Raw genomic sequence first — 115343 nt, forward strand, 5'->3', positions numbered from 1 at the left:
GAGGGCCGCGGCATCTCCTCCGGAGAAGACGCCCGAGAAGCAGGAGGCCCCGAAGCCGATCGAAAACAAGCCGACGCCGGCGGCCCCATCGAAAGCGCAGCCCCCGATTCCGGTTGCCATACCCATTCTGACGGTTCCCCAGCCTGCCTCAATTGCGACCAGGCCGGCTGACCCGGCCCCCCAGCAGTCCCAGGCAGCGGCGCCAAAAACACTTCCCGCGCCGCCGGCCCCGCAGGTTTCCAGCAATGCCCCCGATTCGTGGGAGGGCCGCGTGCTGGCGGCCCTCAACGCGCATCGCCACTATCCGGCCATGGCCAAGTCGCGCAGGCAGCAGGGGGTGCCTTACGTGCGCTTCGTGATGGACAAGGAGGGCAGAGTGCTTTCCTGCCGGCTTGAACGAAGTTCAGGATTTCCGGATCTGGATCGCGAAGCGCTTTCCTTGCCAAAACGCGCCCAGCCCCTGCCAAAGCCGCCAGCCGAACGTGGTGGCGAGACGGTGGAGCTCGTCGTGCCGGTCGAATTCCTGCTTGGCTGACAGGGATGAGGGCAAAATCGCGTGGACCGAGAAAGTCCGCTTGAGAAGGCCGAGTTCTGCTCTTGAACCGAGGCCGCCCGTTGCAGCGTTGTCAGGGGAGTTTCGCCCTGCTGCCGCGAACGCGATATCGAAATATACGGGCATCTTGCGGTTGATTCGCATTAGCGAGCGTTTTACTGCGCTTTCACCGATGGGGAGGAATTGGAATTGTTGGCTCGGACGTTTTTCACTTTCGCCATACCTACACTGATCGCCGTCCCGGCCTACGCCGCTGAGGCTCCGAACGCCGATGACAAGGCGCAGCCCAGAACGGATATCATTGTCACAGGCGCTCGGTCCAAGCAGGTGGACCTCAATGAGAGTTCCTCGGCCACGGGCCTCGACCTTTCGATCCGTGAAACGCCCCAGTCGGTAACAGTTGTCGATCGGCAGCGGATCGACGACTTCGCGCTGACGAATGTCAACGACCTGCTCGAACAAACGGTTGGTGTAACCGTCCAGCGCAATGAAACCGACCGCACGGAATACAGCTCCCGAGGCTTTGACATCACCAATTTCCAGGTGGACGGCATCGGCCTTCCTCTGCTTGGCGCGGTGGATGGCGATCTCGATACGATCCTGTACGAACGGGTCGAGATCGTGCGCGGTGCGAACGCGATCATGACCGGTGTCGGCAATCCGTCCGCCACCGTGAACTATTTGCGCAAACGCCCGACCGCGACGTTTCAGGCAAACGCTTCTGCCTATGCGGGATCGTTCGACATGTGGCGCCTGGAAGGCGACGTCTCAGGCCCGATAAACGCCAGCGGAACGCTGCGGGCCCGCGTCATCGCCGCGCACGAGGAACGCAATTCCTATCTGGATTACAACCAGGTCAATCGCACCGTCGTAGGCGGTTCGGTTGCTCTGGACATTACGCCGGAACTTACCGCCACGGTTGGGTACACGCGGCAGGAAAACAAGGCCGATGGCATCCTGTGGGGTGCTCTGCCGCTGGTTTACAGCGACGGCACGCGCATAGCCTATCCACGTTCGGCCAGCACCTCGGCGCCGTGGACTTACGCCAATGTCCTGAATGAGAGCGCATTCGGGGAACTGACCTACAAGTTCGGCGGCGACTGGTCTGTGCGCGGCGTCTTCACGTACAACAACAACGATTCCCATGCGAAGCGGCTCTATGCCTCGGGTACGCCGGATCCGGAGACCGGCCTTGGCATTGTCGGAAGCACCGGCATCTATCCCAGCCAGAACAAGCAATACCTGATCGACGGCTATGCATCGGGCAGTGTCGAACTGTTCGGACGCAGCCATCAACTCGCTTTCGGCGTGTCCAACGGCTGGCTCCGCAGCAGCGAGTACGAAAGCTTTTCGGATGCCGAAATCGATTATGGCGATATCCGCCAGCTCAGTTCCTTCGTGCCGCCGGAACCCGATTTTCCCGAGATCGAGCTTCAGGGACGCGAGCGCAATCGGCTGACGCGGGTCTACGGCGCCATCCACCTTAATTTCACCGATAGGCTGAAGGGTGTGGCCGGTGCTTCCGCCGTTTGGCTGAAGACGACGGGTTTCTCCTACGGATCCGATCTGGCGCGGGACGATCACAAGGTCAGCCCCTATGCAGGCCTCCTGTTCGATCTCACCCGCAATCTCACGCTCTACGCGAGCTATACGGATATCTATTCGCCGCAAAGCCAGGTCGATATCGACAATCGCCGGCTCTCCCCCGCGAAAGGCACCTCTCTGGAAGCCGGCCTCAAGGGGAGCTGGTTGGACAACCGCCTCTCGGCCACGGCGGCCATCTTCAAGGCCAAGCAGCGCGGCCTCGCCAGCTATCTCGGCACATTCGACGGGACGGATGGCCCCCTTGGGCTCGATTACTACGAGGCGCTGGATACGACCTCCAAAGGTTTCGAGGTCGAGGTTTCCGGGCGCGTCACGGACCATTGGCTGCTGAGCGGCGGTTTCACCCACCTCAAGATCGAAGACGACCAGGGCCTGCGGACCCAGAACCAGATCCCGCGCGACAGCTTCAAGCTGGCCGCAACTTACGAGGTGCCGGAATGGCGCGACCTCAAGCTTGGCGCACAGTTCCGCTACCAGAGCGCGATCAGCGCGACTGACGACAGCGCGGGGCTTCCGATTTCTCAGAAGGGTTACGCCGTGGTGGATGCCCTTGCAGGCATCAAGGTGGTCGATCACGTCCAGGCCAGCATCAACGTGCGCAACCTGACCAACACAAAGTATCTCAACTCGTTGGCATGGGGCCAGGCATTTTACGCAGCCCCGCGCAGCGTGATCGGCACTATTCGGTTCGATTACTAGCCCAGGCATGCGGCCTTAGCGCCCGGTCATAAGATCCGGGCCGATCATAGCGTCAAGGACCGGCGGCTCTTGGGATTTAATGGTGCGACCAATACATGATCGGATTGGGGCGCCTTGCTGTCGATCTGGCTCCTCGTCGGGACGGGGGGAGCCAGTCGCCTCAGATTTCCGTGCTTTCCGCGAGGGTGAGGACATCCTCAACGTCCACACCCAGATGACGAACGGTATTTTCGATCTTTGTGTGCGCAAGAAGGCGCGTAAATTGCCAGTGGCCTTGTAGATGATTGATGCCCTGGTTCGTCGGCTGTGCACTATTCGACTTTCACCCGGATGCGCGTAATCCGTGTCGTCTTGATCTGCCAGGCTTCGCCGAACTTGACGTAGGTTTCGTGGTAGAAGCCATAGCCAGTCAACCGCGAGAATGCGCCACCAGCCGGGAAGAACATCCGGTCGGTGAAAGACCAGATGCCGGTTGCCGTATGGGGGCCGGTGATCTCGATTTCCGACTGATGGCCCTGATGCACGCTGACGATGCCGAGCCGCGCCATTCCGTCCGATACCCACTGATCGCGACCGCGAAGCGTCACGTTCATCGAAGGAAGGTAATCCACCCCGGATTGCGGATCGATACAGCATCCGTGATAATCGAGTGCGCAATCCTCAGCCAGGACTGATCGGACCAGATCGCCATCGCATAGGTCGACACCGCGCCAATAGCGCGCCTTGGCCTGCCTGATCGCCTCAATCGCGGCACACCGTTCTATTTCGGTCATGCTGTCTCCCGGCTTTTTGTTTTCCAGCGCAAACTACTCTTTTCGCCGAATTATCCGAGGCAGCAACATACCCGTGCGCTGACGATAGCGAATATATGCCTCTCCGAAAGTTTCGATCAGGTCGTGCTCCTCGAACCGGATCGCAAAAAGCATGAACACCGACATCCCGATCGCGAGAAGAAGATGGCCCGCGGTCATTGTCGGCGCCGCCCAAAAAGCCAGGAAAAAACCCAGGTAAAGCGGATGTCGCACCACCCGGTACAGCCAGGGTGTATACAAAGACGGAGAGGCTTCGATCCTGTTGCACCAGTAGTTCCAGGCTTGTTTTAGTCCGAAGAGTTCGAAGTGACTGATGAGGAAAGTGCTGACGAGCACCAGCAGCCAACCGGCGACGAACAGGGCCCACAGGATCGCAGCCGCAGCGCCGTCGGTGGCCCAGACGACGCCCGGAATGGGGCGCCACCCGGCAAACAGAAGGATCAAAGCGGCACTCGCGGCAACCACATACACGCTCCGCTCAATGGGTGAGGGCACCAGTTGGGTCCACCACCGCTTGAACCACGGCCGCGCCATGATGCTGTGCTGGAGCGCGAAAACGAGAATGAGTGCCAGATCGAGTGACGCGGCGGCGAGCGCGGGTCTTGCAGCGCCGCCGTGGTCCACGCCATGCGGAACGATCGGAAGCCCGCTGAGAAAGGCGATCAGATAGAGGAAAGTCGCCAGAAACACGGCATAAGCGATGCCGCTGAAGGCAAGGATAGCGATACGCTTCATGGTATTGCTCCCATCCCGCGGCGGTGGCAGCCGGTCTGGGCTGCCACCGCGCAAGATTACACAACCGTACCGGTCGAAAGATAGATCACCAGCCGATTCAGCGATGAAAACTGGATCAGCGTGCAGCATGCGGCGAAAGCGAGCGCCTTCGAGCGGCCCTTCAGGGCTGACAGCCATATCATGGGAACCTCCACGTCAAAAATAGAAGAAGGGATCGAGCACCCGGACCTCGGTTATCCGGTTGACGGGCAAACCGTTGCGGTCCGCCGCGATCTGGATCGCCTCGGGATCGGGCGCGTCGTAGACGCAGAAAGAGTTCTGCTTGTCGGCGGACACGAAGCTCTGGATCCAGTTCACGCCGTCCACGGCGTTTTGGTCCATAACGCCCATGCAGGCACCGGCACCGTCCGCATTGCACGGGATGTGGAGCCCGGTGGGAAAGGTCCGTTCGACGATATAGCGGGGCATTGGCATTCTCCTTGTGCTTGGTTAGCCCGCACAAGATCGCCGGCTTCGTACCTTCCCGCATCGGCCGCATTCCCTATTTTGCAGTTCCCGATTCCCCATTTTGGCTTCCCTATTTCCGGCTCGCGGCTTTCCCCGTAAAAATGGCGAATGCTGCTCGAACGAGACGACATCGTGGCGCAACTGGACGGGCTGGCGGCCGAGGCCGTCGGCGGCCACGGCTGCGTCGTCTTCCTTGTGGGCGAAGCGGGTATCGGGAAGACGAGTGTGCTGCGCGCGATTGCCGATAGGCTTGGCGCGCGGATCAGATTGCTATGGTCCGCCTGTGAAGACCTGACCACGGCCGAGGCGATGACATTGCTTCGCGAATTGTCCGTAGTCGACAACAGTGCAGTCGACTACGCAGCCGCCAGCGGGGCCCGTCTGTCCCTGTTCGCGGATACGCTGGACCGCCTCTCAAAAACACCGACCATGCTGCTGATCGAGGATCTGCACTGGGCCGATGATGCCAGTATCGATTTCGTACGCTACATCGGCCGGCGGATTGCCGATCTGCCTCTCATGCTGATCATCTCCTCGCGCAACGAAGATCAGGACGCGCGAAACCGTCTGGCCAGGGCGGCAAACGATCTGTCGCCGACAATCCGCCACCGCTTCGATCTTCCTCGCCTGTCTCCCGTTGCTGTGGGTGAGTTGGCGGCATCCCGGGGGCTGATCGGCTCCGCGATCCATGAGGCGACCGGAGGCAACCCGCTACTCGTCACCGAACTTCTGGCAGCAGGCGGCAAGCGTTCCGCTTCGATCGACGATATCGTGATCGGCCGGGCCGATCGTCTCGACGAAGCGGCGCGCGGCTTCCTCGACTATTGCTCGATCATGCCACGGCGCATCTCGCTTGAGCAGATTGGCGCCGCCGAGGTTCCAGACGCGATAATCGCGGCCTGTACCGAGATCGGGCTATTGCTGGCCGACGGAACCGGCCTCGCATTCCGCCACGAAATCACGCGCCGGGTGATCGAGGATGCGGTTTCGCCGCAGCGCCGTGCGCAGTTGCATCGCCGGGAGCTGTCGCGGCTCGATCAGGCCGGCGCCAGTGCTGCGCGCCGGCTGCACCATGCAATCGGCGCGGGGGACCGACCGCGGATAGAGGAACTGGCACCGCTCGTTGCCGCCCAGGCCTCAAGTCTGGGGGCACACCGGGAAGCCGCTGACGCCTGGGCAGCGCTCTTTGAGGGCGAATGCGCGGGCGGTGATCCTCGTCAGTTCGAACGATATGCTTTCGAATTGCACGTGACGGGCGAGATGGATCTGGCAATTGCTTGGCAACAGCGAGCCTTGGCGATCCATACGGATGCCGGTGACACCTTGCGCCAAGGCGACTGCCTTCGCTTCCTGTCGCGGCTCCATTACCTGAACGGACAGCGCAGTCAGGCGGACGACAAGGGGGCGCAAGCTGTCGCCATACTCGCCGACCATGCGACCACACCGGAACTGGCACTGGCTTATGCGAACCTTGCGCATCTGGCGATGTTGGCGGACGATGCGGTGGAGGCGGTGCGCTGGAGCGAACAGGCAATCCCGATCACCCGGCAGCTTGGCCGCGATGACATTCTGGCAACCGTGCTCAACAATTACGGCACGGCGATCCAATACGAGGAATTCGATCGCGGTCTCGACTTGCTCGACCAAAGTATTGCGCTGGGCCTCAGTTCGGCGAGCGAAGAACACGTCGCGCGCGCCTACACGAACAAGAGCTGGTCGCTGATGCAAGCTCGCCACCTGGCCAAGGCGGTCGCGGTTCTGGACGAAGGCATTGAATATTGCCGCGAGCGCGATCTGCAGACATGGGCAGACTATATGACCGGCGCCCAAGCGCTGACCTTGCTCGACCTCGGCCGCTGGGACGAGGCCGAACGTCTGGCCCGCTCTGTGGTGATCGATCGCAGCAACACCCACCTCATGCGCAATCCCGCAGTGCGGGCACTGTCCCTTCTGCGGATCCGGCGCGGAGACGATGATCCCGATACCCTCATCGCTGAACTGCGTGCGCACATGGAAAACGGCCGTGAGGCACCGCGTTTTGTGGGTATGGCATTGATCGTGGCAGAGCGCGCCTGGACCTGCGACGACGGCAAAGACGAGGTGCTGACCCTACTGGATATGGCTGCGAACCTGGCCAATGCCACCGGCTCTCCCTGGGATCGCGCTGCCTTGTGGGCCTGGCGTGTGCGGCTGGGTGCCTCGGTTCCGCCGCCCGCTGGACTGGTCGGTTGCTATGCCGCTCTGGCCGCTGGAGAGATTGCCGACGCGGCCGCCGCCTGCCGCGCACAGGCGATGCCATTCGAAGAAGCCATGATATTGATTGCAGGGGATCAGGAGCAGGTCGCCGCCGGGCTGGCGCTCCTTGATCGGCTGGGGGCGACGGCAACGGCGATCCGTGCACGCGCAGCCCTTGGCGCGCGGGGGCAGCGCCACGGGGTGCGCGGCCCCCGCAATTCCACGCGCGCCAACAGCTTCGGTCTGACCCGCCGCGAACTCGACGTGCTGCATGCCATCGACAAGGGATGGACCAACAAGGAGATCGGCGAACGCCTCTTCATTTCAGCCAAGACAGTCGATCATCACGTCTCGGCGATCCTAGGCAAGATAGATGCCAAAACCAGAGGCGAAGCGACGGCAATAGCCAGATCGCGCGGGCTTTTCGATTAGGCCGCCACGATGCCGGCCTTCGAATTATCATGGCGCGGTACCGTTATTGGCCGAAAAATGACCGGCAGGTTTTATTGCTGACCGTAGGGAAGCTGCCGGACGGGTTTCGCAGCGGCCTTGGGCCGCTGCTCTCTTATGGCGAGGTGATCTGGTCCGTCGGCTCCAGATACCTTGGTGCGGCTGCCCCTGATGGCGGATTGAGCACAAAGCGCGGGTAGGAAAGAACCAATCCGGTATTTGGGAGCGGTACGGATTGTACGCCGCCGGATTGCTGTGTTCGTGCACTATTTCCAATGCCCGTTAAGGTGCCGAAGCCATAATCGCGCACGACATTGGCGAACAACACCGCTGACGAGTACGTCAAGGGGCCGATCAAGACCTCAACCTTGCCGCTGAATTGCAGCGCTTCGCCAGGGATTGGCGCGGTCGCGGTCTCGATCGTTCCTGAGGAAAGGGAGCTATCTCGTTCACGCTTAACGTAAGTCGAGCCCTGCTTGTATGGCTTGGTGGCAATGTAGCGGAGGATACCCTCTTTCCACATATCGTCATCCCCGCCGCCATTGGCGCTGACATCGATTAGCAGGCGCTGCGTCGAAGCCGCCTTGATCCGTGCGAAACAGTTATGCGTAAATTTGAAGAACTGTGCCTTGTCGCTCCAAGCGAAGGAGGCAACCGTCATCAGTGCCGTATGGTCCGCGTCGATGCGACAGGAGTAAAGGCGATCAAAGTCAGCCTCTTGCTGCAGGATTGCGGGAAGCACATGTCCCGCCGATATTCTATGTGAGGTCTGGTCATGAAGATCGTAGACTGCCGGCGTGCCATAGAGTTTGGCGAACCCAAGCCACCAGCGCTGCGATAGCAAAGCCGCCCGAAATGCTGGCGTGTCTCCATGCATCCGGGCCAGCAAGGCGTACGCTATATCCTGGGCATCACGGCCATTTATTTGCGTGATCCTACGCCCGGCGTACGGCGTCGCGGCACCGCCCAGTTTTGCCGTAATGACCGGATAACCCTGCCTGTTGAGCTTGACTTCGAAAGGGAAAAATCCGGCTCCCTGGCGCACTTCCTCTGCGCTCTGTTCTCGCCAATTCGGTAGGCCAATGAACAAGTGGCCGTCCGCGAGCAGTGGGTTGAGTTGCGCCATGGCCGCCCACGCCTCCGCTTGCGTCATGGGGCGGGAAAGCTGCCCCCGTATTGATACTGCGGCGGCTTCCAGACGCTCTTGGGTGGTCGAATGTTCAAGTTGGGGATGCTGCCGTTCAATCGTGTCGATGGCGAAGCGCAAATCTGCCTGCAGAGCGGCGGGTTCGAACGATTGCGGAGCGGCCGCCAGGCAGGTGCTAGACAAAATGCATGCCGGAACCACGATTGCAGCAAGGACCTTAGAGCAATTCACGATCAGCCTTCCTCGTTTGCAGCCTTGTACGGATCTCGGGCTTCCATGGAACGATTCGTTGAAATATATGGGTCGTATTTCAACAGGAGTCCATGTGGATGGGTGATCAATTCGATCCAGGGGCGCTCGGCGATCCGGCGCTGATCCGGCTTCTGAGTTCGCCAATGCGCCAGGAACTGGTGGACACTTTGGCTGCCATCGGAGGCGAGGCGAGCGTTGCGACGTTGGCCGAAGAACTGGGGCGCCCGGCAGATGGTTTGTATTATCATTTGCGCACGCTCGCGGCGGGCGGGCTGATCTGCGAGGTGCCGGCGGACGAAAACGGCGATCGTCGCTACCGATTGGCTAGCCGCAGCGGCGGTCCAATTCGGCTGGCCTATGATCTGCGCCCTGAAGGCAATGCTGGCGAACTGCGTAATTTCGCTCACGCATTGCTGCAAATAGCCGAGCGCGATTTTCAGGGTGCTTTGGGCAAAGTGGATGCTGTCGTGTCCGGTCCTGAGCGCGAGCTATGGGCTTCACGCAACAAGGGTTGGCTGAGCGCCAGCGACCTGATCGAGGTGAACACGCTACTCGAACGCTTGAGCGAATTGACGAGCCAATCGAAGGCGGAAGGCAAAGATCGCCTTGTCAGCCTGGCTTTTTCGTTGGCTCCAATCGATCCACGTCCCAAGCGGAGGGCGTCCGGCAAGGTGAGATAGGGATTGCGTAATGCGTGCGCCGGTGCCGATAGTTCGTCGCGCCCCGAAGAGCGGGACCGCTGGACGAGTATCGAGGGACGGCGATAGCCCATGATTGTCCGACAGGAGGCGCGATCCGTTTCCGGTTCAATGCGCGATGATACGGTTGATCCGTGTTGCCTGTTTCAAGGCGCAGTGGCGCGTTGAGTCTTTCGCTCTTAGCTGGCGTTAGATCGGTCATCGCGGCGAGTGGTCGCAACGTATCAAGGTCAGACATCTACGCAAGCATTGCAGCGTTGTGAGTGCTTGAGCACAAATCCGGATTTTACCCTCCGATCAGATGTCGCGCGCCTCTTGTCATTTCCCTTTTTCTACAGGATGTTGCCGGCAAGACGCTCTCCAACACCTCAAAGGAAAAATCCAAACATGCGCCGCTCCGTGCTTTGTCTGCTGCTGGCCACAGCGGTTCCCGCGCTGGCGAATGCCGAGCCTTCCGGTTACCACCGTGCCCCCGAAGCCATCGCGCGCATTCTTGAAACGCCGCCGACGCCCGCCGTGGCGGTGAGCCCGGATCACCGGACGCTGGCGATCCTGGGCCGCGAAAACCTGCCGACGGTTGCCAATATGGCCAAGCCGATCCTGCGGCTTGGTGGCTATCGCATCGATCCTGCCACCAACGGGCAGGCTGAAGTGCGTGTGCCCTGGCTCAACGCCCTGACCTTGCAGGATCTTGCCAGCGGGCGGAAGGTTGCAGTCTCCTTGCCTGCGGGCACCCGGTTTACGAATGCCAGTTGGTCGCCCGATGGCAAGCGCCTTGCAATGGTGGTGCAGGTGGCGAATGGCCTGCAATTGTGGACAGCGACCCTCGATGGCAAGGCCGCGGCTCTGGTCGAGCATGTCAACGGCGCGTTTCCCGGCGCTCCTTACGAGTGGCTTCCCGACAGCCAGGGGTTGATCGTGCGCGTGGTCGATCCTGCGCGCGGGACGCCACCTGCGGAAAGCACGGCGCCGACCGGCCCGGTCGTGCAGGAAAGCAATGGACGCCGCTCGGCCGCGCGTACTTACGAGGATCTCCTCGGCGACGCGCATGACGAGGCGCTGTTCGACTATTACTTCACCGGCGTCCTCATGCGCGTCGGCCTCGATGGAGCCGCAAGTGCTATCAAGCCGGCCGGGCTGTGGACCGATTTCTCGGCCTCTCCCGATGGTCGCTATCTGCTGACAGAGCGCCTGAAGCGCCCCTACAGCTACCTGCTACCGGCCGGATTCTTCCCGACCGAGATTGCCGTTTCCACCGCCGGCGGTCAGCCTGTCCGCACCATCGTCGACCGCCCGCTGGCCGACGATCTGCCGGTCGATTTCGATGCTGTGGTGAAGGGGCCGCGCGAAGTCGAGTGGCGCTCCGATGCGCCTGCAACCTTGCTCTGGGCCGAAGGACAGGACGGCGGCGATCCCAAAATGGATGTGTCCGTCCATGACCGCCTTTTCGTCCAATCCGCGCCGTTCGCCGCAGCGCCTGCCAAGTTCGCGGATGTCGCAAAGCGCTATGCGGGAACGCTATGGGGTGACGATGGCTTCGCGCTCGTCCTGGACCGCGAATGGAAGACGCGCACGGAACATCGCTACGCCGTGTCTCCCTCCAACTCCGGCGAGGCGCGCCTTCTGCTGACGCGCAATTATCAGGACCGCTACGGCGATCCGGGCATGCCGATGCTGGAGGAGAACGCCGCCGGCAAGCCAGTGATGCGCTTCACGCCCGATCACAAGGCGGTGTTCGCCTCGGGCGAAGGTGCGACCAAGGCGGGTGCTTTCCCGTTTCTGGCCCGCATGCCGATAGAAGGCGGTGATCAGACCCGGCTCTGGATTGCGCAGGCGCCCTATTACGAGTCCGTTGAGGCGCTTCTGGACGATGCCGGCAAGCATATCCTGACACGCCGTGAAAGTGCGAAGCTAGCGCCGAATTACGTGATCGAGACGGTCGGTGGCGGCAAGCCACGCCAAGTGACGGACCTGCCCGATCCTGCCCCGGTCTTCGCCGGCGTGACCAAGCGTACGATCACATACAAGCGGGCCGATGGCCTGCCGCTTTCGGGCACGCTGTATACGCCTGCCGGTTACGACGCGAAGCGCGATGGCCCGCTGCCTACACTGCTCTGGGCCTACCCGGCTGAATTCACGGACCCCAAGGTGGCTGGCCAGACGGTCGACGAAGGTAACCGCTTCGTGCGTCCGCGTGGGATCAGCCACTTGTTCCTGCTGACGCAGGGCTATGCCGTGCTCGACGATCCGGCGATGCCGATCATCGGTGAGAACGGGGCCGAACCGAACGACACTTACGTCAAGCAATTGCAGGAAGACGCACAGGCGGCAGTCGACGCGGTCGTCGCCACGGGCGTGGGCGATCGCAGTCGTATGGCCGTGGGCGGGCACAGCTATGGCGCCTTCATGACGGCCAATCTGCTGGCCCATACGGACCTGTTCCGTGCCGGCATCGCACGTTCGGGGGCATACAACCGCACGCTGACGCCGTTCGGTTTCCAGGCTGAGCAGCGCACTTACTGGCAGGCGACGCAGACTTACACCGAAATGAGCCCCTTCACCTTCGCAGACCGGATCAAAGCGCCGATCCTGCTGATCCATGGCGGTGCGGACGACAATTCGGGCACGTTCCCGATCCAGTCCGAACGCATGTACGCCGCCTTGAAGGGCAATGGCGCAATCGTCCGCTACGTCGTGCTCCCCAACGAGCCGCACGGTTATCGCGCAATGGAATCCACGCAGGAGACCTTGTGGCAGATGACCGATTGGCTCGACCGTTACGTCAAGCCTAAAGAGGCGGTTGCCACTCAACATACAGGGAAGTGATCGGCACGGTCGCCTTGTGACGGCGCCGGCCGTCACAAGGCTGGCGGGCTGCCAGTTGCTACATAGCGCCCCGGAAGGCACGACGCCGGCGTCGCTCGATTTGCGGAGCGGGCGTCGCTCTCAAGGTGGTACCCGAGATCGGCTGGGCGGAAAGCCGGTGTCTTCCTGCAATTGGCCAAATCACTGAAGGCCATTCTCGCTCAGCCGCTATAGGAGCGAATGAGCGGTCTGCGCCGGCGCCACCGCCGCCAAAGACGTCGTAAATCGCGGCGAACCTTGTTCCACGCCATCCACGTTCCCGTAGCGCAGACCAGCGTGACGGCTGCGAGCAACGGCAGCACCACGAAGTCCCACCAGGGGCGCTTGCGCAGCACCGGGAAATCGAGACTGTGCAGGCCATCCTGCAGCCAGCGGAAACCGCGACCATTGCGATCGAACGCGCGGACGATCTGCCCGCTGGCCGGGTCGATGTAGAGCCGCGTCTTTTCGGCATCCGCCAGTACCGCGCGCCAGATCGGCAATGGCGCGGCGAAGCGGTGGCGGTAATAGTAGGCGTCTTCCTCTCGCATCAAATCGAGTGAGGCTGCGGCCATCGGCCCGGTCAGCGCGGCGCGCAATTCCGGTTCGGTCAGCGGCGAAGAATTCCCGGTGGCATCGAGCCGTACTCGGGCACCCTCATGCCGCGATACCAGCAGGAATGTCCGTCCGCCGAGTGGCGCGGTTTCCACTCGCACGGCGCCGGATGGAAGATCGTGAATGGCCGAAAATGCCTGCCACACATCGCGCCAATGCATTGGTCCCGCCAGTCTCTCACGCTCCGCCAGACCAGCCATGCTATCGAGGAAACCCCAGGGGTTCATCGAGAACAGCCCGCTCGCCACCCATGTCAGCGTCAGCAGGCCGAAGAACAGGCCGAAGACATGGTGCCACCACCACAGCCCCTTGTAGGGCGAACCGATATTGCCATCGCGCTTGCGGCGCACGCGGGCAATGCCCGCCCAGATGCCGGTCGCGGTGAGGAAGCAGCCGGCCAGTGAAGTCCAGATCACGACCTGGCTCCACAGCGCGCCGTCCTGCCGCAGGATGGTGGGGTAGAGCCAGTGCGGCACCGCGCCCAGCCAGCCCCAGAAGCGCTGAAAACGAGTGGTTTCCTGTACGACCTCGCCCGATTTGCCGGAGATGTAGATCTCGGTCCCGGCCGGATCGGCAAAATCCGCGCGGAAGAGGGGCGCGTTGCGTTTGTAGGTCTGGACCGTCCACTGGTCGATATCGGTTTCGACCGGCGTTGCAGCGCTGCCGGCAATGCCGTGTCCCGCGGCGAAATCGCCGGCAATTTGGCCGATATCGGGCGTGCCTGGCAGGGCGAGCGGCTTGCCGCTGGCAAGGTCGAAAGCAGCGGGGATCGTCCGCATCTGCGGGATCGGCCGATCGGCGGCGTCTGCGGGAATTACCCGCAAGATTGCGCGGCCCGCCATCATCTCCATGCGGGCGGAGGCGATCGGCGTGTCCGGTGCAATATCGACTGCCTCGAATGCCACCGGTTCCGGCAGGTGCAGGGGCGCAAGCCCCTTTACCTGCGTGGAAGGTTCCAGCCTCGGATAGTCCACGTAGATCATCACGAAGCCCGAAAGGCACCAGATCGTCATCAACAGTCCGGCGAAGACGCCAAGCCAACGATGAAGCACAAGGATCGGGCGCGGCAGCAGGCTGCGCGAACGGACTGCCCGAGGCTGAAGGGTCGTCATCGCCTCAGAAGCTCAGGCCGTAGCTCATCCGCAGCGTGCGCGGCACGCCCCGGTTGAAGTAAAGGAAGCGGCTATTGCTGCCGTCGAGCGCGCCTTGGTCGGTCACGGCCGATTGATAGCCGCGCGTCGCGTATTCCTTGTTGAACAGGTTATCGACATTGACGCCAAAGCGGTTCCGCCGCGCTGCACCGTCCAGGTAGAGATAGGCTCCGGCATCGACCAGTGCATAGTTGCCATAGTTCCGGCGGCCAAAGCCGGATGCGGTGGACCAGACATCGCCGATCCAGTTGACCGAGAGATTGGCGCCGAATGGCTGGTTCTCGGGCGCATAGGACAGCGTGCCCTTGGCGTATTGCTTGGGATTGCGATCGAGCTGGGTCGACGATCCCCTCTCGCGCACGCGGGCGTAAGTATAGCTGGCGTTGAGGCTCCAGCCCCCGGCCATCTGCGCCATGAGTTCAAGCTCGCCGCCTTGCGAGCGGACCTTGCCGTCAAGATTGGCGTAAGTGCCGTTCGGGTAGGCGGGATCGTCGTAGACAGTATCGATCATGTTGGTGATGCGACGGTTGAAGTAGGTCGCTTTCCAGCCCAGCGAGACCGCACCCACCGGCACCGTGCCCCCTGCTGAGGCATTGAGATTGAGGCTCTGTTCCGGTTCGAGGTTGGGATTGCCGATCTCGCAGCAGGGATCATTGCCGTAAAGCTGCGAGGCATCGGGCAGCACGAAGGAGGTGCCGCCGTTCGCTTCCACATAGAGGGCATCGGCAAAATCATAGCGACCCGAGACGTTCCAGATCGTCTTCTTCGCGCCGTCCGTACGGTTGTAGCGCAGACCCGCGGCGAGCCGGCCCTTCGATGAAATCTCGTCGGTAGTGCGGACCTGGAAGATGCCCGCGTGGACCTGCTCGCTGGTCGGCGCGATCAGCAGCACGTCATCGCGGCCGGAGAAGTTCTGGAAGTCGTAGCCCAGCAGGTATTCAAGGCCGGGGTGGAGGTGCAACTTCACCACCGCGCTGCCACCCCAATCGCGATAGCCCCAGAACGTGCCGGCAGGGTAGATCACCTGCGGCTGAAGATCGGGAAGCGAATTGCGGATCTGGACGTAGGCGGTCTTCCAGTCGTGGAAATAGCCCTTGAGGAAGAACTGCACCGTATCGCTGCCGGTGTAGTCGAGCCGGACGCTGGCGATTTCCTCGTTTCGGTCGTTCCGGCTTTCCCGGATGCGCGTGGGCGAAAGGTTGTCCAGCTTCGCCTCGGTGTGCTGGTACTGGGCATTGAACGCCAGATCGGGAGCAAGGTCATACTGATATTTCAGGCCCGCCGACCAGAGATCGTAGCCCAGGCGGCGATCGGTCAGGCTGGGCTGGTACGCGCTGTAAGGCATGTAACCTTCGGACTGGTTGTGCGAGGCATAGGCCACGAAGCGATGCCCGCCCACCGCGCCGCGGAGATAGCCGTCCACGCTGGTCCCGCCCCACGAGTCCACCGAGGCATTGGCCTGGCCATTGAAATCGTCGGTGAAACTGCGCGTCACCACGTTGATGACGCCCGCTGAGGCCTGCGTGCCGTAGAACAGGCTCTCTCCGCCGCGCAGCACTTCGATCCGCTCGATCATGCTGGCGGGCAGTGTATCGTTGGGCGAAGTGCCGCCGTAGAGGCGGTTGTTCAGGCGAATGCCGTCCATCGTCCAGAGAACGTCCTGCGTACGCGAGCCCTGAAGCGAAACGTCGACATAAGTGAACGGACCGTTGCGACCGCGAATGTAAAGGCCGGGCACCGATTCCAGCGCCTTGACCACGTCCACCGCGCCGCTGTCCTTGATCTGCTTTCCGCTGACGGTGACAACGTCGTTACCGTACCGGGAAAGCTCCTGCGGCAGAGTTTCCTCAAGGCTTTGGCCAGTCACGACGATGGCCTGATCCTCACCGGCTTCCTCGGCAAGGGCTGGCGTGTTCCAGACAAGGCCAAGCGCCACGGCAAGCGCCGTGTGCGAAACGGATGCGAACTTCATTTTAATCCCCCTGTCGAGCGCCATGCGATCCGAAGCAGGGGACTGCCGTTCGCGAACGGCCGGCGCGCCGTCCGGCCGGGCGCCCATGATAAAGGGACGACCGCTCAGCGCACCGTGCGGCCCCTGCCGCTGGTTCGTCGCTCAGACGGAGAAACACCGTGCCCCGGCCATCCCCTGGACCAAAGCAAGAGCGACCGAACGCCGGCAGGTCTCCTGGCTCGCGGGTCATAGCTTGATGCACGGCCTTCCCAGGCCTCGCATGTCTTAGCGTCCGGCCCAGTGGCTGCGACAGGCGCCTTGGCCCTGCCGCGCGATGTGCATCGCGCTCGCCGCTTACAGTTGCAGGGACAGCCTCGGATTCGAAGGGCGAACCCCTCTCACCGTGTTCCCATTTTAAGCCTCTCTCGAGGCACCGGCGCGATCTTGTCCGCCATCCCGTTTAAGGGAAGGCGGGCGCAGAGCTAGCTGGGGTGTGTAATTGGCGCAAGAGTGAACTGTCTGGTGGCATTCGCGAAGACGATATCATCTTAGCTGAATGAATGGCAGACTCAGGAGGGCACGCACGCGACCGTGAACGGCGGGAAGGGGGCACATCCCTGTCAATCTGGCTCCCCGCCGCGGCGAGGAGCCAGTTTTTTAGATTTCCGCGCCTTCTGCAAGGGTAAGGGCGTTCTCCACACCCACCCCCGCAATTTCAGCCATTTGAGTAGGCTGGCGCGAGGACTGGGGTTATGCGAGGTCAGAAGCGGGGTTCTTTCCGCCGGGGGGCGACTTGAAGACAGGGTATATTGCAGCCGCATTGATCGCCGCCATGGCATTCGGCCATGGCGCGGCCTCAGCGCAGAAAACGGAATCCGTTCTGAAGCCGACATCGCCATGGAGCTTGTCCCCGGCGCAGGACAGTTGCGTCCTCTCGCGGCAGTTCGGCGGGGCAAAGGATAATCTGTTTCTGCGCATGCGTACATTCTCGCCAGGATACAATTTTGACTACACCCTCGCCGGGCCGCCGGTTACGAGGATCAAGTCGGCGCAGGACAAATTCATCGCTTATGGATCAGGTGCCCCGTTGCCATTCTTGTCGCTCGCCTCTGGTGTTTTGGCGGCGCATGGCGCGGCCATCATTTTCAATACCGATATGTCAGTCGACCAGCCTGCGCTTGAGAAGGCGGATCGTGCCTACCCAGACGCGGCGTTGGAAGGTAGTATCAGCCGGTTCAGCATCAGCGCCGCCAAACAGAAACTGGTCCTGGATACAGGGCCGATTGCGCCGGTTATGAACGCGGTGCGTCATTGCACGGACGAACTGGTCGAAAGCTGGGGCTTGAACCCGGATGTGCAAGCGAAACTGTCCCGTCCAGTGAAGGCGCTGAACGCCCGCGCCGTGAATGCATTAGTCGCGGCCGACGACCCGCCACAAGCAGTCAGAAGCCTGGGAGGATTTGCCCGTCTACACCTACGTGTAATGGTCGACGCAACCGGTGCGCCGACCGAATGCAAAACATTCCCGACCGATGGCGTGCCCGATTTCGAAGTCAATGCATGTGATATCATAATGAAAAACGCCCGCTATTCGCCGGCCCTTGACGAGCATGAGCAACCCGTACCGTCGTATTTCATGTCAGCGATTTTCTTTGCCACCCCTGAATTCTTGCGTTCGCGATAGGATCGCTTCGGCGACATCGCAACGACGTCTGAGGTCGGTTTCTATTTGGCGTCCCTTAGCTCCGGCAGCGCAAAGCCGCCACGGTTTCAGCCGTGTTCTTTCGAACGCCAGATGCGCTGCTGGTACTGGCGCGGTGTCAGGCCGGTGGCGCGGCGGAAGGCATGGGCCAGGCTGGAGGTCGAGGCGAAGCCCACGGCATCGGCCACTTGCTTGATGCTTTCCTGCGTGGCGAGCAGGCGCTTCACCGTTTCCAGCCGGTGGTGATGGACATATTGCCCCACGGTGCAGCCCCGGCTGCCCAGAAAGCCGCGTGTAAGCTGGCGGACGGAGACGCTGCACAGTGCGGCGAGTTCGTCCAGCGAAGGCGGCATGGCATCGCGCTCCAGCCGTTCATCGATCACGCGCAGGCGCCAGGGAGCCAGGCCGCCGTGCGCGGTTTCTTCGGCGATTTCCTCGAAATAGCGGCACAGTTCGACGGTCAGTTGGGTGGCGATCGAGCCGACCAGCAGTTTGGAATCCCGGCGCGGTGTGCGCGCTTCTTGGGCAAGGCGGCGCAGCAGCAGGCGCACGGTCTGGCTGGCGATGTCCAGCGCCGCGGTGAGGCGGGGAGCAGTCCATTCCATGCGCTCCCCGAACCGGTGCCGCGCCAGCCGTCCGCGGAGTTCGCAGCGGATCGAATGCTGCGCTTCCGCTCCGTCCCATCGCAGTTGAAGCGGATGGCCGGGCGGCACGAAAACGATATCGCCCAACTTTTCGAAACGGTGCCTCTCCGATCCTTCAGGCGCGAAGGCCCCGCGCGCATTGGCGGGGCGTGGGGTAACGCAGAGGTCGAGCAGCGCATGATCGCTTGCCAGCATCGTCGCACCTCCGCTCGACAAGCTGCCATGGACGATAGTGACTTCGGCCGAGGAAAAGCTGAGGTCGGCCCCCGCCCTTGATCGTCCCCGTCTCTCGCTCGCTGCGTCCATGCTCTCCGATCCCGTCCAATACTGCGTCGCAATTTGGCCAAATCTCCGCCTCTCGTCCAGATCGGGATGCATGACCGGATTGCGAAGGGGCACCGGGATCCGCAGACTGGCGGCAAGACAGAACACTGGAGGATGCCATGCCGCAGCAGATGACCGAAGCGCTCGACGACTTCGGCGGCCAGATCGATTGGCCCCGCCTCAACGAATGGATCTCGGCGCAGGACGTGCCGGGAAGCGGCCCCGTAACTGCCGTGCGCAAGCTGGCGGGCGGGCTTCAGAACAGCGTTTTCCTGATCACGCGCGGCGGCGAAGACCTGATCCTGCGCCGGCCGGGCAAGCACCTGAAGCCCAAGAGCAATGAGACCATGCTGCGTGAGGCACGCGTGCTGACCGCGCTGGAAGGCAGCACCGTGCCACATCCGCGCGTGCTGGCGACTTGCGCCGATCCGGGCGTGATCGGGGCCTGCTTCTTCTTGATGGAGCCGCTCGAAGGCTTCGCGCAGTCGGGCGAGTTGCCGGGGCAATATGCCACCGATGCCGGCTGGCGGCGCGCCATGGGGGAGGAACTGGTCAAGGCGGCGGCGGCACTGGGCGCGGTCGATCACGTCGCGGTGGGCCTTGCCGATCTTGGCAAGCCCGACCAGTGGCACGAACGGCAGGTCGAGCGCTGGCGATCCCAGCTGGAAGGCTATGCGGCAACGCCGGGCTACGATCCGGGCGAACTGCCGCATGTCGATGAAGTGGGCCGCTGGCTGGCCGACAACCTGCCGACCGATCGCCGGATCGGTCTGGTCCATGGCGACATGCAGTTTCCCAACGTCATGTTCTCGCTGAAGGCGCCGAAGATTTCCGGCGTGCTCGACTGGGAACTGGTTTCGCTGGGCGATCCGCTGCTCGATCTGGGCTGGATCCTGTCCAGCTGGTCGGAAGCCGCCGATCCCGAAGGCAAGGCGCCGATGGTGCGGCCCTGGGACGGCTTCCTGTCACGGCGGGAACTGGTGGAACTTTACGGCGCGCTCAGCGGGCGGAACATGAGCGAGATGCCGTGGTTCTTCGCGCTTGCCTGCTACAAGCTCGCCTGCCTGCTGGAGGGCACATACGCCGCTTCGAAGGCCGGAAAGGTGCCCGCCAATGTGGGGGAATCGGTCCACGGCTACGCCACCTGGCTGATGACCAAGGCGCGCCAGATCATCGCGGGTTGAGACCTGCCAAACACCATTACGACATTTGAGGATGAGGATCACATGGACTTCTCGACCGATCCTGAATTTCAGGAAAAGCTCGACTGGATGAACCGCTTCGTGCGCGAGGAAGTGGAGGCGATGGACCTTCTGTTCCCGCAGGGCAGCGAGCAGTTCAATATCCGCAACCGCAAGGCGCGCGCCATGGCGAAGAAGCTTCAGGCGCGAGTGAAGGCGCAGGGGCTCTGGGCCTGCCACCTGACGCCGGAACTGGGCGGCAAGGGCTATGGGCAGGTGAAGCTGGCGCTGATGAATGAGATCCTTGGCCGCACCTCGTGGGGCCCGGTGATCTTCGGCTGCGCGGCGCCCGATACCGGCAATGCCGAAATCCTGGCCATGTTCGGCACGCCCGAGCAGAAGGCGCGCTATCTGCAGCCGCTGCTCGATGGCGAAATCTTCTCGACTTACGCGATGACCGAGCCGCAGGCCGGGGCCGATCCCAAGGAATTCACCTGCCACGCCTGGCGGGAGGGCGAAGAATGGGTGATCGAGGGCGAGAAGTGGTACGCCTCCAACTTCAAGGTTTCCTCCTTCGTGATCGCGATGGTCGTCACCAATCCCGAAAATGCGCCGCATGAGCGGATGTCGATGTTCCTGATCCCCTCGGACACGCCGGGGCTGGTCGATATCCGCGACGTGGCGGGGATGAACGATCCGGTCGATCACGGCCATCACGCCTATCTGCGGTTCGACAAGGTCCGCGTGCCGCTGGACGCCATGCTGGGCGGACCGGGGGAGGGCTTCAAGCTGGCGCAGGCGCGGCTGGGCGGCGGGCGTATCCACCATGCCATGCGCGTGGTCGGCCAGTGCCAGCGCGCGCTGGAGATGATGCAGGAACGTGCCGTCTCCCGCCGCACGCAGGGGCGCCAGCTTGGCGATCACCAGCTGGTGAAGGCGATGATCGCGGACAGCGCACTGGAACTGGAGATGTACCGCCTTCTGGTGCTGAAGGCCGCGTGGATCATCGATACCCAGCCGCACGGCGCCGCGCGCACGCATATCGCCATGGCCAAAGTGGCGATGGCGCGCGTCTATCACGACATCGTGCGGCGGGCCGTCCACCTTCACGGCGCGCTTGGCACCACGCATGAGACGCCACTGGCGCGCATGTGGATGGGTGTGCCGATGCTCTCCGTGGCCGACGGGCCGACCGAAGTGCATCAGGTGCAGATCGCCAATGCGCTGCTGAAGCAGACCGCCCCGGCGCAGGGCCTGTTCCCCAGCGAGCACATCCCGAGCCGGACGGCCGAGGCGGAGGCCCGCTATGCCGCCGAACTGGCCGAGATCGAGCGCGAACTGGCGGCCTGAGCCATGCCGATCACGATGGATCTCACCGGCCGCGTGGCCGTCGTCACCGGCGGCAGCCGCGGGCTCGGCCGGGCGATCGCGCTCGGGCTGGTGGAGGCCGGCGCGGCGGTTGCGGTGGCGAGCCGCAAGCGGGAGAGCTGCGCCGCGCTGGTTGCGGAGATAGAGGCGCTGGGCGGTCGCGGCTCGGCCCATGCTTTCGACGCGGCCTCGTGGGAAGACTGCGACCGCCTCTTCGCCGAAGTTAACGAGCGCTGGGGCGGGGCGGACATTCTGGTGAACAATGCCGGAAAGTCGCCGGTCGAGCCGTCCTCGCTGGAGACATCGCAGGCCGCCTTCGATCTCATCCTTGCGGTGAATCTGCGTTCGGCGTTCCGGCTTTCGGCGCTGTTCGGTGCGCAGATGGTGGCGCGCGGGGGCGGGGCGATCGTCAACGTCAGTTCCAGCGGATCGCGCAAGCCAGAGCCTTACTTCGCGCCCTATGCCGCCGCCAAAGCCGGGCTCAACACGCTGACCGAGAGCTTTGCCAAGGAATATGGCCCCACGGTGCGCGTCAACACGGTGATGCCGGGGCCGTTCCATACCGACGGCACCAAGGCATGGTCCCGCTCCGAAGGCTTTGCCGAACACGCGCGCAAGAACCAGCCACTCGGCCGCGGTGGCGAACCAGCGGAAATCGTCGGCGCCGTGGTCTATCTGGTCAGCGATCTGGCGTCCTATGTCACCGGGGCATGTCTTGCCGTTGACGGAGGGCATCTGATTGCACGCGGATGACCTGAGAAAGCGTGGGTGGGCAGTCTGACAGCTCGGCCCTTCTGCGTTGTTGCATCGGCGTTCACAAGTGCGCTGTGCTTAGCTATTGCTTCTGCAGCCGCCCCTTCCGAGATGTTCAGTGGTTAAATTTCGCCTTCTAGGAGCAGACCGTCAGGTAACCTGGATACAGCCGCGGCCTGACGCACATCAATCGATGCCGGAAACGGAACGCGTCGCCAGCGCAGCCCGTCATGGTAGCGCCGCAGAGGCGGCGGATCGCGCCCATATCTCGTTCGAAGCGGGATCCGTCATGTAGCTCCCGCCCGAGAGAAGCGTCATCGGATATTGGAGGTCCGCCAGCACGGACGGTGGAGCGCGAGATGCTCTGCGCGCTGGGTGAAAGGGATCTGCCCTCACCCGTTGCGCCTGCGGAATACGTCCTGAACTGATCCGCGCTAATATCCGAAGAAGCGCTTGAGGCCGATTTCCTTCAGCGCGCGGCGGTAGGTCATCGAACTCATATCAGCGGGGATATGCCCCTCATCCGCCGGTTCCAGAGGGAGCCATTCGGGCATTTGCGCCTCGACGATGGTCTTGTCTTCTTCGAAAATCCGCAAGTTGAAGTCGTAGACGTCCTGCACGGGCAGATCGGTGTCGAAATTGCGCGCGATCGGGGCAAAGAGGCGCGTGGTCTTGGCGGATACCGGCGATGCCGCGTTCATGATCACCAAGCGATCCTTGCCGGGAAAATGGATCTCCAGCGTCGCGGTGAACGGCAAGTGGCAGCGGAAATGGCGGAGCCAGTGGAAATCAGGCACTCCGCGCTGGGTCAGGCCGATGGGATAGTTGCCCACGCTGCTCCAATATTCTGCTTCGAAGCCATAGGCGGTGCGCTTCGGCGTGTAGGCAGGCACTTCGGCATTGTCGGGATCGGCGAATGTCTCGTGATGGACGAACGCGAAATGGGCGACGTCCAGGAACCCTTCGAGCTGGCGACCGGCGAAGCCGTGAATGTCGATCCAGGGGCAAGTGATCTGCTGGAATTCGGCCTCGTCCCAGTGCGGCATGTCGGGAATGGTGCCGGGCGGGGGAGCGGCTCCGGGAGCAAGGTCCTGCGCATCGAGGCAGGTCCAGATCAGGCCGTAGCGCTCTACGCTGGGATAGGTCTTCAGGTGAAGCCGGGCGGGAATGTCGCGCGCGGGGTGGGCGGGAACGTGGATGCACTTGCCCCCGGTGCCGAATTTTAGCCCGTGGTATGGGCAGACGACGCCATCGCTCTCCTGCGTGCCCATGCTGAGCGGGACGCCGCGATGCGGGCAGACATTGGTGGCAACGACAACTTCGTCGCCTGCACGATAAACGACCAGCGGCTGATCGAGCAGGCGGGTGCCCAGCGGGGCCGTACCGATTTCACGCGCAAGAGCGACCGGATACCAGTGCCGCGCAAGGACGTACCAGTCCTCCGCGTCGAAAGTGCAGCCATGCGGCAAGGCGGGCCGCGAAGGCTCCAGGGTGGGGGCAGTGGCCATGGATCGCATCCGGTAGTGAACGGTTGACCCGATCCATCGGTGAATTTCACCGACCTATCAAACGCAATGATTCTGACGTCGTGTTGCGAAAATTAGAGCGGCGTTGATTCCAGCTCAGGTAAGACCTTGCAGCCATTCACCGATCATCGCCCGTCCGGCCGCTACGGCGCCGGGTCCCAGTTCGGCGTGGGCGCGGCGCAGGGACTCCTCGTTTCCGCCCGCTTCCACCACGGCGCCGGGCCATTGCTCGATCCACGCGTCGAAGCGCGGATCCATACCCATTTCCGCATGGAACTGCAGCGCAAGGATATTGCTGCCCCGGCGGAAGGCCTGATGGTCGTAGACATGGCTGGACGCCAGCAGTTCGACATTTTCCGGCAGCGTGAAGGTATCGCCATGCCAGTGCAGCACCGGCACGCCGGCAAGGTGCCGCAACGGGCCCTGTTGCGCCACGTCGCGCACGGTCACCGCATGGAAGCCGACTTCCTTTGCGGGGCCGGGGTAGACCCGGGCGCCCATGGCGGCAGCGATCATCTGTGCGCCGAAGCAAACGCCCAAAGTCGGGCGATCCGCCTCTAGCCGCCGGGCAAGACGGCGCATCTGGCACGAAATCCACGGATGCGCGTCCTGCTCATAGATCCCCATGGGGCCACCCATCATGATCAGCAGGTCCGGCTCGCACAAATCGAGCGAGGCAAAGGCCGGATCGGTCACATCTATCCGGTCCACCAGATAGCCATGATCCTCGATGGGTTTGCGATAGCCGGCAACGCCCTCGTGCGGGACGTGCCGGATGATCAGCGCGTGCTTCTGCGGCATTGTCGGTGGGGTGCGCCTTACTGGAACCGCTTCTTTTCGGTGACGTCGATCTGCACGACGCGGCCGTCATGCACGGTCAGCGAGATATTGCCGTAACGCAGGCTCTGCAATGCCTCGCGCACGGTTGCGATGTTTTCTTCCAGCTGTTTTTCCGTCTGGGAGGAATTGCCCGAATGGGGCGTGTTGGCGGTCATTGGCGGCTCCTTGAATTCAGCTTGCAAAAGTCCGCGCGCGGCGGGCCTCGATCCGCACCGTCTGGCCGATGGCGGGGGGAACCTCGTTGGCGTCCACATCGATCTCGATGATGGATTCGCTCGTCGAAAGACGGCCTTCCACACGCCAGGCGCTGCCCTTGCGGAAGACGTTGGCAACCTGAACTGCTTCGCCCCCTTCGGAAACGATGGCGATGTCATGCGGGCGCACGTGACGGCCATCGGGCAGGCGGTTGGTCTCGCCGACGAAGTGGGAGACGAAGGCGGTTGCCGGTTCCATGTAGACCTGCTCGGGCGTGCCGACCTGATCGATGCGGCCATGGTCCATGACGACCACGCGGTCGGCCAGTTCCAGCGCCTCTTCCTGATCGTGCGTCACGAAGATGGAAGTAAGGCCCATCTGCTTGTGCAGATCGCGCAGCCAGCGGCGCAGGTCCTTGCGGACCTTGGCGTCCAGCGCGCCGAACGGTTCGTCCAGCAGCAGCAGGCTGGGTTCGATGGCAAGAGCGCGGGCGAGCGCCACGCGCTGACGCTGGCCGCCGGAAAGCTGGCCGGGATAGCGCCCGCCAAGCCCATCAAGCTGGACGATGCGCAGCAGTTCCTCGGCACGGTCTCGGATTTCAGCCTTTTTCGGCCGGTGCTTCGCCTTGCGCACGTTCAGGCCGAAGGCGACGTTGTCGGCCACGGTCATGTGCTTGAACAGGGCATATTGCTGGAACACGAAGCCGACGTTGCGCTTGCCCACGGGGATGTGGGACACGTCCTCGCCATCGAAGAACACATGCCCTTCATCCTGGAATTCAAGGCCGGCGATGATGCGCAGCAGGGTGGTCTTGCCCGATCCGGAGGGGCCGAGCAGGGCGATGAACTCGCCCGGCTGGATCTCAAGGTCGATGCCGTGGAGCGCGGCGTAATCGCCGAAGCGCTTGGTGATGTTCTCGACGCGGATCAATGCTTTGCTCCCGAATGAAGATCGAAGCGCCATTCGAGCACGCTCTTGAGGACAAGCGTGACGAGGGCGAGGGCCGCCAGCAGCGAGGCGACCGCGAAGGCTCCGACGAAGTCGTATTCGTTGTAGAGGATCTCGACATGCAGCGGCATGGTGTTGGTCTCTCCCCGGATATGGCCGGAGACGACCGAGACCGCGCCGAATTCGCCCATGGCGCGTGCATTGCACAGCAGCACGCCATAGAGCAGGCCCCAGCGGATGTTGGGCAGGGTTACGTGCCAGAACGTCTGCCAGCCATTGGCGCCCAGCGAGACGGCGGCTTCCTCATCGTCCTTCCCCTGTTCCATCATCAGCGGGATCAGTTCGCGGGCGACGAAGGGGAACGTGATGAAGACCGTGGCGAGGATAATGCCCGGCACCGCGAAGATGATCTTCAGGCCATGATCGGCGAGCCATGGCCCCAGCAGACCCTGTGCGCCGAACAGCAGCACGAAGATCAGGCCCGAAACAACCGGCGATACCGAGAACGGCAGATCGATCAGCGTCAGCAGCAGGTTCTTGCCGGGGAAGCTGAACTTGGTGATCGCCCAGCTTGCGGCAAGCCCGAAGATGACGTTCAGCGGCACGCTGATCGCGGCGATGAACAGAGTCAGCCGGATCGCGGCCAGGGCATCGGGATTGACCACGGCTTCCAAGAAGGGCTGCAGCCCCTGCTTCAATGCCTCGCTGAACACCGCGACCAGCGGCAGGACAAGGAAGAAGGCCAGGAACGCCAGCGCCAGCGTGATCAGCAGCACTTGTGTAGTGCGGCTTTCGGTGCCCGGTGAAGAGTGTGTCATACGCCAAGCCTCCTGCGACGGGCGGATTGCAAGGCATTGAGGACGAAGAGCACCGCGAAGGAGATCAGCATCATCACCATCGCGATCGCCGTGGCGCCGTCATAGGCGTACTGCTCAAGCTGGGTGACGATCAGCAGCGGCGCGATTTCGGTCTTTCCGGGCATGTTGCCGGAAATGAAGATCACCGATCCGTACTCCCCCACGCCGCGCGCGAAGGCCAGCGCAGCGCCGGTGAACAGCGCGGGCATGATGGCCGGGAAGATCACGCGGAAGAAGGTCTGGAAACGGTTGGCGCCAAGGGTCGCGGCGGCTTCCTCCACGTCCTTGCCCAGATCGGCCAGGACCGGTTCGACAGAGCGGACCACGAAGGGCAGGCCGATGAAAACCAGCGCGATAGTGATGCCCAGCGCGGTGAAGGCCACCTTGATGCCCAGCGGGTCAAGGAACTGGCCCACCCAGCCCGACGGTGCGTAGAGCGAGGTGAGGGCGATGCCGGCAACTGCCGTGGGCAGGGCGAAAGGCAGGTCCACCAGCGCGCTGACCACGCGCTTTCCGGGAAACTCGTAACGCACCAGCGTCCAGGCGACCAGCAGGCCGAACACCGCGTTGACCAGCGCCGCCGCCGCTGCCGTGCCGAAGCTGAGGCGATAGGCGGCCAGCGCGCGGGGCGAAAAGCCCACTTCCACGAATGCATGCCAGCCCATGCCCGCCGATTTCAGGAACAGGGTGGATAGCGGGATAAGCACGATCAGGGAGAGCCAGGCCAGGCTGAACCCGAAGGTCAGCCCGAAGCCCGGCAGCACCGAAGGTGCGCGCCAGCGCGATTTGCGCTTTGCGATTGAAGTCATCTGCAGTGGCCTGCTCGATTGGGGGCGCCGGGGGTCAGGAACCCGGGGACGCCGGTTTACTTCTTGGTGTAGATCCGGTCGAACGCGCCCCCGTCGTCGAAGTACGCTTTCTGAGCCTTGGTCCATCCGCCGAAGTCCTTGTCGATGGTCACCAGATTGACCTTGGGGAACTGGTCCGCGAACTGTGCGGCGATCTTGGGATCAGTGGGGCGATAGAAGTTGCGTGCGATCGCGACTTGCGCCTCGGGCGTGTAGAGATATTCGAGGTAGGCCTTGGACACTTCCTCGGTACCGTGCTTCTTCGCATTGGCGGCGATCACCGCGACCGGCGGTTCGGCCAGGATCGAGACGGACGGCACGACGATTTCGAACTTGCCGGCGCCCAGCTTCTTTTCGGCCAGTAGCGCCTCGTTCTCCCAGGCCAGCAGCACGTCGCCGATGCCGCGTTCGACGAACGTGGTGGTCGATCCGCGCGCGCCGCTGTCCAGCACGGGAACGTGTGAGAACAACTGCTTCACGTAAGCCTCGCCGGCGGCTTCGGAGCCGCCGCCGGTATTGCGGCCATAGGCCCAGGCCGCCAGGAAGTTCCAACGCGCGCCGCCGCTGGTCTTGGGATTGGGGGTGATCACTTCCACGCCCGGCTTCACCAGATCGCCCCAGTCGTGAATGCCCTTCGGGTTACCCTTGCGGACCAGGAAGACGATGGTGGAGGTATAGGGAGAGCTATTGTCGGGCAGCGCCTTCTGCCAGTCCGCCGGAAGCAGCTTGGCCTTGGTGGAGATCACGTCGATGTCATAGGCCAGCGCCAGCGTGGCGACGTCGGCATCAAGTCCGTCGATGATGGCGCGGCTCTGCTTGCCCGAACCGCCATGGCTCATCCGGAAGGTGACGTCCTGCCCGGTCTTCTTCTTCCAGTAGGCGGCGAATGCGGGATTGATGGCCTGATAGAGTTCGCGAGTCGGATCGTAGGAGACGTTGGTAATCTGCACGCTGTTCCCGGCCTTGTTGTCGCCGCCGCCCGAGCATCCCGCGATAGACGCGGTGAGTGCGGTTGCGGCAGCCACGGCCAGAAACATGCGGCGATGGAATTTCGGCGTACTCATCGTGACACGTCTCCCGTTCAATGACGTCTGCCTAATCTCAATTGATTTGGTTGACATTAAAGTTCTTGTTGCAGGGATACAAGCAGGGTTTTGGGGGAAGGGCATCGCCCATGCGGGGGAGGCAGCGCGTCAGGCGCGGCGGGCTGGTCGGATTTCCGGACGCATGGCAGCACGGGGACGATTTTCCGCCATTTCGGCCGTCAATTCAACTGACAAGGCCCGTCATCGCGGCGAACGGAACGCGCGCCGAACGCAGGCACAACGCTTCCCCGGCAAGGTTAATCGCCGTGAGGATGGATCGGTGAATGTCGAAAAGGCTCCCTAAGGAGGTGCTTTCGCGGCGTCAGGACGGCCGGGCTTGCTGGATCAGGTGATAGGCCCTGCCCATCAGGCGGGTCACTTCATCCGCGCTCAGCACGTATTGCGGTTCGTAGCCAAGGCCCTGCTGTCCGGTGCGCTTCCACAAGTCGACATAGAGCGCCTTGCCCGGGCCGAACACCAGATCGACATGGCGGGAGAGCCGGGCCGGTCCTTCCGCGGAATAGGCGGTTCGGAAGATCGAGATATCGACGATGTACGGCCCCACCATCACCCAGACGTGACCGTTCCAGTCCTGCCCATTCCAGTCCTGATCGGCCTCTCCGAAGACTTTCTCGCCGTCGAACGGCTGCCTGTCGCCGAACACCGGCACGCCTTCCACTGAAAGCGTGCCCGCGACGACCTGCACGGGGGCGTTCAACCGGCTTTCCAGGGCCACGGCCAAGGCCGCGCTCATCATCGCGCTGGAATCGGCAGCGGCGGGGAAGACCGTCAGCAAGTCCACCGCGCACTTCGAAAGCGCGGCCCGGTCGGCGTCCGACATTTCATAGGACTTGAAAGCCTTGGCCGCCGGCCAGCCATGCTGCGCGGCAATGTGCTTCCCAAGTTGGGCGAGGTCTTTGGCAATCGACATCGGCGGCCCTTAGCGCCGTGCCTGCGCTCAGGCCATACCCTTGGCGTTGAAATCGCCGCAGCCGCGGCTCAAACCAATGGGCTGGCCCGGCCTCCGCGATGGTGAAGCATCGCTTCGGTGACTTCCAACGCGCGTCGCAGCCGCTGGTGATCGATGCTGCCACCGATCGACAGCCGCACGGCATGTTCCCGTACGGCAGGATCGACGCGGAATTGCTCGCTCGATACGGCAGAGATTCCCAAGGCCCGCATCGCCGCCACCAGTTCGAACGCGCGCGTCTCTCCTTCCAGCGGTATCCAGAGGTGATAGCCGGCCGGCGCGGTGCGATGGGATCCTTCCGGCAGTACCTCCCGCACGATAGCCTGCCGCGCCAGACATTCCGCCCGCACTTCGCCCACCAGTTCCGCCCACGTCCCGTCAGTCAGCCAGTGGGTGCAGACGGCAAGGTTCAGCGGAGGTGGCATGACGGTAGTTTCATGCGTGTCCGTCGCCAGTCGCAGCGCGTCGCGCAGCAGCGGCGCCCGCAGATAGGCGATGCGCAGCGCGGGCGATATCAGCTTGGACAGGCTGGCCACGTGCCACGTGCGCTCCGGCGCGATCGCGGCCAGAGCCGGTATGCTGTGTTCCGACAGGCGCGAATAGGGATCGTCCTCGATAATCAGCACATCGTGCCGGCGCGCGATCTCCACGATCCGCTCCCGACGATCGCGGTTCAGCGTCGCGGTGGTGGGATTGTCATTGTCCGGCACGACGTAGACCGCCCGGATCTTGCCGGAGGTACAGGCCCGTTCCAGCGCATCGGGATCGATTCCGTGCCGGTCCGCCGCGATGGAGATCAGGCTGATGCCCAATCGGCGGCAGATCGCCGCCCATCCCGGATAGACGAAGGGGGCGGTGCAGACCGCGTCGCCGCGTTCCAGGATGGAACTGGCGACCGCGTGCAGCGCAGTCTGCGCACCGCTGGTGACGACCACATTGTCCTCGTCCGCCGCGATGCCTTGCGCGGCAAGCCACCGCGCCCCGGCAAGCCGGTCCTCCGGCGCCCCGCCGGCAGGTTGGTACTGGATCCGGTTCGCAGCCGAAGGACCGTCCAGAACCGTCTGCAACGTTGCGGCGAAGCGGGCGGAGAACGTCCCGTCGGCCGGAATCGGCGGCAGGTTCATCCCGGTGTCGAACGGCGGTAGTTGCTCTGCCGCCTTGCGCGCCGGCCCCCGCACGAAGCTGCCGCGCCGGCCTTCCGCATCGATCAGCCCCTGTCGACGCGCTTCGGCATAGGCGCGCGTCACCGTGCCGGTGTCGATCCCCAAGGCGTCTGCCAGTTCGCGCTGGGGAGGAAGACGATCGCCCGGGCTCAGCCGGCCGACTTCGACATCGCGCCCGATTGCCGCGCAGATGGCGAGATAGACCGGACCATGGGCCTGCACGATGTCCGGCAGCCAGCTTTGCGATGTCGTTTGCATTGACTTTGTATGCATACAAAACCCATATAAGGCAAGACCGACTGAACGGGCGCACTTTCGCCCGAGTCGAAGCAACATGCGGATCGAACCATGACGCAACCAGACGCATCGCATGCGGGAAAGCAGACCGATAAGGGCCGCTGGATATTCCATTGCGGCCTCAAGGGCCTGTGCCCTCGCTGCGGCAAGGGCCCGATGTTCCGAAAGTGGCTGAAGTTGCAGGATACCTGCCCTAATTGCGGCACCGGACGACGGCCCTGCGTTCTTCTCGCTGTGTATCGTCGCTTTCCCGCTGACGTTCTTCGCGGTCTGGCTGCAGGTTGCGTTCGAGCCGCCGTTCTGGGTGCATCTGATTACATCGTTCCCGCTGCTGGGGATCGGCTGCATCCTGCCTTTGCCCTATATCAAGGGCTGGCTGGTCGCGTCGCAATACGTCAACAAGGCGCAGGAGGCCGGAACCGAAAAGCTCTGGGCCGAACTGAATGCGCGCGCGGAAAAGCACGATGGCTGAAGGGATAGACCTCGCGCGGACTTTCGTGGCCGGCTACTTCGATGCCACCGGCCGCGCGGACCTGTCCCGCATGGTGATCGCGGGGGAGGGGGACGACTTCCCCGAAATTCGCGCAGCTGCAGAGCTCTTTTCAAGGCAGGCCGGCGTTCTGGCGCGCTATCGAGAAGCGCTCGACCAATATGCCGACCCGGGTTTCTGGGACGAAGCGACGCCCGGCGGCGCACTGGCGCTGCACGACAACGGCCTGATGGCCCGCAACGTCCTCAGCGGACGCCCCGCATTCTTCCACCGCGACTGACGTGACGAAGACATTTTCGGCAATCGTCGGGCCTGCCCTGTTGGCCTTGGCATTGACGCTGGCCGGCTGCGGGGACGACCGGCATGACGAGCGTCTGCGTCAGGCAGGTCCGCATCCTGCACTGACCGATCTGATGAAAGTCGCCAGCGCGGAGGCCGGCGCACGCAAGTTCCGGCAATGCGCCGCATGCCACAGCATCATGGACGGCGCGATGGATCGGGGCGGACCGAACCTGTTCGGCGTCTATGGCACTAAGTTCGCCACCAACCGCGCGCGCTACAGCTACACCGCTGCTCTCGCGAAAGCCGGCGGCACTTGGGACGAACGCACGCTGGACGTCTGGATGGCGGATCCGCAAGCATTCGTTCCCGGTACGACGATGCAGTTTCGCGGCGTTCCCGATGCACTCGATCGCGCCGACCTGATCGCCTATCTTCGCACGCAGAGGGCTTCGCCCTGACTCTGTCGATCAAAACCTCACTGTCGTGAACAGGTTGAAGTAATCCAGATTGTGCCCGTCCGGCACTTGCTTGATGAAGCGGCCTTTCTGGACGTGGTTGAAATAAGTGCCGACCACCCAGAACGGAGAGATCGCGTAACGCGCGCCCAAAGTGCCGCGCACGCCCACTTGCCGCGCGGTTCCTTCATCGGCCTTGATGATCAACTGGCCGGGCGCGCCGTAGAGGCCATCTTGCAGGGATGTCCGCCACAGACCCATCACCGTGGCGTCCACCGTCAGCTTCTTCATCGGCGTGATCGTCGCGGTGGGGCCGAAGGTGATCAGGTTGGCGCGGCCCAGTTCGCCGTTGATCGTCAGCGGGCGAGCGAACAACTGATAATAGGTGTTCATCCGGTTGTCGGACTTGCTCTTGTCCCCTGAACCGACCTCGAAACGCAGGCCGAGTCGGGGCGTGGCGGGCAGGGCAAGGCCGTAGCTGGCATAGGCGGTCAGGAAACCGGCGCGAACGGTCTGGTCGCCCCAATGGCCGGTCTGGCCGATGGCCTCCACGTCCCATTCCAGCTTTTTCTGTTTGCCGCTGAAGCGCAGTGAATAAGTGTCGCGCGCTTCGGCGGCGGAGCCTGCGTCATACTTCGCCACCGGCCGGCGCGTATGGACCCACAGCCCTTCCAGCCTTCCGCCGGGCACGACCGATCCCAGGTCCCGCGCCACGCGCGCACCCCAGAATGGCGCGTCGTAATTGGTGCTGTTGTCGAAGGCGGTGGTGGTTTCGGTGATCGTGAAGCCGCCCAGCACTTCGGCATCCCACGGGCCCTGCGTGAAGCGGATGCGCGCGGCATCGAAAGAACGGCGCACGTTCGGGCCATCGCGCATGTCGAACAGGCGGAAGCCGCCGATGCCGATTTCCTGACGCCCCACGCGGAAGCTCAGCGTGCCGTTGCCGGCCGGAGCGTGAACTTCGACGAAGGCCTGGGCAAGATCGATGGTCTTTTTGTCGGACACCAGTTGCTGCCCGCTGTATCCTGCCTGCAATCCGCTCTTGAGTTCTCCGAACACGCGCAGGTGATCGCCCAGATGCAGATCGCCCCAGACGCGGATGCGCTGTTCGAAATTCCCGTCGTCGTCCTGCTTGCCGCCACCGAAGCGTTCTTCATTGCGCAGTTCGAAGCGCCAGCGCATCTCGCCGCCGACCGTCAGATAGCTGGCATCCGTCAGCGGAATATACTTCAGCTTGGCCCAGAGCCCCTTGCGCTTGGCCGGATCGGCAAAGTCGCTGTAGTCTTCATCATAAGGCAGGGCCTGCGCGCGCGGTGTGCGTTGAAGCTGTACGTCGGAACCCATCGGCGGGTTTTCCACCGCGGCTTTCGAAAGGTCCGGTGGTGCGGTGGGCGGTACCGGCAGTCTTACGCGCGGCGGTGCCGTACGGGGCGCGGGATCGGGCGCCGTGGGCACCTGCTGCAATTCGTCCTGAGGGGCGGCGGCGGCAAGTGTGGCGGCAGTGGCAGGCGCCGCAGAAATCAGGGGCGCAGCCGTAGCCGCGGCCAGAACCAGAAGGCTGACCATCGTCTCTCTCCGGTGATGTTCGTGCTGAAGGGGGCGAGGGCCGACCAGCTTCCCGCTATGCGCCCTAGGGCTGCGGCGATCCGGAGCGGACAGGCGAATTGGGCGCAGGAATTCCCGCGAAGGTCATGGCGACCACGGCATCTTCTCCATCGTCATTTCTTGTTTTGTCGGATGCGCCCGCGTGGTCGCAGGTGCTCCTGCCGATGGAATTATCGCGTCTACATCCGCATGGCCAAGACCAATGCAGTATCCGCCCGATACCTTGCTTTGGCTCAGACCACCGCAGCTTGCCACCCTCGGCACGTTGGCTATGGTCCGGATTCGGATAGTCTGGCGAAATCCATTCAGGGGGCGCCCGGTGAGTATGGCCGAAAGATTTGCGCGCGGTTTGCGCCATTGGGCAGCATCACTGTCCCGTTTCGGCCTCATCCTTGGTGCGCTCACGTTTTCGGCCGCCCTTACTCCGACACTGATCCCCCGTGGCACGATCGCACAAGGCGCACTTGGCGGGCTGGGTTTTGCCTTCGGCTACGCCCTCGGTCTGTTTTGCCGCTGGTTATGGCGGTACATGCAATTGCCCGATCCCGTGGGAAAGACACGAAGGATCCTTCTGGGCGGCATGGCGGCCGGCATGGGCATCCTTCTCCTGATCGTCCTCTGGCGCGCGGCGGGCTGGCAGAACTCCATACGATCGCTGATGGGCATGGAGCCCGTCGACGCGGGCTACACGCTCCAGGTCTGCCTGATTGCTCTGGCCACTTTCATGATCCTCCTCATCGTGGCGCGGTTGCTGCTGCGGCTGGCGCGCGCGCTCACCGCCCGTGCGGCCCGCTATGTTCCGCCCCGCGTCGCCACCGTGATCGGCGTCGCGTTGACGGCCTTTGTCGTCTGGTCGCTGACCAGCGATGTCGCGCTGCGCGGCGCATTCGATGCGCTGGATTTCTCCTATCGCGAGACCGACGCCCTTTTCGAGCCGGAGCGCAAACAGCCGTCCGATCCCGCCAGAACCGGCAGCGCTGCATCCCTGGTGAGATGGGACGAGCTTGGCCGCATGGGCAGACGCTTCGTGGCCTCCGGCCCTACGGCCCGCCAGATTGCTGCGATGACCGGTCGCCCGGCTATCGAGCCCATCCGCGTCTATGTCGGCCTGCGGAGTGCCGGCACGGCCCATGCGCGCGCCATGCTGGCGCTGGAGGAACTGAAGCGGCAGGGCGGGTTCGATCGTTCCATATTGGTGGTCATCACGCCCACCGGAACCGGCTGGGTCGACCCTTCAGCCATCGACAGCCTGGAATACCTGCACCATGGCGACGTCAGCAGTGTGGCCACGCAATATTCCTACCTCAGCAGCCCGCTGGCGCTGCTGGCTCACCCCGAAAACGGGGCGCAGGCCGCGCAGGAACTCTTCACCGCAATCTACGATTATTGGTCGCACCTGCCCCGCGACAAGCGGCCGCAACTCTATCTTCATGGCCTTAGCCTCGGCTCCATGAATTCCGAAAAGTCGGTCGAACTCTTCGGCACGATCGACGATCCGATCGCCGGTGCGGTGTGGAGCGGCCCGACGTTCGAGAACCGGATCTGGCGCTCGATCACGGCTCAGCGGCGAAAGGGCTCGCCGATCTGGCGGCCGGAATTCCGCGACAGTCGCATCGTGCGGTTCATCAATCAGGGCGGCTTCGCCGTGCCCGCAGACACGCGCTGGGGCAACATGCGGGTCGCCTATCTGCAGTACTCCAGCGACGCCATCACCTTCTTCGATTATCGCGATCTCTACAGGAAACCCGAATGGATGAAGGCACCGGTCGGACCGGATGTTTCCCCCGATCTGCGGTGGTATCCCGTGGTGACGATGGTGCAGATCGCCATCGACATGCCTCTCTCCATGTCCACGCCGATGGGCCACGGCCACGTCTATGCGCCGGAGCATTATATCGATGCCTGGGCGGCCGTGACGGACGTGCACGACTGGTCTCCCGGCGCGCTCACCGCCCTCAAGGAAAAATTGGGGCGAGCGGCGCGCAACGCGGCGGCGAATGCTGCTGACGAGGAAAACGGATATGTAACCGGGGCCGGCTGAGTATCGCCGATCGACCGCATCGCCGAATGACATCATACTTGTCAGCGAAGGTCACCCGGCGTGATGGTAGAAGTAAGAGCTGCCAAACCGATCGGCTCAATGCGATCCGGGACTGATTTCATCTGGTCTCCGGCCATCTCAGCCGCCGCTGGCCGAAGGAGGGCATCGTCCCGCAATTGCCTTGGCACCGCAGTGGGGCATAGGGGCCCCGATGCCCCACCACTTCGATTATCGGGACAGAGTGTTCTTGTAGACCTTTCCGTCCTTCATGATGACCACGAAATTTTTGGCCGGATCGGCTACGAGATTGAGGTTCTGAAGCGGGTTGCCATCCACCAGCAGCAGATCCGCCAGCGCGCCGGTCTGGACCACGCCCAGTGTGCCCGCATAAGGCGCGCGCTTGCCCGACAGCTTCAGCAGTTCGGCGTTGGTGGAGGTCGCCATGATCAGCGCTTCCGCAGGCGTGTACCAGCGGGCAAGCGACGCCAGAATGGCGCCCTGCTGCTGCGCCAATGCGCGTGAGAACAGGACGTCGGTGCCCCACGCCGTCTTGATCTTGTACTTCTTGGCAAGCTCATAGGTGCGGCCAATTCCGGGGAAGACTTCATCGGCCTTTTCGCGCTGCACGGAGCCGACCGGAAAGCCGGTGCGCAACTCATCGGGCAGTGGCTGCAGGCTGAGCCAGATGCCCTTCTGGGCGATCAGCTTGGCATCGGCCTCGGTCATGAGGAAACCGTGTTCGATGCAGGTCACCCCCGCGGCAATCGCCCCCTCGATCGCTTCCGGGGTGAAGGCGTGCACGGTGACGTATGTGCCCCAGTTGTGCGCGGCCTCCACGGCGGCGCGAAGCTCGGGCACGGTAAAGGTCACCACATCGATCGGGCTGAAGGGCGAGGAGACCCCGCCGCCCGCCGTAAGCTTGATCTGCGAGGCGCCCTGCATCAACTGCTCGCGCACACGCACGCGCACTTCGTCGGGGGTGTCGGCAATCGCATAGCCGCCCATCTGCTCTCCGCGCGTGAGCGGACCGCCGATTTGGCGCGGCAGGTCCGAAAGCTGCCGGAAATCGCCATGGCCGCTGGTAACGGTAATCATCGCGCCGGACGGGTAGATGCGCGGGCCGATCGCAAATCCGGCGTCGATCGCCTGCTTGAGGCCGAACACCGGCCCGCCCACGTCGCGGACCGTCGTGAAGCCGCGCAGCAGCGTGTCTTTCGCCTCATCACCCGCGATCAGATTGAGGTAGCCCTCGTTTCCGGTCAACATTTCGGCCGGGGTCGGGCGGATAAACATGGCATGCCAATGCGCGTCGATCAGGCCCGGCATCAAGGTCCGGCCACCGCCGTCGATAACCAGCGTATTTGCATCGGGGGCAATCGTATCCGTCGAAATCCGCTCGATGATGTTGCCTCGGACCAGCACATTGGAAGGGCCGGATAGGTTCGCGTTCTTGCCGTCGAAAATGCGGACATTCTGGAAAAGCGTCGCCGGGGGCCCCGCCGCATCAGGCGCCTGCTGGGCCATGGCGGGAACGGAAAGCATCGCAAGCAGCGATGCCCAAAGCACCGTCGGCCAGAAACGACCCCGGGAATAGGCCCGGCAATGCCTAAAGACGCGCCAGTCCGGCACGCCCGGCACCTTCTTCAACCATGTGCACGACCTCATGGCATTTCCTCCTCCAGATATCGCCGTCTGCACGGCGATCGCGCCTTGGCGCCCGCTGCCGGATAGGATCGGAAGTAGGCGAAGTGGTCGGTGGGCGCTCGGCCGGGAATTGATGTCGCGCTGGGGAGGGCAGGGGCCTGGCGCATGGTCACGTCCATCAGCACGATCAAGCCGTGGCTCGGCCTATCGAAGAACGAGAGTGCACCTTCGAAGCGCCCCTCGGTATCGGGATAAACCCCAGCACCCGACCACCGACGTCGGCAACAGCAATCGCGCGATCGCCTTCGTTGTTACCGGTCGATAGGGTGGATGACCGCCTGCGCAGCGTTCTGGCCAAGGCGTGAACGTCTGGTCATTTAATCCGAATTCAGTTCGCCGCAGGGCGGCTATGAGGCGCAGAAAGTAATCTTAGTCCTCGGGAAAGAAGATTGGATTTGCCTCGGGTGACCATGGCTTCACGGGCGTCATGATTGCGGCAAATAGTGCGGAAGCCAGATAGTCGCTCAGCCACCGCTGCACACCCGGCAGCTTTTGCCGCTTGAACCATTCAGGATCCACCGCGGCGAATTGCCGGACGAACGGGGCGATGGCGGCATCGGTCAAGCCGCGTGACGGGCCGCCCAGGAAGGGCGCGCTGACCAGTCTGGATTCCAGTTTCTCAAGGAATTTCAATCCGCTTTCCCTGTGCGCCGCCGCGTCGGCGTCGTGGCGTTCGGGGTACTTGTAGCGGTCGAGGTCGTATTTGAACGGGCCGTCGTTGATCGCGATCAGCGCGGGATCGTCGCGATCCAGCCAGGCTTCGGGATCGTTCCAGCCAAGCGCGGCGCGCATGATGTCGAGGCTCTGATCGATTATCCCGCCTTTGGCGGTTATCAGTACCGGCACCGTGCCTTTCGGCGAAGCCAGGAGCATTTCCGCCGGCTTGGCGGAAAGCTTGACCTCACGAAGTTCGCAGCGCGTGCCGCTGACATATAGGGCCAGCCGCGCGCGCATCGCGTAGGGGCATCGCCGAAAGCTGTAGAGGACAGGCTCGTTCATGTGTGGTCTTCGCGCCAAGGCTGCACGTTGTTTCCTTGGGCGGGCAATGCGATTGCGCGGATGGCAATGCAAGCGCTAAGCTGACGGTCGCTGGCGAGCTGGGCGCGATCGATGGTCGCTGGTTTCCCCGAATGTCTGCGAAATCCAGATGACTTTCAGGCGACCAAAAAACGGCCGACGCCCACCTCCGCAGAATCACAGCACTTTGCCGCAGGCGGTTTGCGGCAGCCCGAACGCCGGATTGGTCAGGAAAGCATGATCGGTCAGACTGGCGAGGAAGGCAGCTACTGCGCCGCGCTTTTTGGCCGGCAGCGGGGCGATCCGGGTGTGGGCGGCAATTGCGGCGTCCAACGTCGGAGCGGAACCGTCGTGCAGGTATGGCGCGCTGACGATGACGTTGCGCAGGCTGGGCGTGCGGAAGCGGCCACGGTCGCTGGAACGGTGGGTTACTTCGGCAAGACCGGGATCGGCGGCGCCCGACGGCGGCATCGCACCGATGCGGTGATAGCGCGAATCGGTGAAGTTCGCGCCGCTGTGGCAGCCTGCGCAATTGCGCCGGAAGATCTGCGCGCCTTCCCGGACCTGCCCTTCCAGCGCGAAATTGTCCCAGTCGCTGCCGCGCGATACGAGCGCGCGTTCGAAGGCGGCAAGGGCGCTGGCGACCCTGGGATAATCGATGGCGCCGTCGCTCTCGGGAAAGGCCTCTGCGAACTGTGCGCGGTAACAGGGATCGCGGCCAAGTCGGCGGGCGATTTCGGCTTCCTGCCCCTTCATTGCCATCTCGACCGGGTGGTCGCCGAAAATCGGTACCGCTACTTGCGCTTCCAGACTGGTGAGCCGCGGGTCGGCCCATGTCAGGCGCGGGAAATCTCCGAGATTGGCAAGCGTTGGTACATTGCGCCGCCCTGGATCGTCGAGCGCGCCCGGATGGGTGCGGTTGCCATCGGCGAAACCGTGGCGCTGCTCGTGGCAGGTCGCGCAGGACATAGTACCGTTGATCGAAAGATCCGCGTCGTAGAACAGCCGACGACCAAGTTCGATCCGGGTCGCTTTGGCACGCTCGGAGGGCTGCGTCGCCTGCCTGCCCTGAGGGCGCGACGCTGCCATCAGCCCGGAAAACGCAGTGGCGATCAGCAGCAGTCCGGTCACTGCCCCCCTTACCGCATTTCGCATCGCGCCCTCAGGGCAGGCGGGTGACGAGCAGGGGCAGCTTCGCGTCGGCGTTGGCCGAGATCTGCAGGAGATAGTCCCCCGGTTCGAGCGCGAAATCGACCATCTTGCGGATACCCGAACAGTCCGGACCATGGCCATGGGCGATCGAGGTCTGGCCCGTGACCGGATTGTCTTTGCCGGTGTCGGCAGCCCTGATCACGTCGATCCACGCCGCCGAGCCGAGCGCCACGCGGTAATGGCCCGCCGTGGGCACGGTAAAGACGTAGATGCCGCCGAAACTCACCGATCCGCCCGGTTTTTCGGGGCGCAGCGCATAGCGGACCGCGGGCGTGGGGCTGAGCGTGCCGTCCACTGCCGTACCGGGCGTCAGCCGCGCTGCCGCTGCGTCTTGCGCGGCGGCCAGGGGCATGCGCCGGTTCCAGCCGGAAAGTTCGCCGGGCAGCGCGGCGGGCGTGGCCGGGCAGGCAATGGGCGAGGGCGCGATAGCGGGGGAGGCCGCAGCCCCGCCGGTCATCTCCTGCGCAAGCGCGCTGCCGGTCGGCTCCAGCATCAGCAATGCGGCCAGAAGCAGCCCACCTTTGGAACTCGTCATTTCGCGTCCGACCATCCTGAAGTCCTCATTTCGCTGCACTTTTGCATCGCACAAAAACTATATACGGACGGATATAGCGAATCGTCGAAACGGCGACAGCACAAAACATGGGGGCTTTTTCATGCGTTTCGCATCCGCTTGTGCGGTCACTCTTTCCTGCATTCTTGCAACGCCCGCCTTTGCCCAGTCCGAGGCGCCCGCCGATCAGGACGCGCAGCACGGCAATGCTTTCACGCTCGGCCAGATCATCGTCACTGCACCGGCACCGGGCGGTCCCTCGATCACGTCCTCCACGCTCGATGCCGAGGCGATCTCCCTGTTCCAGCGCAACAGTCTGGACGATGCGGTCAACCTGATGCCCGGCGTCTCGTCGTCGAACAGCGGCGGTTCGCGCAATGAGCGGCTGATCAACGTGCGCGGTTTCGACCGTTATCAGGTGCCGCTCTCGATCGACGGCATTCGCGTCTACCTGCCTGCCGACGGGCGGTTGGACTATGGACGTTTCCTAACTTCCGACATCGCGCAAGTGCAGGTGGCCAAGGGCTATGCCTCGGTGCTCGACGGGCCGGGGGCGATGGGCGGCGCCATCAATCTCGTCACCCGCAAGCCGGTCGAGCCGATCGAAGCCGAAGCGCGCGGCGCTCTGAACCTTGGCCGCAAGGGCGAGTACACCGGCTACAACATCTTCGCCCTGCTCGGGACGAAGCAGGACATGTGGTACGCACAGGCCAGCTATACCCGCAATTTCACCGATCACTGGGATCTTCCCGGCAGCTACGAGCCCAGTGCCGGATCGGCCGAGGATGGCGGCCATCGCGACTTCTCTCGCACTGCCGACTGGCGCGTGAACGCCAAACTGGGCTTCACGCCGAATGCTACCGACGAGTATTCGATCAGCTATACCCGGCAGGAAGGGTCCAAGAACGCGCCGCTGCACGTGACCGACCCCGCTGCCTCCCAGCGTAACTGGTCTTGGCCCTACTGGAATATCGATAGCATCTATTTCCTCTCGACCACCGCGCTGGGGGACCGGGCGACGCTCAAGACCCGCGTCTATCGTAACGGGTTCGACAACCTGCTGCGCGCCTTCGATGATGCCAGCCAGACCACTCAGACCAAGGCGCGCGCCTTCAACAGCTATTATGCCGACACTGCCTGGGGCGGATCGGCGCAGCTCGACCTTGCGGTCAGCGATATCGATCGGCTGAGCGTTGCCGCCCATTACCGGCGCGACAAGCATGTAGAATGGCAGCAGGCCTTCCCCTCGGGCGCGGTCGAGCCGAAGCAGACCAGCGTCGAGGAAACCTACAGCATTGCCGCCGAGAACAGGCTCGACCTGACTTCGGCACTGGCCTTCACCGCCGGTGTCAGCTTCGATTGGCGCGACCTCTCGCGTGCCGAGGACTATGCCAGCGGGGCGCTGATCGAATATGCGCTGCACAACGGGCAGGCGCTGAACGGACAGGCGCAGCTGGTCTGGAGCGTCGATGCGCAGACCAGTCTGCACGCGAGCATTTCCTCGCGCGCACGTTTCCCGACCATTTTCGAGCGCTTCAGTTCGCGCTTCGGCGGTGCCACATCGAATCCGGACCTCAAGGCCGAGCGGGCGACCAATTACGAGATCGGCGGCGCGCGTGACTTCGGCCCGCTCCATGCCGAGGCGGCAGCGTTCTATTCGCACCTCGATAACGTGATCGTGGCGTTCCCGATGATCTATCAGGGCCAGTCGGTGACCCAGAGCCGCAACCTTGGCAGTGGCAACTACTACGGCGGCGAAATCGCGCTGACGGCGCGGCTGGACCGCACGCTCAGCCTGGGCGGCAACTACACGTACACCCACCGCGATCTCGACGATCCGACCAACGCCGCGTTCCAGCCGACCGGGGTGCCGACGCACAAAGCCTTCCTTTGGGCCGACTGGTCACCGCTCGAAGGGTTGCACGTGCTGCCCAATGCCGACATCGCCTCGAACCGCTGGACCGTGAACACGGCGGGCACGCGCTATTATCGCACCGGGAGTTATGCGCTGGCCAACCTCACGGTGAACTATGCGCTGCGCGAGGGTGTCGAGATAGGCGCGGGCGTGCGCAACCTGTTCGACGATTATTACGTGCTCACCGATGGCTTCCCGGAACCGGGTCGCAGCTTCTTCCTGAGCTTCGGTTTTAAGTACTGAGTGAAACAGGGGCGACTTGTGGGTCGCCCCTTATCCCGCCGATTCTTAGCGGAAATAACGTTTCCCTGTTTCCGCACGGAAACCTTGCCGGTTAGTCGCTGAAATGCGCCTGAGGTCCTGTCTCCGGTGGCGCGCCGAGCACGCCGCCGCGTAGCGGAACGCCGACATCGCGTGCCCAGTCGAGCCACAGTTTGTCCAGCCGTGCGACTACTTCGGGGTAGAGTTGGCGAACGTCCTGGGTCTCGGTCCGGTCGTTCTGCAGGTCATAGAGCGCCCAGGCAAGGTCAGCCCGCTGCCCTCCCGGCGCCAGTGAGACGAGTTTCCAGCGGCCGTCGATCACCGCGCGGGCGCCGTAATGTTCGAAGAAGAACGGACGATTGGCCGGGATCGGTTTGCCTTCGAACACACCCGCGAGCGAAACGCCGTCGACGGGCGCCTTGTCCGTGCGCGGGGTAACGCCTGCAAGGTCGAGCAGGGTCGGCGTCACGTCGATGATATGCGCGGGCGTGGCCACCCGCGTACCTTCGCGTCCCCCCATCGCCGCGGGCCAGCTCATCAGGAACGGGGCATGTGTTCCGCCCTGGTAGCTCTCCGCCTTCCAGTAACGCCAGGGGGTGTTTGCCGCGCTGGCCCATTGCGCACCAAGGCAGGCCATCGTCTGGTCGTCGCCAATCTCATGATCGGGATATTCGCCGTAAGCGACCTTGCGGCCGTCGCGCGTCTCGCTCCAGCGGTCATAGCCCGCCTCGACCATGACCTCCGGCGAAGCGCCGTTGTCGATAGTGAAGACGATCAGCGTATCCTCATACTGTCCGGTATCTTTGAGGGCCTGAACCAACCGGCCGATGCCTTGATCCATCACTTCGATCATGGCGGCGTGCGTCGCCATCTTTCGCACCTGCACCGCGCGCTGCTCGTCGGTAAGGCGCTCCCACGGGATCGAGGCGTTGTGCTCGTAGCGGCTTTCGACCGCATCGAGCCGGTCGACGGCAGGATCGACGAGCCCCAGCTTGATCTGGCGGGCATAGCGGTCCTGCCGAATCTGGTTCCAGCCGCCGGAAAAGCGCGGGATGTACTTTTCAATCAAGGCGGCAGGGGCCATCAGCGGCCAGTGCGCTGCCGTATAGGCCAGGTACATCATGAAGGGATCGGAGCCTTTTGCGAGGCGCTTCACTTCTCCCACCGCGTGATCGCTGATCGCGTCAGTGAAATAGAAACCCTTGGGAACTGACCTGACCGGCTGGAAGTCGTTCACGAGGCTGAAGGGGTCGTGATAGTTCACTACGCCCCAGATGATGCCCCAGTGATGCTGGAAGCCGCGTGCGGCGGGGTAGGTGCGACGATCGCCGAAATCGCGGTCGAAATGGGCCTGGTGGTTGATCCACTTGAGATGCTCGGCTTTGTCTTCAATCGGCTCTGCAGCGGTGAGGTGCCATTTGCCGACCATCGTGGTGGCATAACCCGCACGGCGCAGTTCTTCGGCGACCGTGGGAACTTCCAGCGAGAGACTGGTGCCGTTTCCAGCCATGTTCACGCGGTGCGGATAGCGTCCCGTGAGAAGTGAGGCGCGCGAGGGGCAGCAGCGCGCCATGTTGTAGAAATTGGTGAAACTGACCGAGCGCTTGGCCAGCGCGTTAAGGTTGGGCGTATCGACTTCGCCCCCGAACGCGCCGATATCCGAATAGCCGATGTCGTCACCCATGATCACGATCATATTGGGTCGCTTGCGGGGGCGTCCGGCCGGGGTGAACGGCAAGTCGCCGAGCAGGCTCGCGCTGGCAGGTCCGCCCATCGCGGCGAGCGAGCCAAGCAGCGCCAGCTTCTGGAGGAAACGGCGGCGCGGGCCCACGATTCCGGAATTGGTGGTTGCGCGCATAGTCATTCTCCCGTGGATGGTACTGCGGGGCACGGACGCGGCGTGCCCCGGTTTCTCGTCAGATGCGGATGCGGACGCCGGCGGTGTAGGTCGTGTCGTCGTACCGGTATTCCTGCCCATAGGCGGGCTGGTTGTAGTAGCCGCGATACTTGGCGCCGAGGATGTTGGTGCCGCCAAGATCGAAACGAAGCCGGTCGTTCACGTCCCAGCTCAATCCGAAGTCGAGCCGTCCGCTGGGGCGCACATAGTTCAGCAGCAACGGGTTGTAGGTCGCATCGTTGGCGCGCGCGGGATCGACCTCTCGGATGCCGAGCGCGCCAGTCTCGTCGCTATCATAATATTTCGACCGCCAGGTGTAGATCAGGCGGCCGGAGACGCCCGACTTTTCATAAAGCAGACCCGCATTGAAATTGTACTTAGACACACCCTGCAGCGGCAGACCCGCGAGCCGGTCGCTGCCCTTCACCTCGGTATCGGCATAAGTGAAGTTGCCCATGATGCCGAGGCCCGAGAGCGCACCCGGCAGGAAGTCGAAGAACGTCTGGCCACTGACTTCAATGCCCTGCAATTCGGCCTGGCCGATATTGCGCGGACGGCTGATCGAGTAATTGATCCCGTCGATGACCTCGTTGGCGGAAGCGGTCACAACGCGGTTGGTGATGTCTCGCTTGTAGGCCGCCACGGCAATGAAGCCTCGGCGGAAATAGTATTCCAGGCTGAGGTCGTAACTATCCGATTTCTGCGGCCGCAGGTCCGGGTTGCCGGCAGAACCTGCGTTGAGGATGTTTGGGTTGGTGGACAGCGAATAGGTGAGCCCGGGATTGAGCGAGGCGAAATCCGGGCGGCGGATGGTCTTCGCATAACTCGCCCGCAGTTGGAGCCCGCCGCCGAACTGAAGCCGCGCGCTGGCATTGGGCAGGACATCGGTGTCGGTGGTTGTCTGCGAAAGCGGCCGGATTTCCGTGCGCGCGGGCTGACCGCCCGATGCCGGAATTGTTACCACGCTTGAACCGCGTATCGTGCGCTCGGTGCGGGTCGGACGCACGCCGACGACGCCGTCGAGCGTAATCCCGGAGGCGATCGGCGTCTCGTAATTGAACTGGGCGTATCCCGCGAAAGTCTTCTCGGTAGCATAGAAGGCGCGCTGTGGCTGATAGGCCGGGTCGCCGGTGGCCAGGCCGTAAAGCGTCCGCAGGGCGTCGCGGCCCTCGTCCGATCGCAGGAAGTCGGGATTGGGTACAAGCGCGCCCGTTCCGTTGTTGAACTGCGGAACTCCCGGCATGAGCGTCAGATAATCGCCAGGCAGTCCCGAAGCATCGACCTTTACCGCCGTTGCTTCGCTGGCCGAACCGATTACCCCGCCGGGCGCTGCCTTGCTTACGACGGCCTGCTGGAACTCGCTGCCACGGTTCGCATAGCGGATACCTGCCTGGAATTTGCGGAGCAGACTGCTGTCTATGTCGAAGCTGGTGTCGAGCCGCGCCTGAAACAAGTCACCAACCGAACGGCTGAAAGTCTGGTCGAAGCCTTCGCTGAGCACCAGGTTGGTGGACGAAAGGAAGGGATCGCCCGGAGTGGTGACCGTCGCTCCGCTGCCGCTGTTCGCGGTGTATTGGAAGGTCGGGATGCGTTGGCCGACCACCGCCAGGATCGTCTCGGAAGTATTGACCGATCGCTGATAGGAAACGTCAGCCTTGGCGCTGACGCCGTCACGATCGTATTTCACCCCAATCGCGCCAAGCCAGGCGTCGGTGCGGTTGTCGTAGCTATAAGTCTTCTGCTCGCTCACCGCGTTGGAGATCGTCGCCGACTGGACCTGGCAGAGGTCCTGCACATTGAAGGCGGGAAGCGTCGGCGGCGTGCCGCTGGGAAGGGGGGACTGTCCGCTGTCGTTGCGAGCCCGCGCGGTGATGCAATCGTCCGACAGTTCGATGTTGGAAATGGTCGTGCCGGGAAGAAACAGTTGCGCATTGGCCAGCGACCATTGGCTCTGTGAGCGATAGCCGGTGTAGAGCCCATCGGCATAGACCTGGAGGCTGTCCGATGCCTGCCATTGGAGCGAGGCATTGGCCTGGGGGCGCTCGTACCAGCCATAGTCGGAGTGGCTCTCGACGACGTTGGGCAGGAGGACGCCGGGCAGATTGTAGGGAATGCCCGTCCCCTGCGCGGCGCGGCGTACACCTTCGCGGGTGCGCGGGTGGTTGTAATGCGTCTTGGCCCAACTGACGTTGATGAGCGCGCCGATATCGCCGATCCCGGTTTCCCAGGTATCGGTGGCCAGTATGCTCACTTGAGGATCGAGCCTGTCTGATTTCACGCCGTAGTTGCCGTGCGCATTGACGACGATCGTCGGCTTGTTGAAACTAAACGGCTTGTTGAGCTGCAGATCGATGATGCCGGCGATGCCACCTTCGATCAGGTCTGCCGTGTTGGACTTGATCACGTCGACCCGCGACAGCGCATCGGCGGGCAGATCCTGCATCGAGAACGTGCGGCCGGTGGTAGTGATGATCTCGCGGCCGTCGAGTGTGGTCAGGATATCGCCGAGCCCCCGGATGCGGACATTGCCGATCTCGTTCGACTGGGTGACCGACACCTGCACGCCCGGCACGCGTTGCAGTGCGGCTGCGGTCGTGGGGTCGGGAAACTTGCCAATATCTTCCGAGACGATCGAATCGACGATCTGGGGCGCCTGCTGCTTGATCTGCGCGGCGCGTTCCAGTGATTGACGAATGCCGGTGACGACAATGTCGCTCGCCTGGGCCTCTTCCGGAGCGACTTCCTGCGCCCCTGCGGCGCCTCCCGCTGAGAACGCCACGATCGAAACGGAAACATATCCTGCACGCAGCAAAAGTGAATGACGAAAGCCCGCCAGCTTGATCGATCTCATGTAGCCCCTGAATTCATGACGAACGCCGACATCGCCTGCCGGGCAGCGCACGGGCGGGCGGTTCGGAAAATTCGGTTTGGATGATTTGCCTGGCGCGGTCGCCTCAGCTGAAGCCCGCAGGCTCCACACTTAAGTCAACCTAAAAAGTTGAGAAACATCAGCAAGGTAGTTGTGCTTCGTCTGGCCGAAGCATTCCTATTCCAAGGCCCGGTGCAGCAATCGCGGTTTCGGCGCACAGGTGTGGCGATGCAGCGCGGCGGCCAGTCATTGGGAATGGCAGACCTGCAAGGGTTGGAAGTCTGATGTTTCCAGTCGTCACGTGCCGATCTGGATCGGCGCGGCATTATCGACTGCACGCACCTTCCGCCCGATTGCAGAGGTGGCCCAGGCTAGAATGGTAGATAAAGCGTGCGGGCCGGCATTCAGCTGCTTTTGAAGCGCGCGTTTCACGAAGCTGAGCCGAAGCAGCAGGCACCGTGCCCATCATTTTGCTACAGTTCATCCGGTCAACGCAGACGGCGGGAGACTTCGGTAAGAAAGTAGAGCGGCATGGACGACTACCGCGATATCCAGCGGCTCGCCGCGACGACACGGCAGCGCATCGTGGAAATTTCTCCTGAACATGGAATGGGACGGCACGGCGCTGGTGGCGGCGTGCCGTCCCATTCTTGAAGCGCAGTCTTAGCCGTTCAACTTGTCCTTGACGGCCTTGGCCGGGGCGAAGGTCAGCTTCTTCGAGGCGGCGATCTGGATGGTCTCGCCGGTCGAAGGATTGCGGCCTTCGCGAGCCGGAGAGTCCTTCACCTTGAACTTTCCGAAGCCGTTCAGCGAAATTTCGTCGCCGGCAGCCGCCGCGTCGGCAATGGCTGCGAAGACTGCATCGACCGCCTTCTTGGCATCGGCCTTCGTGGCGCCGGTTTCAGCAGCGAGCTTCTCAGCAAGGTCCGAATTGTTCATCGTCTATTCTCCTGTCGTTATGAATTCTGCCAGGAGAATTATAGCCGGCCGCGCAAGGCAGCAATGTCACACCGCCAACACCTGTGCATAGTTTATCGGAGCCCACTGGGTCTGGACGATTTCTCGAAACCCAGTGGGCTGGTTTGGGAACGCTCGAGTTTAAGACTCTACGGTTCCCGCTGCTCAGAACGTATATCGTGCGCCGATCTTGAACGTGCGTGGCTCGATCACGCGGCTCAGGCGGCCTTCCACCGGCCCATCGGCATCAAATGACGGAACGTAGGATTCGTAGTAGTAGGCGATGTCCTTGTCCCAGCTGTTGAAGATATTCAGTACTTCGCCGTAGATTTCGATCTTGGCGCCCTTCCACGCGGCGCGCGCGTTGAAGACCGTGCTGCCTTTGTCCCGCACGCTGTTGTCCTCCACCAGCGGGTAGGGGCCAAGATGGCGGACGCGTATGCTGGCTTCCCACGGGTCCAGCACGATGGCTGCCCCGGCTGAGGCGGCATTCTCGAAGGCATTGGGGATCCGGTCGCCATTGTCATAGCGCGAATGGTTCCAGGTATAGTTGCCGTCCAGCGCCAACCACGGCAGCGGCCGCCAGAACGCAACCACTTCATAACCGTGCCGCTTGCTGGCGCCGGTGGGTTCCACCGCGTTGGAATCGCCCACGAAGCGCAATTCGCTGGCAACGTCGAGCCACCAGTAGGTTCCCGTCAGCGAGAACGTCCCCGCCTGGAAGCGCCCGCCGAGTTCCTTGCCGGTGCCGCGCACCAGCACGGGCACCGGCGTATCGACATTGACTGCACCGCGCACGTCGTTGGAGTGGAACCCTCTGCCCCAGTTGGCATAGACCTCAAACTGCGATGTGATTGCGTACGCGGCAGAAAATTTCGGCGAAACGATGGAATCGTGGCCCTTGCCTTCGCCAAGATCCGCCGCGGCGGCATCACGCGCGCGCACCGTGTAGTGATAGTAATCGCCGCGCAGGCCGCCTGTCAGGCGAAGACCGGCCAGCGGCTTCCACGTCGCTTCGCCGTAGAGCGCGCCCGAAAGTTCCTCGACATGATAACGGCCGAGAGAGTAGAGGAATTCGCGGTTCGATGTGCGGTTGACGCCCACGCTGCCGATATGGTCATAGCGATTTTCGGTGCCGACCGACAGCTCCAGACTGTCAGCGATCTGCCATTGCTTGCGGGCCGTCAGCCCTGTCACCCAGCGTTTGTCGAACTGGTCGATCTGGGCGCTGGTGCCGTCGGGATCGGCGTACGTCGGGTTCGAATACATGTTCCAGTCGTAATACTGGGCATAGACATTCGCGCTCCACGTGGCCTGGGTAACCCCAACATTGCCGACGAAGCGCGTCGTTCGGCCCCGTGCCGAAGGATCGGGCGAGCAGAATACGTCGTCGCAGATATCCGAGCCGATGATGCGTTCGGGGATCTGTTCGGTCGGCCGCCAGGTCGCGTGATAGGCGTGGAGCGAGGCCTGAACCGTGCCTTCGCCAACTGGAACCGAGTATTTGGCAAAGCCGGCGTAATGGCGCAGGTGTTCGGCTTCTTCCCAGGGTCCGTCATAGCGCTTGGCCTGCCCGACGAGCGTGAGATCGCCGCCACCAAGATCCTTGATCGTGCCGCCGGCAGCAAGCCGGCCGGACTTGTAGGAACCGCCTTCCATAGAAAGCCACGGCCGATCGAAAGCGTCGATCGTGGTCATATAGGCCGCGCCAGCCAGCGCGAAATCGCCGCCGTCTGCCCTGTAGGGGCCTTTGCGGAAGTCCTCGCGCGCGACGATCTCCGGGATCAGGCCGTTGAGGTCCAGATAGCCTTGCCCGTGCCCGTGCGTGCGCAGGTTCATCTGCACGCCATCGATGTAAGTGGTGAAATCGGTGCCATGATCGAGGTTGAAGCCACGCAGGAAGTATTGATTGGCTTTGCCGCTGCCGGAATGCTGGGCGGCCACCATCCCCGGTACCGCTTCCAGGAGTTCGGCCACGCGTAACAGAGGCCGAACGAGCAGGTCCGACCCGCCGACGCTGCCCTCACTGGCGGCATGGGCCGTGCCAATCTTCGCCTCGCCGCGCCCAAAGACAAGGATTTCGGCAGACTCACCGCTTCCGGAATCACTGGCTGACGATCCCGCCGAAGATGTATCCTCGGCATGGGCTGTCGCACCGATAAGAGCGGCGCCCACGCAAAGGCCCGCGCGCAGCACGTTCATGTAAATAGTCATCAAACTTCCCCCGGCGTCTGCGACTGGGGGTGAAGGCGTGCCGCCAACGACGGTCGGCGCGCGTCAACGGCCGGACGCCCGAGGCGACCGTTACGCGAACCGATGCGGCCTTCACCGCTCGTTCGTCGCTCAGACGGAAAAATTACCGGGCCTCGGCCATCCCCTGGACCAAAGCGAGAGCGACCAGACGCCGGCAGGTCTCCTGGCTCACGGGTCAATGCGACGATGCACGGCCTTCCCAGGCCCCGCATGATTTAGCGTCCGGCCCAGTGGCTGCGGCGGGCGTCCTTGCCCCGCCGCGAATGTACATCGCGCTCACCGCTTACAGTTGCAGGGACAGCCCCGGATTCGAGAGACAAGCTCCCTCACCGTGTTCCCTATTAAGCCTCTTTCGAGGCACCGGCGCGATCTTGTCCATCGCCTTTAAGGTGATGGATGGAGCCAGCTATCCTGCATCACTCCATTGCGCAAGCCGCTGTGACGATTCCACGTTTTCATCGTGGAAACGGGCAGTTGGTGACGGCGAACGACCGCGCCCTTGGCTCTCACTTAAGGCGAGGTCTGCAATTCCGGGCGAATTGCTGCTGGCGGCGCTACCAGTCCCGCACATTCTCGTTGACCGGTGCCCCGTGGCTGGATTTCCGCAGCGAGTTGCGCCTCGTAGGGCGATTCCAACGCGGCCAAGCCGACAGGGGCAAGCAACGCCATAGCTATGAAGTCTGGCCTGCAGCGCCTACGTGGTCTGCCAAAGGATGGATCGTGTCCCAGGACGTGGTGTAGCTGAAGGCTGAGGTGGTCACCGTGATTTTCGGGTAGGTTTGGGTTGCGAAGCTCAAACTTGACGGAAGGAATCACGATGACCGATCCGATGATGCACTTGCGTTCGCTGGTAGAGAAGACCCCGGATGCAGATATTCTGCGCGAGATGATCTCGTTTGCCGCCGAGCGGCTGATGGAGATGGAAGTCGGCAACCTGACCGGTGCCGGCCATGGCGAGAAATCTGCGGCGAGGCTGGTCCAGCGCAACGGCTACCGCGAGCGCGACTGGCAGACGCGAGCAGGGACGGTCGAACTGCGCATCCCCAAGCTCAGGAAGGGAAGCTACTTCCCCGGCTTCCTCGAACCCCGTCGCATGGCCGAGCGGGCGCTGACCGCGGTGATCCAGGAAGCGTATATCCAGGGCATCTCCACCCGCTCGGTAGATGACCTGGTGAAGGCGCTGGGTATGGATGGGATCTCGAAAAGCCAGGTCAGCCGGCTTTGCGAGGAACTCGACGAGAAAGTCGGTGCCTTCCTCGAACGCCCAATCGAAGGCGACTGGCCGTACCTATGGATTGACGCCACCTACGTGAAAGTGCGGCAGAACGGGCGTATCGTCTCGGTGGCGGTGATCGTCGCGGTGGGCGTCAACAGCGATGGCCGCCGCGAGGTGCTAGGTATGGATATCGGTCCTTCCGAGGCCGAGCCGTTCTGGACCGCTTTCCTGCGCAAACTGACGCGCCGAGGACTGCGTGGCGTCAAGCTGGTCATCTCCGATGCGCACGAAGGCATTAAGGCGGCGGTCTCCAAGCTGCTGTGCGCGACCTGGCAGCGCTGCCGCGTCCACTTCATGCGCAATGCACTCGCCCATGCCGGCAAGAGCGGCAGGCGCGTGGTCTCCGCGTTCATCGCCACCGCCTTCGCCCAGGAAACCCCAGAAGCTGCGAGCCAGCAGTGGCGCTCGATCGCCGACCAAGTGCGGCCCAAACTGCCCAAGCTAGCCACGCTGATGGACGACGCTGAGCCCGATGTGTTGGCCTACATGACATTCCCGCGCGAGCATCGCGCCAAACTACACAGCACAAACCCCATCGAGCGCCTCAATGGCGAAATCAAACGGCGGACCGAGGTCGTTGGGATCTTCCCAAACGAAGCCGCCATCACCCGTCTCGTCGGAGCCATCCTCATGGAACAGTCCGACGAATGGGCCGTCCAGCGCGCACGTTACATGACGCTTGAAACGATGGCCCCGCTCAGCGACAATCCTATTGTCATGCTGTCGGCAGTACCTGGCTCATGATCGGCTCAGGCTGAAGCCGAAAAGCAAGGTGGTCCAGAAAAGCTACACCACCTCTGGGGACACGATCAAAGGATGAAAGCATAGCTGTCCGCTGCTTCGCGATCCTGTTGGCTGCGGGTAGAGCCGATGCCGTGGCCGGCGTCGTAATCCACACGCAACAGGATCGGCCTGCCTGAACTGGTGGCGGCCTGCAGGCGCGCGGCCATCTTGGCAACGTGGAACGGCGCCACGCGCGGATCGGTAACCCCGGTGGTCAGCAGCACCGCCGGATAGGGCGTTCCATCCACCACATGCTGATAGCTATCTATCGCCTTGAGGTACTGATAGCCCTTGGGATCGCTGATCGCGCCCCATTCCGGCTCCTCGCCATAGCCGTTCTGTTCGACCACGTAGCGCAGCGGGTTCGACCATCCCACGCCGTCGACCACGGCGGCGAACAAGTCCGGCCGTTCCGTCAGCGCACGGCCCACCGTGATGCCGCCGGCCGAGCGGCCGCCAATGGCCAGATGCTTGGGCGCAGTCCACTTGTCCCGGCAAAGCGTTTCGCACACATCGATCAGGTCGCGCCAGGTATTGGGCTTGTTGGCCAGTTGCCCCGCCTTGTGCCATTCGCGGCCATATTCGCCGCCACCCCGGACATAAGCGAAGCCGACGACCGCACCGGCATCGATCAGAGCCAGCATCTTGCCGAGGAACGTCGGCGTGTAGGCCGCGGCGCCGTAGGACCCATATGCCTGGATGAACGCAGGAGCGGATCCATCGCGGGGCAGGTTCTTCTTGTAGATCAGTGCATAAGGCACTTGCGTCCCGTCGCGCGTGGTGGCGAATGCGCGGGTGGTGGTATAGCCGCTGACGTCGATTTTCGGCGACGGGTTCATGCCTGTCTTCGCCAGTTTGCCCGACGCATCGACAGACCATACATCTGGCGGCGTCAGCCACCCGCCATAGGTCATCAGCAGGCCCGGTTGCTGCGGGCCGGCAAACAGGCCGCCGATGGTGCCGTCGAACGGCAGCGGGATTTCCGCGACTTTCGCATCGCTTCCCAGCTTTCGAAGGCGGTTGACGCCGCCGTCCATGATCTTGAGATAGAGCCCGTCTGCCGCGCGCTCCATGCTCTCGATCACTTGCGGCCCCTGCGGCACCACTTCCGTCGCCGTGGCGAGGGATGGGGCGATGGCGGAAGTCTTCAACAGGCGGCCCCGCGGATAATCCTTGTTGGCCAGCAGGATCAGATCGTCACCATGAAGGTCGAAGCCGGTAACTTCATCCTCGAACCGTGCGACTTCCTGCCAGCGGGGCTTGCCTGAGACGATATCGGCGAGCGGCGCGACATAGAGGCGCATTTCCGTGCGCACGTCCGCCAGGGCCAGCAGAGCGTGCGACGACCCCTGGGCGGTGACGACAAACGGCGTCTGGATATTTTCGAAGGCAATGGCCGGATCCAGCCCGCGCTTCATCAGGATCGGATCCCTGGCAGGATCGGTGCCGACGCGATGGAAACGGGCCTGGCTGTCCAGGAAGCGGTCGGGCGTATCGACCTTTCCTGTCAGCTGGTTATAGAAGAAGCCGCTGCCGTCATCCAGCCACTGCGGTGTGGCGAACTGGGTGTTGGGGATCGTTTCCGGCAGGTCCTTGCCCGTTGCCACGTCCAGAATGCGGGCAGCCGAATCCTCGCTGCCATTGGCCGAAACGCCATAGACCAGCCGTTTGCCGTCAGGCGAAGCGCGCCACCAGTCCAGTGAATAGTGCCCGGCCCCGGCACCGGACATCTGCGTGGGATCCACGAGCACCCGGACCTTGCCGGCTTCGCGGACGAGAAGCTTGAAGTTGTCTGCCCCGGCGGGGCGTTGTTGATAGAACAGGCGCGCGCCGGCGTGCTGGACCTCGGCGGTGACGGTGAGATCACCCGAAAGTTGCTGGATCCTTGTCAACAGCCCGGCACGCTGCGGCAAGCCGTCCAGAACGCTGCGGGTATAGTCGTTCTGGGCCTTGAGGAACGGCAGCCAGTCCGGATCCTTGTCGTTTTCCATCCAGCGATAGGGATCGGTCAGCGTCTCGCCAAAATAGGTGTCCTGCACCGGATTCACGCGCGCCGCCGGCGGGCGAGGGGATGCGGTTGCCGCGGGCGCAGCCAAAATACGGGCGGGGACCAGAGACATCGTAACGGCAAGTGTGCTTGCACGAAGCCACTCGCGCCGGTTCATGGATTGCATGATCCCCGTACCCCCCTATCAAGATGCGAGCAGCCTAGCTTGTCTGCCCGCATCCGCAAGGCGGCTCACACGGCCATTTCAGCCAATCTGGTTGGAAATACGGCCCCGCCCCCGGTGCGCCGATCGAGCGCGCGAAAGTAGATGTGCACCACCCCCAGCGAGAGCGCTGCCACCCCGGCGCCCAGGATCATGTCGATCAGGTAATGCGTGCCTTCCACCGGGGTCGAGAGCAGCATTGCGGCATTCAGCGCGACAATCGGCCAGCGCAGTTCAGCGATGCGCCAACCCGCCACGATGTAGAGCACGGCTGCCGCGGTATGGAAGCTGGGCGCCGAAACGATGCCCCGCAAATGACCCAGGTCGACGACATGCACTTCGTGCGCGCGCAGGGCCGGAATCAGTCCCTGTTGCCACAGTTCGCTTTCAGGCATGTACGGGATCGGGCCGTGCCAGAGATGCGAGAAAGGGCCCACGGCGGGCATCAGGCTGAACACGGCCAATGTAATCACCGCGGCCACGCAGAATCCGGCAAGGAAGCGATAGGCACGGACATGATCGCCTGCCCGGGCGGCCGACCACAGCAGCAGCGCCGGCGTCACGTAAATGCTGCGATAGACGGTCGTGCCCAATGCCTGGAGGATCGGATGCGCAGCGACGAGGCGATACCAGCCCAACCAGTCGAAGCCCAATGCCTGGTCGATGCCTTGTAGGCTGGCATCGGCATAGCCGTGGGTGAGCGCGGCTATGGGATAGCTGGCAGTGGCGCCCATCAGTGAAATCACCGTGAACAACATCGCGTATTCGCTAAAATGGGCAACTGGCGCGGCGTGGCGCCATGTCGTGCGGGGCAGGGCGAAGCGCAGGATCACGGCAAGGATGCCGGCGGCGTAGAACGGCAGATTGTCGGGCAAAAGCGGATCGACATGCAGCCGCGCCAGATGCATCAGCACGGCAAGGCCGAACAACCCCAGCAGCAGGGCGGCCAGCACATGGCGACGCACGAGCTGCCCCTGCTTTCCGGCCGCCGCGAGGGCGGGGCTCGTCGGCGCTTCCGTCGCCCGCTTTCCCGCACCTTCGCTGGAAGATGGTGGCGTGGGCCAGGACGGCTGCATCAATGACATCGTGGTAAATCCAGGAAGGCGGGTCCAGAAGGGCCGAAAAGTGGGAATCGTCGAAGGGCGGTGAAAAGCCGGAGTCGCGCTTAAGCACGGATGAACCGGAAAACCAAAGACCGTGCATGGGCCCGCGTCGCTTTTCCTCGGAGCTGTTGCCAAGGTTGCACGTAAGCAAAAATCCGGAGCCTTCGGGAACCATTCGCAGACGGGTTCGTTGCAGGGGCGCGGCCGTTTGCGGTAAGCGTCCGGACGGGCGCTCGCTGCGGTCCATCTTTTTGATTTGACGCTGGAAGGCCCCACTTCGACGGCCGCCTTCCTGCATGGGGGGATAAGAATGTCGCCTTCGCTGGCGCCCCAGGGGGGCATGGCGCGATTCGGTCTGGAAGGCCGGGTATGGCTGGGCCTTGGGCTGGTGGTCGCTTTTTTCGTCGTCAGCGGCACGATTGCGGTCCGCAATGTCGAAACCATGCGCGTGGATGCCGGCCGGATCACCCATTCGCACGCGGTAATCGCCGGACTCGGGGGAATTCTTTCCACTTTGCAGGACGCCGAAACCGGGCAACGGGGATTCCTGTTGACCGGAAACGAGCAATACCTTTCCCCGTACAACGAAGCAAAGGCACGCTTTCCGGGGCAGATGCGCGATATCGCGGCATTGACCGCGGATAATCCATCACAGCAGGCACGGCTGGCGACATTACGCCGCCATGCCGAGGCGAAGATTTCCGAACTGACCGAATCCGTCGACTTGCGCCGTCGGGAAGGGGCCGAGGCGGCGCTTGCCGTGGTCCGGACCGACCGCGGCAAGCAGGAGATGGACGCCATCCGCGTCCAGATGGACGAGATGGAGCAGGAAGAGGCGCGGTTGCGCCAGGTTCGCGTCGAAGAAATGGACGGCGCCTACCGGACGGCCTGGACCACCGCGCTGATGGCGGCCGCACTCGGGATCGCGCTGACGGTGGTAGTCGGTATGCTGGTCCGCCGTTCCACCCGCGCACGCGATCGTGAGCAATGGTTGCAGCACGGGCAGGCGCGGCTCGCCTCTGCGATGTTGGGCGATCCGGCAACGGAACACTTGGGTGAAAGCATCCTGGAATTCCTGATGCGTTTCCTCGGCGCACAGGCGGGGGCAATCTATGCGGGAGATGGCACGCAATTCCACCGCGTCGCGATGTTGGGCGTTCCGGCAGATGCCGGCGTGCTGGAAGGCTTCACGACGAAAGACGGATTGCTCGGTCGTGCCGCGTCGGAGCGTGAGCAATCGGTGCTCAGCGACATTCCCGATGGCTATCTGGCGATCGGATCGGGTTTGGGGCATGACAAGCCTCGTCACCTGGTCATCTCTCCCGCCAGTGCCGACCAGGGAGTCCAGGGTGTTGTCGAACTCGGCTTCCTGAAGCCGGTGGACGATCTGGCGCTGACATTCCTGCAGCAGGCATCGGGCGCTATCGGCGTCGCACTGCGTTCTGCCCGGTTCCGCTCCGAACTGCACAATCTTTTGGAAGAGACGCAGCGGCAGGCGGAAACCCTTCAGGTGCAGAGCGAGGACCTGCGCGTTTCGAACGAGGAACTGGAAGAACAGGGCCGCGTGCTGAAGGAATCGCAGGTCCGCCTCGAACAACAGCATGTCGAACTTGAACAGACCAATGCCCAGCTGGAGGAACAGACGCTGCAACTGGGCGCCCAGCGGGACGATCTGGCCCGATCGAACTCCGTCGTCGAACAAAAGGCGCAGGAACTGGAGCAGGCGAGCCGTTACAAAAGCGAATTCCTGGCCAACATGAGCCATGAACTGCGCACGCCGCTGAATTCGCTGCTGATCCTGTCGAAGCTACTGGGCGACAATGCCGCGGGGAACCTTTCCGAAGAGCAGATCCGTTATGCCCACACCATCGAGTCTTCGGGCAACGATCTGCTGGCGCTGATCAACGATATTCTGGACCTGTCGAAGATCGAGGCGGGCCATGTGCAGGTGCGGTCCGAAAAAATCGTGCTGGACCGTTTCGTGGCCGACATCCGGCAGATGTTCGATCCGGTTGCCCGGCAGCGCGGCCTGGATTTCGCCATCGCCATCGCGGCGGACTGCCCCGGCACGATCGATACCGACCGGCAGCGACTGGATCAGATCGTCAAGAACCTGCTTTCGAACGCCTTCAAGTTCACCGAGGCAGGCAGCGTCACGCTGGCCATCGAAGCCGATGGGGCCGAGGGTATTAAGGTTTCGGTGACCGACAGTGGCATCGGCATCGCCGAAAGCCAGCAGCGCGAAATTTTTGAGGCGTTCCGGCAGGCCGACGGCACGATCAGCCGCAAGTACGGCGGCACCGGGCTGGGCCTGTCGATCTCGCGCGAACTGGCGCGCCTGCTGGGCGGGTCGATCACGGTACAAAGCAAGCCGGGCGAGGGCAGCCGTTTCACGCTTTCCCTGCCGCTGGCCTACGATCCGACAGTAGCCGAAGCGGCGGCGGGGCAGGAACCTTCCGTCGCGGATCGTCCCGGGCCGCCGTCTTCCGCCGCCATGCCAAGGCCGGCGGTGTTTGTCCGCAAGGTCGACGACGATCGGGACAGACTGGGCGGCGGCGAACGCATTCTGCTGGTGATCGAGGATGATGAAAGCTTTGCCGCCATCGTTCGCGATCTTTCGCATGAACTGGGTTTCCATTGCCTTGTCGCCGGAACCGCGGAAGAGGCTCTGGCCTTGGCGCGCCAATACCGGCCCAGTGCGGTGGTGCTCGATCTGGGGCTCCCGGATCAGTCCGGACTGGCCCTGCTGGACCGTCTCAAGGGTGATGTCGCCACGCGGCACATTCCGGTTCATGTCGTATCGGCCAGCGATCATGCCCAGACCGCGCTTTCGCTGGGCGCCATCGGCTATTTGCTGAAGCCCGTTCGGCGTGACGAACTGATGGACGTGCTTCAGGCGCTGGCGGACAAGCTGGCGCAGGATGTGCGCCGGGTGCTGATCGTGGAGGATGACGAGCGGCAACGCGAAGCCGTTTCGACGTTGCTTGGCTCGGCCGAAGTCGAAACCGTGGGCGTGGGCAGCGCCGCCGAATGCATCGAACGCCTGCGGCACGAGACTTTCGATTGCATGGTGCTGGACCTTAAGCTTCCGGATGCCTCCGGCTTCACCCTGCTGGAAACGCTGCGTGAGCAGGGGGACCACAGTTTCCCGCCGGTGATCGTCTATACCGGGCACGAGCTTTCGGCGGCGGACGAGCAGCGCCTGCGGCGCTATTCGGATTCGATCATCATCAAGGGCGCGCGCTCGCCCGAGCGACTGCTGGACGAGGTATCGCTGTTCCTGCACCAAGTGGTCACCGAAATGCCGGCCGAGCAGCAGCGAATGATCCAGCAGGCCCGCAGCCGCGATGCCGTGCTGGAGGGCCGCCGGATACTCGTGGTGGAGGACGACGTGCGCAACGTCTATTCGCTCACCAATATCCTGGAGCCCAGAGGGGCGGTGATCGAAGTGGCCCGCAACGGCCGGGAAGCGATAGAGGCGCTCGACAAATCGGCGGAAAGGGCCGTCGACGGCGGCCAGATCGACCTCGTGCTGATGGATGTGATGATGCCGGTGATGGATGGTCTTGCCGCGACGCGTGAAATCCGAAAGGACCCGCGCTGGAAAAAACTGCCGATCATCACGTTGACCGCCAAGGCCATGCCGGACGATCAGGAACGCTGCATAGAGGCCGGCGCAAACGATTACATGGCCAAGCCGCTGGACGTAGACAAGTTGCTGTCGCTGGTGCGCGTCTGGATGCCGCGCTGACATGTCCGATCCGGTCGAGGATATCGAGATCCGCTTGCTGCTGGAAGCACTGTTCCAGCGTTATCATTACGATTTTCGGCAGTATTCGCAGGCGTCGGTACGGCGACGGCTGCGGCAGGCGCGAGAGCGGATGGGGTTCGCCAACTTCTCCATGATGCAGGAAAGGCTGTTGCACGAACCGGCGATGCTGCCGCGTCTGCTGGGCTATCTTACCGTGCAGGTCAGCGAGATGTTCCGCGACCCTTCGTTCTTCCGCGCGATCCGCGAGAAGGTGGTGCCGCACTTGCGCACCTATCCCTCGCTCAAGGTCTGGATCGCGGGGTGCAGCGCGGGGGAGGAACTCTACTCCTATGTGATCCTGTTCCGCGAGGAGGGGCTGGAAGAGCGCACGCTGTTCTATGCCACCGATATCAGCCAGGACGCGCTCGACCTTGCCTCGCGTGGGATATATCCGCTCGATCGGATCAGGACGTTTACGGAAAATCACCGCGCTTCCGGCGGCAAATCGTCACTTTCGGACTATTACAGCACAGCCTACGATAGCGCCGTGTTCGACAAGAGCCTGCGGGACCGAGTGGTGTTTTCCGATCACAGTCTTGTCACCGATGCGGTGTTCTCGGAAATGCACCTGATCTCCTGCCGTAACGTGCTGATCTACTTCGATCGCGAACTGCAGGATCGCGCTATCGGTCTGTTCCGGGATTCGTTGATCCGTGGCGGATTTCTGGGGCTGGGCGCGAAGGAGAACATCCGCTTTTCCGCCTGCGCGAACGCATTTGGCGATTTCGTGCGGGAGGACAAGATCTATAGAAAGCGCGAAGGATGACCTCTGCCGCACCGCTTGCCAGTAGCCCTCGCGTGGTCGCGATCGGCGCGTCGGCGGGCGGTATCGAGGCGCTCTCCCGGATTCTTTCGGCGCTGCCCGATGACTATCCGGTGCCGATCCTTGTCGTGATCCACATGCCTGCCGATAGCGGCAACGTCCTGGCACCCCTGTTCGGGCAAAAGTGCCGCGTCCCGGTGCGAGAGGCGGAGGACAAGGAGCCGGCGCTGCCCGGTACGGTCTATTTCGCGCCCCCCGGATATCACATGCTGGTGGAGGCGGAAGGCACGCTGGCGCTGTCGAGCGACGAGCCGGTACTGCATTCCCGCCCTTCGATCGACGTGCTGTTCGAAAGCGTTGCGGATGCCTTCGACGCTGGCGCGATCGGCGTTATCCTTACCGGGGCCAGTCCGGATGGCGCCAAAGGGCTGCGGGCCATTGCCGATGCCGGCGGCACTGCAATCGTGGAGGATCCAACCGCAGCCTATGCCGATGCGATGCCGCTGGCGGCGCTACACGGGTGTCCGGCCGCAATGGCACTGCCGCTGGGTGATATAGCTGCGTTCTTGTGCGACATCGGGCGGACCTGAAGGCGCCCCCTTCAGGTCATGCCGTCTCAGCCATCCTTGCACCCATTCTTGCGCCATTTGCGATCTGTGCCAGCCGCTCCGCGTGGGTCGGCATCTTTGCCACAGTGGCCTCGATACCGCGCTGAAGATCGCCCAGCGCAGCCTGCAACTGCGGCACGGGAAGCGTGGACGGCAGCATGTGATGCCGCTTCGGCCAGACGCCCTGACCGGTGAGGACGGCAACCCAGGAATCGACGCGGAACATCTCGTCCTGCCCCTGATGGGCAATCGCCGCCTCGCGAAACAGGGCGATCCGCTGGGCAAGACTGTCCGGAACCGCGGCGGCGCGGCGGGCGCGCCAGAACTCAGTGTCTTCGCGATGCGTCATGGCATAGTGCAACACGATGAAATCGCGCACGTGTTCCCACTCATGGCGCGACCGGGCATTGAACCATGCCGCCGCAGCGGTGTTGTCCGGCCCGAACGGAAAGCTCTGGATCAGCCAGGTAACCGCAATCATCACCAGATGGATGCTGGTCGATTCAAGCGGTTCGATGAAGCCGCTGGCAAGACCCAGCGAGATGCAGTTGCGGTTCCAGACCTGCTTGCGCATTCCGGTGGTGAAGCGCAGCAAACGTGGGTCGAACAGGGGCGTTCCGTCCAGCGTCTGCAGCAGCCGATCCCGGGCCGCATCGTCGGACAGGAAATCGCTGGCATAGACGATGCCGTTGCCGACCCGGTGCTGCAACGGGATGCGCCAGCGCCAACCTTCGCCATGTGCGATGGCGCGCGTGTATGGCGCCGGATCGCCGGCAGATTCGGTCTGCACTGCAAAGGCACTGTTCGTTGGCAGCCAATGGCTCCAGTCTTCGAAGCCGGTTTTCAGGGTCTGTTCGATCAGCAGGGCGCGAAAACCGGTGCAATCGATGAACAGATCGCCTTCGACCCGCGCGCCGGATTCCAGCACGAGGGCGGCGATATCGCCGCTTTCGGAGTGCTGCTCAACGCTTACGATGCGGCCTTCGACCCGGCGAGCACCCGCGCCTTCGGCTAGTTGGCGCAGGAATTGGGCATAGGCCGTTGCGTCCAGGTGATAGGCGTAGCCGGCCGAGAAATCGCCCGCTGCCGGGAACTTTCCGGCGTCCGCCGCCTGCTGCTCCAGCGAATAGTCGCCGTAGTCGCCGCCAAAACCCTGTTTGCGCGCCTCCAACCAGAAATGCTGGAAATCGGCCACGAATGTCGACTTGCCCACCGAACCGAACGGATGGAAATAGCGGTCGCCGATGCGGTCCCAGTTTTCGAACGAGATGCCCAGCTTGAACGTGGCATTGGTGGCACGGACGAATTCCGCCTCATCCACACCGATGAAATCATGGAAGGTACGGATCGTGGGGATCGTCGATTCCCCAACGCCGACGGTGCCGATATCGTCGGATTCCACCAGCGTCACGTCCACCAGCCCGGTCAACTGGCGGATGATGGCCGTCGCCGCCAGCCATCCGGCGGTGCCCCCACCGGCGACGACCACGCGTTTGCGTGCGAATGTGTTCATCGATTGATCCTGTTGCCGATCAGCGCCCGCAATCGACGCGCCATTGTGGGATCCAACGGGGCGAGCGGCCCTTTCGCATTCGCGGGCAGATGTGCCGCAGCGGCGTCCTGCGGGCCGAAGATGTAATGATCGAAAATGTTGCGCCAGGCAGCCTTTTCGTGCGCCGGCCGGTCACGCAGGCTGAGCAAAGCGTGGAGCAGCGTGGTCATCGGGTCGTCCAGGAACGTTGGCGCGGCGTTCCACCAGTAATTGATCAGCACGTTGAAATCGTCCAGCGCCTCTACCCGGTGCCACCACAGCGCCGGGTAGATCAGCACGTCCCCTGGTTCCAGTTCGGCGACCTGTCCGGCTTGCAGAGCCTTGGGGAAGCCGGGATAGCGGGTGAAGTCAGGCCGCGCGGGATCGACCATGCTGACGATCTGCCCGGCCGGAGTTGGCTCGATCGGGCCGGGATAGAGATTGCTTATCTGATCGGGCGGAAACAGCGTGAAGCGCCGTCGGCCGACCGCGCATATGGCCATGTTGTTCGACATGTCCCAATGCGTTTCGGCAATGGTACGATTTCCGATCCATGCACTCGCAAGCGGCGGATGGCGGTCGAAGGTGCCGTCCGCCGGGGAGACTTGATGCGACGTGCGCATTCCCGGAAGAAACGTATCGAGGTCTGTCGAGCCCAAATAAATTGCGGGGGCATCGGCAGAAGCGCGCAGAGCCAGCAGACGATCGAGGAATGCGGACAACATGCCGCGTTCAGTGGTGAAGTTGAGCCCGGCCAACTCGGAATCGTAGTGGAACCGTCCGGCAATGCTGGGATCGCCGATGTAGGCGACCATAGGTAGTCCGGCATCATGCTGACGCAGGATCTGGGCAGCGGATTCCGGCGAGGCTTTGCCCGCACGCACCAACGGCCAATCGGCAGCGGCCTGGCGAAGGATAACCGGTTCTCCCGCTTCGATCAGCGCGGTGAGGTCCAGATTCTCTAGCGTGGCACCCTCGAGAACGCGGGTGCACCGCATGTCGGCAGCTTGACCTATTGGGCGATCAGCTTCCGCCATCGCGAGCCAGCTTGCGATCGACCAGTGCGGAAAGATTGCCGATTGAGGACATCAGCCAGACCGCACAACGAAGGAAATCCCCGTCGTGCAGCTTTGCAAGCTGCGCACCGTCCAAAGCGGCGAAGCGTGATTGCGAAATCGTCCAGCAATCGGGAATAACGAAGCGCCGGCCATCGGCCGCTTCCATCTGCAATGTCGCCGCTTCCAGCAGGCCGGCTTCATCGAAAGCGGCGATCATGGCGGGACCGATCTGGGTTCCCGCATAGATCATGCGCAGCATTGCCGCGACATGATCGAGATAAGGGGCATTGCCCCCGTGATCGAGGAACACGCGGTGGCCTTGATCGCGAGAGATTCGGGGGTGATCCAGCGCAATGTGAATCATTGGCTCTCCTGGCTCGCCCGCCGTAGGCACCCCGATGGAGAACGGTCCGCGTGCCACGAGGGCAGGGATGACGCGCGCATTCCAGTGCGGGCCATCGAGATACAGATTTTCGTCTTGTGCAAAACCGAGCAGTGCGACGGCCCGAAAGGCTCCTGCGGCATCGCGGCGAAATACGATCGGGTATTCGCGCGACAATGCTTGAAATTCAGGGGCAAACACCGTCACCTGATTGACGGCATCGCCCAGTTCCGCCCCATAATCCGCGCGTATCCGCAGGTCGTGATGATCGACGTTATTGAGTAGTACGGGGTCGGTCATGTTCTATCGCCAGCATGCGTATGGGACTGCCATCCCACACGAAGAAAGCCATATCAAGCTGACCTTCTTCGCGTGGGCGGCAGTTATTCTCAGAACTTGTAGCTGGCACCCAGCAAGTAGCGGGCTGAGCCTTCGGATTCGAACCAGGTGTTCATCTTGTCACGGCCGTAGGTCCGCACGCCTTCCTCGAAGAGGTTGATGCCTTCGAAGCTGACGGTGATCTTCGGCGTGATGTCATAGCTCACGCTCAGGTCGACCTGGCTGTAAGGCGCCGTGAAGACCGGGTTGTGATAGCTGTCGCGGTTCAGCTGGCTCAGGAACTTGTCGCGCCAGTTCCAGGCGAGACGAGCCGAGATGCCGTACTTTTCGTAGATCAGCGTCACGTTGGCGGTGTCCGAAAGACCCACCAGCGCGAACTGGTCGACGCTGGGGTCCGCCGCAACGTCGATGCCCACGTCGCCGCGCACCAGCGTGTAGCTGGCGGCCACGCCAAGGCCGGTCTCACCAAGGAAGTACTGGCCAGCCAGTTCCACGCCGTAGATTTCGGCGTCCTTGTTGTTGATCGGCGTGTTGACCGAGAAGTCGAACTGCGGATCGTTGGCATCGGCAACGATGTCGACCGCTGCCAGCGTACTGTCCACAAAGCCCTGATCCAGCGCGCGGGTCTGCGTGTTGTAATGCGCAGCGAACTGGGCGTTGGCGGCGTTCACGTCGCCGTTGTTCTGCTGAAGCAGTGCTGTGTAGGTGAACAGGTTCACGTCGGTGATGTCGGCACCGAAGGTCGACTGCAACTGTGTCTTGGCGGTTCCCGAACGCGTTCCGGTCGCGCCCGAGGTGGGATCGGCCAGCCCGAACAGCGAACGGTTGACCAGTGTGTTGCCGATGAAGTTGTGGACGCGCTTATCGAAGAAGCCGATCGAAAGGTAGACGTCCTTGTGCGGATACCATTCGAGCGACACGTCGAAGTTGTCCGAATTCAACGGATCGAGGTCGGTATTGTTGGCGTTGCCGGTCGCGACGCCGCCGATCGCGGTCGGACGCGGCGGCGAACCGACGGTGGTCGAGGCGAACAGGTTGCCATAAGGCGCGCGCGCGATCGACTTGCCGTAGGAGAAGCGACCCTTCAGCGTGGGCGTGAAGTCGATCGAGAAGTCGAACGCCGGCAGCAGGTTGTTGTAGCTGCCCTTGTCGCGCACTTCCTGGCGATCGGCCGTGTACTGGATGTTGAAGTCGTTGTCCGCCTGCCACACGATCGCCAGCGGGATCGGCTGCAGCGAAACGGCCTTGACCTTCGTGCTTTCGAAGCGGGCACCAGCAACCAGCTGGGCATCCATGTTGCCAATCTGGCCGTTCCAGGTGAACTGGCCGTACACCGCCCAGATGTCTTCCTTGACGCGGTTGTCGTTATTCGCGTCGATGTTGTTGTTATGCTTCACACCATCAGTGGTGATGCCGCTGTAGTAGTTGAACAGCGTGTTGTAGAGCTTCGTCGCGTCCTCTGTGCGCCATGCGACCATCGAGTTGGCGTCGGAGTTCGGATTGTTGTGGTGGAACTGGCAGGTATTGCAGAACTGGAAGACCTGGCCCGGCGCTACGGCCGCGACTTCCGGCGGAAGCGAGTTGCCCCAGTCACCCAGAACCTGACGCGTGTTGTACTGCGTCTGACGGGTCTTGGTGGTGCGATAGTTGCCGCCGAAATCGAAATGGCTGTCGCCGCCAAGGTCGAACTTGCCATCCAGGCGCAGTTCCTTGACGCGCTGCGTCTGCGTGGAGTCGAACTGACGCTGGACCGCGCCCGACAGGTCACCCTCGTCCAGCTGACCGTTGCAGTTGCCCTTCGTGAATGCCACCCCGGTCGGGGTGGTGCTGCCCACGCAATCGTTGAAGGTGAAGGCCTGCTGCGGGAAACCGCCCTTTGTCCAGGTCAGCGACTGCGACGTCACAACCGGCGTGTTGATCGCGACAGTGGTCGAGGTCTGGCCGTTCGGGTTGTCACCCGTGCTGTCCGCCTTGCCGAAGTGGCCGTCCAGCGTGAACGACAGGCGATCGGTTGCCTGCCAGGCAACATTGGCGCCGATGTCGTAGAGGCGGTTCTTCTGGGCGCGATAGGCTTGTTCGAACGCGGCGTCCTTCACGCCGTTGATCGTTTCATGCAGGAACTGCGTGGTGGCAATTCCGTCCGAAGCGTCGTCGAAGCCGACCTGATCGAAGGGACGGTTGAACCAGTTCGACTGCGTGGAGCGGCGTTCCGATTCCCGCAGCTGTGCGTAGAGGCCGTCTACGGTCAGCGTCAGGGTATCGGTGGGCTTGTACTGCAGAACGGCCTGGCCGTTGATGCGTTCGCGGCTGTTTTCCGAGAAGTGGTAGCGGCTGTCGTTGGGGACGGCCACCAGCACGTTCGGATCGCTGGGCAGGTTGGTGTACTTGGTATTCGCGTTCACGAAGCCATTGGCGGGATTCAGGAAATCCGACAAAGTGCGGATGTTCCAGTCATCGTTCGCCTGGCTGGGAACGCTGAAGTTGCGCTTCTGGTAGCTGCCGAAAAGGGCCACGCCGAAACGTTGATCCGGATCGCTCCAGCTGGCGATGCCCGAAAATTCCGGCGTCACATGGGCGCCGCAGCTGATGCAATCGTCGGCGCTGGTGTCGTAGCTGGCCTTGGCGCCGACCGAACCCTGGAAGCCGCTTTCATTGTTGTCCAGCGGACGGCGGCTGCGGATGTCGATCGTGGCGCCGATGCCGCCCGAAGGAACTGCCGCGCGCGATGTCTTGTAGACCAGAAGCGTCTGGATGCCTTCCGACGCGAGGTTCGAGAAGTCGAACGAACGGCCGGTGCCCGAAGCGCCGTCACCACCCTGGTCGCCGCCGACTGCGGTAATGTCCGAGGTGGCCAGCTGGCGGCCATTGAGCGTGACAAGGTTGTACTGCGCGCCGAAGCCGCGCACGGTAACGGTCGAACCTTCGCCGTTCACACGGTCGATCGAAACGCCGGGAATGCGCTGCAGCGATTCTGCAAGGTTGGTATTCGGAAACTTGCCGATGTCTTCGGCCGAAATGGCGTCGACGACGCCGTTGGAATTGCGCTTGATTTCAGCGGACCGTTCCAGCGACGCGCGAACGCCGGTGACGACGATTTCGTTCGCATCGACGGCCGCGCTGTCCGGTGCTGCAGCATCCTGCGCGATGGCGACGCCTGGCGCAACCAGACCCGCCAGCATAGCTATTGCTGACGTCGATCGCGCGAACGACGACGCAAGGCGTGAACCCTTCATGATACCCTCTCCCTGTTACTGCCAGTATTCTGCAGTCATCGCGGCATTGACGCCGTCTTGATCTGCTTTGCTAACATTGCCGACATCGTTGTCAATGTGTCTTGTTTTTTGCGCCTTTGTTGCCGCCAGTTTCGGCGGCAGTAACGCCAAGTCGGACACCGTCCAAATTAACAATCTTTTCAGCGACTACGTTCTCGGCATCCGTAGCCAGCGTCAGTTTGTAATTTCCTGTTGAAATGTGCCAGCCGGGCGCCGCACCCTGGGTGTTCCAGCGCGCCAGCAGGCGCGGATCGGCCTTGATCGTGAGCGTTGCACTCTCACCCGGCTGCAGAACGTGGCGGGCCCAACCCACCAGTCGCGGCGTAGCAACGCCGGGGATAGTGGCGTAAAGCTGCGGCACCACTGTCGTCACCCGCTTGCCGTCGTTGCGGACGGTTACGCTTGCACCAGGTGCCGCACCGCCCGAAAAACTGGCGTTTGAGAAGGCGGCGTGGCCATAGCTGAGGCCGAACCCGAACGGGAACAGCGGCTTTTGTTTGCTGGCTGCATACCAGCGATAGCCGACGTCGGCGCCTTCCTTGTACTCGATGGGGTAGGGGGGCAGCTTCGCTGCGTCACCCAGCGCCGCATTGGCTGCTGCGCCATTGTCGGACGCCCCGGCGGGCATCTGTACCGGCTCCGGACGCGGCAACTGGCTGGGCGAGCGGGGGAAGCTGAGCGGCAGGCGGCCGGATGCGTCGACTTCGCCGAACAGCACGCGGGCAATCGCCTGACCGCCACGCTGGCCCGGATACCATGCCTCGACCACGGCAGGCACACGATCCAGCCACGGCATCAGCACCGCGCCGCCGGTTTCGAGCACGACGACCGTGCGTGAATTCGCCCCGGCAACCGCGCCGATCAACGCGTCCTGCCCATCGGGAAGCGAAAGGGATGGCGCATCCTGCGCCTCTGTCTGCCATTGAGTGGCAAAGACGATGGCAATATCCGCCTGCTTGGCCGCTGCGGCAGCTGCCGCTGGATCGCTGCCGTCCACGAAGCGGACAGTGGCGTTGGGTGCCAGCGCGCGGATCGCTTCGAGCGGGGACGAAGCATGATAGGTGACGCGCGCAAATGAGGCTGCCGCGCCGCTGGTTAGCGGAATTTCGATCGGCACACCGCCGACCGACCGCACTTGCGACGATCCGCCGCCGGACAGCACGCCCACGTCGGCATGGCCGCCGATGACTGCGATCGTCTTGGCTTCACGCGCCAGTGGCAGGATATTGCCGGTGTTCTTGAGCAGGACGATCCCCGCTTCGGCGGCGTGCTGCGCCACCTTGGCATGGGTTTCGTAGTCGATCGGCTGCGCACTTGTCGGCAACGGATGGTCGTAAGCGCCGGTGGCGATCAGCCCCGTGAGGATACGGCCAACCATTTCATCCAGCCGCGCTTTCGATACGCGGCCTTCCGCCACGGCCTTGGCCAACGGCGTGCCGAAGAAGATGCTGGAGTCCAGCTCCTGTCCGGATTCCTGGTCGAGCCCGGCGTTGGCGGCCTTCTCGGTGGAATGGACCGCGCCCCAGTCCGACATCACGAAGCCGGGATAGTTCCATTCCTTGCGCAGCACATCCGTCAGCAGGAAGCTGTTCTCGCAGGCATAGTGGCCGTTGATCCGGTTGTAAGCGCACATGACCGAGCCCGGCTTGCCATCGGCAATGGCGATTTCGAAAGCCAGCAGGTCGCTTTCGCGCAGCGCCACCGTGTCTATCCGCGCGTCCAGGATAGTGCGGCCGGTTTCCTGGCTGTTCAGCACGAAGTGCTTCACGGTGGAGACGATGTTGTTCGACTGCACGCCGCGGACGGCGGCCCCGGCCATCAGGCCCGAGAGCAGCGGATCTTCGCCGAAATATTCGAAGTTGCGGCCGTTCCAGGCATCGCGGGTCAGGTTGACGCCGCCTGCCAGCAAGACGTTGAAAGTCTTGGCACGGGCTTCCGCGCCGATCATCGCCCCGCCGGCATAGGCGATATCGGTATCGAAGCCGGCTGCCGTGGCGAGGGCGGAAGGCAGCGCGGTCGCCACGTCGCCCTTGCGCTGTTCCACCTGATTGGCAACACCCAGCGAGGCGTCGCTTTCGCGCATGGCAGGAATGCCAAGGCGCGGAATGGCAGCAACATAGCCGGCGGACGGGATCATGTCGGCGGGCGGATTCTTGGTTTGCGGCGGAAACAGGCCGTGAACCATCGCCAGCTTCTCTTCGAGCGTCATGGCCTTGACCAGCGCGTCGGCACGCTCCTGTGCTGGGCGGGACTTGTCCTGCCACACGCCAGTCACGGGCTTTTCGGCCGCAGCCGGGGGCGTGGCGGCGCTGCCGGTGGTTTGGGCCATCACGGATGTGGGAAGGGCCACCGCCGGAAAGGCGAGGGCCAGACCAGCCAGTTGGGTGGACCGGAGCAAGGCATGCAGACGGGCGCGCCGCTGCCGAATATTCGGTTGAGCTTTCATGATCCTCCCCGCCGCATCTTGGTCGGCTTGAGGGCCTGATCGCAAAGTCTGACATCGTTGTCAATCGGACTCTGGGCGCATTGTTGCGACATTGTTGCCCTTTCTTGTCGATAGCGCGGAAAGGATGCGCGCGAATTTGCCGAAAACTGGCTATGAACGGCGCACAAAATAAAATCAGGGGGTGCCACCATGGTCTCACGGTCAGGCGGATATGCCGGTGCAGCGGACGATACCGCGCCAGCGCCAGTCACGGCGGAACGACTGCGCGCCGCGCGCATGTTCAACCTGTCGATCGGAACCTATTTCATGGGCGGTTTCGTGGTTTCGCTGGTGAGTCTGCTGGTGCCGCGGCTCAAGCTTCTTATGGGACTGGACTATACGCGCGCGGCACTGGTGCAGGCGGCGTTTCATTCCAGCTATCTGCTGTTCGCCCTGCCGATCACCGCCCTGCTGGTGCGAATCGGTTATATGCGCGTCATCGCGGTAGGCTGCGCGGTCATGGCGGCGGGCAGCCTGGGATTCGTTGGTGCGGCGGCGCTGCATGACTATCCGCTGGTGCTGATCGCGCTGCTGGCGCTGGCAGGCGGGATTACCTTTCTGCAGATTGCCGGCAATGTCGTGATTACCCTTGTCGAGCGAACGGACCGGGCGATTGCGCGGATGACCTTGCTTCAGGGGTTCAATTCGATCGGTACGGTGCTGGCCCCGCTGCTGGGCGCATCGTTCCTGCTGAGTAACCGCAGCGCCGGGGGGGATGCCGCTGCGTGGCTGATGGTGGCAGTACCGTTCATCGCCAGTTTCGTGGTGCTGCTGGCCATGGCCTGGTCGTATTTTCGCAATCGCGATCTTCTGCAGGGAACCACCCCGCCGGAACGGGTGTCGTTGGCCGGCCTGCTAGGCGTGCTGTCGACTCCCCGCCTGACGGCCGGCTGCATCGCGATGTTCGGCTACGTCGGGGCGGAAGTGACGATCGGCACTTTGCTGACCAACTATCTTGTGCTTCCCGAAATCATCGGCGCCGATCCGGTCACGGCCGGGCGCCTTGTCAGCCTCTACTGGGGGGGCGCCATGATGGGCCGCTTCGCCGGTTCTCTGGCACTAGGCCGCTGGCCCGCCACGCGAGTTCTTGCCGCGACCGCCCTTGCGGCCACGGTGCTGGTGACGATTGCGACATTCGGCCACGGGATGGCCGGTGCGGCCGCGCTTATCGCCATCGGCGTCTGCAATTCGGTCATGTACCCCACGCTTTTCGCCCTGGCCCTGCCGGACGAGCAGGCCGCGGTGCCTTATGCATCCATGGCCCTGTGCATGGCTGTTGTCGGCGGTGCCGTGGTCCCCATGGCAACGGCAGCGCTGGCCGATGGCATCGGCCTCTTGCCGTCGCTGGTCGTTCCCGGCATCTGCTATCTCATCATCGCGATGTTCGCTGTGGTTCGAGCGGGTTATCCTGCTGCATTGGCATGGAGAATGGCTTGAAGGCAGTTACGATCAAGGACGTCGCCGCGCGCGCGGGGGTTTCACCCAAAACGGTATCGCGCGTGATCAACGGCGAACAGCATGTGCGCGACGAGATTCGCGAACGTGTGATGCGCGTCGTCGACGAAATGGCCTACAAGCCGAATGCCTTCGCACGCGGCCTTTCCAGTTCGCGCTCCTTCCTTGTCGGGCTGTTCGTGGACGATCCGGTCTCGGGCTATGCTGCCGACCTTCAGCGCGGCGCGCTGGCACAATGCCGGGCCTGCAGCCACCACCTTGTCGTCGAAGAGGTGGAGCGTGACCGTCCGGACTGGTTGGCGCAGATCGATGCCACGCTGCGCGAACTTTCGCTGTCCGGCGCCATTCTGGCGGCTCCGGTCTGCGACTGGACGGAATTGCTCGACCTGTTCGACAGTCACGGCATTCCGGTGGTGCGCCTATCCCCAGCAACCGAGCCCGACCGCGCGATGCAGGTGCGGATCGACGACCGAGCCGCCGCGCGCGAAATGGCGGAGCGGTTGATTGCGCTTGGCCATCAGGACATCGCCTTCATTCTCGGCCATCCCGGCCACAGCGCCTCTGCCTTGCGCTGGCAGGGCTTTGCGGATGCCTGCGCTGCGGCAGGGGTCGAGATCCCCACGCGCCGGGTCCTGCAGGGCGATTTCAGTTTCAAGTCCGGCCTCGCCGCTGCGGAGGCGATTTTTGCCGATGGTCGGCGGCCCACCGCGATTTTCGCCAGCAATGACAAGATGGCGTTCGCAGCGATGGTGGTGGCAATGCGGCACGGCGTTTCCGTGCCTGCCGAACTGTCGATCACCGGTTTCGACGACGACGAAATCTCCCGCATGGCCTGGCCGCCGCTCTCGACCGTCAACCAGCCGAATGCGGAAATGGCTGCCGTGGCGGTTGACTTGTTGGTCGGCGGAGCCCCGCGTGAAAGGCCGGATGGGAACGAGTGTGTGGAATTGAGCTATTCGCTGGTCGAACGCGAAAGCACCGGCCCGGCTAACTTCCACCAGACAAAAGGCACGCGAACAGTACCGGTTTTCAAGCCCGAAACCTGAGTGCGAGTATTGATCTCTCATTTCTGAAATGTGTCTGAAGATTGCCCCCTACAGAAGGGGTGTTAGTCATGTGTCCGGGCAGCAAAGATAAATAAACCCGCTTCACCAAGGGGCGGCCAGCGGCAGAACTTCGCCCCGGCGTTATGTTCATCTCATTCATGAAAATCAGAAGCGCGCTTTCTCGACTCTTTAAATAGCGACAACTAGATTATTTGCCGCGACATCAGACTGGATCACGCCGTGGCCTTCCAGCAAATCACCGCACGCATCATGCGCTGCCAGCCGCTCCGGTTCGGCATGCGACCGGCCGACGGTGGTTTCCGCGATCAGCCAGACAGGTCCGCAACACTCACTTTCACACGGGATGGTGACAGAGAATAAAATTCAAAAACAATGATATAGATGGGGAGAGGGTAATGACGAAATCCGTTTACCGCGCCATGCTTTTGGCGGGAACCGTAGTTGGATTTTCCGCACCGGCACTCGCGCAGGAAAATGTCGACGAAATCGTGGTCACCGCACGTCGCGTCGAAGAGCGACTTCAGGACGTCCCCATCTCGATCACGGTCTATAACCAGGATCAATTGAGCAACCGCAACGTGGTATCGGGCGCCGATCTGGCAACCTACACGCCATCGCTTTCCTCCAATGCACGCTACGGCGGTGAAACCGCGACTTTCGCGATCCGCGGGTTCACGCAGGAAAGCTATACCTCGCCTTCGGTGGGCGTCTATTTCGCCGATGTGGTCGGTCCGCGCGCGCAAGGCGGTACGCCGGGCGGCAACGGCGCCGGCGTCGGCATGTTCTTCGATCTTCAGAACGTGCAGGTGCTCAAGGGCCCGCAAGGCACGCTGTTCGGCCGCAACACCACCGGCGGCGCGGTGCTGCTGGTGCCCCAGCGGCCCAAGGACGACTTCGGCGGCTATGCCGAAGGATCGATCGGCAACTTGGACATGCGACGGTTCCAGGCCGTCGTGAACGTGCCGCTTGCCGAAACATTCAAGGTTCGCCTGGGCGTCGATCGTCAGGTCCGCGATGGGTATCTACACAACCGTTCCGGCATCGGCCCGGACGATTTCGGCGATGTCGACTATTGGGCTTTCCGAGGCTCCGTGCTGGCGGAAATCACGCCGGACCTCGAAAACTACACTATCGCCAGCTACACCCGTTCGCGCACCAACGGCACGACCGGCAAGATCGTCGTCGCCAACACTCCCGGTTGCCGCGATGGCGTGCCAGACCGATTTGCGCTACCCACGCCGGGCTCCACCGCCTCTTACCTCGCCCCGATGGTCTGCGCCGGCACTTTGGCGCGGGCAGAGGCGCAGGATTACGGATATTGGGACGTCGAAAGCGGCCATCCCAATCCCTTCCTGAAGATCGACAGCCTCTCACTGATCAACACCACGACCTGGCAAGCCAGCGATACGATCACGCTGAAGAACATCGCCAGCTATCAGGAATTCACACAGGCACAGGCGTTCAATGTCGGTGCCGACAACCTGACTTATCAGGGCCTGCCGGTCACCTGGGTGGGCGTTACGCCGGCCAGGAGCCTGAACAATATCGACCAGTGGACCTTTACTGACGAATTCCAGTTGCAGGGCCGAACGTCGGATAACAAGCTGATCTATCAGGGCGGCGTCTACTACGAACGATCGGGGCCGCTCTCGAACTGGCAGGGCACGGTTTCCCAGATCACCACGGTGCTTTCGCCGGCACAGACCGGGCTGCCGATCCCGGTGTTCACCACGTCCTCCTGCTCGGACATCGCGAACTACGTCTGCACCAACCTCAACAGCCTGGGGATCAAGCAAATCCCGTCGATCCTGCAGAACTCGCTGACGCGGTACTGGTATCGCAACATCGGCCTCTACGCGCAGGCGACCTACAAGATCGTCGAAGAGCTCTCGCTGACGGGCGGCATCCGCTATACGATGGACAAAGTGCGCGGTGAGGGGGGGGGGGGACCCGCACGGTCCGCATCACCAACGACACGCCGTCGTTCTTCTGCGCCGCCTATCCCACCCGTCCGGCGCCGACCGGGGAGGATTGCCTTACATCGCTAAGCCAGAAGTCCGAAAAGCCGACCTGGCTGGTCAGCCTGGACTACAAGATCATGCCGGACGTCATGGTCTACGCCAAGTATGCGCGCGGCTATAGGCAGGGCAACGTCAACGTATCGAACACGGTACCGGTAGGCTGGGGGCCGGAAAAGGTCGACGCCTATGAAATCGGTGCGAAGGCCAGCTTCCACGGCAAAGTATCGGGTTATCTGAACCTTGCCGGATTCTACAACGATTTCAGCGACCAGCAGCTTTCGGCCAACCTCATTCCGGACGGCACGGTGGCGGGGGCATCGCCCTCTCAGGTGATCGTCAACGCCGGCAAGTCGCGCATTCAGGGTATCGAGGCGGAAGGCGCGCTGAACTGGATGGGCTTCAACCTCACGGGCGGCTACACTTGGCTCGATACCAAGCTGAAGTCCTATACGCCGCCGTCGATCCCCGGCTATCTACCGCCGTCGACGGGCGCGGCAGTGGGCGGCGTGTTGCCGCTTTCGCCGAAGCACCGGGTGACGCTGACGGGCACCTATACGCTGCCGCTGGATGACAGCATCGGCAAGGTCTCGTTCTCGGCCACTTATACCTACACCGCGCAGCAGCTTGCTGCCAACGACAGCCCGATCGGCTGGCTGCCGTCGAGCAATCTCTGGAACATGAACGCAAACTGGAACTCGATCGCGGGAAGCCCGGTCGATCTGTCTGGCTTCGTCAGCAACCTGACGAATGAGAAGTATCCCGTCTTCGTCGGCAATGCCTGGAATTCGACGGGCTATGACTCGCTGATCCTCGGTCAACCACGCATGTACGGCGTACGCCTGCGTGTGCGTTTCGGGAGCGACGCGCTGTAACGGTCCGGCGAGGGGGCGGGCGATTGTGCGCCGTCCCTTCGCCTCCGTTTGCGGTTAAGCCTCAATCCTTGTTGGCATTGATGCCGTCGAGAACGAATTCCAGCACCGCCTCGTCGATTGCTTCATCAGAAGCCAGCCCCGGCGGGAAAAGTACGTCCTTGAACATCACATTGGCCAGGACTGCAGCAAAGGACACGCGCACCATCAGCTTCGGATCGATGCGGGGCGCCGTGCCCAGCCGCTTCGCCTGGACGGCGGCGCCGCGTTCGAAATAGCCGTTCAGGCTATCTATGGCGCGGGCGCTGGCGTCGCTGTCGGAACCGTGGAGGCTAGCTGTCAAAACGGTCAGTAGGAGCTGCGAATATTCCTGAAGAAACCGCTGCAACTCCTTGATATAGAGTTGAGCGTTGTCCCGGCGATTACCCGTTGCCGGATCGTCGATGGCGTGGCTTTCGTTGAACCGCGCAAGGTGTGCGTCGAGGGGGCGGAACACTGCCTCCTGAAACAGCGCCGCTTTTGACGAGAACATGCGGAAAAGCTGTGCCTCGGTGCTTTCCGCACGCCTCGCGATGGCCGCAGTGGTGGCGCCGGCATAGCCGGAGCGTTTGAATTCCTCTTCCGCCGCTTCCAGCAGGCGGCTGGCCACTTCTTCCGAAGTCCGCCGTTTCCGACGCGTAGCCTTGTTCTCTTCGCTCACCACGGCTCCATCATTTGATGCGTACAGCGCCTAGCAGCGAAGGGCGGAACCGTTCAACTGCGCGGCACCGATGCGAAGAAATCCACCCCGGCCTGTTCCGCAAACAGATATTCCAGATAGTGGCCCAGTTCCGGCACATCGACGAAGCAGGCCTGCAGCAGCGGGTTGCGGCTGCGATAGGGCACCAGCCAGCCGTTCCGTTCGGCTTGCCGGAACACACCCTGCCATTGCTTCTCGTCATGGATTAGGAAGCCGAGATGATGGTGCCGCAGATGGAAACCGTCGCTTTGCGGCAGCCGGTCGCTGTAGATCTCGGAGCCGGGGCCGGTCGCCTCGATCACTTCGTACATTACCGTGCCGACCCAAGCGAAATCGGCCTTGATATAGCCGCCTTGCGGCAACTGGCCTTCCAGCCGGGCAAACTCGCGGATGCCCAATCGACCCGAAAACAGGTCCCGCGCCGCGTCGATGTCGTTGGTGACGTAAGCCATCTGGAAATGTTCGCTGAGCAGCAGGCCCGAACCCGTTTCGAAACGATCCATGGAACGGTCAAGCAATAGCGGCATCATGATCTCCTCTCCCGGAACGATCAGGATAGTATATGCTATCTATCTTGCGCAAGAGCCGGCCTTCGCTTTACGATCCGTGAATCGAACGGCGCGCGACGCCGCCTGCATGGAGAGGACATGAACATGGCAAGCGATCTGGATGGACTAGGCTATCGCGGGAAAACCGTGGTCGTGACGGGCGGCGCCTCCGGCATGGGCGAGGCGGCAGCGCGGATTCTGGGCGATCTGGGCGCACATGTGCACATCGTCGACATTCAGGAGCCCAAGGTCCCACACGCGGGCTTTTATCAGTGCGACCTCTCGGACTTCGATCAGGTGCGCGCCACGGCGGAGGCGCTGAAGGCCGTGGCGCCGATCCACTTCCTGTTCCCCTGCGCGGGGCTGCCGCCGCATATCAAGGGTGCGCTCTATTGCATGCGGGTCAATTATATCGGCACGCGGCTGCTGGTGGAGAGCCTAGTGCCTTCGCTGGCCGACGGCGCGGGGATCGCGCTGATCTCCTCCGACGCGGCGATGGGCTGGCAGAAGAACATCGCGCAAAGCCTTGAAATGCTGGCGATCGCCGATCCGGACGAAGCGCTCGCCTGGGTGGCAGCCGATCCCGAAAAGCGCCTGCGCGACGGCTACACCACGTCGAAGGAAATGCTGGTCGTCTGGGTGGCCAAGGCGGCGGTCGCATTGGGGAACGAGCGGCGGATCCGCTTCAACGCGATCGGCCCTTGCCCGACCAAGACGGCGTTCATGGACCAATCCGCCGATGTGATCAGCCAGGAATTCCTCGACGCCTGGCCCTATCCCTCGCTCGGCCGGATCGCCACCGCAGAGGATCAGGCCTGGCCGCTGGTGCTGCTCAACAGCCCGCTCAACGGCGCGGTAACCGGGGCGTTTCTCTATACCGATCAGGGCTTCGCCACGGGCGTGATGACCGGGGCAATCGATGCGTCGTTCATGATGGGCAGCCAAAGGGAGAAAGCCTGACCGCGCGAAATCGCCGGGGCGTTTGGCGGGGCAGGCAGCGCGAAATGGCTTGTCCGGCCGCATCGAACGCATTTAGATAGTGATTGCTATCAATAGGGTTGGAGAGGCCCACACGATGGAAATCGAGCCGAGCATTCTTGCCTATCTGGCCGACCTCGAAAGCGCGGTCGACAACCTGAAGGATACCTGGCGCCCAGACGATCCGGCCTATCGCGCCGATGTCTATCGCCAGACGATGACCAGCCTGTCCTACGCCTACTTCGCCTATTTCCACGCCACGCCCGAGCATCCGGACTGGGCGCCGCTGTGGAACCCGGTCTACACCCTGCAGCCCAATCCGGACGACATCTACGTCCAGTCCCCCATCCGGGGCGATCTGACCTACCGGATATCGGGCAATCGCGCCACGTGCCGGATCCTGTCCTTCACCACGCAGAAAGTGCAGTCCGGATCGGTGGACGAGATGCCGCGCCCCAACGGGCATAACGAGGTGGACGACAGCGATCTCGGCCTTGAACTCGGGCAGGATTTCTCGGTCATCTTCAGCGCCGAACGCCCGGCGGGCTATACCGGCAAGTGGGCGAAGATCGATCCCGAGGCCGGCTACCTCTATCTGCGCTATCGCAGCTACGACTGGCTGAACGAGGTGGATCCGCAGCTTTCGATCGAATGCCTCGATCCCGTGCCGGCCAAGCCGCGTCTCTCGTCCGAGGAAATCCTGCGGCGCATTGGCGAAATGGCGAAGTTTCCCGGCCGCAAGACGAAGCTCTATTATCCCATGCAGAACGGCGTGAAGGACCGCGTGGGCTTCAATGTCTTCGAACCGATCCGGATGCCCGGCGCGCTGGTGAAGCAGGTCTACTGGCCCGCGTGCTTCCAGCTCGACCCGGACGAGGCGTTGATCATCGAGACGGATATTCCCGCGAAGGCGCCGTACTGGAACATCCAGCTCAACGATCCGTACTTCAACGCGCTGGAATACGTCTACCGCATCTCCAGCTCGAACGGCCATTTCGCGAAGCTGAGTTCAGACGGGAAATACCGCGCGGTGATCGCGCTGGAAGATCCCGGCGTGCCGAACTGGCTGGACCCGGCCGGCTATACCGAAGGCGGCATCTACGGCCGCTGGTACGATTGCGACAGCGAGCCGACACCGACGATCAAACGCGTGAAGTTGGCCGATCTGCGCGACCATCTGCCCGCGGACACGCCGGCCGTCACGCCAGAGGAACGGGCGGAGGAACTACGCCAGCGCGTGCGGGCCTGCCAGCGTCGGCGCCGCTGGTAAGAAGAACGAGAGACGAGAGAGGACTGTCGATGGATTTCGGGTACGATCCGCCCGAGCGGTTCCGCACCGCGTCGGACCAGGCGCACGAGATCGTCACGCGCGAACTGGGGCACGATGATTTCGGGCCCGGCGATTACTTGCATGGGCTGAAGGTCATGCTCCAGTCGATGGACTATGACCCGCATTTCACCGAGCAGGGCCGGCGAGCTGCCTGGGGGCAAGTGATCGGCGTGCTGCGCAGCCGGGCCGGTGCGTACCGGGCGATGAAGGACAATCCCGGCTTCGATGCCGAGGCCATCGTCAGCCCGGTGGTGATCACCGGCGTGCCGCGCACCGGGACGACCGCGCTCCATCGTCTGATGGCGGTAGACCAACGGTTTCAGGGGTTGCAGACCTGGTTGCTCGATGCCCCGATGCCGCGCCCGCCGGTCAGTGAGTGGGAGAGCTATCCCGAATACCGCAAGACCGTCGCCGTGCTGGAAGCGCGCTATGCCGCCGCGCCGCAGAAGCGGGCCGCGCACCATATCGCAGCGGAAGAAGTGCACGAATGCTGCATGCTGCTGCGCCAGTCCTTCGTTTCGAACCTGTGGAGCTGCGGATGGTCCGCCCCGACTTACGATGCATGGTGGCAGTGCCAGAGCGAGCAGGCGGCCTACGACTACTATTACCGCTGCGTCCAACTGATCGGCGCGAATGACCGCGACAAGCGCTGGCTGCTGAAGAACCCCGGCCATATCGAAAATCTGGACCTGCTCTTCGCGGTGTTCCCGGATGCCAAAGTGATCCAGACGCACCGTGATCCGGCCAAGGCGGTGCCGTCTCTGGTATCGCTGCTGATGACGCTGCACCCGACGATGGAAGAGGGCCGGGCAGATCAGCGCGCCGCCAATATGCTGGAGCGGGAAGTCGCCAAGTGGGCGAACGCCGTGCACAAAGCCGATGCGGTACGCGAACGCCATCCCGGCAAGGTGCTCGACGTGGTCCACCTCGATTTTCATCGCAATCCGATGGATGTGCTGGACCGGATCTACGCTTTCATCGGCATGGACATTCCCGATGCCACGCGAGCCCAATTCGCGCAGCGGATCGACGAAAAGCCGGAGCTTCAGCACGGCGTCCATCGCTATTCGATTGCCGATTACGGCATGACACCCGAACAGGCGCGCGAGCCCTTCGGCGATTACATCGAACGCTTCGACCTGGTGGAGAAAGGCAAGTGAGGGCAGCGCTCTATCCGGGCGGCGGCCGCCCGATCGTCATCGAAAGCCTGCCCGATCCCCGGCCGGGGCCTGACGACCTGCTGATCCGCGTGGATGGCTGCGGCATCTGCGGCACCGACTTGTCCATGACCAAGGGGGGCGCCTGGGACTATGGCCCGAACGTGCAGTTCGGGCATGAATACGCGGGCGAGATCGTCGAACTGGGCAGCAATGTGGAGGGCTTCCGGATCGGCGAGAAGATTGCCGTCCTGCCCTCGGTCGCGTGCGGGAACTGCCGCCAGTGCCGCGCGCATGGCAACAATGTGCTTTGCCAGTCGAGCCCGGCCAAGGCGATGGCCGGCTTTGCCGAACTCGCCAGCATTCCCGCCAGCGTGGCAACGCGGCTGCCCTCGACGCTGTCGCTGGCCGACGGTGCCCTGATCGAACCCCTGGCGATCAGCCTCTACGGCACGAAATTCGCGGCGATTTCGCCGGGGGACCGAGTGCTGGTGCTGGGCGGAGGCACGGTGGCGCTCTATGCGATCTATTGGGCGCGGAGGCTGGGAGCAGGGCGCATCGTTGCCATGTCGCGCTCGGCAAGGCGCAAGGATCTGGCGCTGGCGATGGGGGCCGATGCTTTCGTCGCCTACGGTGATGGCGAGATCGGCGAAGTGGCCGAGGTGCTGGGCGGGCCGCCGCAAGTGGTGTTCGAGGCGGTGGGGGCAGAAGGGATGCTGCCCAAGGCGATCATGCATGCCGATCAGTTCGGCCGCATCGTCTCGCTGGGGTTCTGCACCGCGCCCGATCCCGTGATCCCGGCGATCGCGTCCTATAAGTGCGTGTCGATGCAGTTTGCAGTCGGCTATTCGATGAAGGAATTCATCTACATCGCCGATCAGATGGACAAGGGTCACGTCGATCCTAAGGCCATCGTCACCAATACCATCGGCCTTTCGGACCTTCCCGCGATGTTCGCGGCGCTGCGCGGGCCCAACGCGGAAACCAAGGTCCACGTGCGCTGCAACGCATCCTGACGGAGAGCCGATCATGACGAAGATACCCGCGCTTGTCGTCGGCACCGGCTTCGGCTGCCGCGTCCACGTTCCGGCCTTGCGCGCGGCCGGTTTCGATGTGGTTGGGCTTGTCGGCACCCGACCCGAGAAGCTGGAACGCAAGGCGGCAGATGCCGATATTCCGGCGTTCTTCACCGATCTGGACGAGGCGATAGAGCGCACCGGTGCACAAGTGGTCACCATCGCCTCGACCCCTTCGACCCATGCGCCATTGGCAATGAAGGCCGTCGCGCATGGTTGCCACGTGCTTTGCGAGAAGCCCTTCGCGCTCGATGCCGCCGAAGGCGCTGCTTTGCTAGAGGCGGCGGAGAAGGCGGGTGTAGTCCACATGATCGCACACGAGTTCCGTTGGCAACCGGAACGCGCACTGTTCGGCCGCGCCATCGCAGAGGGCCTGATCGGTGAGCCGCGACTACTGGTGATGGACCAGTTCATTCCGTTTTGCGCCGATCCCGAGGCGCGATTGCCCGGCTGGTGGTTTGACGAGGCTTCGGGCGGCGGCTGGCTGGGCGCTGGGGGATCGCATCTGATCGACCAGATCCGGGCCTGGCTCGGCGAGTTCGATACTGTTTCGGCCCGGCTCCTCACCGTGTCCGAGCGGAATGATGTGGCCGACGACAGCTATTCACTGCGGTTTCGGATGGCCAACGGGCTGGAAGGATCGATGCAGCAGTGTGCGGGGGCGTGGGGATCACCGGCCACGCTGGTGCGCTGCGCGGGCAGCAAGGGCACCGTCTGGATCGAAAGCGGTAAAGTCATGCTGGCCGACAAGGGCGGCACGCGCGAACTGGACGTGCCGGACGACCTGCGCCTGCCGGAAATCGCGCCATCCGCCACCGGCCGGCCGCCCAGCTTCGAACTGGCACCGTTCATCCGCCTATGCGCAGCGCTGCGCGATGCGATCGCCGGCGAGGGGACGCGAACTCAGATCGCGGTCCCCACTTTCGCCGATGGTCTCGCCGCGATGAAGGTGATGGACGCGATCCGCCATTCGTCCAGAAATGACAGCGCGTTGCAGCAGGTCTGAGAGAGGCGACCTTACCAGCGCCGCCGGCGCTGGCAGGCGCGCACCCTCCGGCGGAGTTCTTCCGCCCGGTCCTGCGGTGAGACGACCGGCGTGTCGGCAGGCAGATGATCGCGCAACTCGGCAAGCGGTACGCGCGTGATCGTCGGCGTCGGTTCGCTGTCGCAATCGTACCAGCGCCCGTAGATCGTGCCCTGCTTGAACCCTGCGGGATCGAGCCAGTTCGGCACGCCGGGATCCTCCAGTGCGATCACTGCGCGGAACTTCCCGTCCGAGCTTACGCGCGCATAGTGCCCGTTGGTGCTGGACTGGCGATAGACGTATTCGGTGGCGTTGAAGTAGGGGTCGTTAAGCTGGAAATTCCAGTAGCGGCGCTGCGCGGGCAGGTCCGTCTCGACGATCAGCGCCTCTCCATCCTCCAGTTCGTAGACCGCCGGCAGGTAGACCTGCCGCGTGAAAGACCCGCCGTATTTGACCGGTTCGAACACATTCACGCCCACACGCTCGCGGATGCCGTTCTGCATCGGGTAGAACAGCCTCAGGGCACGTTCCGGCATGTGCGCCATGTGATCGATGCGCTCCATGATCTGTGCCGGCGATAGCCGCTGCTTTGGCGCGACGGGATCAAGGCATTCGATCGACATGCGGGGATCGACCTCATTCTCCCAGTCATAACTGCGATAGCGCGTCATCAGGACCCGCGCGCCGGGTGCGATGCGCAGCCAGTTGCCGCGATAGCCCTCCGGCCGCTCGGCGCTCAGCAGCAGTTCGAAGTCGCCTTGGGCGTCGATCTGCAGGTCGCCGTCGTCGATGTCATTGTAGTGCGCACCGGTCAGGTCGTTTTCCCAGGGCATGCCGGCAAGGCTCAGCTGGGTGGTGAAGGTCACCATCTTCACCGTCCCGCGATTGCCGCTGATGCGGTAGCGCCGATCACTGCTGATCGGGCAGTAGAGGTAGATGTCGTCCGGATTGGGCTGCAACGTGAAAACCGGGTTCCAAAGCGGCGCCCAGTCCGGGTGATCGGCATCGGCATGGAAGAACGCGAAATAGGCGTAGGAGAACTGCATCATGATCTGACGGTAGACGTCGGCACGATAGGCCGGATCGTCAGGCCGCCAGGTGTTCGCAAGCTGCGCAACCGCGTCCTCAAGTGGAGCGAGATAGTCCATCAGCGGCTTGATCGTATCGTCCATGCCCGGAACCTTCCCTTTCCGTTTCATTCCAGCGCCATGCCGCCCAGAGACGGGCCTCCGTTGACCGCGATCGTCTGCGCGGTGACGTAGGAAGCCGCATCGCTGGCCAGAAACACGATCATGTTCGCCATCTCGTCAGGCGTACCCGGACGTCCGAGCGGGATGGGCGCGGCCATATCCGCACCGGAAAGGCCCGCCGCGTCCCATGCCGCAGCCGCGCGCGGGCTGGCGATCATGCCGGCGGCCACGCAGTTCACGCGGATGCCGTGCCGTCCCCATTCGGCGGCGGTGACGGTGGTGAACATCTGCAATGCCGCCTTCGCCGCCGAATAGTGCGCGCCGCCCTTCACGCCGGTGATCCCCGCATTGGATGAGACATTGACGATTGCGCCCGATCGGGCCGCGATCATGTGCCGGCCCGCCTCACGCGTACAGAGATACGCCGATTTCGCATTGAGGTCGAAGATCGCATCCCAGCCGCGGGTCGGGATCGCTTCCAGCGGACCCATGCGGGTGCCGCCGGCATTGTTGACCAATACATCGATCCGGCCGAACGCATCCACCGTGCGCGCCACCATGCGGATCACGGCGTCCTCGTCCTTCACGTCGGTCGGGATCGCCAGACATTCGCTACCGCTCTCTGCCGCAATACGATGGGCCGCGGCATCGAGTTCATCGGCGGACCGGCTGCAGATCGCCACCCGTGCCCCCAGCCGCGCCAGCTGCAAGGCCGTGGCATAGCCGATGCCCGTCGCGCCCCCCGTGACGATGGCCGCCTTTCCCGAAAAATCGAGCAGTTCGGTGATCATCGCCCCGTCCTCCGTCCGCGTGCCGTCACGCTAAATAGTGAATACTATTTAGCGTGACGGAAAGGGGGCGATGTGCGGTATCGCGCGTGCGTTGACCGGAACGATTGGTCGGAGAGCGAGGTCGGCCGACCTCGCTCTCCCCAAGGCGATTTATTTCGCGCGCTGGTCCAGTTCGGCTGCGGCGATTGCGGTCAGGTTCAGGATACCGCGCGCGGTGACGCCCGGCGTCAGGACATGGATCGGCTGGGCAAGGCCCATCAGGATCGGACCCACGGTGGGCGAGCTTGAAGAGGCCGAAAGCGCGGTCAGCGTGATGTTCGCCGCATCCAGCGTGGGCATGACGAGCAGGTTCGCCGGACCTTCGAAGCGTGAATCGGGAACAAGACGGTCACGCAAGGCCTGGCTGAGGGCCGCGTCGGCATGCATTTCGCCATCGACCTGCAGATCCGGCGCGGCCGCTTTGACGATCTCCAGCGCTGCACGCATCTTGCGCGCGCTGGGGCTATGCGAGGCGCCGAAGTTGGAATGCGACAGCAGCGCCACCCGTGGGCGCAGCCCGAAATTCTTCAGCTGCGTAGCGCCCAACTGGGCCATTTCCGCAATCTGTTCCGGCGTGGGATCCGGCACCATGTGCGTATCGGTGATGAACAGCGCGCCCGCATCCAGGATCAGGCCGGAGAGGGCATAGACCCGGCTGTTGCCCGGCTTGCGATCGATAACCCGCAGAACGTGCTCGATCTGGCCCCAGTATTCCGAACGACCGCCGACAAGCGCGGCCTCGACCCGGCCCGTACGCAGCATCAGTGCCGCAGTCAGCGTCGGTCGGCGATAGACGTGGCGGAAGATCTCGTCGGCAGGAACGCCCTTGCGCGAAGCGATGGAGCGATAGGCGTCGACCAGGTCGTTCATCACTTCGTGATCGGTTTCGGGATCGATCACCTCGACATCGCGATCGAGTTCGAAGCTCAGGCCCAGGTCCGGCAACTTCTCCCGCAGGATGCGCCGGCGGGCGATGATGGTCGGGCGGACCATGTCTTCGTCGAGCGCGTCCTGAATGGCGCGCAGCACGCGGGCATCCTCACCCTCGCCATAGACGATGCGGCGGCCCGAACCCCGCGCCGCCTCGAACACCGGCAGCATCAACTGGCCGGAACGGGCGTTCTGGTGCGTGAGGGTGCGCTTGTATTCGTCCAGATCGATCGTTTTGCGGGCCACGCCGCTGGCCATCGCCGCGCGGGCGACGGCGGTGGCGATCTCTCCGATCAGGCGGGGATCGAAGGGGGTGGGGATGATGTATTCCGGCCCGAACACCAGCTTGCGACCGCCATAGGCTTCCGCCACGCTGTCATGCGCGGGAAGGCGGGCGAGGGCGGCGATGGCTTCCGCTGCAGCCGCCTTCATCTCCTCGTTGATCGCGGTCGCCCCGACGTCCAGCGCGCCGCGGAAGATGTAGGGGAAGCACAGGACGTTGTTGACCTGATTGGGATAATCGGAACGGCCTGTGGCGATGATCGCATCGGGCCGCACTTCGCGCGCCAGTTCGGGGCGGATTTCCGGCTCCGGATTGGCAAGGGCGAAGATCAGGGGATTGGGGGCCATCAGCGGCAGCCATTCGGGCTTGAGCACGCCGGGTGCCGAAAGCCCCAGGAACAGGTTGGCGCCGGGCAGCACTTCGGGCAGCGAGCGGGCATCGGTCTGGCGGGCATAGCGCGCCATGTTGGGCAACATGCCCTCGCGCCCCGAATGGATGACGCCATCCTTGTCGGTCAGCGTCACATTCTCGACCGGAAGGCCCATGGAGACGAGAAGATCCACGCAGGCGAGGGCTGCTGCACCCGCGCCGGACGTGACCAGGCGGGCCTCGGCCAGCGTCTTGCCCTGCAACACCAGCGCATTGCGCACGGCCGCGGCCACAACAATCGCCGTGCCGTGCTGATCGTCATGAAACACCGGAATGTTCATGCGTTCCTTCAGCCGCGCCTCGATGGCGAAGCATTCCGGGGCCTTGATATCCTCCAGATTGATGCCGCCGAAGGTCGGTTCCAGCAGCGCCACGGCTTCCACGAACTTGTCGGGATCGGTGGTGTCCACCTCGATATCGAACACGTCGATGTCGGCGAACTTCTTGAAGAGGACGGCCTTGCCTTCCATCACCGGCTTGGAGGCGAGGGCGCCGATCGCGCCAAGGCCCAGCACCGCCGTGCCGTTGGAGATCACCGCGACCAGATTGCCGCGCGCGGTATAGTCCAGCGCCTTGTCGGGATCGGCAGCGATCTCCTCGCAAGGCGCGGCAACGCCGGGGGAGTACGCCAGCGCGAGGTCACGCTGGTTGACCATTCGCTTGGTGGGTTCGATCCGAAGTTTTCCCGGCTGAGGGTACCGGTGATAATCGAGAGCGGCGCGGCGCAGGTTGTCATCCATGCGGTCCTCATAGGTAAAGATTTTGCGATTGCCTATGCTTGGGCGCCCCCTTGAAACATATCTTTGCAAATAGGCTGCCGTCGCGCCGCCGCCACACCTTCCGCCTCGCGCGGAATATCGAAACGCCGGACGTAGGGCGCGAACTGCCCGAGCACATCGTGCTCAAGCAATCCGAACTGCTCCAGCGCGTAAGCATTGCTTCCGCGGGCATTCTTGGGATTGTCCGCATGCCACGTGGCGACCGACCGCGCGATCTGGTCCGGGGTGTCGATCCCCAGTCTGGAGTGAATTTCCCGCATTGCCGACACTGGATCGTCGGCAAGGGTATAATAGTCGACGTGGATGACCCGGTCCCGGTGAGGGCCTGCGTCGAACTCCATGATGCGATCGATATGCCGGCTGATGAAGTGAAGCATGTCACTGCCGACTTGCGCACGGTCCACGGGATCGGCGCTTTTCATGCCGCGCAAGTTCGCCGTCATCTTCGCGATGGATGCCAGCGCCTGGACTGGATCGCGATGGGTCATGACGAACTGCGCATCGGGATAGACTTCCAGGATCGCGTCCATTGCAAGCACATGGTTCGGGTACTTGAGCGCCCAGGGCTTGGGACGGCGGCGCCACTGCAGGCACTGCAACTGGCGCCTGTGGATACGATAGGTTTCGGCGAGATCGACCTCGTCCAGAAGGTAATCGAAATAGGCGGGCACTCTGTAGAGGTTGTGCAGCCCGGCAGCGCCGAAACTCTGTTCGAGGAACGCATGGCATTCGTCCGAACCATCCTCGTCATAGAGGTGCAAGGCTTCGAACCCGTCGAAATGGGGCCGCTTTTTCTGAAGCTCGATCCAGGCCTGCCGTCGCGGTGCGATCGTTTCCGGCGCGAAGCCCGCGGGCGGGCAGGGCATCATCGATTCCCACGTACGGATCAGCCGGAACCGGGGATCGCGATCGAAAAGGTATTGCAGGAAAGTGGTGCCCGAACGTGGCAGCCCCATCAGGAAGACCGGCGCTGCCACCGCTTCATCGGCGATCTCCGGGTAGTCGCGCAGCCACTTGAGCGTTTCCAGCCGGTTGATCGTGTCCATTTCCAGCATGGCGGCGGCAGCGACTTCGCCGGCAGGCGACATCCGGAAAGAGTTCCGTAGCGAAGCCAGCAGCATTTGCAGATTGCGACGGGGGGCAAGGTCGGTGTCGTCGATGCCGACTTTCGCTTGCGCTTTTTCCATGATCGCCTGCGCGTCCAGCATCCCCTCTATCCCATCCCGTTAGATTGATAATATATCTTATGTTAAATTTAATCGATCTGAGACGCAGTTCCCGTATCGGCGTTTTGACGCAGGATATCATCGCGCGGCACCGGCGGGCCAAGGAAGAACCCTTGCACGAGAGGAAAACCCAGTGCGCGGGCCGTATCCAACTGGCTCTCGGTTTCGATACCCTCGATCACGCAATCGAGCGACATCGAGGCCGCCAGTGAGCAAATGCCCGTAAGCACGCGGCGACAGGCATCGTCCTGCATTCGATCGGCAAAGCTTCTGTCGATTTTCAGGATATCGAGCGGCAGTCGCTGCAGTGAATTGAACGTCGAGAATCCGGTGCCGAAATCGTCCAGAGCGATCTTGGCGCCACATGCCCGCAGACGCTGGAGTTCGCGAACGGCGGCCGGGAAATTCGAGATCAGCGAGGTTTCGGTAACTTCGAAGACCAGCCGGCTTGCATCGAGACCGGTGCTGGCGATCCGTTCCAGAATTCCGTCCACCGTCTGGGCATTGGCCAGATCGCCTGCCGAAAGGTTGAAGGACATGCGCAGATAACCTGGCAGGGACTGCGCGGCCCCCACCGCCAGTTCGAACAAGTGAAACGTCAGTGGGCGCAGGATGCCCAGCTTTTCCGCGCAAGACATCAGCGTTCCCGGCGAGACGGGACCGGCGACGGGCGACGTCCATCGCGCCAGCGCCTCGACCGCCACCGGCTTCATCGTTTCAAGCGCGAAGATCGGCTGAAACACCAGCGATACTTCCGCTGCCAGATCGGCCGATTGCAAGGCCGCCTCGATCATGTGATCCGCCCGGATCAGCTTTTCGAATTCTTCCGAGAACTTCAGGCAATTGCCCCGCGCATGTCGCTTGGCGTGATAGAGCGCGAAATCGGCGCGATCGAACAGGTCGTTGGCGTTCTGGCCGGACACGGGATAAGCCGCAACCCCGCCGGATGCGCCCACGGATACCAGCGTATCGCCAAGTTTGACGGTCTCCTGCGTGGCCACGCAAAGGTCCTGCACCAGCGCCTGCGCATCGGACAGGCCGCCGGGCACGATGATGCCGAATTCATCGCCGCCGAGCCTGGCCACCGCCCCCTTGTCCGCACATGCATCGGCAAGACGCTGGCCGATGATTTGCAACAGCCGGTCGCCCTGAGCGTGCCCGTGCGTATCGTTCACCGGCTTGAACCCGTCGAGATCCATCAGTCCGATGGAAAATCTTGCGTCGGCGCCCCCGCTCCTGCCCGCCCCATTCTGTATCCCAGTATGCGCCCTCGCCTGCGCAAGGCGCTGTTCCACGTCTTCGAAAAAGCGCCTTCTATTGGGCAATTGGGTCAGTGCATCGGTCCTGGCCAGACGCGCGCTTTCAGCCTCCAACCGCTCCGCCCGCCTTTGGCCGGCAATCAGCGCAGCCCGCGATTCCTCCAGGTGAACGAAGGATGCGAAGGAATCGCGAATCACGAAGAGGATCAGCGCGGTCACCAGTCCGATCGAAAGGGCCATGGCGATGCGCTCTTCCGGCCCCATGACAATCGAATATATCGTGAATGCGCCGATCACGATGACACCGATTGCCGCTGCCGCGCGCGGTAGATGCGTAAGGCAGAATATGCAGGCAAGCACGGTGGTGGCGATGAAGACCACCACATGGCCTTTCTGCTCCGGGCTGCCGTACTGATCCAACACCAGAGCCCAAACAAGAAAGCCCAGCGTCATGGCGATGCCCAGCCAGGTCGTCCGCCGCATCATCCGCTGCGCATCCGTAGCGGCGATGGTCGCCGCATCGACCGGGCGCGCCCAGACATGGATGCGGTGAAGACAGGCCAGCACCAGCAGGCAGGGAATCGCCAGTGTCAGAAAAACCGGCGCAGTGTGGCGATGTGTAAACGCCAGCGCCCCCGCGTTAACCGCAAGAACGCCGTAGAGCGGCGGTATATGACGCCTCAGGCGCAAGTATTGCGCCACAGGCAATTCGAGTTGGCTGTCCCTTTGCACCCTGCCAATCCTCTATCGCGGCGAACTCTTGCGGGGCCGTCTTCTTGCCAAAGTCCCGAAGCCGGCCTTCGGTTGCGCCGGCAATAGGCGCGTCCGAGGGTTTCGGCGGAAATCCAGATTTACCAGTTGGTTCACATTATATGCGAAAAGGCAATTGCGCGGCGGGACCGGGGAAGACGGCAAGGTGGAAAACTGCGCCGCCATGATCGGCCCAAACATCCAGGCCGCGCATTCGCACCATCGCCGTGCCGATGCATAGTCGGATCGCTGCGCTCTTTCTGCTGCAGTGCAAAAGAAAATTCACGCTGCGCAAGCATTTCGACTTTCCGTTGCGCGCAAACCAGATATTTACCAATTTTAATTAGGTCGGCCAGAGTAAGGTAGGACAACGAACCATGCGCATCGATGCCCGCAACCTGCTGGACCGTCTCGGCAGAAGTGATTTTGCATACAAGGAATTTGAGGATCGGTTTACCGATCTGGAACTCTGGCCGATCCTGGAGGCGCTCTTGCGCGATCCTCGCCTGCAGGCCCTCGACCCGGCCCTGCCGCAAAAGGCGGCCGCAGCTTCCCCCCTTCCCTCCGACCGGCCGGAAACCGCAGCTTCCTCGCCACCGCAGCCGGCGGCCGAACCGCTGAAATCCGTGTTCAGTCGCTACGAGCAGGATGTGCCGGCCGCCCCTGCGCAACCGAACGAGGGGGCTGCGCAAAAGGACGTTCGCGGCCTGCTTCGCCGCCTTTCCGGCGAACGCCGCGATGACAGCGAGCGGGGAGAAAACTGATGCCGCTGGTTCTTTGCCATGCGCCCAAGGGTGGAACGGGAAATACGTTCGTTGCGGCCCATCTGGCCATGGGCCTTGCCGCCGAAGGTGCGGACGTCACCGTGCTGACCATTGCCCGGCGTGACACCCTCGCGCTGCATTTCGGGCTTTCGCAAGCCATCGCCCTGCCCGCCTTGACTGCACCTGCCGACGAAGCCGTGCTGGTGGGCGGCATCAATCTGCGCCACTGGCATCGCTCTGCCGAAGATGCCGATCTCCTGCCGATGCTGGGCGATCTGGGCTACCTTACCCCCGGTCGTGACCGCGTCATGGTGATCGACATGCCATCGGGCGAATATCGCGCAGCGCTGCGCCTTGGTGAGCAGGCCTGCGCCCATATCTGCACCTTGACCGCGCAACCCGACACGCTTGCCCTGCTGCCGCAGATGTTCGGCGAGACGGGCAGCGAGGGTTTGCTGCGCACTGCCTTCGTCATCAACGCCCTGGACGAAACACGCCGACTTTCGCGTCATGGCGCCGCGTTCGTCCGCGAACTGGCGGGACCGCGCCTGATCGGCCGTATCCGGCAGGACGAAGCCGTGCCCGAAGCGATCGCCATGCTGCAACCATTGTCGCGCTATGCACCGGCCAGCACGGCTCTTCATGACGTTCGCGCTATTTCGGCTGCGATCGTGCCTGCGCTGGAATCCACTTCCGCATCCTGGATCGCCCCATCCGCGAGCCGCGCTGCATGACGGGTAGGATATTGCCGCAAAAGGCATTGCAGTATCTTGCCATCGTACCGATCGTACTGGTGGCGGGAATGGTCGTCGGCGTGCCGCTGGACATGCGATCCCAGTGGATCTTCGCGGCAGTCGCCATAGCTGGCACGATAGTGTTGCAGCGCTGGCCGGGCCGCAAGGGGTCGCTGGCGCTTGGCCTGCTGGCGGTGCTGATCTCCACCCGGTACATGTTCTGGCGCACCACCCAGACGCTGGCCTTTGGCACCCTGCCCGAATTCCTGTTGGGCGGCGGGCTCTACCTGGCCGAGCTCTATGCCTGGGTCATTCTGGTGCTGGGCTTCGTCCAGACCAGCTGGCCGCTCGACCGGCCCGTGATCGAGCCGCAGGGCCCAGCGGAGCTCTGGCCGACGGTCGACATCTATATCCCGACCTACAACGAAAGCCTGGACATCGTGCGCAACACGGTGTTCGCGGCGATGGACCTCGATTATCCGGCGGACCGTTACCGCGTCTTCATCCTCGACGATGGCAAGCGCGCGGAATTCCGCGCCTTCGCGCGAGAGGCCGGCTGCGGCTACATCACCCGCGACAACAACCTGCACGCCAAGGCAGGCAATCTCAACGCGGCGATGGGCAAGACCGATGGCGAACTGATCGCCATCTTCGATTGCGACCACGTGCCCACTCGGGCCTTCCTGCAGCTGACCGTCGGCTGGTTCCAGAAGGATCCGCGCCTGGCCCTGCTGCAGACCCCGCACCACATGTATTCACCGGATCCCGTCCAGCGCAATCTGGCCGGCGTGATCGAAGGTATGCCCGGCGAGGGCGACTTGTTCTACGGCCCGGTCCAGGGCGGCAACGACTTGTGGAACGCGGCCTTCTTCTGCGGTTCCTGCGCGATCATCCGCCGCGCCGCGCTGATGGAAACCAACGGTTTCGCCGGCGAAACGGTGACCGAGGACGCACATACCGCGTTGAAACTGCAGCGGACAGGCTGGAACACGGCCTATGTCAGCGCGCGCCTTTCGGCCGGCCTTGCGACCGAGCGCTTGGTTCTTCACGTCGGCCAGCGCATTCGCTGGGCTCGCGGCATGACGCAGATCCTGCGTATCGACAATCCGCTGTTCGGCCCCGGCCTGACCTGGCAGCAGCGGCTTTGCTACCTCAATGCGATGCTGCACTTTCAGTATCCGTTGCCGCGCATCGCGTTCCTGACCAGTCCGCTGGCCTACCTGATCTTCGGACTGAACATCATCCAGGCCTCCGCCTCGCTGATCTTCGCCTATGCCATGCCGCACCTGTTCTGCGCGGCGGCGGCCAACTTGCGCACGCAGGGGGGTGATCGCCGGCCGTTCTGGGGCGAAGTCTACGAAACGATCCTGGCCTTCCATCTGGTGAAGCCGACGATCCTGACGCTGTTCCAGCCCCGCAAGGGCAAGTTCAACGTGACGGACAAGGGCAGCCTGCTCGATCGCACCTATTTCGACTGGGCGATCGTGCGTCCGCACCTGATCTGCATCGGTCTGCTAGTGGCGGGGATCGCGCTGGCCGTCGTGAAATGGCTGTTCTTCCCTTACATGTTCAACGTCCAGACCGATACGCTGGTGCTGAACGCGGCATGGGCATCGTTCAGCCTGATCATCCTCGTCGCTGCCGTTTCGGTGGCGCGCGAGACGCGGCAGGCGCGCAAGGACATCCGCATTCCGGTGGAACTGCCGGTGACCGCCTATCTCGAATCCGGCCACGTCCTGTCTGCCCGCACTATCGACATTTCGATGGGCGGCGCGGCGCTTTCGTTGCCGGCCGGGCAGCCGGTGCGTGATCTGGCGGTCAGCCACATCACCATGGCCATGGGCGATGAAGTGCTGTCCATCCCGGTGGAAACCCTGCGTACCAACGGGACCAATGCCTACGTTCGTTTCGAAGAGCTTGACGTCCTTGCCGGGCGCCATCTCGTCCGTGCCGTGATGGGCCGGGCCGATGCCTGGCAGCCGTCCGGCCCCCATGAGCAGGTCCACGGGATCCGCTCGCTCGCCGATATCATCCTTGTCGACATGGTGACCATCAAGCGTATGCTGCGCCTAAACTTTGCCGAACGGCGCGCGATGCGCGAACAGGCCGCCCTTATCGCGCCGGTGGATGACACCGATCCCTTCCTTCCCTCGCCCGGCGCCCCCGGCAAGACCTCCGAGGTTGGTGGACTGCCGTTCCGCCGTGCCGCCAAGGCGGCAGCGCTGATCGGCGCGCTGGCACTGGGCCTGGCCACCATGGTGATCGGCACCCGCGAAGTTCACGCCGCCCCGGTGCCGGCCCAATCCCCAGCAAAGGCCGCAACACCTGTAGCCGCGCCGGCGACCGCCGCCGCAGCCCTGCAGCCGGGCGGCATTGGTGAGCGCCTGACGCTCAAGGACATGCGCATCACGCGTCCGATCCGCCTGCAGGGCACTTCGGGCGAGATCGGCATCCCCTTCGGCATGCGGCAGGACCGCGTGGTGACTTCCGCCGTGCTGACGCTGCAGACGTCGTGGTCGCCCATGATGCTCGACGACATGAGCCACCTGGTGGTCATGATGAACGGTGAAGTGGTGCAGACCGTGCCCCTGACGCGTGGCGACGCCGCCGGTCAGGTCCTGCGTATCGCCATCAATCCGGCGCTGTTCCTGCCGGGTGACAACCAGTTGAACCTGCGCCTCGTCGGCCATTATGCCCGCGATTGCGAGGATCCGTTCAATTCGGTGCTCTGGGCCAATATCAGCAACGTCCGCTCCTGGATCGACTTCCAGTATCAGCCGCTGCCCTTCGCGCCGGACCTTGCCCGCCTGCCGATGCCCTTCTTCGACAAGGGGCAGAATTCGCAACTGAAGGTTCCTTTCGTCTTCGCCGGCCAGCCCCACAAGGGCGAGCTTGAGGCCGCCGCCGCCACAGCGTCCTGGTTGGGCGCAATGGCCAGCTATCGCGGGTTCTCGTTCAAGCCGGTCTATGGCGCGCTGCCGAAGGGCAATGCGGTCGTCTTCCTGAAGGCGGGGCAGTCCATTCCGGGCCTTGCCGTCGGCGATATCGGCGGGCCTTCGGCATCGGTGGTCCGCAACCCGGCGGACCCGAACGGAACGCTGCTGGTGCTGATGGGCCGCAGCGACGGCGAACTGCGGCTTGCCGCCGGTGCCGTCGCGCTTGGCCGCGGTGTATTCGGCGGCCAGCGGATGGGCTTCGACGACGTACGTATCCCGTCATGGCCGCGCTATGGCGCGCTGCGCTGGATCAGCACCGATCACCCCGTCAAGCTGGGCAGCATCATGCCCGCCTACGCGCTGGAAGGTATGGGCTTCCGCCCCGGACCGCTCAGCGCCAGCTTCCGCGTCGCGCCGGATCTGTTCTTCTGGCCGCGCGAAGGAGGCAAGCTCAGCCTCGGCTATCGCTATCCGGTCGCCCAGTGGCTGGACAAGCGGGCTTCGCGGCTCGACGTGTCGCTGAACGGGCAGTACCTGAAATCGCTGCCGATGGGCTCCAAGTGGTGGGAAGAACTGTTCGGCCAGAGCGGCGCGAAAAGTCAGGATTCGACCGCCACGATCGTGCTGCCGCGCTACAACCTGTTCGGGCAGAACGAGCTGACGTTCGACTACAACATGGTCATTGCCGACAAGAAGAAGTGCACCGGCACCCTGCCCGAAAACGTGCGCAGCTCGATCGACGCGGACAGCACGATCGACTTCACTTCGGCTTACCATGCTCTGCTGATGCCCGACCTTGCGACCTTTGCGGGCGCGGGCTTCCCCTTCACGGTGGCGCCCGATCTGGCCGAAACGACGGTGATCATGGCGCAGAACCCCTCGCCCGCATCGGTGGAGGCGTTCCTTGATCTGATGGGCCGGTTCGGCGATTCCACCGGCGTTCCGGTGACGTCTGTGACCGTGGCTTCGCAAGTCGATCCGGGCCAGCTTGCCGATCAGGACGTGCTGGTGGTGGGCGGCATCGAACTTGCCGGCGCCGGCTCGCTCTTCGACCGCGCCCCGGTCCGCTATGTCAACGGACACCTTGAAGTGGCCGAACGGTCGCCGATGCAATACGTCACCGCCTTCTTCGGCGGGACCCAGCGCGACGATCCGATGCAGGCCGCCCCGCTGGTCTACAATGCGCGCGGTTTCTCGGGCATCGTCAGCTTCCGGTCCCCCTATGCGTCCGATCGCACCGTGGTCGCGCTGCTTTCGGACAATGCGGCTGCTCTGCCCGCGCTGGTGGACGGCATGGCCGATGTGAAGATCAACGCATCGATCCAAGGCGATCTGGCGGTCACGCGCGGCGACGGCATGAGCAGCTTTGCCATCGGCAACCGGTACTGGAGCGGATCGCTGCCGATCTGGATGAAGATGGCCTACTGGTTCAGCCAGCGACCGCTGCTGATGGGCATCGGCGCGCTCGCCATCGCGGTGATCCTGGCCGGACCAGCCTACCTCTACTTCCGCCGTCAGGCCCAGCGCCGCCTCGGCAATCCGGACGAAACGGCATGAACCGCGTGAAGACACCTATGCGCCTGGCCGGACTGGCCCTGCTGCTCACCACCGCGCCGATCGGTCTGACCGTCGGTGCGGGCACCGCGGTCGCCCAGGCGTCGGGTGTCGATGCGCTGCTGCAGCAGGCGCGCTACTGGCGGTCCAAGGGGCGTGAGGATCTGGCCCAGCAGGCGCTGCGCCGCGCGCGGGCGCTCGATCCGAACAACCCGGCGGTGATCGCCGCGTCGAGAGGTGCGCCGGCACGTCCTGCCGCCCAGCCCAAGGCGCCGCCGCCACCGGTCGCGGCCAAGCCTGCTGCACCGAAGCCCGCACCGGCACCAGCGCGCACGCAGGCACCGGCGAAAGTCGCCGCTCCGGCGCCGGCCAAGCCCGCGCCGGCAAGTCCCGCCACCACTGCCGCCAATCGCGGCGGTCAGGCCCGCGTCGCCGGCTATGCCGCGCTCAATCGCGGCGATCTGGAGGGCGCCTCCGAGCAGTTCGAACGCGCATTGTCGGTCAATGCCCGCGATCCCGATGCATTGGGCGGCCTTGGCATCGTGCGCCTGCGGCAGAGCCGCTTTGCCGAATCCGCCAATCTGCTGGATCAGGCCTCGCGCCTGGGCAAGCCCGACCAATGGGCGCAGGGCCTTGCCTCGGCCCGGTTCTTCGCCGGAATGGATGAAGCGCGCGGCGCACTGGCGCAAGGGCAAGTCGCCGTAGCCCAGCAGAAGGCAGAAGCGCTTGTCCGCTCCGGCTATCCGCAGCCCGGGCCCGCGCTGGAACTGCTGGCGGATATCTACGAGCGGCAGGGCCGCCACGCCGATGCCGCCGATCTCTATCGGCAGGCCGGTCAAAGCCCCGGCAGCAACGCCGTTGCCGAGGACAAGCGCCTGCAGATGCGCGCCGCACGCAGCCGCGCACTGGCGGCTGCCGCCAATGGCGACGATCTGGGCGCGATCCGCGAGTTCCAGCAGGGGCTCGTGCTCGATCCGGAAGACCCCTGGATCCGCTACGAATTCGCCGAATTCAACCTGAAGCGCGGACGCATTCCGGAAACCGAAGCGCTGATCCGGTCGCTGGTCAACAAGGGCCAGCCCGACGCGATCTATGCCGCCGCGCTGCTCAATGCCGATCTCGGCCGTCCGACCGAAGCGGCGCGGCTGATCGACTTGATCCCCGAAACGCAGCGAAGCGCGCCCATGCGCAGCTTCGCGGTTGGCGTAAAGACGGACGAGGCGATCGAACGCGCCAAGGCCATGGCGGCCACCGGGCAGACCGCGCAGGCGCTTGCCAACTTGCGCCAGCTCGGCTCCATGAGCGGAATTCCCGTCGGCAAGCAGGCCGCGATCGCCAATGCGCTCTACGAACTGGGCGATACTGCCGGCGCCGGCGCCATGGCGGAGAACGCGCTGCAGGGACAAGTTGCCAGCATCGGCGACTATGAAGGGCTGATCGGTACGCTGGCCCGTGTCGGACGGGACGATCTGGCGCAGCAGGCGCTGCAGCGCGCCAGCGCCATGGCCGGATCCTCTCCGGAAGGGCAGCAGGCCTATGCGCGCATGAATGCCGCGCTGATGGTTTCCACAGCAGACCGTGCCCGCCTGGAAGGCCGCTACGCCGATTCCTTCGACATTCTCCAGCAGGCATGGACTGCCGCGCCGGACAATATGGATGTGCTGGCTGGCCTCGCCCGGCTCTACCAGAGCGGCGGAATGCCCGCGCGCGCAGCGCAGACCTGGCAGCTGGTATTGGCCCGCAAGCCCGGCGACCGCGATGCGCTGCTCGGGCTCGCCGAAACCGCGCAGGCGGCGGGCGACACCGAACTGTCGCGCAAGGCGCAGGCCGATGTGCTGCGCGCATTCCCGCAGGATTACGAAGTGCGAATGACGCTCGCGCGGGTGGAACAATCGCGCGGAAACAACCGCGCGGCCGCACGCTTGCTGAAGGATGCCCGCGAAATCTACGTCGCGCGGCAGGGCGGCACGTCTATCGATGGGCTTTCCGGCGCCAATCCCTTCGCGGCGATGAGCCCGGCGGGCGGTGCCAACCCGTTCCGCAACATGGCTGTCGCGGCACCGCAGCCGGTCAATCCCTTCGCGCTGGGTTCCGGAACCCGGCTGCCATCCGGAACGGGTGCGACGCCCGCGGCCCAAGCCATGGCCGCCGTACCGATGGCTCCCATGCAGGTCGCGGCGGCGGGCCAGACCCCCGGCGCCGTGGCCTATGCCTCGCCGTCCTACGGCGTCGGCACCGCTGGATCAGCGCCCTCACCTTACCCGGTCACCTCGGTTCCGGCCGGGGCTTCCTCCACGCCCTACCCCGCCGATCCGGTGATGGCGCAGATCCAGTCTCAACTGGCATCGCTGACGCAGGAAACCGGCCCGCGCGTGGACGTCGAAACCGGGTATCGCCAACGCTCGGGCGAAAAGGGCCTGAGCCAGCTGGACGAAATCAAGGGATCGGTGCGTTTCTCCACCGATGCTCCCGGCGGCCGCGTCTTCGCGAAGGCCGAAGCCGTGGTCATCGACGCCGGCGCGCCCAACAAGTCCGGTCAGGCGCGCTTCGGCCAGAACGCCACGATCGAGGCGGACAACATCGTCGCGCAGACCGAAGCGCAGTTCTCCGGCCCCGGCAGCGTCAACGAATCCGGCGTCGCCTTCTCTGCCGGGTATGAGAGCGACATGGCCCAGGCCGAAGTCGGCACCACGCCGGTGGGCATGGGCAAGACGCAAGTCGCCTTCCGCGCCGCCGTCACGCCCAAAGTCACGCAGAACTTGCGCGCCACCGCCATGGTGGAGCGCAAGCCGGTGACGGACAGCGTGGTATCCTACGCCGGCGCGCGCGATCCGGTCAGCGGGCGGCTCTGGGGCCAGGTCATGCGCACGGCCGGCGGCGGGGGCCTGTCCTACGACGAAGACGGCAGCGGCGTATATGCCGACGGCCGCTACTACCGCTTCCGCGGCACCAACGTGGCGCACAACAACGGGTTCGAGGCCAATGTCGGCGGTTACTTGCGCGCCTATGCCAGCCCGCACGCGACGCTGACCGTGGGGCTCAACGTCAACTATCAGGGTTACGACAAGAGCCAAAACTACTTCACGTGGGGGAATGGCGGCTATTTCAGCCCGCAGAGCTTCATTTCCGTGGGCTTCCCGATCAACTACGCCATGGAGGACGATCGTTTCGACCTTCATGCCTCGTTCACGCCCGGTTTCCAAAGCTACAGCCAGGACGCCAGCCCGCTCTATCCCATCGATCCGGTGCTGCAGGCGCAACTGGATGCGGACAAGGCGGCCGACAACGATGTTCGTGCCTATTACGATGAAACCAGCAAGACCGGGTTCGCACTTTCGACCCTGCTCTCGCTCTATTACAAGATCACGCCCACCACGCGGATCGGCGGCGAAGCCAGCTATAATACGTTTGGCAACTACAATGAGTTTCGCAGCTTGTTTGGCGTAAGACAGAATTTCGGGAGCACGGGAAGATGAAATTCCAGGCATTCCCGCCGCCCCGGCACGAAGGGGACATGACCGGCGTAGGCGGTCTGGCGTTGATGGCGACGATGACCGCTGCCGAAGTGGCCGAGAACCTGCCTGCCGAGCAGGCGCGCGGTTTCTTTGGCGCGATCGGGCGGCGCATGGCCGCATTGGTCCCTTTGGAGGACGTCAGCGAGGCCACGGCCCTGCAGGATCGGATCAACCACTTCTGGCAGGATCTCGACTGGGGCGATATCGAGCTTGTCGTGGGCGACGATGCGATTACCGTACGTCACCACCGCCTGCCGGAGCCCGTGGTGCCGGACCTCAGGCATTCCTGGCAGGCCATGTTGCTGGGTGTGCTGGAGGGTGCTTACGATGCGTGGTTCCGCACGCTTGGCAGCGGCCCCTCCCTGCGCACCGTTGCGGTGTGGAAGGATGACCTTCTGGAAGTCCGTCACGGACGCTGAACGGGAATAGAGGCAAAGATGACGAGCGACGGACCGGGCATCGACCGCCGGAAATTCACGCTGGGCGCAATGCTGACCCTGACGGCTGCCTGCAACGGCGGCGCCCAAAGCCGCACCCCGGGCCGCGCCGTCACCTGGGCCAGCTATCGCGATCTTTATCTTCAGCGTGATGGGCGCATCGTCGATACCGGCAACAATGGCGTAAGCCATAGCGAGGGGCAGAGCTATGGTCTGCTCTTTGCCTTGGAGGCCGGTGACCGGGAAGCGTTCGACCGTATCGCCAACTGGACGCGTCAGACGATTGCCCGCACGGACATGGCGCTGCATGTCTGGCGCTATGATCCGAACGCCACCGATCCGGTGGCAGACCACAACAATGCGACCGATGGCGACATCGTCATCGCCTGGGCCTTGGGCTTGGCTGGCGAACGCTGGAATCGTCCTGATTACCTCGCCCGCGCGGCGGAAATCCGCGCGGCCATACGCAAACAATGCGTGCTGGATCGCTATGGCCGGCAGCTGCTGATCCCTGGCGTACAGGGCTTCGTCACCAATGCGGCGGTGACGCTCAACCCCTGTTATTACGTTTGGCCGGCGCTGGACGCCTTTGCAAAGCTCGACGGGCAGCAGGTTTGGGGCAAGGTGATCGAGGACGGGCAAGCCCTTATCGGCCTGGGCCGTTTCGGCACCCGACACTTGCCGGTGGACTGGATGGCAGTTTCCGGACCATCGCAAGTCGCCCCCGCTCCGGACAAGCCGCCGCGCTTCGGCTATGACGCGATCCGCGTGCCGCTCTGGGCTGCATTGGCCGGAAAGCAAGTGTTGGCCGCCGATGTTGCCGCCTTTTGGCGGTCGTGCATCGCGGCGGGAAAGGCGATACCCGCGTGGGTCGATGTGAACACCGGACAGGAGGCGGACTATGCGCTGTCCAGCGGCGGCGCGGCAGTGGCGGGGCTGCTGCTTGGCACCACGCAGCCCACGCTGCTGGCGGACGACTACTACGCCGCCTCGCTCCAGCTTCTGGCCCGGCTCCGCTTCGGCGGCTAAGGCGCTCCAAACGAACGCGAAAAGGGCGCGGGCTTCATCGAGTCCGCGCCCTTTTTCATTGTGCCGTCTGACCGTCAGGCGACTGAGAGCGACACTTCCACATTGCCACGGACGGCATGGCTGTAGGGGCAGATGGTGTCCGCTTCGGCCACCAGAGCCTCTGCCGCTTCGCGATCGACGCCGGGCAGAGTGACCTGCAGGGCAACGGTCAGGCCAAAGCCCTTGTCGCTGCGCGCGCCGATGCCGACCGTGGCATTGACGCTGGCGTCGGCGGGCACGCGGGGGAGTGCCTTGTCCTGCGAGGCGGCGAACTTCATCGCGCCCAGGAAGCAAGCGGCATAGCCCGAAGCGAACAGCTGTTCGGGGTTATTGCCCTGCCCGTTGCCGCCCAGTTCGGTGGGGGTGCCAAGGGTAACGGCGAAGCTGCCGTCATCGGTGCGGGCCTGGCCGTCGCGGCCGCCGGTTGCCGTGGCACTGGTCTTGTAGAGGGGCTTGATGGACATCGTGCTTTCCTTTCGTCGGAGTGGAGTGTGTATCGTTATCGATTAAATCGTGCGCGATCTAAATGGATCGAGTTCCGCCCGGAGTCAACCCTTGCGATTAAATCGCGTGCGATTTATATTGTGGCCATGACCGACACGCCTGACCAGACCGCCCCTGCCCGCACCGATCCCTTCGCGGAACTGCTGTGCTTTTCCGTCTATTCGACGGGGTTGGCGTTCAACCGGATCTACAAGCCGCTGCTGGACCGGCTGGGCCTGACCTATGTCCAGTACCTCGCGCTGATCGCCCTCACCCGCCGCGACGATCAGACCGTGAGTGAACTGGGTGAGAGCCTGTTTCTCGAATCGAACACGCTGACGCCGCTGATCAAGCGGCTGGAGGCCGCAGGCTTCGTCACCCGCAGGCGCGACACCGCCGACGAACGCGTGGTGCGCGTGGCGCTGACCGACAAGGGCCGCGAAACGATGGAAGAAGCCCGCTGCGTCCCGCAGGAAGTGCTGGCCGCGACGGGAATGACGATCCCGGAACTTCAGCAGTTGAACGAAACGATGAAGACCCTGCGTAGCAATCTGCGGGCCTGATCGGCGGCTGAAGCATTGCAATCACGAGTGGAACGCGTCGTAAAGGCCGTACGCATAACCCGTTGGTAATGCGTGAATGGCGAAAGCTCTACGCTTTCAGGCTTATGCTAAGGCTGATGCGACCATGTTATATGATTAACAATCGGGACACGATTCTCTGTTTGAAGGCGTCGAAGTCGATGCCGTGAACAATACCGTAACGGTCAGACTGCTTTCTTATCCAACCCACGACGCAGCCAAGCGTATTCCCATCAAAATCGTGTTCTCGAAGGTTGTATCGGTCACGATGCAAGCGGATATGATCAAACTGGCGCGAAACAGGTTTGCCGGCACCGTGAACCATTGGCGTATCGCTGAGGCAGCAGGAACGTCGTATTTCTATTTTATCGAAGGTTATATGGCCGTCGTTTCAAAATCGGCTCCCACCCTCGTGCAAGAATAAGCCGGACCCGTTTTCAAGCGACCGTCTCCGGCGCTAAACCGCCTGACAATAAGCCCGCACGATATCCACAACCTGCTCACGCCGCTGCGCTGCCGCCGCTTCGCTGGTCACATCGACGCCGAAAATCGCCCCGAACGTGTAGCGGTTGGCCACGAAGTGGAATGCCAGCGCACTGATCGTCATATGCAGGTCGATCGCGTCGATGCCGGCGCGGAAGCTGCCGTCGGCCACGCCGCGCTCGATCAAGGCCGCCGTCTTGGGCAGGACCAGCTCGTTGCGGGCTTCGCTCACCAAAGCCACGTGCGGGCCGTGACGCATGTTCTCATCCATCACCAGTCGCACGAGTTCGGGGTGGTGGAAGTGATAATCGAAGGTCACCGCCGTCAGCCGGTCCAGCGCGGGAAGCGGTGCCAGCTGGTCCAGCCCCGCCTCCAGCTCGGCGGAGCGGATCCCGCGATAGGCCTCGGTCAGAACGGCGCGATAGAGGCCTTCCTTGCTGCCGAAATGGTAATAGATCATCCGCTTCGACGTCGCCGTGGCAGCTGCAATCTCATCCACGCGCGCCCCGGCGAAGCCCTTGTCCGCGAAGTGGGCCGTGGCGATCGCGATGATCTCTCGCCGGTTGCGCTCGGTGAAGCCGGTGTCCTGCATGGCGCGCGCTATGGGCGGTCGGCTGGCCGAGGGCAACTTCAGAACTGCATTCTGACCTGACAGCCGATCGCCAGCGCATCGGGCGTACGGCGATAGCTGAAAGCGCCGGGTTCGATGATGTACTGCACGTCCGGCCGGATCACCAGCCAGCGATTGGCCTGAAATCCATAGCTCATTTCGATCGCCATTTCGCCGACCGGCATCGAGGCATAGCTGCCCGGCACCGGCGCGACATCGACATGGGCACGGCGCAGGCGCGGATCGACTTCGGCATAGACGAAGCCCAGCCCCACCGTATCGGTGTCACGGCCCTTGAAAGTGCCGTTCTTCACCAGTCCGGCCGCGTACCAGCGGGTGATCTGGCCCGTCTCTTCCGGATTGAAGGTCGCCTGCCCGAACAGCGATAGACCGCGCGGCCCCTTCCCGTCGCGCCAGATCATCTGGTCCGCCAGAAGATAGACGCCGTGCCGCCCCTTCACCGTGCCGCCACCGCCCTGAAGCGTGACGCGGGAGGTGTCGTAGTAGAAGCCCAGCTTGTAATGGCCGGGCAGCACGCGGCTGTCTTTCGCAGCGCCAGGATCGTATTCCACCTCGATCGGCAGCACCACGCCGGTCGTCCCGCCGGCGAAGGGTTTCCAGGCATTATCCTCGTCATTCAGGCGCGGGTTCACCTGATAGACGCCGGTGCGGATCGTCACGTCCGGCCGCAGCTTGTAGCGCACCGCCGCGCCCCAGCGGGCGTTGGGATAGTTGTACCACCCGCTGTCTCCGGACATCGAGAGTGGATGGGCACAAAACGCCGCGTTCACGAAATTGCAGCCGATCGGCATGCCGCCAAGGTCGTTACCCATCGCGAAATAGCCCAGACGCAGGTTCAGGCGGCCGGCCATCAGGTTCTGCTCCCAGGTGAATTCGGTCAGCCGCGCATAGTAGCCGCCCGCCGCTTCCTGGATCGGCAGGCGGTTACCCACGAAATCGGAAGAGAGCCCCACGCCGCGCCGGTCGTTGACGGTGACGTGGATCGTCGCCCCGTCGACGCCGGCCAGCTTGTCCATGTCGAAATCGGCGCCGACGCGAACCTGCTGGACGTAGGTAGTCCCTCTTCGCAGCCCGCCGTCAACGGCCGAGAGCGTTTCGGAAACGTAATCGCCCCGAACCGTCACGCCGGCCTGCTTCAACTGCGTGCGAAGTCCGCCCCAATCGCCGGTCAGTGTTTCACGGCCACCGGCGGAGGCAGTGACGGGTGTCGGCGATTTTTCGCTGCGCGCGTCGACAGGCGCCGCCTGCTCCTCGGCCGCGTCGCCATCCTCGGCACGCGCGTCGCTTGCCGCGAAAGGCGCTGCAATCATCAGGCTGCACGCGGTCAGCCGGGTGATGGTACGAATAGGTTGGCCCAAGGCCCCCTCCTCCCCGCTGCCTCCACGGGCACGGGTTTGCTTCGAATTGAAAGGAAGTCCGGGGGCGGAGTTGGGAATCCGCCCCCGGAGGCCGTCACGGCAGCGTGTAAGCGATCACGTAATCGCCGCGATCGGGCGACTGGCGCGCGCCGCCTGCCGTGATCACCACATACTGCTTGCCGGTTTTCGGCGACTTGTAGCTCATCGGGCCGCCCTGGCTGCCCACCGGCAGGCGGGCCTTCCAGACTTCCTTGCCGTTCGCCGAGTTGAACGCGCGCAAGTAATAGTCCTGCGTGCCGGCGATGAAGACGAGGCCGCCCTGCGTCGCCAGCGTTCCGCCCAGCGTTGGCAGGCCGATCGGGATCGGCAGGCCCATCTTCACGCCCTTCGGACCGGTATCGCGTACGGTGCCGACCGGGACCTGCCACTTGATCTGGCGGGTCTTCATGTCGATCGCCGTCAGCGTGCCGAACGGCGGCGCCTGACAGGGCACGCCCAGTGCCGAGAGGAAACGGTCCTTCACCACCGAATAGGGCGTGCCCTTCAGCGGAACGCTGCCCATGCCGGTGTTGACGGCCTCGCCCGCAGCGCCGGACTTGCCCTGCTGCGCTTTGGTCTGCGGGAACATCTGCACCCATAGGCCCAAGCGCATGTCGTTGGCGAAGATCGTGCCGGTGGTCGGGTCGGTGGACAGGCCGCCCCAGTTCATGCCGCCCAGCGATCCCGGGAAGCTGAGCGACTTGTCGGTGCCCGGTGCGGTGTAGAGCCCTTCGTAACGCATACCCTTGAAGGCGATGCGGCAGAGCAACTGGTCGAACGGTGTAGCGCCCCACATGTCCGCCTCAGTCAGCAGGCCGACGCCGATCTGCGGCATGCCGACCGATCGGGGCTGGGTGAGCGAATAGGGCTCATTCGGGATGTTCGCGGCCTTGACCTTGACGTTGTCGACTTGCGTCAGCGGCTTGCCGGTCGCGCGGTCCAGCACGTAGAGCTGGCCGGCCTTGGTGCCGAAGACCAGCGCCGGCACGGTCTTGCCGCCGCCCACCGCGAAGTCGACGAAGCTGGGCTGCATTGGCAGGTCAAAATCCCAAAGGTCGTTGTGGACCGTCTGGAAGTGCCACTTCTCCTTGCCCGTCGTCGCATCGAGCGCGAGCATCGAGGCACCGTACTTGTGATCGAGTTCGCTGCGGGTGACGCCGTAGAGATCGACCGAAGCACTGCCCACCGGCATGAACACCGTGTTCGAAGCCGGGTCGTAAGACATCGCCGCCCAGACGTTCGGCGTGGAGCGGGTATAGGTCTGGCCAGTTGCAGGCATACCGGTGATCGCCGGGTTGCCCGGATCGAAGGCCCAGCGCAGCTTGCCGGTGATCACGTCGAAGCCGCGCATCACGCCGCCCGGCATGTCCACCTGCACATTGTCCGCCACGCGCCCGCCGACGACCACGGTGGTCCCGGCCATCGTCGGCGCGGAGGTCAGTTGGTATTGCGGATCGGGCGCATTGCCGAGGCCGGCCTTGAGGTCGACGCGGCCGCCATTGCCGAAGTCGGTGCAGAACTTGCCGGTATCGGCGTCCAGCGCGATCAGTTCGGCATTGATGGTGTTCATCAGGATGCGGCGCTGGCACGGTGTGCCTTCGGGCACGGTGACGGCGGTGATCGGAGTAGAGCCGGGCATGTTCGGCTGCTGGATCGGCGCCTTCGCATCGAAATAGGCAAGGCCGCGGCAACGCATCCATACCGATGCGCGCGCGTCGATCCGTGCCTTCCACTTCTCGCGGCCCGTATCGGCATCCAGTGCGATCACATTGTTGTGCGGGGTACAGATATAGACGGTATCGCCCACCTGCAGCGGCGTATCCTGATCTTCCGCGCCGTTACCGTCGCTTACGGCGATGTCGCCGGTGCGGTAGGTCCAGGCGACTTTCAGGTTCTTCACATTTTCGCGCGTGATCTGGTCCAGCGCGACGAAACGGCTGCCGCCCGGCGTATTGCCATAGGCCTCCCAGTTCTTCTGCTCATGCGCGGGATCGACCGGGATCAACCCGGCGACTTTGCCGGAGAATGCCACGGTCGGATGCGGCACGAACATGCCCGCGAAACCGGCCGCCGACGCAAGGCCCACCACGGCGGCGACCGCCAATGACGGGCGCCACGTAGGCCGATGGCCCACGGCGCGGCGCAGCAGCGGATAGGACAGGGCAATCACCGTCGCGCCGACGCCCATCGCCAGCAGGCGTGAGATCAGCGGCCAGAAGGCAAAGCCCACTTCCCACAGCGCCCAGACGATCGTCAGCACGAAAGTCGCGCCGAACAGCAAAGCGCCCGCCGGGCGTTGGCGGGCGATCAGGAAGCCGGACACCAGCAAGGCCACACCGGCAATCACGAAGTAGAAGCTGCCCCCCAGGCTGGCGAGTTTGATGCCGCCCAGGGTGAAGAACAGGCCGGCCAACAGGACCACGGCTCCGATCAGGTAGAGCCATGCCTTGGCCAAAAAGCCATTCGCGTTGTTCGTGCCGGACATGCGGCACCTCCTTTGTCGTTTTCGACCGCGCCGGACTTGCCCCGCCTCGCTGAGCCGCGAGCAGTGGGGGTCGGCGCAGAATGCATTGGAAACGGCGCGGCTGCAACGCCGTCCGCGATCTGTGTACCAACTAGTACATAGATCGTTGCAGAGCAAGGCCACGTGTATCGCGCTTCGATCCGGCGCACGTCTGGCGGCGCCGAACGCGCCGAAATCAGGGGATTCTTGACCGCAAAATAGGTCGCATACTTCGCGCTATACAGGGCGATCCAGCGCCTTCACCGCAATCGCCTTCAGTGCATCGCGACTCTCACGCGTCGCGGTCAGGTTGGAGAGCAGGACCACGGCCGTGCGGGTTATCGGATCGAGGTAGGCCATGGTGAGCACGCCGGGATCGCCGCCCCAGTGATTGGGCCGAGGAACACCGCCAAGCGCAGCTTCCTGCCAGGCCAGGCCCTGCCCGGTCAACCAGTCGGGCAGATCGACCGGCTTCGTCATTTGCAGCATCTGCGCGTTCGCCTGCGCGCTGAGAAATCGGGTCCGGCCCGCCAGCCCTTGATTGGCCGCTGCCGCCATGATCCGGGTCAAATCGCCCACCGATACGCGGATCATGGCGCCCGGATAATCTGGGAATCCGGCAGGCAGTACAGCCACCTGGGCGCCGGCGTCCGTAACGTCATAGGGCGTGGCGCGGAGATGTTCGGGCGTTCCGGCCAGGGTCCAGGAAATGCGCTTCAGGCCCAGCGGCTTGAACATGCGATCCGCCGTGTAGGTGCGCAAATCCTGCCCGGACACGCGCTGGAACAGGTATCCCAGCAGCGCGAAGCCCATGTTGCTATAGTCCCAGCGGGCGCCCGGCGGCGCCTTCAGGTTGCCGCTGCCCGTGTAGCGCCCGCCGGCAGCAAAGTAATCGCGCAGCAGGTCGCCCAGCGCTATCGTGGCATCCTTGCCCCTGACACGGAAATCGACCCCGTAATAGACTTCGTCCGATATGCCGGAGGTGTGGTTCAGCAAGTGGCGGAACGTAATCCGATCGGCGCCTTCGCCCACCATGCGGAAATCGAGATGCGGCGCGATCGCATCGTCCAGCGCGATCATGCGCCGGTCGACAAGCTGCATGATCGCGGTTCCGGTCACCGTCTTGGTAATGGAGGCGATGTGGAACATCGTATTGTCATCGACCGGCCGACCTGTGGCCACATCGGCAAGCCCATAACCCTTCGTGAACGTGACCGCGCCCTTGCGCGCGATACCCAACCCCAGCCCCGGAATGCCCGCAGTTCGCATGGTGTCCGCCACGAAGGCATCGAAGGAAGACGTGGCCCCCGCCGCCGAACGCGGCAACAAGGCCGCGGCGAGGCTGCCGACGATGACGGACCGCCGCGAGTAGCCGAATGGTTTGCGGATGGTCATTTTCCCTCTCCCGAACGTGCTTGCTATTATTTATGTAGGTGCCTACCAATAAGTCAATGCCAATCGAGAGGCTGGAATGTCCGACTATGTAAGCCGAATGCACGGTGCCGCGCTGGGGGCCCGGCTGCGGCGGCTGAGCGCCGCGATCGATGCCGATGCCACGCGCATCTATGCCGAGCTTGGAATCCGGTTCGAGCAACGCTGGTTCGGGCTGATCAACCAACTCGCACAGGAAGGAGCAATGACCGTCAGCGCGCTGGCGGAAGCCTTGGGTATCAGCCATCCCTCCGTCAGTGAAGCGCGCAAGTCTCTGGAAAATGCCGGACTGATCCACTCCGCGCCCGATCCGCAGGACAGCCGCCGACGGGTGCTGAGCCTCTCGCCGGCCGGCGAAGAGCTTGTCGCCCGCCTTCGCCCGATGTGGCAGGCGTTCGACGATGTGGCGCGGGAACTCGACCATGAAGCGGGCGAAGTTTCGGCTGCGCTGGCGCGGCTGGATCAGGCGCTGGTGCACCGATCCCTCTACGATCGGTTGAAGGAGCGGCTGGAACCTTCCGATCCGGATGCAAAGCCGTTGATTTAACGGCTCCAGCGCTTGCCTTGTCGGGATCGCGCCGTAATCCTGCGCCTTCCAATCGTGGTCGCCCTTTCCCGAAAGACGATAGATGAAGCCTGCCCTGGTTGCCGTCCCCTTCGCCTGCCTGTTGGCGGCGTCCACCGCGCTCGCCGCGCCCTCCGCAGGCAAGGCCGATGCAGCCCCTGCCAAGGCCGATACGGCAACGGATGCGCCGGCCCCGCTGTTCCAGCCTGAGGAAGTGCAGTCCACCGGATCGGTGACCGTCGGCGGTTCGCGGATCGCCTATCACGCGGTTGCCGGCACCTTGGTCGCCCACGCCAAGGGTTGGGAAGATACCGACGCGCTCGACGCCAAGGCATCCGATGACGAGGACGCAAAGGCCGGCAAGGCCGAAGCCTCGATGTTCTACGTCGCCTACTTCAAGGATGGCGTGCGCACGCCCGGCCGCCCGATCACCTTCCTGTTCAACGGCGGCCCCGGATCGTCGAGCGTGTGGCTGCACATGGGCGCATTCGGCCCGGTGCGCGTGGAAACGGCGGACAATGCCCATACCGCGCCCGCGCCCTACAAGACGGTCAACAACGACGCGAGCCTGTTGGACGCCAGCGATCTGGTGTTCATCGATGCGCCGGGCACCGGCTTCAGCCGCATCGCCGGCAAGGACAAGGCCAAGGCGTTCTACGGCGTGGATCAGGACATCGACGCCTTCGCCCAGTTCATGGAGCAGTTCCTGAACAAATACGGGCGATGGAACTCGCCCAAGTACCTTTTCGGCGAAAGCTACGGCACGATGCGCGCCGCCGGGCTCTCTCTGGCGCTGCAGAACCGCTCGATCGACCTCAACGGCGTGATCCTGCTGTCGGACATCCTGAACTGGGACCTGATGCCCGACGATCCGCAGGCCAACCCTTCGGTGGACCTGCCCTATATCGTCGCGCTGCCGACTTATGCGGCCACCGCCTGGTATCACCACAAGCTGGCCAATCAGCCGGCTGACCTGAAGACCCTGCTAACGCAAGTGGAGGCCTTCGCCACGGGTGACTATGCGCAGGCGCTGATGCAGGGCAATGCCCTGCCCGAAGCCGAGCGCCAGCGGATCGCGAGCCAGCTTTCCGCCTTCACCGGACTTTCGGTGCCCTATCTGCTGAAGACCAATCTTCGCATCGAATATGGCGCGTTCCAGAAGGAACTGCTGGCCGATCAGGGCCTGACCACCGGCACGCTGGACACCCGCTTTTCCGGCGCGACGCTCGATCCGCTGAGCAAGGTGGCCGATTACGATCCGCAGAGCGCTGCACTGGAAGGCGCCTATATCGCCGCCTTCAACCAGTACGCACGCGGTACGCTGCACTATGGGACCGGTGATGGGGGCGACAAGCAGTTCAAGCCCGGCGTCAGCATCTACGGCAGCTGGGACTATCGCCACCAGCCCCCCGGCGCGGGCAAACCGCTGATCGCGCTGCCCAACGTGCTGCCCGATCTGGCCATCGCGATGAAGCAGAACCCTACGATGAAGGTCATGGTCAACGGCGGCTATTACGACGTTTCCACGCCCTATTTCGAAGGGGTGTTCGAAATGCGCCACCTGCCGGTGCCCCCGGCCCTACAGGCCAATGTCGAATACAAGCACTACGAATCCGGCCACATGGTCTATGCCCACCTGCCCTCGCTGCACGAACTGCATGACAATGTGGCTGCCTTCATCCGCAATACGGCTGGCGGGGGGAACTGAGGAGTCACTCGCTCGGCCTTGGCGCAAAGGGAACGGCGGCGCCTTGCGGCTTTATACTGACGGGGCAATGCGATAGACGGTGCCGATGGCCGCTGCCGATACCTCCCGTACTTTCGGCCTGCATGGCCCCGCACGCGGCCTGTTCGTCGCGACGATACTTGTCGGCAGCTTCCTGCTGTTCCTGGTGCAGCCGATGGTCGCTCGCATGGCGCTGCCGCACCTGGGCGGCGCGCCGAACGTGTGGAACAGCGCGATGCTGGTCTACCAGGCGCTGCTGCTGGCCGGTTATGCCTATGCCGACTGGCTGGGCCGCTTTACGCTGCGCCGGCAGGCGCTGATCCATGTTTGCGTGCTGACACTGGCGGGCCTGACCCTGCCGGTGGGGCTTGCCAATGTCGCGCCGGTTGGGGGCCTGCCCGAAGAGCTATGGGTGCCCTTGCTGCTGGCGCTGTCGATCGGGCCGGTGTTCTTTGCCGTTTCGGCGCAGGCGCCGCTGATGCAGCGGTGGTTTGCGGCCGATCCGCGCGGCGGGGAGCCATGGGCACTCTATGCGGCGTCCAACCTGGGCAGTTTTGCCGGGCTGCTGGCCTATCCGCTGCTGGCAGAACCGCTGTTGAGCCTGCGGGAGCAGAGCCTGTTCTGGTCGGCCGGTTTCCTGTTGCTGGTCGCGCTGGTCGTGCTGGCCGGGGCAAGCCGCTTTGCGACGGTTGCCATCGCGCCAGCGCCGCCGCGGGATCACGCCCCCGCGCGCATTCCAAGGCGAACGCTGCTGCTGTGGCTGGCGCTTTCGGCCGTCCCCTCCGGCCTGCTGCTGTCCACGACGACGCATCTGACCACCGACATCTTCGCGATGCCGCTGCTTTGGGTGATCCCGCTGGGGCTCTATCTGCTCAGTTTCGTCGTCGCCTTTTCCGACCGGCGCGGCGGTGCGCGCCTGATCGGCCGGATCGCACCGGTGGTGACGCTGTTCGCGGGCAGCTATGCGATGCTTTCGAACGGATCGGGGGGGCTGTGGACGGCGCTTGCCACCTGCCTCTTGCTGTTTTGCGTGGCGACGGCGCTTCATGCGCGGCTCTACGACCTTCGCCCCGAAGCTTCCCAACTCACGCGGTTCTACCTCGTCCTTTCGGCTGGCGGCGCGCTGGGCGGCGTCTTCACCGCCTTGCTGGCGCCGCTTCTGTTCGACTGGGCGTGGGAGCATCCGCTGCTGGTGCTGGCGGCTGCACTGCTGATGCCGCTGGAACCCGTTCTGCGCTGGAACGGGGATGACGGCGGCGATCCGTTACAGGTGCGCATCGCCCTGGCCCTGCTGCTGCTGTTCGCCGCGTTTCTGGGCTGGCAACTGGATGGCTATGCACTGCGGCCCGAAGGCGAGCTGATCGCACTGGTGCTGACCGCCTTCCTCACGGGAACGGGGGTGATGCTGCTGGCGTGGCGCTGGGCCTTCGTCATGGTTCTGGCCCTCGCCATGGTGGCGCAAGGCGGCATCTGGACGATCCGCGCGACACTGAAGGGTGAGCGTACGCGCAGCTATTTCGGCATCTATACCGTGCACGACCGGGCGGAGGAGCGCATGCGCACACTGGCCCACGGCACCACGCTGCACGGCGAACAGTCGCTGGATCCGGCCCATGCCCGCGATGCCCTGACCTATTATGGCCCCGGATCCGGCGTAGCGCTCGCGCTAGCGGCAACCCCGGCCATCGTCGGGCCGCACGCGCGGATCGGCGTCGTCGGCCTGGGGACGGGTTCTCTGGCCTGCCAGTCGCACCCCGGACAAAGCTGGACCTTCTTCGAGATCGATCCGGTCGTCCTGCGTTTCTCCACCTCGGGCCGCTTTACCTATCTGCGCGATTGCACGCCCGGCGCACGGATCGTGATCGGCGATGCGCGGCTGAAACTGGCCGCGCTGCCACCCGCCTCGTTCGATGTCCTGGTGATCGACGCGTTTTCCTCGGACGCGATTCCGATGCACCTGCTGACGCGGGAGGCCTTGCAGGTTTACATGGCGGCGCTGAGCAAACGCGGACTGCTGCTTCTGCATATATCGAACCGCTACATCGATCTGGCTCCAGTCGTTGCCGCGAATGCGCGCGACGGCGGCCTGGCGGCGCTGACCCGGCTCGACATCCCGACCGATACCGAGCGTTACACCCCTTCCCGCTGGATCGCCCTGTCGGCCGACGCCGGGGCGCTGAACCAACTCGCCCATGCGCGATCGGACATGCCATGGACCGTGCTGAACGAACGGCCAGCGCAGGCCTGGACCGATGACCATGCCTCGATCCTGCCGTATATTCGCTGGAACAGACTGGCGGGCGGATAGCAGGCGGCGGAAGGGTTGAGGCCCGGCCTGCGCGACCGGTCTTGAAGGGGATACCGACGAGCGGTGCGCCATGCGCGACAAGCAACGAGCCACGCGGCGGCGTCGCCGTCGAATCGCATTGACAGCACTTTGTCTACCGGTATGGTTGAGAATGTAGAGGGAAGACGTTCCGGCCGGATCATAGATTAGATCACCGGCCAATCGTGCGGGTCGACCACGACAGCACCATGTACGAAACCAAGAAACACCTCGGGGCCGAGGACACCTGAAGATGTCCAGCCCGATGGCAAGTGAACGCATGTTTTCCGCCATCGGATCGGCACGGATGCGAAAAAGGAGAAACGGCACATGGCACAGAACGACTATCACGTCGCCCAGCAGGGCGATAACTGGGCAGTCACCTTGCATGGCGTGGCGCTGGCCGTCTTCGCGGACATGAAGGCCGCGCTGAACCGCGCCATCGATGTCGCCCATCAGGCCGGCATGGCGGGCCACGATGCCCGCGTTCTGCTTGTCGATCGCGCAGAAGAACTGCGTGCCAAGTGGATCTTCGGCCTTCACCCCTATCCGCCGACCGCCTGATCGGCCGGAAAGCCTTGCCGACCGATTGATCGGTCGGACATGCCATGCCGACGGCGGTGCGGGCTTCCGCACCCGCGCCGCCGCCGGTACCGGCTGTTAGGGCCTACATTCAAAGGAGACGGCAATGCTCCGCAAGCTGTTTCTGGATCATCCCCGCACCGTGAACGAAACCTACGGCGAGCATTGGTATGTCGCCAATCGCTTCGGCCTGCTCATGATCGTGGCCGGATTAGGGACCATGCTTCATGGCTTCTTGCCCGGCGTGATGACCCGTACCGGCAGCAACATGGTGAAGAAACTCCACGGCGAGATGATGCGCCGACAGTCCGGCGCCTCGCAGCGGCACCATCCCGTCGCGGCGGCTACCGGCTGGCACCTCGAATACGAGATCTGATCCGGGATCGCGCGCCATTTATGGGGTTGCGTTCTCTAGTGAGAGGCGATCCCGTCGAAGCAATCCAGCGTTACCCGGTCGCGTCCGTATGACTTGCTCTTGTAGAGTTGGGCATCCGCAGCAGCGATCCAGTGGTCCGGCGCCATCCCGTCGGCGCAGCGCGCACAGGCCACACCGATGCTCACCGTCACTTGCGGACCGATGCGCGAGGTCTTGTGCGGGATGCCCAGGGAATCGACCTGTCGCTTGATCTCCAGCGCCACTTCGCCTGCCGATTGCGGATCGACGCCGGGCAGTGCGCAAAGGAACTCCTCACCGCCATAACGCGCTGCCTTGCCGCTCAACTGGCGGATTGCCCGCGTCAGCGCGGAAGCAATCATCATGATGCAACGGTCACCGGCCTGATGGCCGTAGGTGTCGTTGAACTGCTTGAAGAAATCGATGTCGATCATGATGACCGAAAGCCATTCCCCGGTGCGGGCAAGGCGGCCGCAATCGGCGGCAAGGTCGATCTCCAGATGGCGCCGGTTGCTGAGGCCAGTCAGCGCGTCGGTCACTGCCATCTGCGCCAGCCGATCGCGCATCCGCTTCAGTTCGACATGGTTGGCAACGCGCGCGCGCAACAGGGCCGGCTGAACCGGTTTCGTGATGTAGTCGATTGCGCCCAGCGAAAGGCCGCGCATCTCCGCCTCGGCATCGCCCAGCCCGGTGGTGAAGATGACCGGAACGTCCGCCAGCAGCGGATCGCCCTTCAGCTTGCGGCAGGCCTCGAAGCCGTCGATGCCGGGCATCACCACGTCCAGCAGGACAAGATCGGGCTGAACGGACCGCGCCACATCCAGCGCATCCTCCCCCGAACTGGCGAAGCAAACGTCGTATTCTTCCTCCAGCGCGGCGTTCATGATTTCGATATTGGCCAGATCGTCATCGACAATCAGGATCGTCGCCTTGTTCACGAATTCGTCCTTTGGGCGACGCGATCGGTCGCCAGTTTGCCGTTAGCGGAAAGATCTCCGCCGGCGCCATCGGCGGAAGCATCGATGCCCATGCGGTCATCGATGCGGTCCACGATTTCAAGAGCGGCCGCGTAATCGAGCCGAAGCACGGCCTGACACAGCGGGTGATGCTGTCGTTCGGGCTGCGATAGCCCCGAAGCATCGGCGAATTTTTCGAAGGCGTCTCGGGCCCTCAGGCTGCGCCGCAGCAGAAGGCCGCGCAGTTCGG

At 63.4% G+C, this 115343-nt stretch carries 87 protein-coding genes, 2 pseudogenes and 2 riboswitches (2 of these 91 only partly in view); of the genes and pseudogenes, 41 read left to right on the forward strand and 48 right to left on the reverse strand.

Translation table 11 applies throughout. The annotated features are described in order from the left end of the window. Both ACZ1JV_RS06020 and ACZ1JV_RS06025 read left to right on the forward strand, forming a co-directional pair. Positions 1-535 carry the 3' portion of an energy transducer TonB family protein gene (locus ACZ1JV_RS06020; protein ID WP_465148776.1) on the forward strand. The gene continues 176 nt to the left of window position 1, outside the view, so the window shows 535 of its 711 coding nt (coding positions 177-711); its start codon lies off the left edge, out of view; it ends in the stop codon at positions 533-535. A gap of 210 nt (positions 536-745) precedes the next feature. Next, positions 746-2857 (forward strand): TonB-dependent siderophore receptor, encoded by a 2112-nt coding sequence (locus ACZ1JV_RS06025; RefSeq protein WP_465148777.1) that lies wholly within the window; start codon positions 746-748, stop codon positions 2855-2857. Between the two features lie 160 nt (positions 2858-3017). Here ACZ1JV_RS06025 and ACZ1JV_RS06030 read toward each other — a convergent pair. The 5 genes and pseudogenes from ACZ1JV_RS06030 to ACZ1JV_RS06050 all read right to left on the reverse strand — a co-directional run. Further along, positions 3018-3160, reverse strand: a pseudogene (locus ACZ1JV_RS06030) (integrase); the annotation flags it as partial. An 8-nt stretch (positions 3161-3168) separates the two neighbouring features. Then, the gene (locus ACZ1JV_RS06035; RefSeq protein WP_465148778.1) at positions 3169-3630 is read right to left on the reverse strand and encodes a nuclear transport factor 2 family protein; all 462 of its coding nucleotides are present in this window, start codon (positions 3628-3630) and stop codon (positions 3169-3171) included. 33 nt (positions 3631-3663) lie between these two features. After that, positions 3664-4404, reverse strand: a complete 741-nt coding sequence (mddA, locus tag ACZ1JV_RS06040) for a methanethiol S-methyltransferase (protein ID WP_465148779.1) — start codon at positions 4402-4404, stop codon at positions 3664-3666. A 56-nt stretch (positions 4405-4460) separates the two neighbouring features. After that, a complete protein-coding gene (locus tag ACZ1JV_RS06045; protein WP_465148780.1) occupies positions 4461-4586 on the reverse strand; it encodes a hypothetical protein in 126 nt (41 codons plus the stop codon). Positions 4587-4599: 13 nt separating this feature from the next. Next, entirely contained in the window at positions 4600-4872 is a 273-nt protein-coding gene (locus tag ACZ1JV_RS06050) for a DUF4242 domain-containing protein (protein WP_465148781.1), read from the reverse strand. A 147-nt stretch (positions 4873-5019) separates the two neighbouring features. Here ACZ1JV_RS06050 and ACZ1JV_RS06055 point away from each other — a divergent pair, with 147 nt between their 5' ends. Next, positions 5020-7578, forward strand: coding sequence for a helix-turn-helix transcriptional regulator (locus ACZ1JV_RS06055; RefSeq protein ID WP_465148782.1), 2559 nt, complete (start codon positions 5020-5022; stop codon positions 7576-7578). Between the two features lie 133 nt (positions 7579-7711). Here the strand turns inward: ACZ1JV_RS06055 and ACZ1JV_RS06060 are convergent, their stop codons facing one another. After that, positions 7712-8974, reverse strand: a complete 1263-nt coding sequence (locus ACZ1JV_RS06060) for a S41 family peptidase (RefSeq protein ID WP_465148783.1) — start codon at positions 8972-8974, stop codon at positions 7712-7714. Positions 8975-9072: 98 nt separating this feature from the next. Here ACZ1JV_RS06060 and ACZ1JV_RS06065 point away from each other — a divergent pair, with 98 nt between their 5' ends. Together ACZ1JV_RS06065 and ACZ1JV_RS06070 are read left to right on the forward strand one after the other, a co-directional pair. Then, positions 9073-9675 carry a winged helix-turn-helix domain-containing protein gene (locus ACZ1JV_RS06065; RefSeq protein WP_465139630.1) on the forward strand — a complete coding sequence of 201 codons (603 nt, stop codon included), beginning with the start codon at positions 9073-9075 and terminating at the stop codon, positions 9673-9675. Between the two features lie 405 nt (positions 9676-10080). Further along, positions 10081-12519, forward strand: a complete 2439-nt coding sequence (locus ACZ1JV_RS06070) for a prolyl oligopeptidase family serine peptidase (protein WP_465148784.1) — start codon at positions 10081-10083, stop codon at positions 12517-12519. A 200-nt stretch (positions 12520-12719) separates the two neighbouring features. On the opposite strand, the gene ACZ1JV_RS06075 is transcribed toward ACZ1JV_RS06070, so the two are convergent. After that, positions 12720-14264 carry a PepSY domain-containing protein gene (locus ACZ1JV_RS06075; RefSeq protein WP_465148785.1) on the reverse strand — a complete coding sequence of 515 codons (1545 nt, stop codon included), beginning with the start codon at positions 14262-14264 and terminating at the stop codon, positions 12720-12722. A 4-nt stretch (positions 14265-14268) separates the two neighbouring features. Then, positions 14269-16275, reverse strand: a complete 2007-nt coding sequence (locus ACZ1JV_RS06080; RefSeq protein ID WP_465148786.1) for a TonB-dependent receptor plug domain-containing protein — start codon at positions 16273-16275, stop codon at positions 14269-14271. A 186-nt stretch (positions 16276-16461) separates the two neighbouring features. Further along, positions 16462-16707: riboswitch (cobalamin riboswitch) on the reverse strand. Positions 16708-17047: 340 nt separating this feature from the next. Here ACZ1JV_RS06080 and ACZ1JV_RS06085 point away from each other — a divergent pair. Continuing rightward, positions 17048-17938: a hypothetical protein gene (locus ACZ1JV_RS06085; RefSeq protein ID WP_465148787.1), complete on the forward strand. Its 891-nt coding sequence runs from the start codon at positions 17048-17050 to the stop codon at positions 17936-17938. An 86-nt stretch (positions 17939-18024) separates the two neighbouring features. Here the strand turns inward: ACZ1JV_RS06085 and ACZ1JV_RS06090 are convergent, their stop codons facing one another. After that, positions 18025-18906, reverse strand: a complete 882-nt coding sequence (locus ACZ1JV_RS06090) for a helix-turn-helix domain-containing protein (RefSeq protein ID WP_465148788.1) — start codon at positions 18904-18906, stop codon at positions 18025-18027. Positions 18907-19043: 137 nt separating this feature from the next. Between ACZ1JV_RS06090 and ACZ1JV_RS06095 the strand changes: the two genes are divergently transcribed. The 3 genes from ACZ1JV_RS06095 to ACZ1JV_RS06105 are packed head-to-tail and all read left to right on the forward strand — an operon-like array spanning position 19044 to position 22226. Continuing rightward, positions 19044-20108, forward strand: coding sequence for a phosphotransferase family protein (locus ACZ1JV_RS06095; protein ID WP_465148789.1), 1065 nt, complete (start codon positions 19044-19046; stop codon positions 20106-20108). Positions 20109-20150: 42 nt separating this feature from the next. Beyond that, positions 20151-21455 (forward strand): acyl-CoA dehydrogenase family protein, encoded by a 1305-nt coding sequence (locus tag ACZ1JV_RS06100; protein WP_465148790.1) that lies wholly within the window; start codon positions 20151-20153, stop codon positions 21453-21455. Between the two features lie 3 nt (positions 21456-21458). Next, positions 21459-22226, forward strand: coding sequence for an SDR family NAD(P)-dependent oxidoreductase (locus tag ACZ1JV_RS06105; RefSeq protein ID WP_465139622.1), 768 nt, complete (start codon positions 21459-21461; stop codon positions 22224-22226). Between the two features lie 434 nt (positions 22227-22660). On the opposite strand, the gene ACZ1JV_RS06110 is transcribed toward ACZ1JV_RS06105, so the two are convergent. The 9 genes from ACZ1JV_RS06110 to ACZ1JV_RS06150 all read right to left on the reverse strand — a co-directional run bounded on the left by ACZ1JV_RS06110 (position 22661) and on the right by ACZ1JV_RS06150 (position 30916). Continuing rightward, positions 22661-23734: a Rieske 2Fe-2S domain-containing protein gene (locus ACZ1JV_RS06110; RefSeq protein ID WP_465148791.1), complete on the reverse strand. Its 1074-nt coding sequence runs from the start codon at positions 23732-23734 to the stop codon at positions 22661-22663. Positions 23735-23848: 114 nt separating this feature from the next. Continuing rightward, positions 23849-24553 (reverse strand): glutamine amidotransferase, encoded by a 705-nt coding sequence (locus tag ACZ1JV_RS06115; RefSeq protein WP_465148792.1) that lies wholly within the window; start codon positions 24551-24553, stop codon positions 23849-23851. Between the two features lie 17 nt (positions 24554-24570). Further along, positions 24571-24747 carry a YezD family protein gene (locus ACZ1JV_RS06120; protein ID WP_465148793.1) on the reverse strand — a complete coding sequence of 59 codons (177 nt, stop codon included), beginning with the start codon at positions 24745-24747 and terminating at the stop codon, positions 24571-24573. A 16-nt stretch (positions 24748-24763) separates the two neighbouring features. Continuing rightward, complete coding sequence (locus ACZ1JV_RS06125; RefSeq protein ID WP_465148794.1) at positions 24764-25717, reverse strand: sulfate/molybdate ABC transporter ATP-binding protein; 954 nt, start codon at positions 25715-25717, stop codon at positions 24764-24766. Further along, complete coding sequence (gene cysW, locus ACZ1JV_RS06130; RefSeq protein ID WP_465148795.1) at positions 25714-26553, reverse strand: sulfate ABC transporter permease subunit CysW; 840 nt, start codon at positions 26551-26553, stop codon at positions 25714-25716. The genes ACZ1JV_RS06125 and cysW overlap by 4 nt, the downstream gene beginning before the upstream one ends. Beyond that, entirely contained in the window at positions 26550-27401 is an 852-nt protein-coding gene (gene cysT / locus ACZ1JV_RS06135) for a sulfate ABC transporter permease subunit CysT (protein ID WP_465139616.1), read from the reverse strand. The genes cysW and cysT overlap by 4 nt, the downstream gene beginning before the upstream one ends. A 56-nt stretch (positions 27402-27457) precedes the next feature. Continuing rightward, the gene (locus ACZ1JV_RS06140; RefSeq protein ID WP_465148796.1) at positions 27458-28504 is read right to left on the reverse strand and encodes a sulfate ABC transporter substrate-binding protein; all 1047 of its coding nucleotides are present in this window, start codon (positions 28502-28504) and stop codon (positions 27458-27460) included. A 343-nt stretch (positions 28505-28847) separates the two neighbouring features. Continuing rightward, on the reverse strand, positions 28848-29456 hold the full coding sequence (locus ACZ1JV_RS06145; protein ID WP_465148797.1) for a hypothetical protein: 609 nt from the start codon (positions 29454-29456) through the stop codon (positions 28848-28850). Positions 29457-29524: 68 nt separating this feature from the next. Next, the gene (locus tag ACZ1JV_RS06150; protein ID WP_465148798.1) at positions 29525-30916 is read right to left on the reverse strand and encodes an aminotransferase-like domain-containing protein; all 1392 of its coding nucleotides are present in this window, start codon (positions 30914-30916) and stop codon (positions 29525-29527) included. Positions 30917-31006: 90 nt separating this feature from the next. Here ACZ1JV_RS06150 and ACZ1JV_RS06155 point away from each other — a divergent pair. From ACZ1JV_RS06155 to ACZ1JV_RS06165, 3 genes and pseudogenes are all read left to right on the forward strand, one after another. Continuing rightward, positions 31007-31427: pseudogene (locus ACZ1JV_RS06155) on the forward strand (DUF983 domain-containing protein). After that, on the forward strand, positions 31420-31725 hold the full coding sequence (locus tag ACZ1JV_RS06160) for a hypothetical protein (protein ID WP_465148799.1): 306 nt from the start codon (positions 31420-31422) through the stop codon (positions 31723-31725). Before ACZ1JV_RS06155 ends, ACZ1JV_RS06160 begins: the two are co-directional and overlap by 8 nt. Position 31726: 1 nt before the next feature. Then, positions 31727-32185: a c-type cytochrome gene (locus ACZ1JV_RS06165; protein WP_465148800.1), complete on the forward strand. Its 459-nt coding sequence runs from the start codon at positions 31727-31729 to the stop codon at positions 32183-32185. 9 nt (positions 32186-32194) lie between these two features. Here the strand turns inward: ACZ1JV_RS06165 and ACZ1JV_RS06170 are convergent, their stop codons facing one another. Then, positions 32195-33748 carry an alginate export family protein gene (locus tag ACZ1JV_RS06170; RefSeq protein WP_465148801.1) on the reverse strand — a complete coding sequence of 518 codons (1554 nt, stop codon included), beginning with the start codon at positions 33746-33748 and terminating at the stop codon, positions 32195-32197. Positions 33749-34112: 364 nt separating this feature from the next. On the opposite strand from ACZ1JV_RS06170, the gene ACZ1JV_RS06175 reads away from it, so the two are divergent. After that, positions 34113-35828: an alpha/beta hydrolase gene (locus ACZ1JV_RS06175; protein WP_465149786.1), complete on the forward strand. Its 1716-nt coding sequence runs from the start codon at positions 34113-34115 to the stop codon at positions 35826-35828. Positions 35829-36056: 228 nt separating this feature from the next. Here ACZ1JV_RS06175 and ACZ1JV_RS06180 read toward each other — a convergent pair whose 3' ends face one another. The 4 genes from ACZ1JV_RS06180 to ACZ1JV_RS06195 all read right to left on the reverse strand — a co-directional run bounded on the left by ACZ1JV_RS06180 (position 36057) and on the right by ACZ1JV_RS06195 (position 40296). Then, on the reverse strand, positions 36057-37493 hold the full coding sequence (locus tag ACZ1JV_RS06180) for a metal-dependent hydrolase family protein (RefSeq protein ID WP_465148802.1): 1437 nt from the start codon (positions 37491-37493) through the stop codon (positions 36057-36059). 408 nt (positions 37494-37901) lie between these two features. Next, the gene (locus ACZ1JV_RS06185) at positions 37902-38531 is read right to left on the reverse strand and encodes a glutathione S-transferase (RefSeq protein ID WP_465149787.1); all 630 of its coding nucleotides are present in this window, start codon (positions 38529-38531) and stop codon (positions 37902-37904) included. Positions 38532-38726: 195 nt separating this feature from the next. After that, positions 38727-39680, reverse strand: a complete 954-nt coding sequence (locus ACZ1JV_RS06190) for a cytochrome-c peroxidase (RefSeq protein ID WP_465148803.1) — start codon at positions 39678-39680, stop codon at positions 38727-38729. 31 nt (positions 39681-39711) lie between these two features. Then, positions 39712-40296 carry a homogentisate 1,2-dioxygenase gene (locus tag ACZ1JV_RS06195; RefSeq protein WP_465148804.1) on the reverse strand — a complete coding sequence of 195 codons (585 nt, stop codon included), beginning with the start codon at positions 40294-40296 and terminating at the stop codon, positions 39712-39714. A gap of 121 nt (positions 40297-40417) precedes the next feature. Here ACZ1JV_RS06195 and ACZ1JV_RS06200 point away from each other — a divergent pair, with 121 nt between their 5' ends. After that, the gene (locus ACZ1JV_RS06200) at positions 40418-42472 is read left to right on the forward strand and encodes a TonB-dependent receptor plug domain-containing protein (protein ID WP_465148805.1); all 2055 of its coding nucleotides are present in this window, start codon (positions 40418-40420) and stop codon (positions 42470-42472) included. Between the two features lie 91 nt (positions 42473-42563). On the opposite strand, the gene ACZ1JV_RS06205 is transcribed toward ACZ1JV_RS06200, so the two are convergent. Together ACZ1JV_RS06205 and ACZ1JV_RS06210 are read right to left on the reverse strand one after the other, a co-directional pair. After that, positions 42564-44348, reverse strand: coding sequence for an arylsulfatase (locus tag ACZ1JV_RS06205; RefSeq protein WP_465148806.1), 1785 nt, complete (start codon positions 44346-44348; stop codon positions 42564-42566). Between the two features lie 58 nt (positions 44349-44406). Then, positions 44407-47238 carry a TonB-dependent receptor gene (locus ACZ1JV_RS06210; protein WP_465148807.1) on the reverse strand — a complete coding sequence of 944 codons (2832 nt, stop codon included), beginning with the start codon at positions 47236-47238 and terminating at the stop codon, positions 44407-44409. A gap of 549 nt (positions 47239-47787) precedes the next feature. On the opposite strand from ACZ1JV_RS06210, the gene ACZ1JV_RS06215 reads away from it, so the two are divergent. Beyond that, on the forward strand, positions 47788-47910 hold the full coding sequence (locus tag ACZ1JV_RS06215; RefSeq protein ID WP_465148808.1) for a hypothetical protein: 123 nt from the start codon (positions 47788-47790) through the stop codon (positions 47908-47910). A gap of 9 nt (positions 47911-47919) precedes the next feature. Here the strand turns inward: ACZ1JV_RS06215 and ACZ1JV_RS06220 are convergent, their stop codons facing one another. Continuing rightward, on the reverse strand, positions 47920-48195 hold the full coding sequence (locus tag ACZ1JV_RS06220; protein WP_465139598.1) for an HU family DNA-binding protein: 276 nt from the start codon (positions 48193-48195) through the stop codon (positions 47920-47922). A 183-nt stretch (positions 48196-48378) separates the two neighbouring features. Next, positions 48379-50427, reverse strand: coding sequence for a TonB-dependent receptor (locus ACZ1JV_RS06225; RefSeq protein WP_465148809.1), 2049 nt, complete (start codon positions 50425-50427; stop codon positions 48379-48381). 175 nt (positions 50428-50602) lie between these two features. After that, positions 50603-50846: riboswitch (cobalamin riboswitch) on the reverse strand. 437 nt (positions 50847-51283) lie between these two features. On the opposite strand from ACZ1JV_RS06225, the gene ACZ1JV_RS06230 reads away from it, so the two are divergent. Then, positions 51284-52486, forward strand: a complete 1203-nt coding sequence (locus ACZ1JV_RS06230; protein WP_465149753.1) for an IS256 family transposase — start codon at positions 51284-51286, stop codon at positions 52484-52486. Positions 52487-52551: 65 nt separating this feature from the next. On the opposite strand, the gene ACZ1JV_RS06235 is transcribed toward ACZ1JV_RS06230, so the two are convergent. After that, positions 52552-54573: a prolyl oligopeptidase family serine peptidase gene (locus ACZ1JV_RS06235; RefSeq protein WP_465148810.1), complete on the reverse strand. Its 2022-nt coding sequence runs from the start codon at positions 54571-54573 to the stop codon at positions 52552-52554. A 191-nt stretch (positions 54574-54764) separates the two neighbouring features. Continuing rightward, positions 54765-55820, reverse strand: coding sequence for a phosphatase PAP2 family protein (locus tag ACZ1JV_RS06240; protein WP_465148811.1), 1056 nt, complete (start codon positions 55818-55820; stop codon positions 54765-54767). A 358-nt stretch (positions 55821-56178) separates the two neighbouring features. On the opposite strand from ACZ1JV_RS06240, the gene ACZ1JV_RS06245 reads away from it, so the two are divergent. The 3 genes from ACZ1JV_RS06245 to ACZ1JV_RS06255 are packed head-to-tail and all read left to right on the forward strand — an operon-like array spanning position 56179 to position 61002. Beyond that, complete coding sequence (locus ACZ1JV_RS06245) at positions 56179-59589, forward strand: response regulator (RefSeq protein ID WP_465148812.1); 3411 nt, start codon at positions 56179-56181, stop codon at positions 59587-59589. Between the two features lies 1 nt (position 59590). After that, on the forward strand, positions 59591-60415 hold the full coding sequence (locus tag ACZ1JV_RS06250; RefSeq protein ID WP_465148813.1) for a CheR family methyltransferase: 825 nt from the start codon (positions 59591-59593) through the stop codon (positions 60413-60415). Further along, positions 60412-61002 (forward strand): chemotaxis protein CheB, encoded by a 591-nt coding sequence (locus tag ACZ1JV_RS06255; RefSeq protein ID WP_465148814.1) that lies wholly within the window; start codon positions 60412-60414, stop codon positions 61000-61002. Before ACZ1JV_RS06250 ends, ACZ1JV_RS06255 begins: the two co-directional genes overlap by 4 nt. 16 nt (positions 61003-61018) lie before the next feature. Here the strand turns inward: ACZ1JV_RS06255 and ACZ1JV_RS06260 are convergent, their stop codons facing one another. From ACZ1JV_RS06260 to ACZ1JV_RS06280, 5 genes are all read right to left on the reverse strand, one after another. Next, positions 61019-62533: a tryptophan halogenase family protein gene (locus tag ACZ1JV_RS06260; protein ID WP_465148815.1), complete on the reverse strand. Its 1515-nt coding sequence runs from the start codon at positions 62531-62533 to the stop codon at positions 61019-61021. Beyond that, positions 62530-63549, reverse strand: coding sequence for a cupin-like domain-containing protein (locus ACZ1JV_RS06265; protein ID WP_465148816.1), 1020 nt, complete (start codon positions 63547-63549; stop codon positions 62530-62532). Before ACZ1JV_RS06265 ends, ACZ1JV_RS06260 begins: the two co-directional genes overlap by 4 nt. Before the next feature lie 25 nt (positions 63550-63574). Then, entirely contained in the window at positions 63575-64291 is a 717-nt protein-coding gene (locus tag ACZ1JV_RS06270; protein ID WP_465148817.1) for a SapC family protein, read from the reverse strand. Positions 64292-64380: 89 nt separating this feature from the next. Then, complete coding sequence (locus ACZ1JV_RS06275; protein WP_465148818.1) at positions 64381-67563, reverse strand: TonB-dependent receptor; 3183 nt, start codon at positions 67561-67563, stop codon at positions 64381-64383. Positions 67564-67654: 91 nt separating this feature from the next. Then, complete coding sequence (locus tag ACZ1JV_RS06280) at positions 67655-69931, reverse strand: beta-glucosidase (protein WP_465149788.1); 2277 nt, start codon at positions 69929-69931, stop codon at positions 67655-67657. A 306-nt stretch (positions 69932-70237) separates the two neighbouring features. Here ACZ1JV_RS06280 and ACZ1JV_RS06285 point away from each other — a divergent pair, with 306 nt between their 5' ends. From ACZ1JV_RS06285 to ACZ1JV_RS06300, 4 genes are all read left to right on the forward strand, one after another. Next, on the forward strand, positions 70238-71524 hold the full coding sequence (locus tag ACZ1JV_RS06285; protein WP_465148819.1) for an MFS transporter: 1287 nt from the start codon (positions 70238-70240) through the stop codon (positions 71522-71524). After that, a complete protein-coding gene (locus ACZ1JV_RS06290) occupies positions 71521-72588 on the forward strand; it encodes a LacI family DNA-binding transcriptional regulator (protein WP_465148820.1) in 1068 nt (355 codons plus the stop codon). The genes ACZ1JV_RS06285 and ACZ1JV_RS06290 overlap by 4 nt, the downstream gene beginning before the upstream one ends. Positions 72589-73004: 416 nt before the next feature. After that, complete coding sequence (locus ACZ1JV_RS06295; protein ID WP_465148821.1) at positions 73005-74657, forward strand: TonB-dependent receptor; 1653 nt, start codon at positions 73005-73007, stop codon at positions 74655-74657. Between the two features lie 50 nt (positions 74658-74707). Further along, the gene (locus ACZ1JV_RS06300; protein ID WP_465148822.1) at positions 74708-75502 is read left to right on the forward strand and encodes a TonB-dependent receptor domain-containing protein; all 795 of its coding nucleotides are present in this window, start codon (positions 74708-74710) and stop codon (positions 75500-75502) included. 61 nt (positions 75503-75563) lie between these two features. Here the strand turns inward: ACZ1JV_RS06300 and ACZ1JV_RS06305 are convergent, their stop codons facing one another. Both ACZ1JV_RS06305 and ACZ1JV_RS06310 read right to left on the reverse strand, forming a co-directional pair. Continuing rightward, positions 75564-76148: a TetR/AcrR family transcriptional regulator gene (locus ACZ1JV_RS06305; protein ID WP_465148823.1), complete on the reverse strand. Its 585-nt coding sequence runs from the start codon at positions 76146-76148 to the stop codon at positions 75564-75566. Positions 76149-76252: 104 nt separating this feature from the next. Continuing rightward, the gene (locus ACZ1JV_RS06310; RefSeq protein WP_465148824.1) at positions 76253-76768 is read right to left on the reverse strand and encodes a hypothetical protein; all 516 of its coding nucleotides are present in this window, start codon (positions 76766-76768) and stop codon (positions 76253-76255) included. A 117-nt stretch (positions 76769-76885) separates the two neighbouring features. Here ACZ1JV_RS06310 and ACZ1JV_RS06315 point away from each other — a divergent pair, with 117 nt between their 5' ends. The 5 genes from ACZ1JV_RS06315 to ACZ1JV_RS06335 all read left to right on the forward strand — a co-directional run bounded on the left by ACZ1JV_RS06315 (position 76886) and on the right by ACZ1JV_RS06335 (position 82333). Beyond that, complete coding sequence (locus tag ACZ1JV_RS06315; RefSeq protein WP_465148825.1) at positions 76886-77746, forward strand: SDR family oxidoreductase; 861 nt, start codon at positions 76886-76888, stop codon at positions 77744-77746. A gap of 115 nt (positions 77747-77861) precedes the next feature. Beyond that, positions 77862-79034 (forward strand): hypothetical protein, encoded by a 1173-nt coding sequence (locus tag ACZ1JV_RS06320; RefSeq protein WP_465148826.1) that lies wholly within the window; start codon positions 77862-77864, stop codon positions 79032-79034. A gap of 29 nt (positions 79035-79063) precedes the next feature. Next, complete coding sequence (locus ACZ1JV_RS06325) at positions 79064-80254, forward strand: sulfotransferase family protein (protein ID WP_465148827.1); 1191 nt, start codon at positions 79064-79066, stop codon at positions 80252-80254. After that, positions 80251-81267 carry an alcohol dehydrogenase catalytic domain-containing protein gene (locus tag ACZ1JV_RS06330; protein ID WP_465148828.1) on the forward strand — a complete coding sequence of 339 codons (1017 nt, stop codon included), beginning with the start codon at positions 80251-80253 and terminating at the stop codon, positions 81265-81267. Before ACZ1JV_RS06325 ends, ACZ1JV_RS06330 begins: the two co-directional genes overlap by 4 nt. A gap of 13 nt (positions 81268-81280) precedes the next feature. Continuing rightward, positions 81281-82333: a Gfo/Idh/MocA family protein gene (locus ACZ1JV_RS06335; RefSeq protein ID WP_465148829.1), complete on the forward strand. Its 1053-nt coding sequence runs from the start codon at positions 81281-81283 to the stop codon at positions 82331-82333. A gap of 11 nt (positions 82334-82344) precedes the next feature. Here ACZ1JV_RS06335 and ACZ1JV_RS06340 read toward each other — a convergent pair whose 3' ends face one another. The 5 genes from ACZ1JV_RS06340 to ACZ1JV_RS06360 form a co-directional block, all read right to left on the reverse strand. After that, positions 82345-83523 carry a DUF1214 domain-containing protein gene (locus tag ACZ1JV_RS06340; RefSeq protein WP_465148830.1) on the reverse strand — a complete coding sequence of 393 codons (1179 nt, stop codon included), beginning with the start codon at positions 83521-83523 and terminating at the stop codon, positions 82345-82347. A gap of 23 nt (positions 83524-83546) precedes the next feature. Next, positions 83547-84332: an SDR family NAD(P)-dependent oxidoreductase gene (locus tag ACZ1JV_RS06345; RefSeq protein WP_465148831.1), complete on the reverse strand. Its 786-nt coding sequence runs from the start codon at positions 84330-84332 to the stop codon at positions 83547-83549. 150 nt (positions 84333-84482) lie between these two features. After that, positions 84483-86753, reverse strand: coding sequence for an NADP-dependent malic enzyme (locus ACZ1JV_RS06350; protein WP_465139576.1), 2271 nt, complete (start codon positions 86751-86753; stop codon positions 84483-84485). A gap of 32 nt (positions 86754-86785) precedes the next feature. Then, positions 86786-88000 carry a sulfotransferase family protein gene (locus tag ACZ1JV_RS06355; RefSeq protein ID WP_465148832.1) on the reverse strand — a complete coding sequence of 405 codons (1215 nt, stop codon included), beginning with the start codon at positions 87998-88000 and terminating at the stop codon, positions 86786-86788. 47 nt (positions 88001-88047) lie between these two features. Next, positions 88048-90009: a putative bifunctional diguanylate cyclase/phosphodiesterase gene (locus ACZ1JV_RS06360; protein WP_465148833.1), complete on the reverse strand. Its 1962-nt coding sequence runs from the start codon at positions 90007-90009 to the stop codon at positions 88048-88050. Positions 90010-90404: 395 nt separating this feature from the next. Between ACZ1JV_RS06360 and ACZ1JV_RS06365 the strand changes: the two genes are divergently transcribed. Genes ACZ1JV_RS06365 through ACZ1JV_RS06390 form a run of 6 tightly spaced genes read left to right on the forward strand, consistent with a single transcriptional unit; the run spans position 90405 to position 100996 of the window. Next, entirely contained in the window at positions 90405-90791 is a 387-nt protein-coding gene (locus ACZ1JV_RS06365) for a hypothetical protein (protein ID WP_465148834.1), read from the forward strand. Next, entirely contained in the window at positions 90791-91525 is a 735-nt protein-coding gene (locus tag ACZ1JV_RS06370; RefSeq protein WP_465148835.1) for a cellulose synthase operon protein YhjQ/BcsQ, read from the forward strand. The genes ACZ1JV_RS06365 and ACZ1JV_RS06370 overlap by 1 nt, the downstream gene beginning before the upstream one ends. Then, on the forward strand, positions 91522-96018 hold the full coding sequence (gene bcsA / locus ACZ1JV_RS06375) for a UDP-forming cellulose synthase catalytic subunit (protein ID WP_465148836.1): 4497 nt from the start codon (positions 91522-91524) through the stop codon (positions 96016-96018). Before ACZ1JV_RS06370 ends, bcsA begins: the two co-directional genes overlap by 4 nt. Next, a complete protein-coding gene (locus tag ACZ1JV_RS06380; protein ID WP_465148837.1) occupies positions 96015-99491 on the forward strand; it encodes a cellulose biosynthesis protein BcsC in 3477 nt (1158 codons plus the stop codon). The genes bcsA and ACZ1JV_RS06380 overlap by 4 nt, the downstream gene beginning before the upstream one ends. Beyond that, positions 99488-99949 (forward strand): cellulose biosynthesis protein BcsD, encoded by a 462-nt coding sequence (gene bcsD, locus ACZ1JV_RS06385; RefSeq protein WP_465148838.1) that lies wholly within the window; start codon positions 99488-99490, stop codon positions 99947-99949. The genes ACZ1JV_RS06380 and bcsD overlap by 4 nt, the downstream gene beginning before the upstream one ends. An 18-nt stretch (positions 99950-99967) precedes the next feature. Further along, complete coding sequence (locus tag ACZ1JV_RS06390; protein ID WP_465148839.1) at positions 99968-100996, forward strand: glycosyl hydrolase family 8; 1029 nt, start codon at positions 99968-99970, stop codon at positions 100994-100996. Between the two features lie 74 nt (positions 100997-101070). Here ACZ1JV_RS06390 and ACZ1JV_RS06395 read toward each other — a convergent pair whose 3' ends face one another. Next, positions 101071-101499: an organic hydroperoxide resistance protein gene (locus ACZ1JV_RS06395; protein WP_465148840.1), complete on the reverse strand. Its 429-nt coding sequence runs from the start codon at positions 101497-101499 to the stop codon at positions 101071-101073. Between the two features lie 126 nt (positions 101500-101625). Here ACZ1JV_RS06395 and ACZ1JV_RS06400 point away from each other — a divergent pair, with 126 nt between their 5' ends. Next, the gene (locus ACZ1JV_RS06400; protein WP_465148841.1) at positions 101626-102081 is read left to right on the forward strand and encodes a MarR family winged helix-turn-helix transcriptional regulator; all 456 of its coding nucleotides are present in this window, start codon (positions 101626-101628) and stop codon (positions 102079-102081) included. A gap of 184 nt (positions 102082-102265) precedes the next feature. Beyond that, positions 102266-102523, forward strand: a complete 258-nt coding sequence (locus ACZ1JV_RS06405) for a hypothetical protein (RefSeq protein ID WP_465148842.1) — start codon at positions 102266-102268, stop codon at positions 102521-102523. Positions 102524-102556: 33 nt separating this feature from the next. Here ACZ1JV_RS06405 and ACZ1JV_RS06410 read toward each other — a convergent pair whose 3' ends face one another. The 4 genes from ACZ1JV_RS06410 to ACZ1JV_RS06425 all read right to left on the reverse strand — a co-directional run bounded on the left by ACZ1JV_RS06410 (position 102557) and on the right by ACZ1JV_RS06425 (position 108508). Beyond that, the gene (locus ACZ1JV_RS06410) at positions 102557-103174 is read right to left on the reverse strand and encodes a TetR family transcriptional regulator (protein ID WP_465148843.1); all 618 of its coding nucleotides are present in this window, start codon (positions 103172-103174) and stop codon (positions 102557-102559) included. Between the two features lie 38 nt (positions 103175-103212). After that, positions 103213-104571: a carbohydrate porin gene (locus ACZ1JV_RS06415; RefSeq protein ID WP_465148844.1), complete on the reverse strand. Its 1359-nt coding sequence runs from the start codon at positions 104569-104571 to the stop codon at positions 103213-103215. A 94-nt stretch (positions 104572-104665) separates the two neighbouring features. Further along, on the reverse strand, positions 104666-107095 hold the full coding sequence (locus tag ACZ1JV_RS06420; protein ID WP_465148845.1) for a glucose/quinate/shikimate family membrane-bound PQQ-dependent dehydrogenase: 2430 nt from the start codon (positions 107093-107095) through the stop codon (positions 104666-104668). A 255-nt stretch (positions 107096-107350) separates the two neighbouring features. Continuing rightward, positions 107351-108508: a serine hydrolase domain-containing protein gene (locus ACZ1JV_RS06425; protein ID WP_465148846.1), complete on the reverse strand. Its 1158-nt coding sequence runs from the start codon at positions 108506-108508 to the stop codon at positions 107351-107353. A gap of 76 nt (positions 108509-108584) precedes the next feature. On the opposite strand from ACZ1JV_RS06425, the gene ACZ1JV_RS06430 reads away from it, so the two are divergent. The 5 genes from ACZ1JV_RS06430 to ACZ1JV_RS06450 all read left to right on the forward strand — a co-directional run bounded on the left by ACZ1JV_RS06430 (position 108585) and on the right by ACZ1JV_RS06450 (position 114119). Further along, positions 108585-109091, forward strand: a complete 507-nt coding sequence (locus ACZ1JV_RS06430) for a MarR family winged helix-turn-helix transcriptional regulator (protein ID WP_465148847.1) — start codon at positions 108585-108587, stop codon at positions 109089-109091. A gap of 82 nt (positions 109092-109173) precedes the next feature. Then, positions 109174-110817: a S10 family peptidase gene (locus ACZ1JV_RS06435; protein ID WP_465148848.1), complete on the forward strand. Its 1644-nt coding sequence runs from the start codon at positions 109174-109176 to the stop codon at positions 110815-110817. Between the two features lie 85 nt (positions 110818-110902). Further along, positions 110903-113143: a fused MFS/spermidine synthase gene (locus ACZ1JV_RS06440; RefSeq protein ID WP_465148849.1), complete on the forward strand. Its 2241-nt coding sequence runs from the start codon at positions 110903-110905 to the stop codon at positions 113141-113143. A gap of 348 nt (positions 113144-113491) precedes the next feature. Beyond that, entirely contained in the window at positions 113492-113725 is a 234-nt protein-coding gene (locus ACZ1JV_RS06445) for a hypothetical protein (protein WP_465139558.1), read from the forward strand. A gap of 124 nt (positions 113726-113849) precedes the next feature. Next, a complete protein-coding gene (locus ACZ1JV_RS06450) occupies positions 113850-114119 on the forward strand; it encodes a DUF6356 family protein (RefSeq protein ID WP_465148850.1) in 270 nt (89 codons plus the stop codon). 35 nt (positions 114120-114154) lie between these two features. Here the strand turns inward: ACZ1JV_RS06450 and ACZ1JV_RS06455 are convergent, their stop codons facing one another. After that, positions 114155-115075: a diguanylate cyclase gene (locus ACZ1JV_RS06455; RefSeq protein ID WP_465139556.1), complete on the reverse strand. Its 921-nt coding sequence runs from the start codon at positions 115073-115075 to the stop codon at positions 114155-114157. Beyond that, on the reverse strand, positions 115072-115343 hold the final stretch of the coding sequence (locus tag ACZ1JV_RS06460) for a hybrid sensor histidine kinase/response regulator (protein WP_465148851.1). 2644 nt of this gene lie beyond the right edge of the window; the window shows 272 of its 2916 coding nt (coding positions 2645-2916); its start codon lies beyond the right edge, outside the window; the stop codon is at positions 115072-115074. The genes ACZ1JV_RS06455 and ACZ1JV_RS06460 overlap by 4 nt, the downstream gene beginning before the upstream one ends.

This window comes from Novosphingobium sp. BL-S-19, from assembly GCF_055521675.1.

Coding starts and splice junctions, on each gene's coding strand:
- ACZ1JV_RS06035 (WP_465148778.1), bottom strand. CDS start 3,630: ATGACCGAAATAGAACGGTGTGCCGCGATTGAGGCGATCAGGCAGGCC.
- mddA (WP_465148779.1), bottom strand. CDS start 4,404: ATGAAGCGTATCGCTATCCTTGCCTTCAGCGGCATCGCTTATGCCGTG.
- ACZ1JV_RS06045 (WP_465148780.1), bottom strand. CDS start 4,586: ATGATATGGCTGTCAGCCCTGAAGGGCCGCTCGAAGGCGCTCGCTTTC.
- ACZ1JV_RS06050 (WP_465148781.1), bottom strand. CDS start 4,872: ATGCCCCGCTATATCGTCGAACGGACCTTTCCCACCGGGCTCCACATC.
- ACZ1JV_RS06055 (WP_465148782.1), top strand. CDS start 5,020: ATGCTGCTCGAACGAGACGACATCGTGGCGCAACTGGACGGGCTGGCG.
- ACZ1JV_RS06065 (WP_465139630.1), top strand. CDS start 9,073: ATGGGTGATCAATTCGATCCAGGGGCGCTCGGCGATCCGGCGCTGATC.
- ACZ1JV_RS06070 (WP_465148784.1), top strand. CDS start 10,081: ATGCGCCGCTCCGTGCTTTGTCTGCTGCTGGCCACAGCGGTTCCCGCG.
- ACZ1JV_RS06075 (WP_465148785.1), bottom strand. CDS start 14,264: ATGACGACCCTTCAGCCTCGGGCAGTCCGTTCGCGCAGCCTGCTGCCG.
- ACZ1JV_RS06080 (WP_465148786.1), bottom strand. CDS start 16,275: ATGAAGTTCGCATCCGTTTCGCACACGGCGCTTGCCGTGGCGCTTGGC.
- ACZ1JV_RS06090 (WP_465148788.1), bottom strand. CDS start 18,906: ATGGACGCAGCGAGCGAGAGACGGGGACGATCAAGGGCGGGGGCCGAC.
- ACZ1JV_RS06095 (WP_465148789.1), top strand. CDS start 19,044: ATGCCGCAGCAGATGACCGAAGCGCTCGACGACTTCGGCGGCCAGATC.
- ACZ1JV_RS06100 (WP_465148790.1), top strand. CDS start 20,151: ATGGACTTCTCGACCGATCCTGAATTTCAGGAAAAGCTCGACTGGATG.
- ACZ1JV_RS06105 (WP_465139622.1), top strand. CDS start 21,459: ATGCCGATCACGATGGATCTCACCGGCCGCGTGGCCGTCGTCACCGGC.
- ACZ1JV_RS06110 (WP_465148791.1), bottom strand. CDS start 23,734: ATGGCCACTGCCCCCACCCTGGAGCCTTCGCGGCCCGCCTTGCCGCAT.
- ACZ1JV_RS06115 (WP_465148792.1), bottom strand. CDS start 24,553: ATGCCGCAGAAGCACGCGCTGATCATCCGGCACGTCCCGCACGAGGGC.
- ACZ1JV_RS06120 (WP_465148793.1), bottom strand. CDS start 24,747: ATGACCGCCAACACGCCCCATTCGGGCAATTCCTCCCAGACGGAAAAA.
- cysW (WP_465148795.1), bottom strand. CDS start 26,553: ATGACACACTCTTCACCGGGCACCGAAAGCCGCACTACACAAGTGCTG.
- cysT (WP_465139616.1), bottom strand. CDS start 27,401: ATGACTTCAATCGCAAAGCGCAAATCGCGCTGGCGCGCACCTTCGGTG.
- ACZ1JV_RS06140 (WP_465148796.1), bottom strand. CDS start 28,504: ATGAGTACGCCGAAATTCCATCGCCGCATGTTTCTGGCCGTGGCTGCC.
- ACZ1JV_RS06145 (WP_465148797.1), bottom strand. CDS start 29,456: ATGTCGATTGCCAAAGACCTCGCCCAACTTGGGAAGCACATTGCCGCG.
- ACZ1JV_RS06150 (WP_465148798.1), bottom strand. CDS start 30,916: ATGCAAACGACATCGCAAAGCTGGCTGCCGGACATCGTGCAGGCCCAT.
- ACZ1JV_RS06160 (WP_465148799.1), top strand. CDS start 31,420: ATGGCTGAAGGGATAGACCTCGCGCGGACTTTCGTGGCCGGCTACTTC.
- ACZ1JV_RS06170 (WP_465148801.1), bottom strand. CDS start 33,748: ATGGTCAGCCTTCTGGTTCTGGCCGCGGCTACGGCTGCGCCCCTGATT.
- ACZ1JV_RS06175 (WP_465149786.1), top strand. CDS start 34,113: ATGGCCGAAAGATTTGCGCGCGGTTTGCGCCATTGGGCAGCATCACTG.
- ACZ1JV_RS06180 (WP_465148802.1), bottom strand. CDS start 37,493: ATGAGGTCGTGCACATGGTTGAAGAAGGTGCCGGGCGTGCCGGACTGG.
- ACZ1JV_RS06185 (WP_465149787.1), bottom strand. CDS start 38,531: ATGAACGAGCCTGTCCTCTACAGCTTTCGGCGATGCCCCTACGCGATG.
- ACZ1JV_RS06195 (WP_465148804.1), bottom strand. CDS start 40,296: ATGACGAGTTCCAAAGGTGGGCTGCTTCTGGCCGCATTGCTGATGCTG.
- ACZ1JV_RS06200 (WP_465148805.1), top strand. CDS start 40,418: ATGCGTTTCGCATCCGCTTGTGCGGTCACTCTTTCCTGCATTCTTGCA.
- ACZ1JV_RS06205 (WP_465148806.1), bottom strand. CDS start 44,348: ATGCGCGCAACCACCAATTCCGGAATCGTGGGCCCGCGCCGCCGTTTC.
- ACZ1JV_RS06210 (WP_465148807.1), bottom strand. CDS start 47,238: ATGAGATCGATCAAGCTGGCGGGCTTTCGTCATTCACTTTTGCTGCGT.
- ACZ1JV_RS06215 (WP_465148808.1), top strand. CDS start 47,788: ATGGACGACTACCGCGATATCCAGCGGCTCGCCGCGACGACACGGCAG.
- ACZ1JV_RS06220 (WP_465139598.1), bottom strand. CDS start 48,195: ATGAACAATTCGGACCTTGCTGAGAAGCTCGCTGCTGAAACCGGCGCC.
- ACZ1JV_RS06225 (WP_465148809.1), bottom strand. CDS start 50,427: ATGACTATTTACATGAACGTGCTGCGCGCGGGCCTTTGCGTGGGCGCC.
- ACZ1JV_RS06230 (WP_465149753.1), top strand. CDS start 51,284: ATGACCGATCCGATGATGCACTTGCGTTCGCTGGTAGAGAAGACCCCG.
- ACZ1JV_RS06240 (WP_465148811.1), bottom strand. CDS start 55,820: ATGTCATTGATGCAGCCGTCCTGGCCCACGCCACCATCTTCCAGCGAA.
- ACZ1JV_RS06245 (WP_465148812.1), top strand. CDS start 56,179: ATGGCGCGATTCGGTCTGGAAGGCCGGGTATGGCTGGGCCTTGGGCTG.
- ACZ1JV_RS06250 (WP_465148813.1), top strand. CDS start 59,591: ATGTCCGATCCGGTCGAGGATATCGAGATCCGCTTGCTGCTGGAAGCA.
- ACZ1JV_RS06255 (WP_465148814.1), top strand. CDS start 60,412: ATGACCTCTGCCGCACCGCTTGCCAGTAGCCCTCGCGTGGTCGCGATC.
- ACZ1JV_RS06260 (WP_465148815.1), bottom strand. CDS start 62,533: ATGAACACATTCGCACGCAAACGCGTGGTCGTCGCCGGTGGGGGCACC.
- ACZ1JV_RS06265 (WP_465148816.1), bottom strand. CDS start 63,549: ATGCGGTGCACCCGCGTTCTCGAGGGTGCCACGCTAGAGAATCTGGAC.
- ACZ1JV_RS06270 (WP_465148817.1), bottom strand. CDS start 64,291: ATGACCGACCCCGTACTACTCAATAACGTCGATCATCACGACCTGCGG.
- ACZ1JV_RS06275 (WP_465148818.1), bottom strand. CDS start 67,563: ATGAAGGGTTCACGCCTTGCGTCGTCGTTCGCGCGATCGACGTCAGCA.
- ACZ1JV_RS06280 (WP_465149788.1), bottom strand. CDS start 69,931: ATGGCCCAAACCACCGGCAGCGCCGCCACGCCCCCGGCTGCGGCCGAA.
- ACZ1JV_RS06285 (WP_465148819.1), top strand. CDS start 70,238: ATGGTCTCACGGTCAGGCGGATATGCCGGTGCAGCGGACGATACCGCG.
- ACZ1JV_RS06295 (WP_465148821.1), top strand. CDS start 73,005: ATGACGAAATCCGTTTACCGCGCCATGCTTTTGGCGGGAACCGTAGTT.
- ACZ1JV_RS06300 (WP_465148822.1), top strand. CDS start 74,708: ATGCCGGACGTCATGGTCTACGCCAAGTATGCGCGCGGCTATAGGCAG.
- ACZ1JV_RS06310 (WP_465148824.1), bottom strand. CDS start 76,768: ATGATGCCGCTATTGCTTGACCGTTCCATGGATCGTTTCGAAACGGGT.
- ACZ1JV_RS06315 (WP_465148825.1), top strand. CDS start 76,886: ATGAACATGGCAAGCGATCTGGATGGACTAGGCTATCGCGGGAAAACC.
- ACZ1JV_RS06320 (WP_465148826.1), top strand. CDS start 77,862: ATGGAAATCGAGCCGAGCATTCTTGCCTATCTGGCCGACCTCGAAAGC.
- ACZ1JV_RS06325 (WP_465148827.1), top strand. CDS start 79,064: ATGGATTTCGGGTACGATCCGCCCGAGCGGTTCCGCACCGCGTCGGAC.
- ACZ1JV_RS06335 (WP_465148829.1), top strand. CDS start 81,281: ATGACGAAGATACCCGCGCTTGTCGTCGGCACCGGCTTCGGCTGCCGC.
- ACZ1JV_RS06340 (WP_465148830.1), bottom strand. CDS start 83,523: ATGGACGATACGATCAAGCCGCTGATGGACTATCTCGCTCCACTTGAG.
- ACZ1JV_RS06345 (WP_465148831.1), bottom strand. CDS start 84,332: ATGATCACCGAACTGCTCGATTTTTCGGGAAAGGCGGCCATCGTCACG.
- ACZ1JV_RS06350 (WP_465139576.1), bottom strand. CDS start 86,753: ATGGATGACAACCTGCGCCGCGCCGCTCTCGATTATCACCGGTACCCT.
- ACZ1JV_RS06355 (WP_465148832.1), bottom strand. CDS start 88,000: ATGCTGGACGCGCAGGCGATCATGGAAAAAGCGCAAGCGAAAGTCGGC.
- ACZ1JV_RS06365 (WP_465148834.1), top strand. CDS start 90,405: ATGCGCATCGATGCCCGCAACCTGCTGGACCGTCTCGGCAGAAGTGAT.
- ACZ1JV_RS06370 (WP_465148835.1), top strand. CDS start 90,791: ATGCCGCTGGTTCTTTGCCATGCGCCCAAGGGTGGAACGGGAAATACG.
- bcsA (WP_465148836.1), top strand. CDS start 91,522: ATGACGGGTAGGATATTGCCGCAAAAGGCATTGCAGTATCTTGCCATC.
- ACZ1JV_RS06380 (WP_465148837.1), top strand. CDS start 96,015: ATGAACCGCGTGAAGACACCTATGCGCCTGGCCGGACTGGCCCTGCTG.
- bcsD (WP_465148838.1), top strand. CDS start 99,488: ATGAAATTCCAGGCATTCCCGCCGCCCCGGCACGAAGGGGACATGACC.
- ACZ1JV_RS06390 (WP_465148839.1), top strand. CDS start 99,968: ATGACGAGCGACGGACCGGGCATCGACCGCCGGAAATTCACGCTGGGC.
- ACZ1JV_RS06395 (WP_465148840.1), bottom strand. CDS start 101,499: ATGTCCATCAAGCCCCTCTACAAGACCAGTGCCACGGCAACCGGCGGC.
- ACZ1JV_RS06400 (WP_465148841.1), top strand. CDS start 101,626: ATGACCGACACGCCTGACCAGACCGCCCCTGCCCGCACCGATCCCTTC.
- ACZ1JV_RS06410 (WP_465148843.1), bottom strand. CDS start 103,174: ATGCAGGACACCGGCTTCACCGAGCGCAACCGGCGAGAGATCATCGCG.
- ACZ1JV_RS06420 (WP_465148845.1), bottom strand. CDS start 107,095: ATGTCCGGCACGAACAACGCGAATGGCTTTTTGGCCAAGGCATGGCTC.
- ACZ1JV_RS06425 (WP_465148846.1), bottom strand. CDS start 108,508: ATGACCATCCGCAAACCATTCGGCTACTCGCGGCGGTCCGTCATCGTC.
- ACZ1JV_RS06430 (WP_465148847.1), top strand. CDS start 108,585: ATGTCCGACTATGTAAGCCGAATGCACGGTGCCGCGCTGGGGGCCCGG.
- ACZ1JV_RS06435 (WP_465148848.1), top strand. CDS start 109,174: ATGAAGCCTGCCCTGGTTGCCGTCCCCTTCGCCTGCCTGTTGGCGGCG.
- ACZ1JV_RS06440 (WP_465148849.1), top strand. CDS start 110,903: ATGGCCGCTGCCGATACCTCCCGTACTTTCGGCCTGCATGGCCCCGCA.
- ACZ1JV_RS06445 (WP_465139558.1), top strand. CDS start 113,492: ATGGCACAGAACGACTATCACGTCGCCCAGCAGGGCGATAACTGGGCA.
- ACZ1JV_RS06450 (WP_465148850.1), top strand. CDS start 113,850: ATGCTCCGCAAGCTGTTTCTGGATCATCCCCGCACCGTGAACGAAACC.